The organism is Streptomyces sp. R-74717 (genome assembly GCF_047305335.1).
Classification (GTDB): Bacteria; Actinomycetota; Actinomycetes; order Streptomycetales; family Streptomycetaceae; genus Streptomyces; species Streptomyces atratus.
This window is the reverse complement of the sequence record NZ_CP102361.1, coordinates 5,137,820-5,250,689: the sequence shown is the minus strand read 5'-3', so window position 1 is coordinate 5,250,689 and position 112,870 is coordinate 5,137,820. Positions and strand designations below refer to the sequence as shown.

General features: G+C 70.4%; 105 protein-coding genes and 6 pseudogenes (2 of these 111 cut by a window edge). 60 read left to right on the top strand and 51 right to left on the bottom strand.

Annotation, left to right across the window (positions count from 1 at the left end):
- From NRF20_RS23995 to NRF20_RS23985, 3 genes are all read left to right on the top strand, one after another.
- Positions 1-187: the 3' portion of a hypothetical protein gene (locus NRF20_RS23995; RefSeq protein WP_413753252.1), read on the top strand. Its footprint begins 92 nt before the window's first position; 187 of the gene's 279 nt are visible here — the last part of the coding sequence; its start codon lies beyond the left edge, outside the window; it ends in the stop codon at positions 185-187.
- An 18-nt stretch (positions 188-205) separates the two neighbouring features.
- Positions 206-952 carry a DUF4118 domain-containing protein gene (locus NRF20_RS23990; protein WP_398628261.1) on the top strand — a complete coding sequence of 249 codons (747 nt, stop codon included), beginning with the start codon at positions 206-208 and terminating at the stop codon, positions 950-952.
- 159 nt (positions 953-1,111) lie between these two features.
- Entirely contained in the window at positions 1,112-1,909 is a 798-nt protein-coding gene (locus NRF20_RS23985) for a VOC family protein (protein WP_398628262.1), read from the top strand.
- A gap of 31 nt (positions 1,910-1,940) precedes the next feature.
- Here NRF20_RS23985 and NRF20_RS23980 read toward each other — a convergent pair whose 3' ends face one another.
- Both NRF20_RS23980 and NRF20_RS23975 read right to left on the bottom strand, forming a co-directional pair.
- Positions 1,941-2,627 (bottom strand): response regulator, encoded by a 687-nt coding sequence (locus NRF20_RS23980; RefSeq protein ID WP_413753251.1) that lies wholly within the window; start codon positions 2,625-2,627, stop codon positions 1,941-1,943.
- Positions 2,624-3,805: a sensor histidine kinase gene (locus tag NRF20_RS23975; protein ID WP_398628264.1), complete on the bottom strand. Its 1,182-nt coding sequence runs from the start codon at positions 3,803-3,805 to the stop codon at positions 2,624-2,626. The genes NRF20_RS23980 and NRF20_RS23975 overlap by 4 nt, the downstream gene beginning before the upstream one ends.
- Positions 3,806-3,975: 170 nt before the next feature.
- On the opposite strand from NRF20_RS23975, the gene NRF20_RS23970 reads away from it, so the two are divergent.
- The 3 genes from NRF20_RS23970 to NRF20_RS23960 are packed head-to-tail and all read left to right on the top strand — an operon-like array spanning position 3,976 to position 7,321.
- Positions 3,976-4,983, top strand: a complete 1,008-nt coding sequence (locus NRF20_RS23970; protein WP_413753250.1) for an ABC transporter ATP-binding protein — start codon at positions 3,976-3,978, stop codon at positions 4,981-4,983.
- Positions 4,980-6,548 carry an ABC transporter permease gene (locus NRF20_RS23965; RefSeq protein WP_413753249.1) on the top strand — a complete coding sequence of 523 codons (1,569 nt, stop codon included), beginning with the start codon at positions 4,980-4,982 and terminating at the stop codon, positions 6,546-6,548. The genes NRF20_RS23970 and NRF20_RS23965 overlap by 4 nt, the downstream gene beginning before the upstream one ends.
- A complete protein-coding gene (locus NRF20_RS23960; RefSeq protein ID WP_413753248.1) occupies positions 6,545-7,321 on the top strand; it encodes an ABC transporter permease in 777 nt (258 codons plus the stop codon). The genes NRF20_RS23965 and NRF20_RS23960 overlap by 4 nt, the downstream gene beginning before the upstream one ends.
- 21 nt (positions 7,322-7,342) lie before the next feature.
- Here the strand turns inward: NRF20_RS23960 and NRF20_RS23955 are convergent, their stop codons facing one another.
- Positions 7,343-8,182: an HAD-IIA family hydrolase gene (locus tag NRF20_RS23955; protein WP_413753247.1), complete on the bottom strand. Its 840-nt coding sequence runs from the start codon at positions 8,180-8,182 to the stop codon at positions 7,343-7,345.
- 119 nt (positions 8,183-8,301) lie between these two features.
- Between NRF20_RS23955 and NRF20_RS23950 the strand changes: the two are divergent.
- Positions 8,302-8,928, top strand: a pseudogene (locus tag NRF20_RS23950) (phosphoribosyltransferase); the annotation flags it as partial.
- Positions 8,929-9,068: 140 nt separating this feature from the next.
- On the opposite strand, the gene NRF20_RS23945 reads toward NRF20_RS23950, so the two are convergent.
- Both NRF20_RS23945 and NRF20_RS23940 read right to left on the bottom strand, forming a co-directional pair.
- Entirely contained in the window at positions 9,069-10,601 is a 1,533-nt protein-coding gene (locus NRF20_RS23945) for an alpha/beta hydrolase (RefSeq protein WP_413753246.1), read from the bottom strand.
- Between the two features lie 90 nt (positions 10,602-10,691).
- Positions 10,692-11,435: a polyprenol monophosphomannose synthase gene (locus tag NRF20_RS23940; RefSeq protein ID WP_398628270.1), complete on the bottom strand. Its 744-nt coding sequence runs from the start codon at positions 11,433-11,435 to the stop codon at positions 10,692-10,694.
- Between the two features lie 308 nt (positions 11,436-11,743).
- On the opposite strand from NRF20_RS23940, the gene NRF20_RS23935 reads away from it, so the two are divergent.
- The 6 genes from NRF20_RS23935 (at position 11,744) to NRF20_RS23910 (ending at position 16,744) form a co-directional block, all read left to right on the top strand.
- The gene (locus NRF20_RS23935) at positions 11,744-12,199 is read left to right on the top strand and encodes a carboxymuconolactone decarboxylase family protein (RefSeq protein WP_398628271.1); all 456 of its coding nucleotides are present in this window, start codon (positions 11,744-11,746) and stop codon (positions 12,197-12,199) included.
- A 175-nt stretch (positions 12,200-12,374) separates the two neighbouring features.
- Positions 12,375-12,785: a fluoride efflux transporter CrcB gene (gene crcB, locus NRF20_RS23930; RefSeq protein WP_398628272.1), complete on the top strand. Its 411-nt coding sequence runs from the start codon at positions 12,375-12,377 to the stop codon at positions 12,783-12,785.
- Positions 12,782-13,138 carry a DUF190 domain-containing protein gene (locus tag NRF20_RS23925; RefSeq protein WP_398628273.1) on the top strand — a complete coding sequence of 119 codons (357 nt, stop codon included), beginning with the start codon at positions 12,782-12,784 and terminating at the stop codon, positions 13,136-13,138. Before crcB (NRF20_RS23930) ends, NRF20_RS23925 begins: the two co-directional genes overlap by 4 nt.
- Positions 13,135-13,509, top strand: a complete 375-nt coding sequence (crcB, locus tag NRF20_RS23920; RefSeq protein WP_398628274.1) for a fluoride efflux transporter CrcB — start codon at positions 13,135-13,137, stop codon at positions 13,507-13,509. Before NRF20_RS23925 ends, crcB (NRF20_RS23920) begins: the two co-directional genes overlap by 4 nt.
- Before the next feature lie 383 nt (positions 13,510-13,892).
- Positions 13,893-14,657 carry an SDR family oxidoreductase gene (locus NRF20_RS23915; RefSeq protein ID WP_398628275.1) on the top strand — a complete coding sequence of 255 codons (765 nt, stop codon included), beginning with the start codon at positions 13,893-13,895 and terminating at the stop codon, positions 14,655-14,657.
- Positions 14,658-14,845: 188 nt separating this feature from the next.
- Positions 14,846-16,744, top strand: a complete 1,899-nt coding sequence (locus tag NRF20_RS23910) for a LamG-like jellyroll fold domain-containing protein (protein ID WP_413753245.1) — start codon at positions 14,846-14,848, stop codon at positions 16,742-16,744.
- 18 nt (positions 16,745-16,762) lie between these two features.
- Here NRF20_RS23910 and NRF20_RS23905 read toward each other — a convergent pair whose 3' ends face one another.
- The 3 genes from NRF20_RS23905 to NRF20_RS23895 all read right to left on the bottom strand — a co-directional run bounded on the left by NRF20_RS23905 (position 16,763) and on the right by NRF20_RS23895 (position 19,458).
- A complete protein-coding gene (locus NRF20_RS23905; protein ID WP_398628277.1) occupies positions 16,763-18,325 on the bottom strand; it encodes a DEAD/DEAH box helicase in 1,563 nt (520 codons plus the stop codon).
- A gap of 220 nt (positions 18,326-18,545) precedes the next feature.
- Positions 18,546-18,749 (bottom strand): cold-shock protein, encoded by a 204-nt coding sequence (locus NRF20_RS23900; RefSeq protein ID WP_398628278.1) that lies wholly within the window; start codon positions 18,747-18,749, stop codon positions 18,546-18,548.
- A 361-nt stretch (positions 18,750-19,110) separates the two neighbouring features.
- Entirely contained in the window at positions 19,111-19,458 is a 348-nt protein-coding gene (locus NRF20_RS23895) for a MerR family transcriptional regulator (RefSeq protein ID WP_266360029.1), read from the bottom strand.
- Positions 19,459-20,191: 733 nt separating this feature from the next.
- Between NRF20_RS23895 and NRF20_RS23890 the strand changes: the two are divergent.
- From NRF20_RS23890 to NRF20_RS23875, 4 genes and pseudogenes are all read left to right on the top strand, one after another.
- A pseudogene (locus tag NRF20_RS23890) lies at positions 20,192-21,171 on the top strand (IS200/IS605 family accessory protein TnpB-related protein); the annotation flags it as partial.
- A 121-nt stretch (positions 21,172-21,292) separates the two neighbouring features.
- Complete coding sequence (locus NRF20_RS23885; RefSeq protein WP_398628279.1) at positions 21,293-21,754, top strand: hypothetical protein; 462 nt, start codon at positions 21,293-21,295, stop codon at positions 21,752-21,754.
- A gap of 6 nt (positions 21,755-21,760) precedes the next feature.
- Positions 21,761-22,102, top strand: a pseudogene (locus NRF20_RS23880) (toxin); the annotation flags it as partial.
- Positions 22,103-22,113: 11 nt separating this feature from the next.
- A complete protein-coding gene (locus tag NRF20_RS23875; RefSeq protein ID WP_398628280.1) occupies positions 22,114-22,719 on the top strand; it encodes a hypothetical protein in 606 nt (201 codons plus the stop codon).
- A gap of 51 nt (positions 22,720-22,770) precedes the next feature.
- Here the strand turns inward: NRF20_RS23875 and NRF20_RS23870 are convergent, their stop codons facing one another.
- Complete coding sequence (locus NRF20_RS23870; protein WP_398628281.1) at positions 22,771-23,322, bottom strand: hypothetical protein; 552 nt, start codon at positions 23,320-23,322, stop codon at positions 22,771-22,773.
- Positions 23,289-24,608: a molybdopterin-dependent oxidoreductase gene (locus tag NRF20_RS23865; protein WP_398628282.1), complete on the bottom strand. Its 1,320-nt coding sequence runs from the start codon at positions 24,606-24,608 to the stop codon at positions 23,289-23,291. Before NRF20_RS23865 ends, NRF20_RS23870 begins: the two co-directional genes overlap by 34 nt.
- 162 nt (positions 24,609-24,770) lie before the next feature.
- Here NRF20_RS23865 and NRF20_RS23860 point away from each other — a divergent pair, with 162 nt between their 5' ends.
- Both NRF20_RS23860 and NRF20_RS23855 read left to right on the top strand, forming a co-directional pair.
- Positions 24,771-26,165, top strand: a complete 1,395-nt coding sequence (locus NRF20_RS23860) for a hypothetical protein (protein WP_413753244.1) — start codon at positions 24,771-24,773, stop codon at positions 26,163-26,165.
- Between the two features lie 47 nt (positions 26,166-26,212).
- Complete coding sequence (locus NRF20_RS23855) at positions 26,213-27,061, top strand: GNAT family N-acetyltransferase (protein ID WP_413753243.1); 849 nt, start codon at positions 26,213-26,215, stop codon at positions 27,059-27,061.
- Between the two features lie 29 nt (positions 27,062-27,090).
- Here NRF20_RS23855 and NRF20_RS23850 read toward each other — a convergent pair whose 3' ends face one another.
- Both NRF20_RS23850 and NRF20_RS23845 read right to left on the bottom strand, forming a co-directional pair.
- Positions 27,091-28,797 carry a SpoIIE family protein phosphatase gene (locus NRF20_RS23850; protein WP_398628285.1) on the bottom strand — a complete coding sequence of 569 codons (1,707 nt, stop codon included), beginning with the start codon at positions 28,795-28,797 and terminating at the stop codon, positions 27,091-27,093.
- A gap of 129 nt (positions 28,798-28,926) precedes the next feature.
- Positions 28,927-30,378, bottom strand: coding sequence for an MFS transporter (locus NRF20_RS23845; RefSeq protein ID WP_398628286.1), 1,452 nt, complete (start codon positions 30,376-30,378; stop codon positions 28,927-28,929).
- A 69-nt stretch (positions 30,379-30,447) separates the two neighbouring features.
- Between NRF20_RS23845 and NRF20_RS23840 the strand changes: the two genes are divergently transcribed.
- Complete coding sequence (locus NRF20_RS23840; RefSeq protein WP_398628287.1) at positions 30,448-31,110, top strand: TetR/AcrR family transcriptional regulator; 663 nt, start codon at positions 30,448-30,450, stop codon at positions 31,108-31,110.
- Here NRF20_RS23840 and NRF20_RS23835 read toward each other — a convergent pair.
- On the bottom strand, positions 31,103-31,375 hold the full coding sequence (locus NRF20_RS23835; RefSeq protein WP_413753242.1) for a DUF1876 domain-containing protein: 273 nt from the start codon (positions 31,373-31,375) through the stop codon (positions 31,103-31,105). The genes NRF20_RS23840 and NRF20_RS23835 overlap by 8 nt on opposite strands.
- A gap of 87 nt (positions 31,376-31,462) precedes the next feature.
- Between NRF20_RS23835 and NRF20_RS23830 the strand changes: the two genes are divergently transcribed.
- Positions 31,463-31,924: a GNAT family N-acetyltransferase gene (locus NRF20_RS23830; protein WP_413753241.1), complete on the top strand. Its 462-nt coding sequence runs from the start codon at positions 31,463-31,465 to the stop codon at positions 31,922-31,924.
- Here NRF20_RS23830 and NRF20_RS23825 read toward each other — a convergent pair.
- Complete coding sequence (locus tag NRF20_RS23825; protein WP_398628290.1) at positions 31,876-32,643, bottom strand: alpha/beta fold hydrolase; 768 nt, start codon at positions 32,641-32,643, stop codon at positions 31,876-31,878. The two genes, NRF20_RS23830 and NRF20_RS23825, sit on opposite strands and share 49 nt — an antisense overlap.
- A 97-nt stretch (positions 32,644-32,740) precedes the next feature.
- On the opposite strand from NRF20_RS23825, the gene NRF20_RS23820 reads away from it, so the two are divergent.
- From NRF20_RS23820 to NRF20_RS23810, 3 genes are all read left to right on the top strand, one after another.
- On the top strand, positions 32,741-33,226 hold the full coding sequence (locus NRF20_RS23820; protein WP_398628291.1) for a peroxiredoxin: 486 nt from the start codon (positions 32,741-32,743) through the stop codon (positions 33,224-33,226).
- A gap of 121 nt (positions 33,227-33,347) precedes the next feature.
- The gene (locus tag NRF20_RS23815; protein WP_413753240.1) at positions 33,348-33,857 is read left to right on the top strand and encodes a hypothetical protein; all 510 of its coding nucleotides are present in this window, start codon (positions 33,348-33,350) and stop codon (positions 33,855-33,857) included.
- Positions 33,858-33,928: 71 nt separating this feature from the next.
- Complete coding sequence (locus NRF20_RS23810; RefSeq protein ID WP_413753239.1) at positions 33,929-35,386, top strand: flotillin family protein; 1,458 nt, start codon at positions 33,929-33,931, stop codon at positions 35,384-35,386.
- A gap of 79 nt (positions 35,387-35,465) precedes the next feature.
- On the opposite strand, the gene NRF20_RS23805 is transcribed toward NRF20_RS23810, so the two are convergent.
- A complete protein-coding gene (locus tag NRF20_RS23805) occupies positions 35,466-35,861 on the bottom strand; it encodes a nitroreductase/quinone reductase family protein (protein WP_413753238.1) in 396 nt (131 codons plus the stop codon).
- Positions 35,862-36,055: 194 nt separating this feature from the next.
- On the opposite strand from NRF20_RS23805, the gene NRF20_RS23800 reads away from it, so the two are divergent.
- Positions 36,056-36,526 (top strand): cation:proton antiporter regulatory subunit, encoded by a 471-nt coding sequence (locus NRF20_RS23800; RefSeq protein ID WP_266360006.1) that lies wholly within the window; start codon positions 36,056-36,058, stop codon positions 36,524-36,526.
- 2 nt (positions 36,527-36,528) lie between these two features.
- Positions 36,529-37,776, top strand: coding sequence for a cation:proton antiporter (locus NRF20_RS23795; RefSeq protein ID WP_398628294.1), 1,248 nt, complete (start codon positions 36,529-36,531; stop codon positions 37,774-37,776).
- Between the two features lie 24 nt (positions 37,777-37,800).
- On the opposite strand, the gene NRF20_RS23790 is transcribed toward NRF20_RS23795, so the two are convergent.
- From NRF20_RS23790 to NRF20_RS23780, 3 genes are all read right to left on the bottom strand, one after another.
- Entirely contained in the window at positions 37,801-38,355 is a 555-nt protein-coding gene (locus tag NRF20_RS23790; protein ID WP_398628295.1) for a MarR family winged helix-turn-helix transcriptional regulator, read from the bottom strand.
- A 272-nt stretch (positions 38,356-38,627) separates the two neighbouring features.
- Positions 38,628-39,584 (bottom strand): M56 family metallopeptidase, encoded by a 957-nt coding sequence (locus tag NRF20_RS23785; RefSeq protein ID WP_398628296.1) that lies wholly within the window; start codon positions 39,582-39,584, stop codon positions 38,628-38,630.
- Positions 39,585-39,591: 7 nt separating this feature from the next.
- Positions 39,592-40,074, bottom strand: a complete 483-nt coding sequence (locus NRF20_RS23780; protein WP_398628297.1) for a BlaI/MecI/CopY family transcriptional regulator — start codon at positions 40,072-40,074, stop codon at positions 39,592-39,594.
- Positions 40,075-40,236: 162 nt separating this feature from the next.
- On the opposite strand from NRF20_RS23780, the gene NRF20_RS23775 reads away from it, so the two are divergent.
- Positions 40,237-40,692, top strand: coding sequence for a tellurite resistance TerB family protein (locus NRF20_RS23775; protein WP_266360000.1), 456 nt, complete (start codon positions 40,237-40,239; stop codon positions 40,690-40,692).
- 298 nt (positions 40,693-40,990) lie between these two features.
- A complete protein-coding gene (locus NRF20_RS23770; protein WP_398628298.1) occupies positions 40,991-41,380 on the top strand; it encodes an SAV_915 family protein in 390 nt (129 codons plus the stop codon).
- 75 nt (positions 41,381-41,455) lie between these two features.
- On the opposite strand, the gene NRF20_RS23765 is transcribed toward NRF20_RS23770, so the two are convergent.
- Positions 41,456-42,526 carry a PucR family transcriptional regulator gene (locus tag NRF20_RS23765; protein ID WP_398628299.1) on the bottom strand — a complete coding sequence of 357 codons (1,071 nt, stop codon included), beginning with the start codon at positions 42,524-42,526 and terminating at the stop codon, positions 41,456-41,458.
- A 260-nt stretch (positions 42,527-42,786) separates the two neighbouring features.
- Between NRF20_RS23765 and NRF20_RS23760 the strand changes: the two genes are divergently transcribed.
- From NRF20_RS23760 to NRF20_RS23745, 4 genes are all read left to right on the top strand, one after another.
- Positions 42,787-43,470 carry a hypothetical protein gene (locus tag NRF20_RS23760; RefSeq protein ID WP_413753237.1) on the top strand — a complete coding sequence of 228 codons (684 nt, stop codon included), beginning with the start codon at positions 42,787-42,789 and terminating at the stop codon, positions 43,468-43,470.
- A gap of 105 nt (positions 43,471-43,575) precedes the next feature.
- The gene (locus tag NRF20_RS23755) at positions 43,576-45,690 is read left to right on the top strand and encodes a flotillin family protein (RefSeq protein ID WP_413753236.1); all 2,115 of its coding nucleotides are present in this window, start codon (positions 43,576-43,578) and stop codon (positions 45,688-45,690) included.
- Positions 45,691-45,811: 121 nt separating this feature from the next.
- Positions 45,812-50,785, top strand: coding sequence for a DNA repair ATPase (locus tag NRF20_RS23750; protein ID WP_413753235.1), 4,974 nt, complete (start codon positions 45,812-45,814; stop codon positions 50,783-50,785).
- Between the two features lie 30 nt (positions 50,786-50,815).
- Positions 50,816-52,813 carry an NAD-binding protein gene (locus tag NRF20_RS23745; RefSeq protein WP_398628303.1) on the top strand — a complete coding sequence of 666 codons (1,998 nt, stop codon included), beginning with the start codon at positions 50,816-50,818 and terminating at the stop codon, positions 52,811-52,813.
- 12 nt (positions 52,814-52,825) lie between these two features.
- On the opposite strand, the gene NRF20_RS23740 is transcribed toward NRF20_RS23745, so the two are convergent.
- Entirely contained in the window at positions 52,826-53,254 is a 429-nt protein-coding gene (locus NRF20_RS23740; protein ID WP_398628304.1) for a DUF4267 domain-containing protein, read from the bottom strand.
- 152 nt (positions 53,255-53,406) lie between these two features.
- Between NRF20_RS23740 and NRF20_RS23735 the strand changes: the two are divergent.
- Positions 53,407-53,605: pseudogene (locus NRF20_RS23735) on the top strand (DNA polymerase III); the annotation flags it as partial.
- Between the two features lie 13 nt (positions 53,606-53,618).
- Here NRF20_RS23735 and trpS read toward each other — a convergent pair.
- Entirely contained in the window at positions 53,619-54,671 is a 1,053-nt protein-coding gene (gene trpS, locus NRF20_RS23730; RefSeq protein WP_398628305.1) for a tryptophan--tRNA ligase, read from the bottom strand.
- Between the two features lie 250 nt (positions 54,672-54,921).
- Between trpS and NRF20_RS23725 the strand changes: the two are divergent.
- Positions 54,922-55,152 (top strand): annotated as a pseudogene (locus NRF20_RS23725) (DNA alkylation repair protein); the annotation flags it as partial.
- A 155-nt stretch (positions 55,153-55,307) separates the two neighbouring features.
- On the opposite strand, the gene NRF20_RS23720 reads toward NRF20_RS23725, so the two are convergent.
- On the bottom strand, positions 55,308-56,111 hold the full coding sequence (locus NRF20_RS23720) for a thioesterase family protein (protein ID WP_266359988.1): 804 nt from the start codon (positions 56,109-56,111) through the stop codon (positions 55,308-55,310).
- Positions 56,112-56,326: 215 nt separating this feature from the next.
- Between NRF20_RS23720 and NRF20_RS23715 the strand changes: the two genes are divergently transcribed.
- Positions 56,327-56,920 (top strand): SMI1/KNR4 family protein, encoded by a 594-nt coding sequence (locus NRF20_RS23715; RefSeq protein WP_266359986.1) that lies wholly within the window; start codon positions 56,327-56,329, stop codon positions 56,918-56,920.
- Between the two features lie 19 nt (positions 56,921-56,939).
- Here NRF20_RS23715 and NRF20_RS23710 read toward each other — a convergent pair whose 3' ends face one another.
- From NRF20_RS23710 to NRF20_RS23695, 4 genes are all read right to left on the bottom strand, one after another.
- Entirely contained in the window at positions 56,940-58,079 is a 1,140-nt protein-coding gene (locus NRF20_RS23710; protein WP_266359985.1) for a Fic family protein, read from the bottom strand.
- A gap of 55 nt (positions 58,080-58,134) precedes the next feature.
- The gene (locus NRF20_RS23705) at positions 58,135-58,545 is read right to left on the bottom strand and encodes a VOC family protein (RefSeq protein WP_266359983.1); all 411 of its coding nucleotides are present in this window, start codon (positions 58,543-58,545) and stop codon (positions 58,135-58,137) included.
- A gap of 152 nt (positions 58,546-58,697) precedes the next feature.
- On the bottom strand, positions 58,698-60,251 hold the full coding sequence (locus NRF20_RS23700; RefSeq protein ID WP_266359982.1) for a hypothetical protein: 1,554 nt from the start codon (positions 60,249-60,251) through the stop codon (positions 58,698-58,700).
- 24 nt (positions 60,252-60,275) lie between these two features.
- Positions 60,276-60,413, bottom strand: a complete 138-nt coding sequence (locus NRF20_RS23695; protein WP_266359980.1) for a DUF6126 family protein — start codon at positions 60,411-60,413, stop codon at positions 60,276-60,278.
- Positions 60,414-60,570: 157 nt separating this feature from the next.
- Between NRF20_RS23695 and NRF20_RS23690 the strand changes: the two genes are divergently transcribed.
- From NRF20_RS23690 to NRF20_RS23680, 3 genes are all read left to right on the top strand, one after another.
- Positions 60,571-61,659, top strand: coding sequence for an LLM class flavin-dependent oxidoreductase (locus NRF20_RS23690; RefSeq protein WP_398628599.1), 1,089 nt, complete (start codon positions 60,571-60,573; stop codon positions 61,657-61,659).
- Positions 61,660-61,664: 5 nt separating this feature from the next.
- Complete coding sequence (locus NRF20_RS23685) at positions 61,665-62,318, top strand: FMN reductase (protein ID WP_266359978.1); 654 nt, start codon at positions 61,665-61,667, stop codon at positions 62,316-62,318.
- A gap of 119 nt (positions 62,319-62,437) precedes the next feature.
- On the top strand, positions 62,438-62,860 hold the full coding sequence (locus NRF20_RS23680; protein ID WP_327274239.1) for a universal stress protein: 423 nt from the start codon (positions 62,438-62,440) through the stop codon (positions 62,858-62,860).
- Between the two features lie 206 nt (positions 62,861-63,066).
- On the opposite strand, the gene NRF20_RS23675 is transcribed toward NRF20_RS23680, so the two are convergent.
- Complete coding sequence (locus NRF20_RS23675) at positions 63,067-63,477, bottom strand: hypothetical protein (RefSeq protein ID WP_266359975.1); 411 nt, start codon at positions 63,475-63,477, stop codon at positions 63,067-63,069.
- A gap of 119 nt (positions 63,478-63,596) precedes the next feature.
- Here NRF20_RS23675 and NRF20_RS23670 point away from each other — a divergent pair, with 119 nt between their 5' ends.
- From NRF20_RS23670 to NRF20_RS23655, 4 genes are all read left to right on the top strand, one after another.
- Entirely contained in the window at positions 63,597-64,493 is an 897-nt protein-coding gene (locus NRF20_RS23670) for a hypothetical protein (protein WP_398628306.1), read from the top strand.
- Between the two features lie 89 nt (positions 64,494-64,582).
- A complete protein-coding gene (locus NRF20_RS23665) occupies positions 64,583-65,530 on the top strand; it encodes an NADP-dependent oxidoreductase (RefSeq protein ID WP_398628307.1) in 948 nt (315 codons plus the stop codon).
- 36 nt (positions 65,531-65,566) lie between these two features.
- The gene (locus NRF20_RS23660; protein WP_398628308.1) at positions 65,567-65,818 is read left to right on the top strand and encodes a DUF2630 family protein; all 252 of its coding nucleotides are present in this window, start codon (positions 65,567-65,569) and stop codon (positions 65,816-65,818) included.
- A 22-nt stretch (positions 65,819-65,840) separates the two neighbouring features.
- A complete protein-coding gene (locus tag NRF20_RS23655; RefSeq protein WP_398628309.1) occupies positions 65,841-67,799 on the top strand; it encodes an FUSC family protein in 1,959 nt (652 codons plus the stop codon).
- 114 nt (positions 67,800-67,913) lie between these two features.
- Here NRF20_RS23655 and NRF20_RS23650 read toward each other — a convergent pair whose 3' ends face one another.
- Complete coding sequence (locus NRF20_RS23650) at positions 67,914-68,315, bottom strand: RNA-binding S4 domain-containing protein (protein WP_398628310.1); 402 nt, start codon at positions 68,313-68,315, stop codon at positions 67,914-67,916.
- Positions 68,316-68,375: 60 nt separating this feature from the next.
- Entirely contained in the window at positions 68,376-70,055 is a 1,680-nt protein-coding gene (locus tag NRF20_RS23645) for a hypothetical protein (protein ID WP_398628311.1), read from the bottom strand.
- 314 nt (positions 70,056-70,369) lie between these two features.
- Between NRF20_RS23645 and NRF20_RS23640 the strand changes: the two genes are divergently transcribed.
- Positions 70,370-72,295 (top strand): VWA domain-containing protein, encoded by a 1,926-nt coding sequence (locus NRF20_RS23640; RefSeq protein ID WP_413753234.1) that lies wholly within the window; start codon positions 70,370-70,372, stop codon positions 72,293-72,295.
- On the opposite strand, the gene NRF20_RS23635 is transcribed toward NRF20_RS23640, so the two are convergent.
- Together NRF20_RS23635 and NRF20_RS23630 are read right to left on the bottom strand one after the other, a co-directional pair.
- Positions 72,229-73,449 carry a sensor histidine kinase gene (locus tag NRF20_RS23635; protein WP_413753233.1) on the bottom strand — a complete coding sequence of 407 codons (1,221 nt, stop codon included), beginning with the start codon at positions 73,447-73,449 and terminating at the stop codon, positions 72,229-72,231. The two genes, NRF20_RS23640 and NRF20_RS23635, sit on opposite strands and share 67 nt — an antisense overlap.
- The gene (locus NRF20_RS23630) at positions 73,446-74,099 is read right to left on the bottom strand and encodes a response regulator transcription factor (RefSeq protein WP_413754597.1); all 654 of its coding nucleotides are present in this window, start codon (positions 74,097-74,099) and stop codon (positions 73,446-73,448) included. The genes NRF20_RS23635 and NRF20_RS23630 overlap by 4 nt, the downstream gene beginning before the upstream one ends.
- Positions 74,100-74,247: 148 nt before the next feature.
- On the opposite strand from NRF20_RS23630, the gene metG reads away from it, so the two are divergent.
- Complete coding sequence (gene metG, locus NRF20_RS23625) at positions 74,248-75,852, top strand: methionine--tRNA ligase (protein ID WP_398628314.1); 1,605 nt, start codon at positions 74,248-74,250, stop codon at positions 75,850-75,852.
- An 86-nt stretch (positions 75,853-75,938) separates the two neighbouring features.
- On the opposite strand, the gene NRF20_RS23620 is transcribed toward metG, so the two are convergent.
- Entirely contained in the window at positions 75,939-76,520 is a 582-nt protein-coding gene (locus NRF20_RS23620; RefSeq protein WP_398628315.1) for a Uma2 family endonuclease, read from the bottom strand.
- A gap of 67 nt (positions 76,521-76,587) precedes the next feature.
- Positions 76,588-77,412 (bottom strand): L,D-transpeptidase family protein, encoded by an 825-nt coding sequence (locus tag NRF20_RS23615; protein WP_413753232.1) that lies wholly within the window; start codon positions 77,410-77,412, stop codon positions 76,588-76,590.
- Positions 77,413-77,973: 561 nt separating this feature from the next.
- Here NRF20_RS23615 and NRF20_RS23610 point away from each other — a divergent pair.
- A complete protein-coding gene (locus NRF20_RS23610; protein ID WP_413754596.1) occupies positions 77,974-78,570 on the top strand; it encodes a dihydrofolate reductase family protein in 597 nt (198 codons plus the stop codon).
- A 114-nt stretch (positions 78,571-78,684) separates the two neighbouring features.
- On the opposite strand, the gene aspS is transcribed toward NRF20_RS23610, so the two are convergent.
- Positions 78,685-80,469, bottom strand: coding sequence for an aspartate--tRNA ligase (gene aspS, locus NRF20_RS23605; RefSeq protein ID WP_398628317.1), 1,785 nt, complete (start codon positions 80,467-80,469; stop codon positions 78,685-78,687).
- Positions 80,470-80,665: 196 nt separating this feature from the next.
- On the opposite strand from aspS, the gene NRF20_RS23600 reads away from it, so the two are divergent.
- Complete coding sequence (locus NRF20_RS23600) at positions 80,666-82,756, top strand: SpoIIE family protein phosphatase (protein ID WP_413753231.1); 2,091 nt, start codon at positions 80,666-80,668, stop codon at positions 82,754-82,756.
- Positions 82,757-82,800: 44 nt separating this feature from the next.
- Here the strand turns inward: NRF20_RS23600 and NRF20_RS23595 are convergent, their stop codons facing one another.
- The 3 genes from NRF20_RS23595 to NRF20_RS23585 form a co-directional block, all read right to left on the bottom strand.
- Positions 82,801-83,856 (bottom strand): AI-2E family transporter, encoded by a 1,056-nt coding sequence (locus tag NRF20_RS23595; RefSeq protein ID WP_413753230.1) that lies wholly within the window; start codon positions 83,854-83,856, stop codon positions 82,801-82,803.
- Positions 83,857-83,906: 50 nt separating this feature from the next.
- Positions 83,907-84,863 (bottom strand): pirin family protein, encoded by a 957-nt coding sequence (locus tag NRF20_RS23590; protein WP_114245439.1) that lies wholly within the window; start codon positions 84,861-84,863, stop codon positions 83,907-83,909.
- Between the two features lie 143 nt (positions 84,864-85,006).
- Entirely contained in the window at positions 85,007-85,447 is a 441-nt protein-coding gene (locus NRF20_RS23585) for an SseB family protein (RefSeq protein ID WP_072487501.1), read from the bottom strand.
- A gap of 172 nt (positions 85,448-85,619) precedes the next feature.
- On the opposite strand from NRF20_RS23585, the gene NRF20_RS23580 reads away from it, so the two are divergent.
- The 6 genes from NRF20_RS23580 to NRF20_RS23555 all read left to right on the top strand — a co-directional run bounded on the left by NRF20_RS23580 (position 85,620) and on the right by NRF20_RS23555 (position 93,979).
- Entirely contained in the window at positions 85,620-87,446 is a 1,827-nt protein-coding gene (locus NRF20_RS23580) for an acyl-CoA dehydrogenase (RefSeq protein WP_398628320.1), read from the top strand.
- Positions 87,447-87,556: 110 nt separating this feature from the next.
- Complete coding sequence (locus NRF20_RS23575; protein WP_398628321.1) at positions 87,557-88,180, top strand: Uma2 family endonuclease; 624 nt, start codon at positions 87,557-87,559, stop codon at positions 88,178-88,180.
- Positions 88,181-88,283: 103 nt separating this feature from the next.
- Complete coding sequence (locus tag NRF20_RS23570; RefSeq protein ID WP_114245442.1) at positions 88,284-89,582, top strand: M18 family aminopeptidase; 1,299 nt, start codon at positions 88,284-88,286, stop codon at positions 89,580-89,582.
- 105 nt (positions 89,583-89,687) lie between these two features.
- A complete protein-coding gene (locus NRF20_RS23565; protein ID WP_398628322.1) occupies positions 89,688-89,951 on the top strand; it encodes a DUF6458 family protein in 264 nt (87 codons plus the stop codon).
- Positions 89,952-90,040: 89 nt separating this feature from the next.
- Positions 90,041-93,064: a BTAD domain-containing putative transcriptional regulator gene (locus NRF20_RS23560; RefSeq protein ID WP_413753229.1), complete on the top strand. Its 3,024-nt coding sequence runs from the start codon at positions 90,041-90,043 to the stop codon at positions 93,062-93,064.
- 168 nt (positions 93,065-93,232) lie between these two features.
- Positions 93,233-93,979: a DUF4232 domain-containing protein gene (locus NRF20_RS23555; RefSeq protein ID WP_413753228.1), complete on the top strand. Its 747-nt coding sequence runs from the start codon at positions 93,233-93,235 to the stop codon at positions 93,977-93,979.
- Positions 93,980-94,069: 90 nt separating this feature from the next.
- Here NRF20_RS23555 and NRF20_RS23550 read toward each other — a convergent pair whose 3' ends face one another.
- The 8 genes and pseudogenes from NRF20_RS23550 to NRF20_RS23515 all read right to left on the bottom strand — a co-directional run bounded on the left by NRF20_RS23550 (position 94,070) and on the right by NRF20_RS23515 (position 100,268).
- Positions 94,070-95,932 (bottom strand): NHL domain-containing thioredoxin family protein, encoded by a 1,863-nt coding sequence (locus NRF20_RS23550; RefSeq protein ID WP_413753227.1) that lies wholly within the window; start codon positions 95,930-95,932, stop codon positions 94,070-94,072.
- A gap of 57 nt (positions 95,933-95,989) precedes the next feature.
- The gene (locus NRF20_RS23545; RefSeq protein ID WP_413753226.1) at positions 95,990-96,220 is read right to left on the bottom strand and encodes a hypothetical protein; all 231 of its coding nucleotides are present in this window, start codon (positions 96,218-96,220) and stop codon (positions 95,990-95,992) included.
- Positions 96,217-96,417: a hypothetical protein gene (locus NRF20_RS23540; RefSeq protein ID WP_398628327.1), complete on the bottom strand. Its 201-nt coding sequence runs from the start codon at positions 96,415-96,417 to the stop codon at positions 96,217-96,219. The genes NRF20_RS23545 and NRF20_RS23540 overlap by 4 nt, the downstream gene beginning before the upstream one ends.
- 88 nt (positions 96,418-96,505) lie before the next feature.
- A pseudogene (locus NRF20_RS23535) lies at positions 96,506-97,349 on the bottom strand (helix-turn-helix domain-containing protein).
- Positions 97,350-97,365: 16 nt separating this feature from the next.
- A complete protein-coding gene (locus tag NRF20_RS23530; RefSeq protein WP_398628602.1) occupies positions 97,366-97,809 on the bottom strand; it encodes a DUF6879 family protein in 444 nt (147 codons plus the stop codon).
- A gap of 43 nt (positions 97,810-97,852) precedes the next feature.
- Entirely contained in the window at positions 97,853-98,080 is a 228-nt protein-coding gene (locus NRF20_RS23525) for a hypothetical protein (protein ID WP_398628328.1), read from the bottom strand.
- Positions 98,081-98,552: 472 nt separating this feature from the next.
- Positions 98,553-100,067, bottom strand: coding sequence for a recombinase family protein (locus NRF20_RS23520; RefSeq protein ID WP_413753225.1), 1,515 nt, complete (start codon positions 100,065-100,067; stop codon positions 98,553-98,555).
- A gap of 78 nt (positions 100,068-100,145) precedes the next feature.
- Positions 100,146-100,268 (bottom strand): hypothetical protein, encoded by a 123-nt coding sequence (locus NRF20_RS23515; RefSeq protein WP_398628622.1) that lies wholly within the window; start codon positions 100,266-100,268, stop codon positions 100,146-100,148.
- 64 nt (positions 100,269-100,332) lie between these two features.
- On the opposite strand from NRF20_RS23515, the gene NRF20_RS23510 reads away from it, so the two are divergent.
- On the top strand, positions 100,333-100,824 hold the full coding sequence (locus tag NRF20_RS23510; protein WP_398628330.1) for an LURP-one-related/scramblase family protein: 492 nt from the start codon (positions 100,333-100,335) through the stop codon (positions 100,822-100,824).
- Positions 100,825-100,849: 25 nt separating this feature from the next.
- Here NRF20_RS23510 and NRF20_RS23505 read toward each other — a convergent pair whose 3' ends face one another.
- Positions 100,850-101,650 carry a carbon-nitrogen family hydrolase gene (locus NRF20_RS23505; RefSeq protein ID WP_398628331.1) on the bottom strand — a complete coding sequence of 267 codons (801 nt, stop codon included), beginning with the start codon at positions 101,648-101,650 and terminating at the stop codon, positions 100,850-100,852.
- Positions 101,651-101,820: 170 nt separating this feature from the next.
- On the opposite strand from NRF20_RS23505, the gene NRF20_RS23500 reads away from it, so the two are divergent.
- Positions 101,821-102,645 (top strand): maleylpyruvate isomerase family mycothiol-dependent enzyme, encoded by an 825-nt coding sequence (locus tag NRF20_RS23500; protein ID WP_398628332.1) that lies wholly within the window; start codon positions 101,821-101,823, stop codon positions 102,643-102,645.
- A gap of 72 nt (positions 102,646-102,717) precedes the next feature.
- Here the strand turns inward: NRF20_RS23500 and NRF20_RS23495 are convergent, their stop codons facing one another.
- Both NRF20_RS23495 and NRF20_RS23490 read right to left on the bottom strand, forming a co-directional pair.
- Positions 102,718-104,028, bottom strand: coding sequence for a nitrate/nitrite transporter (locus NRF20_RS23495; RefSeq protein ID WP_398628333.1), 1,311 nt, complete (start codon positions 104,026-104,028; stop codon positions 102,718-102,720).
- Positions 104,025-104,732: a GntR family transcriptional regulator gene (locus NRF20_RS23490; RefSeq protein WP_398628334.1), complete on the bottom strand. Its 708-nt coding sequence runs from the start codon at positions 104,730-104,732 to the stop codon at positions 104,025-104,027. The genes NRF20_RS23495 and NRF20_RS23490 overlap by 4 nt, the downstream gene beginning before the upstream one ends.
- Positions 104,733-104,939: 207 nt before the next feature.
- Between NRF20_RS23490 and NRF20_RS23485 the strand changes: the two genes are divergently transcribed.
- From NRF20_RS23485 to NRF20_RS23465, 5 genes are all read left to right on the top strand, one after another.
- Positions 104,940-105,839, top strand: coding sequence for a D-alanyl-D-alanine carboxypeptidase family protein (locus tag NRF20_RS23485; protein ID WP_398628335.1), 900 nt, complete (start codon positions 104,940-104,942; stop codon positions 105,837-105,839).
- A 183-nt stretch (positions 105,840-106,022) separates the two neighbouring features.
- Entirely contained in the window at positions 106,023-106,364 is a 342-nt protein-coding gene (locus NRF20_RS23480; protein ID WP_398628336.1) for a PadR family transcriptional regulator, read from the top strand.
- Positions 106,361-107,320 carry a hypothetical protein gene (locus NRF20_RS23475; RefSeq protein WP_398628337.1) on the top strand — a complete coding sequence of 320 codons (960 nt, stop codon included), beginning with the start codon at positions 106,361-106,363 and terminating at the stop codon, positions 107,318-107,320. Before NRF20_RS23480 ends, NRF20_RS23475 begins: the two co-directional genes overlap by 4 nt.
- Before the next feature lie 96 nt (positions 107,321-107,416).
- Positions 107,417-108,325 (top strand): phosphatase PAP2 family protein, encoded by a 909-nt coding sequence (locus NRF20_RS23470; protein WP_413753224.1) that lies wholly within the window; start codon positions 107,417-107,419, stop codon positions 108,323-108,325.
- The gene (locus tag NRF20_RS23465; RefSeq protein ID WP_413753223.1) at positions 108,250-108,708 is read left to right on the top strand and encodes an ATP-binding protein; all 459 of its coding nucleotides are present in this window, start codon (positions 108,250-108,252) and stop codon (positions 108,706-108,708) included. The genes NRF20_RS23470 and NRF20_RS23465 overlap by 76 nt, the downstream gene beginning before the upstream one ends.
- Here NRF20_RS23465 and NRF20_RS23460 read toward each other — a convergent pair.
- Genes NRF20_RS23460 through pdhA form a run of 3 tightly spaced genes read right to left on the bottom strand, consistent with a single transcriptional unit; the run spans position 108,695 to position 112,282 of the window.
- Entirely contained in the window at positions 108,695-110,107 is a 1,413-nt protein-coding gene (locus tag NRF20_RS23460) for a dihydrolipoamide acetyltransferase family protein (RefSeq protein ID WP_398628340.1), read from the bottom strand. The two genes, NRF20_RS23465 and NRF20_RS23460, sit on opposite strands and share 14 nt — an antisense overlap.
- A gap of 10 nt (positions 110,108-110,117) precedes the next feature.
- A complete protein-coding gene (locus NRF20_RS23455) occupies positions 110,118-111,098 on the bottom strand; it encodes an alpha-ketoacid dehydrogenase subunit beta (RefSeq protein WP_398628341.1) in 981 nt (326 codons plus the stop codon).
- Between the two features lie 2 nt (positions 111,099-111,100).
- Positions 111,101-112,282: a pyruvate dehydrogenase (acetyl-transferring) E1 component subunit alpha gene (gene pdhA / locus NRF20_RS23450; RefSeq protein ID WP_398628342.1), complete on the bottom strand. Its 1,182-nt coding sequence runs from the start codon at positions 112,280-112,282 to the stop codon at positions 111,101-111,103.
- Between the two features lie 340 nt (positions 112,283-112,622).
- Between pdhA and NRF20_RS23445 the strand changes: the two genes are divergently transcribed.
- On the top strand, positions 112,623-112,870 hold the 5' portion of the coding sequence (locus NRF20_RS23445; protein WP_401996894.1) for a response regulator. It continues 412 nt past the right edge of the window; only the first 248 of its 660 coding nucleotides appear in the window; its start codon is at positions 112,623-112,625; the stop codon falls past the right edge of the window.

Genomic DNA, 112,870 nt, shown 5'->3' with positions numbered 1-112,870 from the left:
CGCTCTTCCTTCCGGAGACGCCGGCTCGTCGCCCTGCGCGTTTGCCGCGGCCAGGGCGACGGCCGCCCCCGAGGACGGTCCACGCCAGGAACGCGTCAAGGCATCCGGCCCGGACGGCCGGGCGGGGCGGGCCGGACGCACACTGGAGTGGCCGACCGGAGTGGCCGGCGTACCGGAGAAGCTGTGAACCACAGCGAGGTGGATCATGGAATTTCCGCTTCGTGACCGCATCGCACTGGCTGCCGCCCTGATCGGCCCCTTCCTGGCCGCACTGGTGCTGGCGCCCTTCCGTACGAGCATGTCGGGCACCAACCTCGCCCTGCTCCTGGTCGTCGTCGTGGTGGCGGTCTCGGCCATCGGGAACCGCTGGGCCGGGGCCGTCGCGGCGCTGTCGTCCGCCGCGTGGTTCGACTTCTTCCTCACCCAGCCGTACCAGCGGTTCAGCATCGCGGGCACCGGCGACGTCGAAACGGCTGTCCTGCTCCTGGTCGTAGGGGTCGCGGTTTCGCAGCTGGCTGCTCGTGCCCGCCGCCTGCGGGTGATCACCATTACCGATGCCGACCACCTCGCCCGGATCCACGACACCGCACTGCTCGTCCAGTCGGCCACCTCTCCCGACGCGGTGGTCGACCATGTCCGGCACCAGCTCGTGGACCTACTGCACCTGCAGCGGTGCCGTTTCGAGTACGGAAGCCTGCTGGGACAGCCGCCGAGGCTGGAGCAGGACGGCAGTGCCGTCGTGGGGCACCGGCGCTGGGACATCGACCGCGACGGCTGGCCGGAGGGCGAGATCGAGCTCCGCGCCTCGGCGAGCGGCCACTACTCCGGCCGGTTCATGCTCCGGCCCGCTCCCGGAACCGTCCCGTCGTTGCAGGCACGTCTCGTGGCCGTGGCCCTTGCCGATCACGTCGGTGCGGCGCTCGACACCGCGGGTCCGGCCGTGGACCGCTGATGGCGTGACGGCCCGGCCATGGCCCTGACCGGCATGTGCACAAGTACAGACGGTGTAGGCCACCGGGGTCGGCGGCCCCGTTTCCAGCGCGCGCGCAGGCAGTCGGCTGGCTAGCGTGAAAAGCCGGACAACCCCACCGAGCACGAAGGAGTCGACGTCATGGCTGTACACCCGGAGGGCACGCCGTGCTGGGCCGACGCGATGTTCCCCGACCTCGACGGAGCGAAGAGCTTCTACGGTGATGTGCTCGGCTGGACGTTCGGCGAGTCCTCGTCCGAGTTCGGCGACTACACGCAGGCGTACGCCGACGGCAAGGCGGTCGCCGCCGTCGTGCCCCCGATGCCCGGCCAGGAGGGACAGTCGGCCTGGTGTCTGTACCTCGCCTCACCGGACGCCGCCGCCACCGCCACGAAGATCCGCGAGAACGGCGGCGAGACGCTGATGGACCCCATGGAGGTGGGCGAGTTCGGCACGATGCTGCTGGCCCGCGACCCCAGCGGTGTCGTCTTCGGCGTGTGGCAGGCGGGCAGCCATGAGGGCTTCGAGGCCCAGGGCGTGCCCGGTGCGTTCTGCTGGGCCGAGGTCTTCACCCGGGAGCCCGAGAAATCGGACGCCTTCTTCTCCGCCGTCTTCCCGTACAGCATGGTGAAGATGGAGGACGAGGCCGTCGACTTCAGGATGTTCAACCTCGGTGACAAGACGGTCATGGGGCGGATGAAGATGGGCGACGAATTCCCGCCCGAGGTGCCGCCCCACATGAATGTGTACTTCACCGTCGCGGACTGCGACGCGGCCGTGGCAAAGGCGACCGAGCGCGGCGCGATCCTGCGGTTCGGCCCGATGACCATGCCCTTCGGCCGCTTCGCCGCGCTGACTGACCCGCAGGGCGCGGCATTCTCCGTGATCGACGTCAACACGACCGAGGGCGAGGTGCCCAGGACGTCCCCGGTGTCCTGACCGGTCCGGGACCACTCGTCCGTGCCCCGGCTCACCCCCCGGCGCCCGGCACCACCAGACCGGATTCGTACGCCGCGACCACCGCCTGGGTGCGGTCGCGCAGACCGAGCTTGTTCAGGATGCGGCTGACATGGGTCTTGACCGTCTCCTCACTGACGCTCAGGCGGGCGGCGATCTCCGGATTGGACAGGCCCTCGGCGATCAGGCGCAGTACCTCCGTCTCACGCGGAGTGAGCGCGGTGAGCGGGGCGGTGGGCACGGCGGGGGGCCTGCGGCGCAGGCGGGCGAATTCGCCGATGAGGCGGCGGGTGACGGTGGGCGCGAGGAGGGCCTCGCCCGCGGCGACCACGCGTACCGCGTCGAACAGCCGCTCCGCGGTGACGTCCTTCAGCAGGAAGCCGCCCGCCCCGGCGGCCAGCGCGTCGTAGACGTGCTCGTCGAGGTCGAACGTGGTGAGGATGAGGATGCGCGGGCCGCCGCCGTCCGGGGCGGCGGCCCGGATCTGCGCGGTGGCCTCGATGCCGTCCGTGCCCGGCATCCGGACGTCCATCAGCACGACGTCGGGGCGCTGTTCGGCGCAGACACGTACGGCCTCCGCGCCGTCGGAGGCGGTACCGACCACCGTGAAGTCCGGCTGGGTGTCCAGGAGTCCGGCGAAACCGGCCCGTACCACCTCGTGGTCGTCCACGACGACGATCCGGGTGGTCGTCGCGGTCATCGCAGAGCCTCCTTCGTGCCGGTGGGGAGCCGTACTTCGACGAGGAAGCCGCCGCCCGGCGCCGGGCCCGCACGCAGTTCGCCGCCGACCGCCGCGACGCGCTCGCGCATGCCGAGCAGGCCGTGACCGCAGGCGCGGGTGCCGAACCGGTCCGGTCCCGGGCCGTTGTCCCTGATGCGCAGGTCGAGGGTCTGCGGGGCGTAGCGCAGCTCGACGTCCACGGCCGCGCCGGGAGCGTGCCTGCGGGCGTTGGTGAGGGCTTCCTGGACGATCCGGTACGAGGTGAGCTCGATGCCCGGGTCGAGCGGGGCCACGGGGCCGCTGACGATCAGCCGGGTGCTCGCGCCGCCGGCCGCGCGGGCCTCGTCCAGCAGCTCGTTGAGCTGGGTGAGGCCTGGCTGGGGCTTGCGGGTGACCGGTGGTGCGCCCGCGTCCTCGCGCAGTACGCCGAGCAGCCGGCGCATCTCCGTCAGCGCGGCGCGTGCCGTGTCGCCGATGTCCAGCAGCCGTTTCGCCCCGGCCTCCGGCATGTCCGGGGTGGTGAGGCGGGCGGTCTCCGCCTGGACGGAGATCATCGAGATGTGGTGGGCGACGACGTCGTGGAGCTCGCGGGCGATGCGGGCCCGTTCGCCGCGCGCCGCGTGTTCGAGGAGCGTGTTCGCGATGGCCCGTTCGGTGGCGTCGCGGGCCACCGCCTCGGCCCGGGTGCGACGGCCGTTGCCGTCCGCGACCGCCGCCGCCGCGAGTACGGCGGCCGGCACGGCGTACACGCGCAGTCCCGTGCCGTCGGGGTCGGTGAGCGCCACCGCGACGTACGGCAGCACGAGCAGCACGGCCAGGCGGCGGGAACCGCGGCTGCCGAGGTGGTGCAGTACGAGCAGCTGGGCGACGAGCCCGGCGAGGGTCAGGTCCCGGTATCCGGCGAGTGCCAGGAGACCAGCCGCGGTGACAGCGGTGGCCGCGGCGGCCGGATGGACGCGCAGGAGCGCCAGCGGCACCGTGGTGGACAGGCCGAGCAGTATGGCGAGCGGCAGTGTGAGCGGAAGGTCCGACGGCCCGGCCGCGGCGCGGACGGCGCTCTCCACGGCCGCGAGCAGCCCGAGCGCCGCCGCGGCCACCGCCGGGCCGTCGGGCGAGGCGGCGATCCTCCGCGCCCTCCGCATGATTCCTTCGCTCATGCACGCCATTGTCACGGCGCCGGCGCCCATTGGCGTCCCCCTGCCCAGCCGTCCTCGCCATCCCCCACGCGGGGGATGGCGACAAGCAGCCGTCCCCCGCGCAAGGGGCGTCGAAGAGCGCTCCGTCGCGTGACGACCGCGGACCTGCCGTCTCCCTAGCCTTCTGCACCATGGAAGCAACCGTGGCAGCAACCATCCAAGTCCGGGGACTGCACAAACAATTCGGACAGACCGTCGCCGTCGACGACCTGTCCTTCACCGTGCACCCCGGCCAGGTCACCGGCTTCGTCGGACCCAACGGGGCGGGCAAGTCCACCACCATGCGCATGCTCCTCGGTCTGGACACGCCCGACGCGGGCAGCGCCCTGATCGGCGGGCGGCCCTACGCGTCGCTGCGCCGGCCGCTGACCGAGGTCGGGGCCCTGCTGGACGCGGCGGCCGTGCACCCGAGCCGGCGCGGCCGCGACCATCTGCTGTGGCTGGCGCACACGCACGGGCTGCCGGGCCGGCGGGTGGATCAGGTGCTGGAGCAGGTCGGCCTCGCGACGGCCGCGCGGCGGCGGGCGGGCACCTACTCGCTGGGCATGCGGCAGCGGCTGGGGATCGCGGCGGCGCTGCTCGGCGACCCGCCGGTGCTGCTGCTCGACGAACCGGTCAACGGGCTCGACCCGGAAGGCATCCGGTGGATCCGCGGCTTTCTGCGGGCGCTGGCCCGCGAGGGCCGTGCGGTGCTGGTCTCCAGTCATCTGATGAGCGAGCTCCAGGACTCCGCCGACCATCTGGTGGTCATCGGCCGCGGCCGGCTCATCGCCGACACCTCCGTGGCCGAACTCCTGGCCGCCGCCTCCGGCGACCGGGTCGCGCTGCGCACCTCCGCACGTACGGACGCCATGTCGCTGCTGGCCCGGGAGGGCGGGACCGTCGCCGCCAACGGGCCGGACTCGCTGACCGTCACCGGTCTGCCCGCGGAACGGATCACCGCGCTGCTCGGCGCGGCCGGGGTGCCGTTCTCCGAAGTCGGCTCGGACCGGGCGACGCTGGAGGAGGCGTACATGGAACTGACCCGGGACGCGGCGGAGTTCCGGGCCACGGAGGAGTTCCCGGCCACGGGTGATTCCCGGGCCGCGGAGGAGTTCCCGGCCGACACCGCCCGCGACGGCGAGGAGCTGACCTCATGACCGCACCCCCCGTCACCCCCTACCGGTCCCCACTGCCGCCCGCCCGCGACGGATTCCCGCAGTTGCTGCACTCCGAGTGGACCAAGGCCCGCAGCGTGCGCCGGTGGAGCGTCACTCTGCTCGCCGCCGTCGTGATCACTGTCTTCGTCTCACTGCTCTCCGCCCTCAGCGGCAGCTTCGACGTCAACGGCAGTCCGCCGCCACCGCCGAAGGGCCCGGACGGCACCCCCGTCACCGACAGCTTCCCCTTCGTCCACCGGCAGCTGACCGGCGACGGCAGCATCACGGCCCGGGTGTCACCGCTCACCGGCCGCGAAGGGCACATCGCGTCCTGGGCCAAGGCCGGGGTCATCATCAAGGCGAGCACCGACGCGGGAGCGCCGTACGCGGCCGTCATGCTCACACCGGCCCACGGGGTCCGGCTCCAGTCGGACTTCACCCACGACACGGCAGGCAGCAGCGCCTCCGGCACCGAACCGCGCTGGCTGCGGCTCACCCGCTCCGGCAGCGTACTCACCGCGTCCGAGTCGGCCGACGGCAAGAAGTGGACCGAGGTCGGCAGGGCCGACCCGGCCGGACTGCCGAAGACCGTCCAGGCGGGCCTCTTCGTCGCCACACCCGAACTCGTCACCGTGCAGCGGCACTTCGGCTCCACCTCCGTCGGCGGCGGCCCGTCCGAGGTCACCGCCTCCTTCGACCGGATCACGGTCGAAGGCGACCGGGCCGCGGCCGACGACGGCGACCAGGGCGCGGCCGTCGGCACCGACCAGGGCCCCGGCACCTGGCGTCAGGACCGGGTCGGTGCCGATCCCACCAGGGCCGCCGGGAGCCCGGACCGCTCGGCGCAGACGTCCGGCACCTGGACCCTGACCGGCTCCGGCGAGATCGGCCCCCTGACCCCGGACGTCGATCTCACCCAACGGTCCCTCAGCGGGGCCCAGATCGGGCTGATCCCGCTGGCTGCGCTGGGGGTGCTGTTCATCACCACCGAATACCGGCGGGGCCTGATCCGCACGACGCTCACGGCGGGCCCGCGCCGAGGCCGGATGCTCGCCGCCAAGGCTCTCGTACTCGCGGGAATCGCCTTCCTGACCGGGCTGCTCGCCGCCGTGCTCTCCTTCCTGCTCGCCGAACCGGCGCTGCGGAACAACAGACCCAACCCCGGGTCGTACCCCGAAGCGGCGCTCACCGACGGCCCGGTGCTGCGTGCCGTCCTCGGCACCGCCCTGCTGCTGGCCGCCGTCGCCGTGCTGGCGCTGGCCGTGGGCGCACTGCTGCGGAACACGGCCGCCGCGGTGACGCTGATCGTGGTGGTGTTCGTACTGCCGATGGTCCTGCTCGCCGGGCTGCCCGTCGACACGGCGCACTGGGTGATGAAGGTGACTCCGCTCGCCGGGTTCGCCGTGCAGCAGACGACACCGCGATACGACTTCGTGAGCACCGTCTGCCTGCCCGAGGACAGCTGCTACCCGCAGGGCCCGTGGACCGGACTCGCGGTGCTGTGCGCGTACGCGGCTGTCGCCCTGGGACTCGCCATGTGGCGGCTGCGCAGGCGGGACGTATGAGGGGCGCCCTGCACGCGGAGTGGACGAAGCTCCGTACTCTGCCCAGCACTTGGTGGCTGCTGGTCGCCGTCGCCGTACTCACGGTGGCGCTCGGCGCGGCGGCCACCGGCTCCGTCTCGACCGGCCAGTGCCCGTCCCCGGCCGAGTGCCACGAGGACACGGTCAAGCTCTGCCTGACCGGTGTCTGGCTCGGCCAGGCGGCGGTCGCCGTTCTCGCGGTACTGGCGATGAGCAGTGAGTACGGCACGGGCACCATCCGCGTCACGCTCGCGGCGGTACCCGGCCGCGCCCGGGTCCTCGCCGCGAAGGCGACGGTCGTCACCGGGGCCGCCGTGGCGGCGGGCACACTCGCGGTCCTCGGCTCACTGCTGGCCGGCCGCCTCCTCCTCCCCGGCAACGGCTTCGGCACGGCCGCGCTCTCCCCCACCGAGCTCCCGACCCTGCGCGCCGCCGCGGGCTCGGTGCTCTACCTGGCCCTGATCGCCCTGCTCTCCCTGGGAACGGCGACAGTCGTACGGGACACGGCCGGCGCGATCACGGCCGTGCTCGGCCTGCTGTACGCCTTTCCCGTGGTGGCGCTGATGGTCGCCGACGAGACCTGGCGGGAGCTCCTGCAGGAGCTCGCCCCCTCGTCGGCGGGCCTGGCGGTCCAGGCCACCCAGAACCTGGACACCCTGCCGATCGCCCCCTGGCCGGGCCTCGGCGTCCTCGCGGCCTGGGCGGGAGCGGCGCTGCTGGCGGGAGCGGCGACGTTCCGGCTGCGGGACGCGTGAGGGGCGGGTGCCCCGGCTTCCTCACGCCCCCAGCCGCTCCAGCAGGGCGGGGAGATCGGCGAAGGAGTCGATCACATGGTCCGGGGTGCCGTCGGCCGCCCGGTGTGTCTCGGGGAGGTACTTGCCGGTCCTGACGAGTACGCCGGTGAGCCCGGCGTACTGGGCCGCCAGGACGTCGGACTCGATGTCGTCGCCGACCATCAGGGCGTGGGGCGCGGTGGCGCCGAGGTGTGCCAGGGCCGTGGCGAAGAACGACCCGGCGGGTTTGCCGGTGATCTCCGCCTCGACGCGGGCGGCTCGCTCCAGTCCCAGGAGGAAGGCCCCGGTGTCGAGGTCGAGCCCGGCGGCCGTGCGCCAGTACATGTTCCGGTGCATGGCGACGAGCCGGGCACCGCGCTGCACATGGCGGAAGGCGCGGTTGAGCGCCGCGTAGGTGAAGGCGTCCCCGGCCCCGCCGAGGACGACGACATCCGGCGCCCCGTCATCAGCCGAACCGGACTGAGCCGAACCGGACTGAGCCGAACCGGACTCCTCCTCGTCGACGAGTGTCACGCCCGTCAGATCGGCCCGGACGTCGCCGGTGTTGATCAGCAGGCAGCGGGCTCCGGGATGGTGTTCCCGCAGGTGAGCGGCGGTGACGGCGGGGGCGGTGAGAATGTCGTCGGCGGAGACGGGGAAGCCCTCGCCCACCAGTTTCCCGGCGATCGAGGCGCGGGTTCGGGAGGTGGTGTTGGTGACCAGCGCCAGCGGGATGCCCGCCTCGCGCAACCGTTCCATGGCCGCCACGGTGCCGGGCAGCGGCTTCCAGGACACCGTGAGCACACCGTCGATGTCGATCAGGACCGCTCCGATTCGTTCCATGCAACCGACCCTGCCCGAGTTGCGCGGCCGCCGCACATGGAGTTGTTTCGAAGTAGGGAACCAGGTGGGGTGCGTACTCACGTGGTCCCTGACTTTCCCCTGGTTGGGGGTGAACAACCGTGTTGTTCGCCGATCGCGAGGACGCGGGACAGCAGCTGGCCGAGGCGCTCCGGCATCTGGAGCGGGAGAACCCCGTCGTGCTGGGCCTGCCCCGCGGCGGAGTCCCGGTGGCCTTCCAGGTGGCGCAGATGCTCGGCGCCCAGCTCGATGTGATCGTGGTCCGCAAACTCGGCGTGCCGCACCACGAGGAAGTGGCGTTCGGCGCCATCGGCGAGGGCGGGGTGCGGGTCATCAACGAGGACGTCGTCAGCCACCTCTGGGCCGGGAAGCAGGATCTCGCGGCGGTCGAGCGGGTCGAGGCGGCGGAGCTCGTACGCCGGGCGCAGACGTACCGCGCGGGCAGGCCACGGACGCCGCTCGAAGGCCGGACCGTCATCGTCGTGGACGACGGCGTCGCGACCGGCGCCACGGCCGAGGCCGCCTGCCAGGTGGTACGGGCGCAGAACCCGGCGCGTCTGCTGGCGGCCGTACCGGTGGCGCCTCCGGACGCGGTCGCCCGGCTGCGGCAGTGCGCGGACGAGGTGGTGTGTCTGTCCACGCCGCGCCTGTTCTTCGCCGTCGGCGAGTGGTACCGGGACTTCTCGCAGACCTCCGACGAGGAGGTCGTCTCCCTGCTGGCACAGGCCCGGTACACCGGACAGGTGCCGCCCGGCAGCGACTGAGCGGCCGGCGGCCGGGCCGCCCCCGTCCGTGAAGCAAGCGCGGCGAAGGACGTCCGCGACTGCGCGGAGCCGCCCCGCATCGGGCGCCGCCCCGCGCAGTCCATTCAGTCCGCGCAGTACGTGTCCTGCTTCGGCCGCGTCCCCGTCGTCAGGAACGTGGTGACCGCGCGGTCGCCGCAGGCATTGCCGTTGCCCAGGTAGAGGCCGTGCCCGCCGTGGTCGACCGCGACCAGGCGGGCCCGGTCGCCGAGGGCCTCGCGCATCTTCAGGGCGCCGGAGTACGGGGTCGCCGGGTCGCGGAGGCCCTGGATCATCAGGATGTTGGACGGTCCTTCGTCCGTGATCCTGGTCGGCCGCTCCACGGGAACGTCCTTCCAGAAGGCGCACGGTGTGATGTTCACCGTCATTCCGGCGGTGAGCGGGTGCTTCACGCGGTCGGCGGCGACGGCGCGCCGGTACGACGGGATGCTGCCCGGCCAGCGCACGTCGTTGCAGATCACGCCGATCGTGACCGCCGCGTCCTGGTCCGGCATCGGCCCGGCCAGTTCGGCGGGCAGGACGGGCTTCACCGACGCGTCCCGGGCCTCCTGGACGAGCCCGGCCAACTGGGCGAAGGCACTGTCCCTGTACAGGGCGAGCTGGATCGCCTGTCGCAGCCGGTTGCCGGTCAGCGGGACGCCCGCCGTGGTGGACTCCTTCGGCTCACGGTCCAGTCGCGCCGCCAGCTCCAGGACCAACGGCCGTACGTCCTCGGCCCGTTCGGCCAGCCGCAGCCCCTCCGCATCCCGGGCCGGGTCCGCGGCCCATCGTGCGAAATCGGGGAACCGGTCGTCCGCGCCCACCGCCATGTTCGCCAGCCAGCCCTGCTCGACGCGGGACGGGTCGGGATCGCCGCTGCTGTCCAGCACCAGGCGGTCCGTGTGCTGCGGGTACTTCTGGGCGTACACGGCGCCCACATAGGTGCCGTACGAGCTCCCCCAGGCCGAAAGCTTCTCCTCGCCCAGCGCCTGCCGGAAGCGGTCGATGTCCCGCACCTCGTTGGCCGTGGTCAAGCTCCGCAGTAGCGCTCCCCCGTTGCGGGCACACGCTTCTGCGATCCGCCGCGACCTCTCCACGTTCTCGGTGATCGAACCGTCGGCGGCGGGCCAGGACCGCAGATTCACCAGCTCCCGGTCCTCCGGGGCGAGCCCGCAGCTCGCCTTCGGGCTTCCGCCGGTGCCGCGCGGGTCGAGGCCGACGATGTCGTACTGCCCCGCCGTCTCCCGCTGCAGCTGCTGCCCCTTCTGTGTCACCCGCTGCACCCCTGACGAGCCGGGGCCACCGGGGATCACCAGCAGCGTCCCGCGACGGGCCGAGGGGCGGTCGCTGCGCACCCGGGTCACCGCGAGGCCGATCTGCGGGCCGTCCGGTCTCCGGTAGTCGAGCGGTACGGGCAGCTCGGCGCACTCCTGCGAGGCGGGGCCGCCGTCCTCGGCACACGGCTGCCATTCGAGCGCGGAGACGGAGGCGGTGGCGGGAGCGGCGGCCTTGGCGGCACCGTCGGCGTGGGCCGGCGGGGTCACGACCCCGGTCACAGCGGTGGCGGCAGCGGTGACGGACAAGGCGATGAACGCGGCGGATCTGCGGTAAGTCGTCATGCTGCAAGCCTTGTTGAGCCGAGGGCCCCGGCCCATCCGGGAGGCATGACGGCACGAGGTGGGGTTAGCCCCCGAACTCCCCGCGCGGAATCAGTGACTGTCCCTTCCGAACAGCAGCTTCCACGGTGCGAGGGCGGACTCGATCTGCACGCTCAGGCCGAGCTTCGATTCGCCCTCGACCCGTTCCTCGAATCGGATCGGCACCTCGACGATCCTCAAATGGCGCTTGACCGTGCGGTAGTTCATCTCCACCTGGAACGAATAGCCGTTGCTGCGGACCGAGGACACATCGATCGCCTTCAGCGTCGATGCCCGCCAGGCCTTGAAACCGGCGGTGGCGTCCTTCACCCGCAACCGCAGGATCGCGTTCACATAGGCATTCGCCCATGCGGAGAGCGCCTTGCGGTGCCAGGGCCACTCCGTGGCGAGCGAACCGCCCGCCACGTAGCGGGAGCCGATCACCACGGCGGCATCCCCGGCGAGCAGTGTCTCGATCATGACCGGGAGTCGCGACGCCGGGTGGGAGAGGTCGGCGTCCATCTGGACCACCACGTCCGCACCCTCGGCAAGTGCGCGGGCCATGCCTGCCACGTAGGCGCGCCCCAGCCCGTCCTTCTCCTCGCGGTGCAGCACGCCGACCGTTCCGACGGTTTCGGCCGAGAGCTTGTCCGCGACCTCGCCCGTGCCGTCCGGTGAATTGTCGTCCACCACGAGAATATGCAGGTCGGGCAGGCCCAGATCCATAAGGAGATTCACGAGGACGGGCAGGTTCGTCCGCTCGTTGTAGGTGGGCACGACCACCACAATCTTCGGCGAGGTCTTCTCCACGGCCATTTCCTCGTGTCCCCTTGAGATGCTTTTGCGTCCCCTGCGTCATCCCCGGATGTTCTCCGGTTCGTTCCCCGGTTCGTCCCCCGCGCAGGATCGCGCGAGCCTAGCATCCGGGCATCCTGACCCGACAGAAAGCGGAATGCTTCATTCTGCTCTGTATTCGCCGAACAAAGCACCTCGAATTCACCACGGAAACCGCAGGTGGCGCCGGATTCCCGGGCCGCTCGTCACACTTTCCCTCCGACATCCGTCAGTGCAGTGAAGGCGCGGCGGGAACGCGGCCGTGACGGATATCGAAGGAGAGTCATCACATGCAGGCACGTATGCAGAACCCGGCCGAGATCATTCCCGAGGCGTTGCCGCCCCTGCTGGGCCTCGTCAAGGCCATCAACAAGGGCGGTCCGGCGGAGACGACGCTCGAACTCGTCGGTCTGCGGGTGAGCCAGATCAACGGCTGCACCTTCTGCGTCGAAGGACACGTACGCAACGCCAGGAAGGCAGGTGAGAGCGACGAGCGGCTCTTCGCGGTGTCGGCCTGGCGGGAGGCGCCCTACTTCACGGACGCGGAGCGGGCCGCGCTCGCGCTCGCGGAGGCCTCCACCCGGCTCAGCGACCGCTCCGACCCGGTGCCGGACGACATCTGGAACGCGGCCGCCGACCACTTCACCGAGAAGGAGCTCTCGGCCCTGGTCCTCTCCATCGGTCTGACGAACCTCTTCAACCGCATCAACGTCACCACCAAGCAGCCCCCGGGCAAGACCTGGTAGGCCCGCGTCCGGGCCCTCGGGTCCCGCACCGGGGAGCCGCGGGCCCGGGGCCGTCGGCTCGACGGCTTCCGGGCGGTCTCCCTTTTGCTACCGAGTGGCGGGTGACGGGCCCGACACGCTCCTTCGGGGCGGCGGCGATAGCCTGGTGCGTGTAGCAGGCAGGAGACATGTAGGCATGGGAGCCCGGAATCCCCAAGGTTCCGTCGTCGCGGTGGTCTCGCTCGGCGGTGCACTCGGAGCGTGTGCCCGCTACGGGGCCACGCTGATCTGGCCCACCGCCCCGGGCGGCTTCCCCTGGACGACACTGACCGTGAATGTCGTCGGCTGCACGGTGATCGGCGTGTTCATGGTGGTGATCAGCGAGGTGTGGGCGGCGCACCGGCTGGTGCGGCCGTTCTTCGGTACGGGGGTGCTGGGCGGGTTCACCACGTTCTCCACATACGCGGTGGACATCGAGCGCCTCGTCGACGCCGGCCGGGCCCGTACCGGCCTGGCGTATCTGGGACTGACACTGTGCGCGGCCCTCGCGGCGGTGTGGAGTGCGGTGTGGGCAACCCGCCGCGTGCTGGCGCGGAGGCAGTCATGACGACGCCGAACACGGAACGGGCACTGCGCCTGACGGTCCTCGTCGGCGAGTCCGACGGGTGGCACCACAGGCCGGTGTACACGGAGATCGTGCACCGGGCGCACAAGGCGGGGCTCTCGGGCGCGAGTGTGTTCCGCGGGATCGAGGGGTTCGGCGCCTCGTCGATGATCCACACCCAGCGGCTGCTCTCACTGAGCGAGGACCTGCCGGTGGCGGTCGTGATCGTGGACGCGGAGGAGCGGATCCGTGCGTTCCTGCCGCTCGTCGAAGAGCTGGTCGCGGACGGCGGCCTGGTCGTCCTGGACAGCTGCGAGGTCGTCCACTACGGCGACGACCGGGAGCGGAACCGGTGAACTGGCTGCTGGTGATCGTCGGTGCGGCGGTCGGGGCACCCCTGCGGTATCTGACCGACCGGGCGGTGCAGTCCCGGCACGACACCGTCTTCCCTTGGGGCACCTTCGCGGTGAACGTGACCGGATCGCTGATCCTGGGCCTGCTGACCGGCGCGGTCGCGGCAGGCGCCGCCTCCTCCCACCTGCAACTGCTGCTCGGTACGGGACTGTGCGGGGCGCTCACCACGTACTCGACCTTCAGTTACGAGACGCTGCGGCTGGCCGAGGGCGGGGCGAAGTTCTTCGCGGCGGCCAATGTGGTGGCGAGCGTGGTGGCGGGGCTGGGCGCGGCGTTCGCCGGTGTCTCGGCCGCCGAGGCGCTGTGGTCGTAGGCGCGCGGCAGCCGTGCCGGCGCAGATCGTCGCAGAGACGGTCGGCGTCCCCTGCCACCGCAATGCGAGGCGATGGCAGGGGAACGCCGTTGAGGAGGAGCCGTCACCGGCGCCGGGCGATTCAACCCGTTCCACGCCGACAGCGGTCCGTCAGCCGCCGACCCTAGACACCCGGCCCGTCCCGGACCGCACACCACGCGGGCGGCCGGCCCGGCGCCACTCCAACAGCAGGCGCCCGGGACGCTCGCGGGGGCCCCGGCATCACCCGACCGGGGGCCTTGATCCACCCGGGACCTTGATCCAAAGGGCGTCCGGGAGAGGTGTTCTCCGTACAATCCGAGAACGACGTGACCGGCATGACCAGAGAGCGCGAGGTTTCTCCAGTGGCAGTCAGCAGCACCACTTTGTCGTCGCGCCCTGTCACCGTCGTCACCGGCGGCAGTCGCGGGATCGGTGCCGCGACCTGTGTCCGTCTGGCGTCCGAAGGCCATGACCTCGCCCTGGGCTTCGTGAGCAATGCCGAGGCCGCCGAGCGGACCGCGTCGGCTGTGCGGGCCGCAGGGGCGCGCTGTGTCACGGTGCGGGTGGACACCGCCGTGGAGGCCGATGTGGAACGGCTCTTCGACACGGCTGCCGCGCAGCTGGGTCCCGTCACCGGACTGGTCAACAACGCGGGAGTGACAGGTCCTCTCGGCCGTCTGGTCGACACCTCCGCCGAGACGCTGCGCCGGGTCCTGGACGTGAATCTCCTCGGCTACCTGCTGTGCTGCCGCCGGGCCGCGAAGGACATGGCGGCCACTGGGTCCGGCGCGATCGTCAATGTCTCCTCGGCCGCTGCCACCCTCGGCAGCCCCGGGGACTTCGTCCACTACGCCGCCACGAAGGCGGCGACGGACGCCCTGACGATCGGGCTGTCCAAGGAACTGGGGCCCGACGGAATCCGGGTCAACGCGGTCGCCCCCGGCATGATCGACACCGAGATGCACGCCACCGCGGGCGACCCCGGCCGCGCGGCCGCGGCCGCGGCCGGCATCCCGCTCGGCCGCCCGGGAGCGGCCCCGGAGATCGCGTCCGCGATCGCGTGGCTGCTGTCGCGCGAGGCGTCGTATGTGACCGGGGCGGTGCTGCGGGTCGCGGGCGGACGGTAGCGGGTCGGGGCCATCACCCGGCCCTCGCCGTCGCGTCCGCACACCCCCACCACCACGCCCCGCGCGCCCGGCGCTGTGCAATTCATGGAGTCTTCGCCCGGCTGTCGCCCTTACGAGCCGGTTCCTCCCCCACCCCGCGGCTAGCTTGCAGACGATCACCCCGACGTTCGTCCCCCGCGGAGACATCCATGTGCAGTCCCCTCCACCAGCCCGACGGACCACTTCTGCCCGGCGCGAGCCGTCGTACGTTCCTGCGGGCAACCGCGCTCACCGGTGCCGCCACCGCAGCCACGGGGCTCGCGTCCGCCACGCCCGCCGCGGCTCTTCCCCAGCAGAACACCGGTGCCGTCACGGCCGGTTGGCGACCTGACCCCGAGAGCCCCAGGTTCACACTCGTCGTCATGCCGGACACCCAGTACCTCTTCGACGGGGCGAGCATCGACAAGGCGCCGGTCGAGGCGTCGTTGCGTTACGTACTCGATCACGGGCGCGACGAGAACATCGTCTTCCTGTCCCATCTGGGCGACCTCACCGAGAGCGGCCAGGCAGGCGAATTCGCGGCGATCGGCGAGGCGTTCGAGCTGCTCGACCGGCGACGGGTCGGCTACAGCGTCGTCGCCGGCAACCACGACATCAAGTCGTCCACCGACGACCAGCGCGGCCGCACGCCGTACCTGGACACCTTCGGGCCGCAGCGGATGCGACGCCTGCCGACGTTCGGCGGGGCGACCCCGGACGGCTACAACACGTACCACCTGTTCCGCGCCGCCGGGCGCGAGTGGCTGGTACTGGCGCTCGACTGGCGGCCGTCGGCGGCCGGGCTCGCCTGGGCGAAGGACGTCATCGCCCAGCACCCGGACACGCCGGTCATCCTCACCACCCACGAGCTGGTGTACGCGGACGCGGACGGCGACGAGGCCGAACTCTCCGGCCACGGAAAGCATCTGTGGGACGAGCTGATAGCCGGGCACGACCAGATCTTCCTCACCCTCAACGGCCACTACTGGCCTGCCGGGCGCACCACCGTCAAGAACACCGCGGGCAACGACGTCCATCTGCACATCACCAACTACCAGAACCGCTACTACGGCGGCAGCGCCATGATCCGCCTCTACCGCTTCGACCTGGCCAGGAACACCATCGACGTGGAGACGATCTCCCCGTGGATCCTCGGCCGCGCGAGCGAGAGGCTCAACGACCTGGAGCGCGGCGAGATCGAACTGACCGGTCCGCAGGACCGCTTCGCCGTACCCATCGACTTCGAGAAGCGTTTCGCGGGCTTCGCGCCCGTGCCCGTGCGCGGCCCCCGCCCGGCGAAGCAGCTGCTGATACCGGGCACCGTCGCCTACTGGCGTTTCGACTCCCCTTCGCACCAGGACGGTTCCGCCGCCGACGCCGGCCTGCGCGTCCCCGACCTGTCCGGGCACCGCAACGACCTGGTGCGCGAAGCCGTCCCCGGCAGTGCGCCCGACGCGCTGCGCTGGTCCACCGCCCACCACCCCGACCAGCCCGGCCACGGCAGCCTCTACTTCGACGGCTCGAAGCCGCCGCTGCGGGGCGCATATCTGCGTACGGAGAACAACGCACCGCTCAACACCAAGACATTCAGGTCCGGTTACACCATCGAGGCCTTCCTCCGACTCCCCGCCGACTGGGACGCCGGACGCAACGCCTGGGGCGCCGTGCTCGGCCGCCGCGGCACGCTCGGGGCGGCCGGCAAGACCTCCGGCGACCCGGAGGAGCCCGTCGCCACCCTCTCCGTATCGGACGGCCCCGGGCTCCAGTGGGCGGCGGCGCCGCTGAACCAGCCGGGGGCCGTCACCAACTGGAGCCATGAGCTGCTGCGTGAGCGGTGGTGGCACGTGGCCGTCGTCAACGACGAGAAGCACACGACGATGTACGTCGAAGGCTGCATGGTCGCCCGCAACCCCGCCACCCGCACCACCGGTCTCACCACCCTGGGCCTGCCCTGGCTGCTCGGTGCCTACGAGTACGGAGGCAGGCTCGACCAGTTGATGCACGGCTGGCTCGGCGACATCAGGATCGTCGAACGCGCCCTTCCCGTAAGGGACTTCATGATCGCCTGAGGGGCGCGGCCCCCGGGGTCACGCCGCCCGGTTGGTACGGCGCTGCTTGGCGGCGGCGCGTGCCTGAGGCGTGGGCAGGTCCGAGCGGCGCGACTGCCCGGACCGGACGGGACGGCCGCGCCGGCCCCGGGACGACGCGCCACCGCTCCTGGGCCGCTCGGTCAGCGGTGCGGTGATGGTGACGGGCACCCCCGAGGGCGTCTGCGCGCCGGTGATCCGGCTCAGCTCGGCCTCGCCGGAGCGAACCTGGGCGATCTTCGGGATGATCCCGGCGTCGGCCATCAGACGGGTCATCTCACGGCGCTGGCCGGGCAGCACCAGCGTGACGACGCTGCCGGACTCACCGGCGCGGGCAGTGCGTCCGCCGCGGTGCAGGTAGTCCTTGTGGTCGCTCGGCGGATCGACGTTGACGACCAGGTCGAGGTTGTCGATGTGGATGCCGCGCGCCGCGACGTTCGTGGCGACCAGCACCGTGACGTGCCCGGTCTTGAACCGGGCCAGGGTGCGGGTGCGCTGCGGCTGGGACTTGCCGCCGTGCAGCGCGGCGGCCCGCACCCCGCTGTTGAGCAGATGGTCGGTGAGCTTGTCCACTGCGTGCTTGGTGTCCAGGAACATGATCACCCGGCCGTCACGGGCCGCGATCTCGGTCGTGGTGGCGTACTTGTCGGCACCCTGCACGTAGAGCACGTGGTGCTCCATCGTCGTCACGGCGCCGGCCGCCGGGTCGACCGAGTGGACCACCGGGTCGTGCAGATAGCGGCGGACCAGCAGGTCCACATTGCGGTCCAGGGTCGCCGAGAACAGCATCCGCTGGCCCTCCGGCAGCACCTGGTCGAGCAGTTCGGTGACCTGCGGCATGAAGCCCATGTCGGCCATCTGATCGGCCTCGTCGAGGACGGTGATGGCGACCCGGTCGAGCCGGCAGTCGCCGCGCTCGATGAGGTCCTTGAGCCGGCCGGGCGTGGCGACGACGACCTCGGCCCCGCCGCGCAGTGCACTGGCCTGTCGGCCGATCGACATGCCGCCGACGACGGTGGCCATGCGCAGCTTGAGCGAGCGGGCGTACGGGGTGAGCGCGTCGGTGACCTGCTGGGCCAGCTCCCGGGTGGGGACCAGCACAAGGGCCAGCGGGCGTCGGGCGTCGGCCCGGTTACCCGCGGTACGGGCCAGCAGGGCCAGGCCGAAGGCGAGCGTCTTACCGGAGCCGGTCCGGCCGCGGCCCAGCACATCGCGCCCCGCGAGGGAGTTCGGCAGGGTGGCCCCCTGGATCGGGAACGGCGTGGTGACGCCCTCGGCGGCGAGCGCCGCCAGCAGGGGCGCGGGCATGTCCAGGTCCGCGAAGGCCTCCGCGGCGGGCAGCGCCGGGGTGATGGTCTTCGGCAGCGCGAACTCGCCCTGCTTGGCCGCGGGCCTGCGGCCAAAGCCGCCGGAGCGCCGGTCGGGCGCGCCGTAACGGCCGCCGCCCTGTCCGCCCTGGCGGCCCGGGGACTGCGAACGGAACCCGCCGCCGGAAGCGGTGGAGCCACCGGAGCGGGTGCGGGAGTATCGGTCGTTCGAGCGAGCTGTGCGATCGCGGTTCATACAGAACCCTTCCTCGATATGGCGCGTATCGAGGAATTCACTGAGCGACGAGCGGCGCAGGAATCGCAAGAACGGGCCGTTGACATACGTGTACCGGGCCCGGCGGCGAAGAATGAGCCGTACCGGGCGCGGGAAAAACAACGAGCTGGGGCCCGCACCCGAAGGTGCGGACCCCAGCTGCGCACATGCGTCACAGCGCGTCAGCGCCGGAGCAGCGGGATCAGGCGGGGGTGATGTTCTCCGCCTGCGGGCCCTTCTGGCCCTGCGTGACGTCGAACTTCACCTTCTGGCCTTCCTGCAGCTCACGGAAACCGCTGGAGGCGATGTTCGAGTAGTGGGCGAAGACGTCAGCGCCGCCGCCGTCCTGCTCGATGAAGCCGAAGCCCTTTTCTGCGTTGAACCACTTGACGGTGCCAGTAGCCATGTTTTTGTCTCCTTCTGGGGCAGTGCCCGGGGATTCGCACTGTGCGGATCCCGCGTCGCCGCGATGATTACCCCATCCGGAACAAAGCGCCGGAAAATACAAAAGTGCACTCATCGACACATTACGCCGAAGAGAGCACTTGGAGTCTTTGGGAACCACAACTGCAACTGCATCCACAGTAGCACGGTGGAAGCGTCCGGGCGCGGCAAGTAATTACACTCCACCGGATACGCCATAAACCCTTGCCGCGCATTGCATGAAATTCTGCGTCGACGGCAATAGATATTGACCCGTCCCCAGCGCCGCGTTCGCCTGTCCCCGGCACCGCGGAAGCCGGGGCGCACGCCCGGGTCCGTCCTCCTCAGGCGCCCGCCGCCCCGCCGGATTCCGTCGCGGGCCGGCGCAGCTCCGCGTTGAGCCGCAGGGCCTCTTCGAGCTGGTCCTCCAGGATCACGATGCGGCAGGCCGCCTCGATCGGCGTGCCGCCGTCGACGAGTTCACGGGCCCTGGCCGCGATTCGCAGCTGGTAGCGGGAGTAGCGACGGTGGCCGCCCTCGGACCGCAGCGGGGTGATCAGACGGGCCTCGCCGATCGCCCGGAGGAAAGCGGGCGTCGCGCCGATCATCTCCGCGGCGCGGCCCATGGTGTAGGCGGGGTAGTCGTCGTCATCGAGCCGGTCGGTGGCGTGCGGAGGGGTTCCTGTGGGCATTTGCACCTGCCGCGTATCGCTGACTTCGTTGACCGAAAGAGAAAATCTCATTGTGCGAGCCATCGCTTCTATCATAGCCGCGACAGATTTCCCTGGTCCGGGCGGGGAAATTAGCTGCCCCGAAGCCGTGCAACCGGCCTGCTCCCCGCCGGCGCACCCCACGGACGCGCCCCTCCGGCGCGCCCGCACCGTCCGATTGATCCGGTCCGACACAGGTTCGGCGTGAGGCAGGTGCAGCGCCGCGGCCCCGCACCCCCAACACCCACTGACCAGTCGGTCAGTTGATGACGACCTGACCAGCAGTCATAATGTACGTGTAGCCCTTCGCGCATCCCCCGTCGTGAAGGGCTACACCCATATGCGGACCATGCCCCTTTTGCCCGCGACGACTTCACGGGCAGGGGACTCCCCTCGTGATCCCCTGACCATGTTTTTTCGAGCTAACAGTGACGCAGAGTATTTGCGCAAGCCCGCTCCCATGCAGCGTTCCGAACCGCCTCCCGCACCGAGGACGCCACGTCAGGGTTGCGAGCTGCTGCCGGCTTGCTGCACTGAAGTGAGTTGTGGTGAGCGGGAGTGAGTCCTGTCGGCGGGTTCACGGGGTGGGAACAGAGGTTCCGGAGCCGAATGGGTGACCTTGGCGACTGCTGCTCGTTGGGCTGGGTGGCAGATTCACGGTCTTGGGCGAGGGGGTGATGTGGTGGGTGGTTTGCGGGAGTTGGCCGGGTCCTTCATGGTGCCCGGGCCTTGCGGGGTGGCGATCCGGGACCGTCTGAAGCACCTCACGCCCCAGGACGAGAAAGTCCTGCGTGCGGTCGGTGAGCATCAGGGTCGTCTGGCTTCGCGTGATCTCAGGGCCCGTTGTGCGGATGGTCTGGAGCACAGCGCGGACACCTGGGCGTCGCGCAAGCGGGACCTGACGCCGCTGTCGTCGTCGCGGATCGCGGGTGCGATCACCAAAGCCACGCACGATCAGTGGGCGCTGGCCCGCCGTTGCCAGGCCGCGCACATCCAGACGCTGGAAGCCGGGATCAGGACGCTGCGGCACCGCCTGTCCCTCCCGATCGGGAACCCGGGACGAAGCGGGCCGCGGGCGGCTACCGCTCCGGGAGTGAGTGGTTCAGCAAGTCCCGGCGCCTCGCTGCACTGGAGGCACGGCATGCGGCCGTTGTCGCCGACCGGCAGGCCGGACGTGTCCGGGTCGTGCGGGGCGGCAGACGTCTCCTCAACACCCGCCACCACCTCACCCAGGCCCAGCTGACCGAAGAGCAGTGGCGAGAACGCTGGGATGCGGAACGCTGGTTCATCACCGCCGACGGTGAGTCGGGGAAGCGGTTCGGGAACGAGACGATCCGCGTCACCCCGGACGGCGAAGTGTCCATCAAGCTACCCGCCCCGCTCGCCCACCTGGCCAACGCCCCTCATGGCCGGTACACCCTCACCGTCCGTATCGGCTTCGCGCACCGGGGCGTGGAGTGGGCCGACCGCATCACCGCGAACCGGGCCGTCGCCTACCGCATCCACCTCGACGTGGACCGTGGCCGCTGGTACCTCACCGCGTCCTGGCAACGCCCCGTCGCGAAGACCATCCCGCTGGAGGCCGCCAGGGCCCGGGGCATGATCGGCGTCGACACCAACGCCGACCACTTCGCCGCCTACCACCTCGACCCACACGGCAACCCCATCGGCGAGCCCCGGCGGTTCTTCTACGACCGGTGGGTCCAGGACTCACTCATGCACACTGGCTAGGAACGGTTCGTTACAGTACGAGCCCGTTGACCGAAATCGAAGACCGTGCGGCACCGGTCGGACGGGGCGGATACGTGGGGGCCGGATGGACAGCGGCATGGAACTCGCACCGAAGCTGCGGACGTTGCAGCAGAAGGTCGAGTACATGGTCGAGAAGACGTTCCCCAGTCAGAAGATCTCGGGGCGGGTCTTCGCCAAGCTGGCCAAGGAGCGCGGCGGATCCCTCTCGCACAGCTACTTCTCCAACATCCTTGCCGGAAAGGTCACCCAGCCGTCCGAGGACATCCTCAAGGCGCTCGGTCTGGGTTTCGGCGTGGACTGGCGGTTCTTCAAGGAGGAGTCCGAGGTCGTCGATGATGTCGTCGCCGGTCTGCAGTTTCTCGCGAAGCGCCGTACAGGGGAGATGAGCGGACTGGCCGGGCGCGGCCTCGACGAGGACGGTCTCCCACCGGAGCTGCTGCAGTTCGCGCTCTCCCTGCTGGAGGACGCCAGAGGCCGGCGGAGCACGACCGACGGCGCCACCGCCCCCAGCGAGCCGGAGCAGTAGGTCTCCATGTCCCTGCGCGAACTCCGCAAGGAGTGCGGGGATGGGCTGGCCGACCTGCCCATCCCCGCCCCCTTCTCCGTCGACGCACTGGTGGCGAACATGGAGGCGGCCCGTGGCCGCACCATCGTGCTGCACGAGATGCCCTACCGGCTGGCCCGCGTCAACGCCGCCTGCGGTCTGCGGCTGAAGACCGGCGGGACCAGCTTTGTGCTCTACCGGCGCCGCCCGACCGCGTACCGGACCCAGCACGTCATCCTGCACGAGCTGTGCCACGAGTGGTTCGACCACGGCACCTCCCTCGACCCGGAGCAGCTCAGGCGGCTGCTGCCGGTCTTCGACACCTCGCTGGAGGAGACCGCATGACCCCCACGGACACCACCGACGCCCCCGCGTCGCCGAACACCGGCGTCGCGCGTACCGTCACCGAAGTCTTCCAGCCCCGCAACGTCCTGCTGGTCGGCATGCTCGGCATCGGCCTGGCCGCCGCCGGTCACTGGACCGGTCTGCTCTGGGGGTTCCTCGGCGCCCTGTGTGCCGGGATCGTTCCTGCCGGGTACATCGAATGGGAGCGCGGGCGCGGCACCTGGGGCGACCGTCATGTCGTCGACCGCACCAAGCGGGCCCCGATCTTCTTCGTCATCCTCGGTTCCATAGGCGCCGGTTCGGTGGTGATGGTCCTCGGCCACGCCCCCACCGGCATCCTCGTGGCGATGCTCGCCCTCTGGGCGATGACCGTGATCCTCCTGACCGTCAACACGGTCTGGAAGATCTCGGTGGACGCCGCGGTCGCCTCGGCCGTCGTCGCACTGCTCGCCCCGGTCCACTCGCCGTGGTGGCTGCTCGCGTACGCGATGACGGTCGCCGTGTGCTGGTCGCGTGTCGCGCTCGGGTACCACTCGGTGGCGCAGACCGTCGCCGGGGCGTCGCTGGGGGCCACGACGGCGGGCGCGTTCCTGTTCGTCTGACCCGTGCCGGTCCGCCGGGCAGGCCCCGTCCGGCGCTTGAGGACAAAACCCTCACCCACGTGGGCGGCCGCCCCGAACTGCCGTCGGCTGCACACCCCTGCCCTCCCCGCGCCGCGACCGCACGGTCCTGACCACGAGCAGGAGCGCCGAGCCCGCGCACAGCACCGCCGTGATCAGCAGCCAGTTGCCCAGGAACACGTCGGGGGACAGCCCGCTGTAGGGCTCGTACCGCACCGCGTGCCGGGTGATCAGCGGAAACCACATCAGCAGGAGCAGGCCGGAGAGAAAGGCCGGTACGCGGATGTGGTTGACCAGCCCCGAGCGGGGTCCGAGCGACCGCCGTACGACCAGGTCGGCCGACGCGTACAACGGCAACAGCACCAGATCATGCAGGAGGGCGGAGCCGATGAACCACACCGCGACTGCGAACGTGTCACCCGCCAGGAGCCGTACGCCCGCATAGCCCGCGAGGGCGAATGTCGCGGCCAGCAGAAGGAGATGCAGCGGCCCTTCCCCGTACCAACGCCTGAGAACCGCCCGAGGATTCACCCGGTTCCCCGCCTTCCCGCTCACAGCGCCCCGAACGTCAGCCGGGCCACCCATTTGGTGTTTTGCACACCGGGGGCCGCCGGGACGATGATCCGCGCCGGATATCCGTGATCGAGCGACAGTTCCTCGCCGTTGACCTGCAGTGCCAGCAGCGAGCGCGGGTCGCGCACCTGGTTGTCGCGGAGCGCCACCTCGCGGAACGCCCCGCGGCGCTGGACGGACTCCACCAGCACCCCCGGCGGCCCGTCCCGATACCCCGCGAGTGCCGCCAGATCCCTCAGCCGCACTCCGCGCCACCACTGGTCCGACGTCGCCCAGCCCTCCACGCACGCGATCGGCAGCGCCGCGCTGTACTGGTCCATGGCCAGCAGTTGTTCCCGGCTGAGCCGGATCTCCCCGGCGGGCCCGCTGACGGTGAGCCGCCAGCTCTTCCCCGTATCGGCCGCCGTCACTCCGACGGCCGCGGCCGTCTTGTTGATCTGGAAGCCGTTCGGCCCCGGGCCGGGTTCGGCTGCGCCGTGCGGGGTGAGGAGGGCCATCTGCCGCAGCGGCCCGTCGAAACTCCGGCCCGCCGACGTGATCAGCAGCAACAGCGACCCGCCGCCCACCATGGCGAGCGCGCCGCGCCGGGAGACGGTCGGCGCGGCGGGGGCGGGCGAGGCCAGTTCATCCGCCTCGCCCGGCGCAGAGCCCTCCAGCCGGCCGCCCCGCAGCACCCGGACGGCCCGCGGCAGTTTCAGCCCGGTGTGGGCGAGGAACGCGGCGAAGAACACCCACGCCCCGTAGAAGTGCAGCGGATAGAACGACCCCGGAAACACGTACTCCAGCTGGATGTTGAGCAGTCCGGTGATGAACTCGAACAGTGCTCCGCCGACGAGCAGCAGCAGCGACACCCGCTCCAGCGCATGCCCCACCGACCGGGCCGGCGGCAGCGCGAAGAGCTTCGGGATCACCGACCAGAGCTTCGCCAGCAGCACGGGGACGAGGGCGATGCCCACCGTGACATGCAGCCCCTGCGTCAGCCGGTACAGCCAGTGCGGACCGGTCGGCCAGGCGAAGAGGTAGAACCCCAGCAGCCCCTTGCCCGGCGTCTTGTCGTTGACCGGCGCAAGGTCCGGGTTGTACGCGGCGTACGACAGCAGGCCTGTCACGAACAGCAGGGTGAGCCCGGCGAGCAGGACCAGCCCGAGCACCGCCGTGAACCTGACGCCGCGCACCGGGCTGCGCCAGAACCCGGGCGAGGAGGGAAGCCGCTCCAGGAAGGCCGGACCGCGGCCGGAGAACGAGCCGGGGCGGCGGAAGGGGAAGGAGATGGCCTTGTCCAGATGTTTGTCGCCCATGCGCCGAAGCTATGCCCGGAACACCTGGCCGCGGCGCGTACAACTCCTGACGAAACCATGACGTCACACTCCGGAGCGAGCAAGCGGCGCAAGATCTGACGGTTCGATGACGCGCCCCGGTGGCAGCGCCCACAGCGGCCCTGCTGTGCATAGCGTGCCTGCGTGAAGACCGAGTACCGCACAGCGCGCCCCGTCGGGGACGACACCGGACACCGCACCGGCCGCCGCCGCGACCTGATCGCCGCCGCCGCGGGCATTCTGCTCGTCACTGCCGCCGTGCTCGTCGGCAGGTCGATCCAGGACTCCGATGGAAGCCTCTACGTCCATTGGCCTCCCCTGCTGGCGTCCTGGTACCCGCACACCGGCCCCGGCACCCCGGCCGCCGTCGTCGTGGCAGCGGCCGTCGTCGCGTACGGGCCGCCGCTGGCCGACCGCATCCGCCGGCGGGCGCTGCTGCCGACCGCCTGGGCGGCGTCGCTCGCCTGGGTCCTCTCGCTGGCGCTGATCGACGGCTGGGGCCGGGGCATCGCCGAACGGCTCACCACCAAGCATGAATATCTGCAGGTCATCGACCGTTTTCAGGACATCGGTGCGGCGCTGCGCGGCTTCGACGACCACATCCTGATCGGCTCCCCGGGCAACTGGCCGGCCCATGTCGCCGGGCACCCGCCGGGCGCCACGCTCACCTTCGTCCTGCTCGACCGCATCGGGCTCGGCGGCGGCGCCTGGGCCGGGGTCTGGTGCATCGTGGTGGGCAGCTCCGCCGTCCCGGCCGCCCTGGTCACGCTCCGTGCCCTGGCCGACGAGCGCCTCGCCCGCCGTGCCGCCCCGTTTCTGGTCCTCGCACCGGTCGCGGTGTGGACCGGCACCTCGGCGGACGCCTACTTCGCCGCCGTCGCCGCCTGGTCCGTGGCCCTCCTCGCCCTGGCCGCGACCCGTTCGGTCCGCCTCCCCCGCGCCGCCGCATTCGCCTCCGGTCTCCTGTACGGGCTGACCTGCTACCTCAGTTACGGTCTGACGCTGATCGCGATCCTGCTCCTCACCGTCCTCGTACTCACCCGCACCGCCCGCCCCTTCCCGCTCGTGCTCCTCGGAGCGCTGGTCGTCCCCGCCGCCTTCACTCTGGCGGGCTACAACTGGTGGGAGGGCTACCGCCTGTTGGTCGAGCGCTACTACCAGGGCGCGGGTGGCCTGCGCCCGTACTCCTACTGGGTCTGGGCGAATCTCGCCTGCACCACGATCGCCGCGGGCCTCGCCACGGTCGCCGGACTCCGCCGCACCGCGGCCGGCGCCCCCGGTGCCGTGCGCGCCCTGCGCACCGGCACCACCTGTGCGTCCCAGCGGCTGATTCTGCTCACCCTGATGGCGCTCCTGGCACTCCTGGCCGCCGACCTGTCCGGGATGAGCAAGGCGGAGACCGAACGCATCTGGCAGCCCTTCATCCTCTGGCTGCTGCCCGCCGCCGCCCTTCTGCCCACCGGCACCCGGCGCGGCTGGCTGACCGCGCAGGCCGTCGTCGCCCTGCTCGTCAACCACCTCCTGTGGACCGGGTGGTGACGGAAGAACCACCGTTGAACCGATGGCCCGCGGGGTAGAGGTGCCCCGTGCCGAACTTCGAGATCACCACCGCAAGCGCCGACGACCTCACGATGCTGACCGAATGGGCCCACGCGGAGGGCTGGAATCCCGGCCTGACCGACCGCCACGCCTTCTTCGCCGCCGACCCGCGCGGCTTCCTGATCGGCCGGCTCGACAGCGAACCGGTCTCCTGCGTCTCCGTGGTCCGCTACGGCTCCGGCTTCGGGTTCCTCGGCTTCTACCTCACCCGTCCCGAGCTGCGCGGCCAGGGCTACGGCATCCAGCTGTGGCGGGCCGGCATGGCACGGCTGGACGGGCGCAACGTCGGACTGGACGGCGTGGTGGCCCAGCAGCCCAACTACCGTAAATCCGGCTTCCGTTCCGTATGGACGAATATGCGTTACGAGGGCCTGCCACCCGCTGCCCGGACCGTCCCGCCCGGCACCGCCCTCGTCGATGCCCGCACCCTCCCCTTCGGTCAACTGGCCTCGTACGACCGCCGCTTCTTCCCCGCCGACCGCGACAGCTTCCTCGCACCGTGGATCGCCGGGCCCGCGCGCACCTCGCTCGCCGCCGTCCGCGACGGGGAGCTGCGGGGCCTCGCCGTGATGCGCCCCTGCCGCACGTCGTCCCGCATCGGCCCCGTGTACGCGGAGTCGCCCGAGGTGGCGGGCGCCCTGGTCGGCGCACTCGCGGCCACCGACCCCGGCACCCCGGTGGCGATCGACGTACCCGACATCAACCCGGGCGCCGTACGCCTCGCGGAACAGCTGGGCCTCGCCCCGTCGTTCGAGACCGCCCGGATGTACACGGGCCCGACACCGGACGTCGACCACACCGGACTGTTCGGCATCACCAGCCTGGAGCTGGGCTGACCTGCAGTCCCTTCCGGCGGCTGCCCGGATCAGGAGGTGGCGCGGGGGCGGGTGCGCGAGGCCAGTACCGCTATGTCGTCCTCCGCACCCGGTCCGAACCGTTCGAGGACCTCGTCCAGCAGGTCCTCCAGGCTCCCGCCCGCGGGCAGGGTCAGTTCCCTGAGGCGGCCGATCGAGACGTCTATGTCCTCGCCGCGCCGCTCCACCAGACCGTCGGTGTACATGAACAGCACCGTGCCCGGCCCGAACTCCACCGACGTCGTCCGGTACCCGCCGAAGCCGGTGCCCAGCGGCGGGCCCACCGGTACCTCGTCGCACACCCTGGTTCCCGCCTTCCCCGGGTCGATGAGCACCGGCGGCAGATGGCCGGCGCTCGCCACCTCGCACGCCCCGCCGAACTGGTCGACGACGGCCAGCAGGCAGGTCGCCGCCCGGTCCAGTCCGGACCGTTCGACCATCCGGTCCAGCTGTTCCAGGATGCGGTGCGGCGGCAGATCGTCGTCGGCGAGCATCCGCAGCAGCGAGCGGTAGTGGCTCATGGCGACCGCCGCCTCCACCCCGTGGCCCATCACATCGCCCATCGCCTTCAGATGCCGCCCGTCCCGCAGTGGGATGACGTCGAACCAGTCGCCGCCGACCATCACGCTCCGGTCGGCCGGCAGATAGCGGGTGGCGATCTCGATGTGCGGGTGCGGCGGGCGCGGCTCGGACAGCAGGGAGCGCTGCAGCTCCAGGGCGATGGTGTGCTCATTGGCATACCGGCGGGCGTGGTCGAGATCGACGGCGGCCCGGCCTGCGAGCTCCCGGGCGACCACCACGTCCTCGTCCGTGAAGACCGGTGAGTCCCCCGCCCGGATCAGACCGAGGACGCCGAGCGGACGGCCGCGTACGGCGAGGGGCACGATGACCGCCGAATGCATCCCCAGGGCACGGTAGGCGGCGACCCGTTCGGGGGCGGGGGCGGAGCGGGCGAGCTCTTCGTCGGTCGTGTGGTTCTCCACGACCGGCTGGTTGGCCGCCAGACAGCGCTGGACGGCCGCGCCCTCCTGGTAGTCGACGTACTCACCGGTCAGTCCGAATCCCGGCAGCTCGGCGCGCAGCCCGGCCACCGCCGTCAGCGCCGCCCTGCGCAGCCGCAGCACACCGGCGGGCGCGGGGCGTACCGGGGCGGCGACGTCGGGCGGGAACACCTCGACCGTGGCGAGGTCCGCCAGCCCCGGCACGACGAGGCCGACGAGTTCCGCACAGGTGGTGTCCATGTCGAGCGTGGTGCCGATCCGGGCGGCCGCAGTGTCGAGCATGGTCAGATGCCGCCGGGCCTGTTCCAGCTCGCGCCGTCCGTTGTCCGAGGCCATGACCTCCAGCACGATCCCGGCCACGCCCACGATCCGCCCGTCGACCTCGAGCCGGTGGTACGCCCCGTGCCAGTACCGCCGGACCGAGCCCGCCGCGGCGGCGGTGACTCCACTGGACGTGATCTCGCGGGGCTTCCCGTCGGCGAGCACGGCCCGCATCATGTCCTCGCCCGCGTCGACTCCCGGGAGGACCTCGGAGACGGTGCGGCCGAGATGTTCGGCGGCCGGAATGCCGTTGAGCCGTTCGAGGGCCGGGTTGACGTACAGATAGCGCAGCCCCGTGTCGAGCACGCCCACACCGGCCATGGTGCCGTCGACCAGGGCCGCCAGGGTCGTGGGGTCGAACGGCACCGCGCTGTCGGTGTACGCATCGGCCTGCACGTCAACCTCCTGGGACGGACACGGACGTCCCGCTGCCCGGCATTCAATCGTCGACCGCCCGCCCCCGTCGCGCATCCGCAGCCGGGCCCCGTCTTGTCCACATTCGCCGGACGGGCCCGGGCTTCCCCCTCAGTGCACGTGCGGCCTTCCGGCCCCCTCCGGCTTCCCGCGGGGCACCAGCAGCCCGGCGACGACCGCGCACGCCCCTGCCGCCGCCGCACACACCGTGAACGCGTCCGCGAACCCGCTCACCGAGCCCGCCGCCCCCTCGATGCCCGCCGCGGCCACCGTGGACACGACCGCCACCCCGATCGAACCGCCCACCTCGTGGAACGTGTTGACGACCCCCGAGGCCAGCCCCGCCTCCTCGTGCGCGACCATCCCCAGCGCGGTGGCCGTGGCCGTGACGAAGACGGCCCCGAGCCCGAACGCGGCCACCGCGAGACCGGGCAGCAGCCCCCCGTACACACTGCTGTCCGCACCCACCCGGGTCAGCGGCAGACAGCCCCCGGCCGCGATCACCATTGCGCCCACCGCCGTCGCCCGGCTGCCGACCGTCCCGACCAGCCGGGACCCGATGTGCGCACCGATCCCGACCGCCACGGCCACCGGCAGGAACACCAGCCCGGTGCGCATCGGCCCGAACCCGCGCCCGTGCTGCAGGAAGACCGACCCGAGGAAGAAGAACGAAATCAGCAACGCGGTGGCGAACAGCATCAGGAACGCCCCCGCGAGAACCGGCCGCCGGGTGAACATCCGCAGGTCCATCAGCGGCTCCCGGGCCACCCGCTCGACCGCCGCGAACGCCGCGTACAAGGCCGCCGCGCCCACGACCGGAACCAGTGTCCCGGCCGCACCCCACCCGGAGTCCCCCGCCGTGACCAGCCCGTAGATCAGCGATCCGGTGCCGGCCGTCGCGAGAAGCGCCCCGGCGACGTCCAGCCGCCCGGCCGACGGCCGCTCCGGCCTCGGGGGGACGAACGCCGGCACCGCCGCCAGCAGCGCGACGCCGACCGGCACATTGACGTAGAACACCCACTGCCAGCCGGGCCCGCTCGTCAGCGCACCCCCGGCCAGCACACCGATCGCCGATCCGGTGCCGCCGATCGCGGCCCACACGCCCAGTGCCTTGTTGCGTTCCTTGCCGTGGAACGACGTGGTGACGAGCGACAGCGCCGCGGGCGACAGCAGCGCCGCCCCCACGCCCTGGGCGACACGTCCCCCGATCAGTGTCGCCCCGCTGCCGGCCAGCCCACACACCAGCGAGGCGGCGGTGAAGACGACCAGCCCGGCGAGCAGGGTGCGCCGGGCCCCCAGCACGTCCGCGAGCCGCCCGCCGAGCAGCATCAGTCCGGCGAAGCACAGCGTGTACGCGGTGACGACCCAGGTCAGCGCGGTACGGCCGAGATCCAGGTCGACGGCCATGTCGGGCAGCGCGACGTTCACGACGGTCACGTCGAGCACGAGCATGAACTGCGCGGCACAGATGAGCGCGAGCATCATCCACCGTCGCGGATCAGCGGGTGGACGGTTGTGAGCACGGTCGGCCGGATGGGCCTGATGCAGGGCGTCATGAGTCATGAACTGAACTGTACGGCTCAGTTCAGTTGAACTCAACTGTTCAGTTCAGGTCGCTGTTAGCATCTGCTCATGAACGCGAAACCGCCGCCCGCCGGCCCCCGCGCCGAGGCCAAGCGGCAGGCCATCGTCAAGGCCGCGCGCGAGGCCTTCCTGCGTGAGGGTTTCGGCGTCGGTATGGACGCCATCGCCGCCGAGGCAGGCGTGTCGAAAGTGACCGTCTACAACCACTTCGGCAGCAAGGAGGCGCTGTTCACCGCCGTCATCACGGGCGCACTCGACGAGCCCCTCGGCGGCCCGTCCACCAAGGCGCTCGCCGATCTCCCCGACGCCGCCGATCTCCGCACGGCCTTCCTCGACACGGCCCGCGCCTGGGTGTCCGCCGTACGCGGCAACGCCGACGTCATCGCCCTGCGCAACCTCGTGGCCGCCGAGCTCCACCGTTTCCCGGAACTCGCCGGGGCATGGCAGCATGACGGCCCCGCGGGTCACCACCCGGCCGTGGCCGACGCCCTGCGCAGCCTCGCGGAACGGGGCCGGCTGGACATCCCCGACCTCGAAACGGCGATCATTCAGCTGTACGCGCTACTGGTCTTCCCTCACATGGTCTTCAGCTCGTACGGAACAGCCATCGACGACGCCACCACGGACCGTCTGATCACGAGCGGCATCGACATGTTCCTGGGCCACTACGCCCCCGGGGGGCGGCGGCCCGCAGGCGGGGACCTCAGGTGAGCGGGTGCGATGTCCGGCCGGACGCCTCGTCGATCTCGTCGTGCGCCTTCGTCAGCATCTTCATCGCCAGCTCATTGAGCGCTCTGGCTCCCGCGATCTCCTCGCCGACCCTCGGCTGATCCTTGTCGGAGGGGTGACGGCTCGCATATCCATGGGCCCGCACCTCGTTCCCGTCCGGAAGCCGCACCAGGGCGGCCGCGCGAGTGCGGTGGGTGTCCTCCTCGAATTCCAGGTCCACATGCCACCCGACAGTTGTGTGCGCCATGACGATCACCTCCCTACCAGGGTGCGCCCGTTCCCCCGCCCCTGCACCACGACACCCTCCCCCACCGCCCGCTATAGGCTCCGCGTCATGAGCGTCGACGTAGAGATCGTCCACGAAGCGACCGGGGAGATCGTGGCCGCCTTCGCCCGGCTGGTGCCCCAACTGTCCTCGACCGCCCGGCCACTGGATCACGAGGCGGTCGACCGGCTGGTGCGGTGCGAGACGAATACAGTGCTCGTCGCTCGCGCCGCGGGCAGCATCGTCGGAACGCTGACGCTGCTTCTGCTTCCCGTGCCGACCGGGCTGCGGGCCCGTATCGAAGACGTCGTGGTCGACACCGAGGCGCGTGGGCAGGGGATCGCGGCCCTGCTGACGCGGGAGGCGCTGACGCTGGCCCGGGAGGCGGGCGCGCGGACCGTCGACCTCACCTCCCGGCCGGACCGCGCCGCCGCGAACCGGCTGTACGAGCGTCTGGGCTTCCGGGCGAGGGAGTCGACGGTCTACCGATTCCCGATGGACGGCCCGGAGCTGCGCCCGGTCCAGGCGTAGTCCGGCCGGTCGAGCTCCAGCCGGTCGAGGTCGAGGGTTCCGCGCGTCGCCGGAGCGTCCGACGGAAGCCGGAGTGCGGTCGCGACCGCCTCGGGGAGCGGGGCGAGGCCCAGCAGTCCGGTGGCGATCCGTGTCGTCAGCGCGTGCCAGGTCCGGGCACGCCGGAGCATCGCGTGGTCGCTGCGCCGGATCGCGACCAGACAGGCGTGGGCACCGGCGCGGCGGGCGCGGCCGGTGAAGGACTGGGATGCCCGGGGGCTCGTGATGCGGTCGCGGGTGCTGTGCAGCAGGACGACATCGCGGCCGTCGAGTTGGGTGACCGGATCGTCGGCCGGACACCACGGGGCGAGGCCGACCACCCCGCGTACCAGCGGATGACCGGCGGCGCGGAGGGCGGCGCGGGCGCCCATCGAGTGGCCGACCAGGACCACCGGGATCTCGCCGGCCTCGCGGCGCAGGGCGTCGAGGCCGGCCACGACGTCGTGGAAGGGGTCCTCGCGGGGGCCGTTCCAGCCGCGGCGGGTGTAGCGGGCGGTGCGTACGAGAACGTCCGTGGCACCGTCGCCGGTCGCCGCGGCGATGGCCCGCGCGAACGGGCGCATCCGCACGGCGGGCAGGTTCAGCGGGCCGGGCGGTGGCGGGCCCAGGCCCGTTTCCACGCCGCCGTGCAGCAGGAACACGGCCGCGGACGGGCGGATGGCGGACGGCGGTTCTGTCATACGTGCCTCCTGGTGCGGGAGCCGGACCCGTAACGAGCATGCTGTACGGAACACGGACGGGAAGACTTCCGCAGCACCGGACCACGGAGGAAACGACATGGCATCGTCACCACAACTGGGCAGTACCGTCCCGGACTTCACGCTGCCGGGCGGTGCGCTCACCGGCGAGACGTATCAGCGCCGCGACTACACCCTCTCCGCGGCACGCGGCCGTGCCGTGGTCCTCGCGTTCTACCCGGGCGACAACACGACCGTGTGCACCAAGCAGCTCTGCTCGTACTCCTCGGGTATGGAGACCTTCGGCGAGCTCGACGCGGAGGTCTGGGGAATCAGTCCACAGGGTGTGGACAGCCATGAGTCGTTCGCCCGCGCCCACGGGCTGCGGATGCCGCTGCTCGCGGACACCGGACGGGAGATCGCCCGGGCGTACGGCGTCGCGGCGCCCGGGATCGGGGTGCGCCGTGCGGTCTTCCTCATCGGGCCGGACGGCGTACTGCGCTGGAAGCATGTCGCCCTGCTCGGAGCCACGTTCCAGTCATTGGACACACTGACCGAACACCTGTCCGGCATCAAAAACGCGTAAAAGATTGCCGGAACCCGGCAGTATCCGTTGCCGGGCGCATATGGGATCATCCAGCCAGTTCGACGGAAATGTTCGGGGAATGCATGTTCGGGGGATTTCGCAGACCGGGGAGGGCGATCACATGACCTTGCTTCTTGGTCTCGGCATTGCGGGAATCGTGCTGCTCGCCCTGTCCCTGATCTTCGACGGCATCCTCGAAGGTCTCTTCGGAGGCGTGCTGGACGGCCTTTTCGACGGCCTCCTGTCCCTCCCCGTCATCGCCGGATTCCTCTCGATGCTCGGCTTCGGCAGCGCGATCGTGCTCGGCACCACCGGCGCCGGCACGGTCGCCGCAACCGCCGCCGGAGTGCTGGCCGGGATCGTCGCGGCCTGGCTGACCTGGAAGTTCAGCCGGGCCCTGATGCGGGACCAGACCAGCGTCACACCGCGCGGCGACGATCTCGTCGGCACGTCCGGGTCGGTCGTCACGGCCATCCCGGCCGACGGTTACGGCGAGGTGCTGCTGCAACTCGCGGGTCAGACCGTGAAGTTGGCGGCGAAGAGCCCGGTGCCGGTCGAACGCGGCACCGAGATCTGGGTGGAGGCCGCACTGTCGACCACCTCGGTCGCGGTCCGCCCCGTCGAGCGCTGACCACCGCCCGAGCCGATACACCGCCCGAAATCAAGCTGCCGTCCCCGCAGGGAGGCAGGGGGGACACCCTTATGAGCCCAGTCGTGACCGCAGTCATCGGAGTCGTCGTACTCCTGGTACTGCTCGCCCTCGTCGTCATCACCCGCTACAAGGTCGCCGGGCCCAGCGAAGCGTTCATCATCACGGGACGACGCGGCAAGAAGTCGACCGACCCGGTGACCGGCCGTACCAGCATCGACAACAGCGGCCAGAAGGTCGTCGTCGGCGGCGGAGTCTTCGTCGTCCCGTTCGTCCAGCAGAAGTTCACCCTGGACCTGTCCAGCCGGCACATCCCGGTGGCCGTGCGCGGAGCCGTCACCCTGCGCGGTGTGAAGTCCCACCTCGAAGGCGTCGCGATCGTCAAGGTCGGCGGCAGCGAGGAAGCGATCCGGGCCGCGGCCCAGCGGTTCCTGCAGCAGCAGGACGGCATCGTCGGCTTCACCCAGGAAGTGCTCTCCGGCGCACTGCGCGCCATCGTGGGCCGGATGTCGGTCGAGGACATCATCCGCGACCGTGCCGCGTTCGCCGGCCAGGTCGCGGAGGAGGCCGAGGCCAGCCTCTCCGGGCAGGGCCTGATCCTGGACGCCTTCCAGATCCAGGACATCACCACCGAGGGCTCCTACCTCGAAGACCTCGGCCGCCCCGAGGCCGCCCGCGCCAAGCAGGAGGCGGACATCGCAGAGGCGATCGCCAAGCGCGCCTCCGAGCAGGCCCGGCTCAAGGCCGCCGAGGAGATCGCGATCGCCGAGCGGACCTTCTACCTCAAGCAGGCCGAGATCAAGGCCGAGACGGAAGCCGCCGCGGCCAAGGCCAACGCGGCGGGCCCGCTCGCCGAGGCGGCCCGCCAGCAGGAAGTCCTCGCGGAGCAGGAGAAGGTCGCCCAGCGCCAGGCCGCACTGACCGACCGCGAACTCGACACCAAGGTCCGCAAGCCCGCCGACGCCGCCCGCTACCGGGCCGAGCAGGAGGCCGAGGCTCGCCGGATCGCCCAGGTCAAGGAGGCCGAGGCGGACGCCGAGCGGTCCCGGCTGACCGGTCAGGGCGAGAAGCTGCACCGCTCGGCCCTCGCCGACGCCGTGCGCATCGAGGGCGAGGCGGAAGCCGCGGCCATCGCGGCGAAGGGCGCGGCCGAGGCCGAGGCCATGCAGAAGAAGGCGGACGCCTTCGCCCGGTACGGCGACGCGGCGGTGCTCCAGATGCTGGTCGAGGTGCTGCCGCACGTCGTCGCCAAGGCGTCCGAGCCGCTGAGCGCCATCGACAAGATGACCGTGATCTCGACGGACGGCGCGAGCCAACTGTCGCGTACGGTCGCGGACAACGTCGCCCAGGGCATGGAACTCCTCAGCTCCACCACGGGAGTCGACCTGGCGGCCCTGCTGAAGAACCTCAAGGGCGGTACGGCTGCCGCGACTTCGGCCGATCTGCCGGACCGGGCACCGGAAGCGGCCCCCGCCGCATCCGCCAACGGGAAGATCGAGATCACCGACTGATCCGGCCCGCACCACGCCCGTGCCCGGCCGGCACCGCACCGGCCGGGCACGCGTACGTCCGGGCCGGTGGAGCCCGGCGTCAGTCCGCCAGATCCACCCGCACCGTCAGCAGGTTCGTGCCCAGGGCCCGCACCACGGCGCTGTTGTAGCGCGGCAGCCTCTTGAGCCGGGCACGGGCGTCGTCCTCGGGGAGGGGGTGGGCGGTGCCGGTGTGCCACTGGCCCTTGGTGCGGACCCGGACCCGGGGGTCGGCCTGGATATTACGTACGTACTGCGACTTCTCGCCGTACTCCGAGACCAGCCAGAACTCCTGGCCGACGCGGCTGCCGCCGACCGGGGTGCGGCGCGGGAGGCCGGAGGTGCGGCCCGTCGTCTCCAGGAGGGTCTGCGACCGCGACTGTCTGGCGAGCGGGTTGACGACATGCCGCTGGAACGACGTGACCGCCCGGAACTTGAGCTCTCGGCTGCGCGACATTCTCGGCCCTTCCGCCGGTTGCTGCGGTCGCCCGGAAGGCGGCCTCGGCCACACACCGGCCCGGGTGAGTTTAGTCATGGGCCCCGCCCCGCACCTGTACGCCGTAGACGGCGGGAGCCTCCGGATAAGGTAATGCGCAGCTAAAGAACTCACCAAGTGTGTCAATGCACCGCCGTACCTCTCGGGAGGAAGCCATGGGAACCCACCGCACCACGCTGCCCGGAGTCGGTGTGCAGTACGACTACACGACCGAGTCGGGACAGCACATTTCCGTCGTCGTCCACCACGACGGGCGGCGGTTCATCGGCTTCTACGACCAGGACGACCCTGATGCGTGCCGGCTCTCGGTACCCCTGACACCGCAGGAGGCCACCGGTCTCGCGCACCTCATCGACGCCGCGCCGATCGACGCGGTACGGACCGAGGGCATCGATCTCGTCACCGAGCACATACCGCTCGGGACGCGCTCTCCGTACGGCGGGCGGCTGCTCGGGGACACCCGGGCGCGGACGCGGACGGGGGCCTCGATCGTGGCCGTGCTGCGGACGCACAGTGCGCATCCGTCGCCCGGGCCGGATTTCCGGCTGGCCATCGGGGACACGCTCGTCGTCGTGGGTACGCGTGAGGGCGTCGACGTGCTCTCCGAGATCATTGCGGAGGGCTGACCGTGCACGACACGACCGCGCTGCTGGTGGAGCTCGGCTCCGTCATTCTGGGCCTCGGAATCATCGGGCGGCTCGCCGGGCGCATAGGGCTCTCGCCGATCCCGCTCTATCTGCTGGCGGGGCTCGCCTTCGGGGAGGGCGGGCTGCTGCCGCTCGGAGCCAGTGAGGAATTCACCGCCGTCGGCGCCGAGATCGGCGTCATTCTGCTGCTGCTCCTGCTCGGTCTCGAGTACAGCGCCTCGGAGCTGGTGACGAGTCTCAAGACCCAATATCCGTCCGGCGCCGTGGACTTCGTGCTCAACGCGACCCCGGGCGCGGTGGCGGCGCTGCTGCTCGGGTGGGGGCCCGTGGGAGCCGTCGCACTGGCCGGTGTCACCTGGATCTCGTCGTCCGGGGTCATCGCGAAGGTGCTCACCGATCTGGGACGGCTGGGGAACCGGGAGACGCCCGTCATCCTCGGCGTTCTGGTCATCGAGGACCTGTCGATGGCCGTCTATCTGCCGCTGCTCACCGCGATGCTCGCGGGCGTGGGCTTCGCCGGAGGCAGCATCGCGCTGCTCATCGCGCTCGGCACCGTCGGGTTCGTGCTCTATCTGGCGCTGCGGCACGGGCGGCTGATCAGCCGGGCCGTGTCCTCCGACAATCCGGAGATGCTGCTCCTGGTCGTGCTCGGGCTGACCGTCCTGGTGGCCGGTGTGGCACAGGAGTTGCAGGTCTCCGCGGCCGTCGGGGCGTTCCTGGTCGGTATCGCGCTCTCGGGCGAGGTCGCCGAGGGGGCGCGCAAGCTGCTGACACCGCTGCGGGATCTGTTCGCCGCCGTCTTCTTCGTGTTCTTCGGACTCTCCACCGATCCGGCCGAGATTCCGCCGGTACTGCTTCCGGCGGCACTGCTGGCCGTCGTCACCGTCCTCACCAAGATCGGCACCGGGTGGTACGCGGCCCGGCGGGCCGGAATCGGTTCGCGCGGGCGGTGGCGGGCCGGCGGAACGCTCGTCGCACGCGGCGAGTTCTCCATCGTCATCGCCGGCCTGGCCGTGGCGACCGAGCCCCGTATCGGGCCCATCGCCACCGCGTACGTCCTCATCCTCGTCATCGTCGGACCGCTCACCGCCCGCTGGACCCAGCCGGCCGTGACCCGGATCCAGGCGTGGCGGGACCGGAACGGCAAGGACGGGACAGGGGCCGGCGAAGTTCCCGCGGCCCGTCCGGCGCCCGCCGCGCAGGAGGAGTTCGTCTCCTCCGCCGACTGAGAGCCTGTCGGGTGGGCGGGGAGGTCAGACGTCGTGGTGGGCGGGGAGGTCGGACGTCCAGCCCAGCGGGTACCCGTCCGAGCCGTCCCCCGGCACGGGCGGTTCGCCGCCCGCGACGGTGAACGCGGTCAGCGCGTCGATCAGGGCGGTGCGCTGCTCCGGGGCGAGACGTTCGACGATCGCGGCGATCTCCCGGCGGCGGCCCGCCGTGACGTCCTCGACCAGCCGGCGGCCCTCGGGGGTCACCCGCAGCACCGTCTCGCGGCGGTTGGCGGGGTTCACCTCCCGCTCCGCGAGACCGGCGGCGATCAACCGGTCCAGCATGCGCATCGCGGTCGACGGGTTCACCCCGAGCCGTTCGGCAAGCGTCACCAGCTTGGCGTTGCTGTTCGTGGACAGCACGACAAGGAGCCGGAACTGAGGCAGCGTCACCCTGTCCTCCACCGCCGCCAGTGAACGTGCGGAGACGGCGACGAGCAGCCTGGAAGCCGTCAGTACGGCGCGCGTCACCTCATCGACGTCATCGTCCCCGCCCCGGTCCGGGGGTCGGTCCTCACGTGGTTGTCCGTGCGCGGCCATGCCTCTTTGTACCGTGCCGGCCGGCCGTACTCGAATCGGTACGCGCCCCGCGTGCCGGGCGCTGGCACAAACATTTGGACTGTGCAACGTTTGCATAGTGACATATCAGCCTGCCGGTCCCTCCGAGCCGCGCCGCCCGCCCCTGTCGGCCGGCCGGCGGCGCAGGATCGAACGGCTGCCGGCCCAGCTCTTCCGGATGGGGCTCGGGCCGCTGTTCAGGGGGCGGGCGCTGCTCCGTCGGCGCGCCGACGGTTCGGTCCCCTTCGTACGGCTCATAGCGGGGTCGCCGCGTGCAGGATCCGCACCAGCGTCACCGCCGCGTTGAGCGACGAAAGAGCCGAGACCGCGGTGCCCGCCGTCGCGACGAGTGCCGCCAGGGCGGCATGGGCGGACGACGGGGGCCACAGCCGGGCCTGCGGAACCGGGGCGAGCAGCGCCGCCACCCGGCGCGGTACGGGGCCCGCCGCCGGAGCGGAGCTCGCGAAGGCGGCGAAGCCGACCGAGGCGTCCGGGGCCCGGTGCGAGAAGAGCGCCGCCTTGCCGACCGCGACCGCCACCACACGCCGGTCACCGACCGCACGTGCGGCCTCCTCGTCCGCCCACCGTTCGGTGCTGAACGCCACCGCCGTGCGCAATGGCAGCAGGAACGGATTGGCGCGCGCCGCGAGTTGGGCGGCCAGCAGATAGCGGTGGTGCCGGGCGGCCAGGTGGGCCCGCTCATGGGCGATCAGGGCCCGGCGCTCACGGGCGTCCAGACACCGGGTCATCGCGGTCGAGACGACGACCCGGCCCGGCTTGCCCGGCAGTGCATAGGCGTACGGCTCCGGGTCCGGGAGCACGGCGACATCGTCCGAGGTGACGGAAGGGGCGGCGGACAGGGCGCGGCCGGCACGGATACGCAGCCGCACATGGCGGTACACCGTCCACCCGCACGCCCCGATCACCGCCGCCAGCACGCCGATCGCGACGATGCCCGCGTTCACCTCGTACGGCACCGCGTCCCGCACCTGGGGGTCCGACCAACTGTCCGGCAGTGGATTGCCCGGGAGCTGGGCCGTACCGACCACCACCAGCAGGCCCAGGCACAGCGTGCTGCACAGGGCGAGCAGCGTGCCGACGACGGTGAGCAGCCGGGTCGCGCTGCGGGGGTGCAGATGCTGTTCGGCGAGGCGCGCGATCGGCAGTGCGATCAACGGCAGCACGAGCGGCAGACAGACGAAGACACCCATCGGACCGCTATCGGCCTTCCGTGCCAAGGGGGTCGTCCGGGCCGTCCGGGGCAGCCGCGCGGGCCAGGAGCGCGCGCAGCCGTTCCTCGTCACCGGGGGACAGGGCCGAGATGAAGTGGGCGAGCACGGCGTCCCGGTCCCGTTCGCCGTCCAGTACGCGGCGCATCCGCAGGGCTGCGAGACCGGCCTCGTCGGAGGCGGACGTCCAGGTGTAGGAGCGGCCCTCGCGGGACCTGGTCACGGCGTTCTTCACGTAGAGGCGGGAGAGGATCGTGATGACAGTGGTGTACGCGAGGTCGCCGTCGAGGTGTTCCTGCACCCAGCCGGCCGTCGCGGGGCCGTTCGCCGAGTGCAGTACGGCGAGGACCTGGGCCTCCAGTTCGCCCTGCCCGCGCCTGCGGAGCCGTCGGCCGTCGGGGCTCACTGCGTCGGGCACTTCCTCGTGGGGCGGCTCGTTGTCCGGGTGGTGGCCGGGCCTGGCCGAGTCCATCTGGGTCCGCCCTTCTGCGATACCGCGTCAGCCGCGGCGTCGCAGCATCCTACTTACCGATGTTCCCTGGACACAGCGGGCGCCCGTCCTGCTAACTTCTACACGTCTGTAGAGTTGGAATTCATTCCGGCAACACAACGCAACGCAACGTATGGAGACGTCATGGCACTGTGGGATCGGATCAAGGAATCCGCTTCGTCGATGCAGTCGCAGCTGGAAGCGAAGAAGAACGACCTGAAGAGCGGCGCGTTCCGTGACGCGAGCATGGCCATGTGCGCCCTGGTCGCGGCGGCCGACGGTTCCATCGACCCGTCCGAACGCCAGCGTGTCGCCTCGCTGATCGCCTCCAACGAAGTCCTGCAGAACTTCCCGGCGGACGATCTGCAGCGCCGCTTCAACGACTACGTGAACAAGCTCACCGCCGACTTCGCCTTCGGCAAGGTCAGCGTGCTCCAGGAGATCGGCAAGGCGAAGAAGAAGCCTGCCGAGGCTCGTGCCGTCATCCAGATCGGCATCGTCATCGGCGGCGCCGACGGCGACTTCGACAAGACGGAGCAGGCCATCGTCCGGGAGGCGTGCTTCGCGCTCGACCTCCCGCCGCACGAGTTCGACCTCTGAGCCTTCCCCTGCCCGACGGACCGGATCCGCCCGGTCCCACCCCCATGGCGCCGGGTCAACCGCGGGCCGGCTGACCACCGGCCCGTGCCCGGCAGGCCGGAGGTGTGCTACTCCCCCGATGCACACCTCCGGCCACCCCCTTCCGGGACCCCGCTCCCCGCAGCACGCATCAGCATCGCGTCACGGGTGCGGGGTCTCGCGTCAAATGCGCATCAGGGCCGTACCGTCTCCCCTCACGTACGGGCATAACGTGATGGGTGCAGCACCCATGCACCCGGGCCCGTCGAGGAGGCACACCATGTCCGACCGCAGCGGAACGGACGACCCCGAACCTCTTGAACCCGGCCCGGCCGGAACGCTCTTCGTCCCCGTCCGGCCGGGGCCGCCGGGTTGCCCCACCGGATGGACGGCGCGGTTCTTCTGTACGCCGCTGGGCGACCGCACAGCCGTCGGTTTCACCTCCGCGCACCGGCTCGCCGCCACCCTGGGCGACGGTCAGCCCTGGATCAGGCTCTCCGAACCGGCCCTGCGCGCGCTCGGCATGCCGCTCGGTGTCACCGCCCTCACCGTCGATCCCCAACTGACCGCGCAGGCCCCCGGACGGGCCGACACCCCTGCGGCCGGGGCCCGTCGGCGCAGCCCGTATCCGAGGTCCGGGACCACCGCCGCCACCCGGTGCGGGCGTTGAAGAAGAGCCTGGAGGGCCACGGACCCCGCGGATGAGGTCACGGTTCCCGCAGGTGCGACATCGGTGCGGACCGGGTCACACCTCCTTGGCCGGCCAGTCCAGCAGCCGGGCGCCGATGACCGCCGTCTGCAGGGTGTAGCGGTGCACCGGGTCGGACGGATCGGAACCGGTCAGCTGATGGATCCGCTCCAGCCGGTACGTGAGCGCCCGCACGCTCAACGACAGCCGACGGGCCGTCTCGGCGGACACACAGCCCGCGTCGAAGTAGACGGTGAGCGTCTTCAGGAGGGGGTCGGCGCCGCCGCGCGCCTGCTGAAGGGGGCCCAGCTGACTGCGCACCAGATCGGCCATCGCCTGCCGGTCCCGGGTCAGCACCGGGTAGACCAGCAGGTCGGCGGCGTACAGCACCGGATCGTCCAGATCCATCCGTTCCGCGAGATCGAGTGCGTCGAGCGCCTCGTCGTACGACTGGACGACGCCTCCGGGGCCCGGGTGCGCGCGGCCGACGGCGACCCGGCCGCCGTCCGTCGCCGCGTGCGACTGCTTGGCGAAATACCGCAGGACATCGGGCTGGCTGCCGGGGGCGATACAGACCAGCCGCCCGTCCTTCGTCGTGATCAGGATCTTCCGGCCGCTGAAGCGCGTGAGCAGCGCCGCCTCGACCGCGCGCGGCACGGAATCGGTCTCCGTGTATGCCTCCGGGCCCGTCGCCACCGCGACCGCGTGGGCGCGCGAGAGGCGCAGCCCGAACCGGGTGGCCCGCTCGGCGAGCCGGCCCAGATCGCTGCGCCCGTACAGCAGATCGTCGATGAACTCGCGGCGCGCCGCCTCCTCGCGCCGAACGGTGAGCCGCTGGGCCCGCTCGAAGCCCGCGGCGAAGGCGTCGACGGCCTGCTCGACCGCGGCCAGCACGGAGTCGGTGGATGTGTCATCGGCGAAGGCGGCCTGCGGCCAGGCGGTACGGGTCGCCGCGAGATGGAGGCCGACCAGGGCGCGCAGCTGGAATCCGGCCTCGGCCGCCTCCCGGCCCAGGAGCCGCCGGGTGTCCAGTTCGTCCCGGGTCAACCGACGGCCGGTGGCGGCGACATCGGCCAGAATGCGGGCGTAGTCCCCCAGATACTCGTCGGAAATCTCCGGCTCCGGCACGCGCACTCCTCAAGTCCTGACGCGACGTTGACACTCAGTCAACGCATACCGGCCGGTGCTGGTGCCCGGCATCAAGGACGTACAAAGATTGCCGGACTCCGGCAGTGCGTCACACGGCCCCGAGTGACACGATCGATCAGCACCAACCGGGGGAACACGGGGGATACGGGGGAAGACCCGGCTGCTGCGGCACCGCTCCGCGCGGTACCGCAGCACCGGGGTCACCACCGGACCGCCCACAAGGAACAGGGGGCGGACCGATGCAGGATTTCCTGAGTGCGGCAACCGCCTTTCCCACCGTGCTGTTCGGCGCCGCGCTGGGCGTCGTCGTCTTCTTCTGGTTCCTCGTGCTGGCCGGTGCGGCCGACCACCATTCCTTCGACGGAGACCTCGACACCGGCATGGCCGGGATCGGCGGGGTGCCGGTCACCGTATCGGTGTCCGTGATGGTCGTCGTCGGCTGGTTCACGAGCCTGGCCGGTACGGTCCTGCTGCACCGCAGCGGTGTCACCGGCATCACCCGCGCGGGGCTCGCCTGTGCGGTGTTCGCCGGGGCGCTGCTGATCGCCTGGGCCGTGATGCGGGTGCTGGTGCGCCTGGTGCGCCGGCGTTTCCCGGACGAGCCTCCTCCGTCGCGGCAGGACTTCCTCGGCCGGGTCTGCACGATCCGTACCGGTTCCGTCAGCTCCGACTTCGGCCAGGCCGAGGTCGCGGCGGCCGACGGCTCCACCGCGATCGTCCAGGTCAGGCTGCTCGGCCCGGCTGACGACGCGGTTCTCACCTCGGGCAGTGCGGCGCTTCTGTACGCGTACGACGACGAGGGCGAGTTCTTCTGGGTCTCGCCGTACGACAAAGCGCTGGACCCGGGACCACCGAAGCCGCGCACGAACCCGCGCCCGGGTACCCGCCCGGATGCGCGCCGGACTCCGCGCCGCTCCGGCTGACCCTCCCGCCCGTCGCAGCCGCATCGCCGAATCCGTCCGGCCGCCCTGGAATCGGGCGGGAACCTCTGACCTCTCCACCTTCCTCACCAGCCGCCAAGGACTGTCATGGATGCCATCACCCTGGGCTTCGGTGTGCTCGTAGCCGTTGTCCTGCTCATCGCCGTCGCCCTGCTTCTCGTCATCAGCCGGCTCTTCCGCAAGGTGGAACAGGGCAAGGCGCTGATCATCTCCAAGACCAAGAAGGTCGATGTCACCTTCACCGGGGCCGTCGTCCTGCCGGTGCTGCACAAGGCCGAGTACATGGACATCTCGGTGAAGACCATCGAGATCCGGCGCACCGGGCGCGAGGGCCTGATCTGCCAGGACAACATCCGCGCCGACATCCACATCAACTTCTTCGTACGCGTCAACAAGACCGTCGAGGACGTCATCAAGGTCGCCCAGTCCATCGGTACGGAGCGGGCCAGCGACAAAGTCGCGATCCAGGACTTCTTCGCCGCGAAGTTCGCCGAGGCGCTCAAGACCGTGGGCAAGCAACTGGACTTCGTCGATCTGTACACCAAGCGCGAGGAGTTCCGGGACCGGATCATCCGGGTCATCGGTACGGACCTCAACGGCTACCACCTCGACGACGCGGCCATCGACTTCCTTGAGCAGACGCCCATGACGCAGCTCGACGGCGCCAACATCCTCGACGCACAGGGCATCCGCAAGATCACCGAGCTGACGGCGATCGAGCACGTACGCACCAACGAGTACCAGCGCACCGAGCAGAAGGAGATCACCCGGCAGAACGTCGACGCCCGCGAGACCATCCTGGAGCTGGAGCGCCGGCAGGCCGAGGCCGAGATCAAGCAGCGCCGCGAGGTCGAGACGCTGAGGGCCCGTGAGGAGGCCGCGACCGCCCGGGTCCAGGAGGAGGAACGGCTCGGCGCCCAGACCGCGTTCATCCGCACCGAGGAGCAGCTCGGCATCCAGCGCGAGAACCAGGCCCGGGAGATCGCCGTCGCGCAGAAGAACCGTGAGCGTGTCATCGCCGTGGAGAACGAGCGCATCGAGAAGGACCGGCTGATCGAGGTCATCGGGCGCGAGCGGCAGACCGAACTCAACCGGATCGCCGCGACGAAGGAGGTCGAGGCCGAGCGCCGCGAGGTCGCCGATGTGATCCGGGAGCGGATCGCCGTGGACCGTACGGTCGCCGAGCAGGAGGAGTCCATCAAGACGCTGCGGGCCGTCGAGGAGTCGGAGCGCACCCGCAGGTCGGTCATCATCGCCGCCGAGGCGGAGGCCCAGGAGAAGCTGGTCAAGGACATCAAGGCCGCGGAGGCCGCGGAAGCGGCGGCCACCCACCTGGCCGCCGAGCAGCTGACGCTCGCCGAGGCCCGGCTGAAGACCGCGGACCTGGACGCCCAGGCGAAGCTGCGGCTGGCCGAGGGCATCCAGGCGGAGTCCGCGGCGCCCGGACTCGCCGAGATTCAGGTACGTGAAGCGGAGGCCGACGTCATCGAGAAGGCCGGTCTCGCCGAGGCCGAGGCAACGTCCGCCCGTCTCAAGGCCGAGGCGGAGGGGTCCCGGCTCAAGGCGCTCGCGGCAGCGGAGGGTACGCAGGCCCAGGCGACGGCCGACGCGGCGATGATCGGCGAGAAGCTGAAGGCCGAGGCGGCGGGGCTCACCGAGAAGGCGGCGGCGATGGCGGCGCTGGACGACGCGTCGCGCGGGCACGAGGAGTACCGGCTGCGGCTCGCCGCGGAGAAGGAGATCCGGCTGGCCGGGCTCGATGTGCAGCGGCAGGTCGCCGAGGCGCAGGCGACGGTACTGGCGACGGGTCTGGAGAACGCCGACATCGACATCGTCGGCGGGGAGTCGGTCTTCTTCGACCGGCTCGTCTCGTCCATCTCGATGGGCAAGAGCTTCGACGGGTTCGTCGAGAACTCGGACACGGCGAAGGCGCTTGCGGGGCCGTGGCTGAACGGCACGTCGTCGTTCACGGACGATCTGACGCGGGTGCTGGGGTCGGTGTCGACGGGGGACGTGCAGAACCTGACGGTGTCGGCGCTGCTGATGCGGATGATGCGGGCGCCGGGGGCGGGGGTTGCGCCGGGACAGGTGCAGCAGCTGCTGGCCGCGGCACGGGAGTTGGGGCTGGCGGATGTACCGGTGTCGGCGGTGGCGGGGGCGTCCGACGTACCCGCATCGCGGAACGGGTCGCCGGTCGCATAGAGCGGACCCCGATCGCCGGACGGGCAGGACGGATCGAGCCCGTCCGGCGGTCGAGGACACGGCCCGGCAGCGGGACGCAGCCGCACCACACACCTCGAAGCTCGTAGGGAGAGCCGTACGTATGGAAACCGACACCACGACCGCACCGCCCACCGGCGGCCCCGTGGACGCGGGGACGTACGACGTGCTGCGCCGCAGGCTGACTGCCCGGGCCGCCGAACTCGCGAGCCGCGCCGAGGCGCTGAACGTGCGGCGCACAGCGGAGTTCGGGTCGACCGAGCTCCGGCTCACCGGCACCGAGCAGATCCGTACCGAGCAGCCATCCGTACCCCGCGACCTGGTGGCCGTGGGCGGCCGGCTGCTGTTCGGGTTCGAACGGGGCCCGGGAGCGGCGGAAGCCGCCGGGGTCGGCGACGTACTCGCGTTGCACGGAACCGAGTTGGAGGCGACAACCCACGGCGAAGGCGGTCTGCTCGAAGACGAGGCCTTCGTACGCGAATTCACCGCCCTGCACCGTTACTACCGCGACGCCCGCCTGCTGCGGCTGCGCCGCGTGGACGGCAGGCTGCTCGCCGTCTTCCGTACCGGCGAGAGTGCCGACGGCATCCGCGTGCTGCGCTGGGCGCTCGGCCCGGACGGTTCGCCCGGCGCGTTCCTCGACGCGCGCGGCGACCGCGACCACGTCTTCCCGCCGTCGCACGACTTCACCTGGACCGTCGCGGGCCGCGAGGCCCACGTCCTTGGCCGGCACCCGCACATCGCCGTGGGCAAGGACGGCGACGGCGACGGCACGGGCGCCGTCCTCTTCGTCGACACACTCGGCGGCACCCTCACCGTCAAGACGGTCAACGACACCGACACACCCGACGGGATCTACGAGGAGCCGGTCACCGAACCCCTCCAGTCACTCGCCGACGCGGATGTCGAGCATGCCGTGATCGGCCCGCTGGTCCTGCTCCGCGTCCGCCCGTACAACGAGGAGTCCTGGCGGTATCTGGTCTTCAACACACTCCTCGGCACGGTCCTGCGTCTGGACCTCATCGGGCCCGCCTGCCACCGGCTCCCGGAGGACCAGGGGATCATCTTCCCCGGCGGCTACTACCTCACCACCGGCACCGCCAAGACCTTCGACATCGCCGAACCGCTCACCGAGCCGGTCTTCGAGGGCGCGGTCCGCTCGCCGAACGGCGAGGACGTCCTGTACGTCTTCCGCTCCCCCGACGACGGCCGAAGCCTGCTCCTGCCCTACAACCTGATCCGGCAGGAGGTCGCCACTCCCCTCCAGGGCCGCGGCCACGCCCTGCTCGACGACGGCACGCTCGTCCTCCTGCGGGGTACCGCCACGGGCGACGAACCGGCCCGGGTCCACCCGTTGCAGCGCTGGCAGACACCGTACGTCTCCGACACCTACGCCGCCTCCCGGCCCGCCGGGACCGGTCCGCTCGCCCGGATCGGCAACGCCGATCTGGTGCGCGGCATCTCCGACTGCCTCGCGCTCGCGCACAGCGCCGCCGAGACGACACCGACCGCCGCCGTGTACGCACAGCTGGTCGCGGACTGCACTCGCGCCACCGACCGCTACCACTGGCTGACCGACTCCGAACTCGGTGAACTGGCCGCCCCGTTGGCGGAGCTGCGGGCCACCGCCCAGCAGGTCCTCACCGAGTTCGAAACAGTGCAGGAGCTGACCCGGCAGGCCGCCGAGGCGCTCACCGAGACGGCCGACCGGCTCACCGCACTCGTCCGCCGCATCCGCGGCGAGGCCCCGCGCTCGTGCGCCGCCTGGGTCACCCAGCTCACCGAACTCCGCCGCGTCCAGGGCCATTTGGCGACCCTCGCCGAGATGCGGTATGCGGACACCGAGCGGATCGCCGCGCTGAGCGCCGACACGGCCGCCGACATCGACTCGGCCGACCGGCGCGCCGTCGCGTTCCTCGGCCGGGACGACGCGTTCGCCGGCTACCACGAGGACATCGCGCACCTGGCCGCCGAGGCGTCCGCGCTCACCACCGTCGCGGACGCCTCGGCGCTCGGCGACCGGCTGACGGAGATGACGGACGGCCTGAGCACCGTCACGGATGTCGTCGCCGGGCTCGACATCGGTGACGCGACGGTCCGTACGTCGATCCTGGAGCGGATCGCGGAGGTCCTCGGCGGGGTGAACCGGGCCCGCGCCACCCTCGACGCCCGCCGTCGCGAGCTCCTGGACCACGAGGGCCGCGCGGAGTTCGCCGCCGAGTTCGCACTGCTCGGGCAGGCCGTCACGGGGGCGCTGGCCGCCGCGGACACCCCGGACGCCTGTGACGAGCAACTGGCCAGGCTGCTGCTCCAGCTGGAGAACCTGGAGTCGCGGTTCGCGGAGTTCGACGACTTCCTCGCCGAGCTGGCCGGGCGGCGGACGGAAGTGTACGAGGCGTTCTCGGCCCGTAAGCAGACGTTGCAGGACGCCCGCGCCCGGCGGGCGGAGCGGCTGGCGGGTTCGGCGGCCCGGGTCCTCGACACGGTGTCCCGGCGGCTGGCCGCCCTGCCCGACCTGGACGCCGTCCACACCTACTTCGCCTCCGACCCGATGGTCGCCAAGGTCCGCCGCACCGCGGACGAGCTGCGGGAACTCGGCGACCCGGTGCGCGCCGAGGAGCTGGACGGGCAGCTGCTGGCCGCCCGTCAGGAGGCCGGACGGGCCCTGCGCGACCGCAGTGAGCTGTACGCGGACGGTGGCGCGACGATCCGTCTCGGCCGGCACCGGTTCGCCGTGAACACCCAGCCCTTCGACCTGACGCTCGTCCCGCACGGGGACCGGCTCGCGTTCGCCCTCACCGGCACGGACTACCGGGCGCCGGTCACCGACCCGGCCTTCGAGGCGACCCGCCCCTACTGGGACCAGACGCTGCCCTCGGAGTCCCCGCGCGTCTACCGAGCCGAGCACCTGGCCGCCCGGCTCCTGGACGAGCAGGGCGCCGACACCCTCGGCGCCCTGAACCCTTCCGCACTGGCGGCATTGGTACGGGAGTCGGCGGCGTCCGCGTACGACGAGGGCTACCAGCGCGGTGTCCACGACGAGGACGCCACCGCCATCCTCACCACCCTGCTGAAGCTGCACGCCGGGGCCGGACTGCTGCGCTGCCCGCCCGCCGTACGAGCGGCGGCGCAGTTGTTCTGGGCCTACGGGACGGACGAGGCCCGGCGCACCTCCTGGACCCGGCGGGCCCTCTCGCTGGCCCGAGCCCGTGAGACGTTCGGCCTCGCCCCGGCCATCGCCGGCCTTCAGGAGGAGTGGGCCGACGCCATCCGGGGCGACGATCCCCGAGCCGTCGCCGCGTACCTCTTCGAGGAGCTGACGAGCGGCCCGGCCGGATTCGTCACGAGCGCCACCACCCGCACGTTCCTGGACAAGTTCCGTCGCACGACGGGATCCTCGGCGTACGACGAGGACCTCGCCGCACTCCACGACGACTTCTCCGCCCGGCGCCAGCTGGTCGAGGGCTGGCTCGCCTCGTACGCCGCCGCGAGCGGTACGGAGATCGACGCGGGCGATCTCGCGGAGGCCGTCGCCGTGGAACTCTGCCCGCAGCCGGTGCTCGCCCGGTACGAGTGCGAGGCGCCGCTCACCGCGACCGTGGACGGCCTGCTCGGCACCCACCCGCGCATCGACCGTGGCCGGCTGACCGTCCGCCTCGATGAACTCCTCGCCCGCACCGACGGGTTCCGCACCACCACCGTCCCCGGGTTCCGCGCCTATCAGCGCCTGCGCACCGAACTCGTGGCCGCCGAGCGTGCCCGGCTGCGGCTGGACGACCACCGGCCGCGCGTCATGTCGGCGTTCGTCCGCAACCGGCTCCTGGACGAGGTGTATCTGCCGTTGATCGGCGACAGCCTCGCCAAGCAGCTCGGCACCGCCGACGCCGACCGGCGCACCGACTCGCAGGGCCTGCTGCTGCTCGTGTCACCGCCCGGCTACGGCAAGACGACGCTCATGGAGTACGTCGCCGACCGGCTCGGCCTGGTCCTTGTCAGGATCAGCGGGCCGAACCTCGGCCACGACGTGACCTCCCTCGATCCGGCGCAGGCGCGCACCGCAACCGCCCGCCAAGAGATCGAGAAGATCAACTTTGCTCTGGAGACGGGCAACAACACGCTCCTCTACCTCGACGACATTCAGCACACCTCGCCCGAACTGCTCCAGAAATTCATTCCGCTCTGCGACGCCACCCGCCGTGTCGAGGGCGTACGGGACGGCAAGCCGCGCAGCTACGACCTGCGGGGCAAACGGTTCGCGGTGTGCATGGCGGGCAATCCGTACACCGAGTCGGGGGCGCGGTTCCATGTCCCCGACATGCTCGCCAACCGGGCCGACGTGTGGAATCTCGGCGAGGTGCTCAGCGGCCGCGAGGACGTCTTCGCGCTGAGCTTCGTCGAGAACGCGCTGACCGCCAACCCGGTGCTGGCCCCGCTCGCCGGGCGGTCCCGCGAAGATCTCACCCTGCTCGTGCGGCTCGCTTCCAGCACGAACCGGGCCATCCGTACGGACCGGCTCGACCACCCGTACACGCCTGCCGAGGTGGACCGGATCGTCTCGGTCCTGCGTCATCTGCTGACCGCCCGGGACACGGTCCTGGCCGTGAACGCCGCGTACATCGCCTCGGCCGCACAGACGGACGCGACGCGCACCGAGCCGCCGTTCCGGCTGCAGGGCTCGTACCGCAACATGAACAAGATCGCGGAGCGGATCGTGCCGGTGATGAACGACGCGGAGCTCCTCGCCGTCATCGACGACCACTACGCGGGCGAGGCCCAGACGCTGACCACGGGCGCGGAGTCCAACCTGCTGAAACTCGCCGCGCTGCGCGGCCGCCTCACCGCCGAGCAGTCCGCGCGCTGGTCCGCGATCACCGCCTCCTACGTCCGTACCCAGGCGCTCGGCGCCCCGGACGGCGACCCCGTCGCCAGGGCGGTCGCCGCACTGGGGCTGCTCGCGGACCGGATCGCGGCCGTCGAGTCGGCGATCGTCCGGGTCGCGGACCCGCGCCATCTGCTCGCCGGCCCGCAGGCCCGGCACGCGGCGCCGCCATCCGCCGTTCCGCAGGAAGATCACTGACCGGGCGGGTACGCCGGAGAGGAGCAAGGCATGCTGGGTCCCGTGTCTACACTTCCCCAGCAGCCCCAACGCTCCCCGCTCGGCGGACACATGGTCGTCTGCGGTGACGACGCACTCGCCCAGCGGCTCGCCGTGGAGCTGCGCTATGTGTACGGGGAGCGGGTCACCCTCGTTCTGCCGCCGGGGCGCGACGCACGCCGGCCGGAGCTGCCGCTGACCGGGCGGGGCCGGGCGGCGGCGCTGTTCGGCCGGATGTCGCAGGCGATGAACCGCAACGGCGGGAACGGCGGGAACGGGTCCGCAGGTGCTCCCGGGAACGGCGACACCAACGCCGGGGTCGAGGCGGTACGCATCCTGGAGGCGTCGGAGCCGTCCGACGAGGCCTTCGAGGAGGCGGGCGTCGAATCGGCCGCCGCACTGGCCCTGGTCTACGACGACGACGAGCGCAATATCCGCGCCGCGCTGACCGCCCGCCGCCTCAACCCCCGTGTCCGGCTGGTCATCCGGCTCTACAACCGCAAGCTGGGCCAGTATCTGGAGACCCTGCTCGACCAGGCCGCCGCCGTTACCGCACCCGGCCTGGACCCGAGGGCGCTGGACGCATCGACCACCGTCCTCTCCGACGCCGACACCGCCGCGCCCGCCCTCGCGGCGACCGCCGTCACCGGCTCCAGCAAGGTCATCCAGGCAGAGGGCCTGCTGCTGCGCGCCGCCGAACGCACCCCGCCAGAGGACGGCCGGATCGCCGACCCCGGCCTGTGCACCCTCGCGCTGCTCTCCTCCACCACCCATGACCCGGCGGGCACCGAGGGCTCCGACAGCAGCGGCGAGGAGGGACCTCGACTCCTGCCCGACGAACGGCAGGTGGCCGCCGCGACGGGGCGTGGCACGGTCGTCCTGGAGGCGGTCAGCCAGGCGGGACCGGCCGGTCCGCCGCCCCGGATGGGCGGCAGGGGCGCACCGCTCAGCCAGTTCTTCTCCCGGCGGCTGCGCTGGTCGGCGCTGGGTGTCGGCCTCGCCGTGCTGGGCCTCGCCGTCGCCTCCACGCTCACCACCGGCGACGATCCGTTGCACGCCGCGTATCTGACGCTGCTGGACCTGTTCGCGATGGGAGACCCGGCGATCGGCGACCCCATGGCCCGTCAGGTGCTCCAACTCCTTTCGGGTGTCGCCGGGTTGATGCTGCTGCCGCTGCTCGTGGCGGGCGTGCTGGAGGCCTTCGGGTCGCTCCGTACGGCCTCGTCCCTGCGCCGGCCGCCACGGGGCCTGTCCGGCCATGTGGTGCTGCTCGGCCTCGGCAAGATCGGTACGCGGGTCCTCGTCCGGCTGCGTGAGCTCGGCATTCCCGTGGTGTGCGTGGAGGACGACCCGGACGCGCGCGGAATCCCCGTGGCCCGGCGGCTGCACGTGCCGGTGGTCCTCGGTGACGTCACGCAGGAGGGGGTGCTGGAGGCGGCGAAGATCCAGCGCTCCCGCGCACTGCTCGCCCTGACCAGCGCAGACACCACCAACCTGGAGGCCGCGCTGTACGCCCGCTCGGTCAAGCCGGACCTGCGTGTCGCCCTGCGCCTGTTCGACGACGAGTTCGCCACCGCCGTCTACCGCACCCTGCGCACCGCCCACCCGCAGGCCCTGACCCGCTCGCGATCCGTCTCCCACCTGGCCGCTCCGTCCTTCGCGGTCGCCATGATGGGCCGGCAGATCCTGGGCGCGATCCCGGTCGAGCGGAAGGTGATGCTGTTCGCGGCGGTCGAGGTCGCGGGGCACCCGCAGCTGGAGGGCCGCACGGTGGAGCAGACGTTCCGGGCGGGCGCCTGGCGGGTCCTCGCCCTGGACGCCACCCCGCCGGAGCACCGCCGTCCGCACCTGGCCACCCCCACCCCTGCGTCCCCGGACCGCCCGTCGGGCCTGGTCTGGGACCTGCACCCCGGGTACGTACTGCGCCCCGAGGACCGCGTGGTGATCGCCGCGACCCGCCGGGGCCTGGCCGAACTGCTGCGCAGGCGCGACTCGTTGACGTACCGCTGAGCCTTCCCGCCGTCAGGCGCCCGCGGGGCGCTCGGCGGGGCGTTCGGCGGGGCGTTCGGCGGGGCGTTCGGTCAGCAGCATCACGGCGGTCAGCAGGACGACCGACGCCGCCGAGATGTGCACGCTGAGCGCCGTGGTGAGCGAGCCGCCGTGGGTGAGGACCGCGAACGCGTCACCGAGCGGGAGTATCGCGTCGATGAGCACCACCCAGCCCAGCGTCCGGCGTTGCCCCCGCGCGAGCAACAGGAAGACCGTGGCCGCGACGGCGAGATCGCGTACGCCCTTGACGACGAAGTAGCCTGCGGCGTTGCCCTGCGGCCAGGGTTCGATCCCGAAGCCGTCGGGCGCGCCCCCGGGGTTCAGCAAGAAGTTGAGCCCGAAGAACAGCACGGCGGCGCCAGTGATCAGAGCCAGCGCGGTAGTGAAGTGACGCTTCGTCATTTCTTCCCCCAACAAGGTGACAGAGCAGGCGAGTTCAGCACTTTCTAGCATCGCTAGAATTTCGCTCGATGCTAAACCAAGCGTCGCTCTAATGTCTAGCAGCGCTAGATTCCGATCAGTGCCACACACCAGCGCCGCGAGCGCGAACGAGCGGAAACTGCACCACCAACGCCGAGATCCCCTTCACCGCCGCCCACGGTCTGCGCAAACGCCCCGGCATGGCCACCGCCCTGCGGATCGCGGGACTCCCCCTGGAGGGCCGCCACCACAACGGCGCGGACGACGCCCGGAACATCGCGGCGCTGAATCCTGGACGTCGCGGCACGGGGCGCCTGGCCGTCGGCAGTCTGACGACAGGACCTGACTAGAGCACGCCTCCCATGGCCGCCCGCACCTCCGCCAGCGTCGCGTCGGCCACGGCGTTCGCCCGCTCGTTCCCCGCCCGCAGCACCGACCGTACGTACCCCATGTCCTGTGCATACTCCGCCCGCCGGGCCCGGATCGGTGCCATCCGGCTGTTGACGGCCTCGGTCACCGTCCGCTTGAGGGCGGCGGCGCCCCCGCCGCCGATCTCCTCGGCCACGGCGTGCGGATCGCGGTCCGTGCAGAGCGCCGCCAGCAACACGAGCGAGGACACCCCGGGCCGGGTCTCCGGTTCGTACGTGATGTGCCGCTCGGCATCCGTCTTCGCCCCGCGGATCAGGCGCGCCGTCTCGTCGGCGGTGGCGCCGAGCGCGATGGAGTTGCCCCGGCTCTTGCTCATCTTGGTGCCGTCGGTACCGAGCAGGAGCGGCGCGGCGGAGAGCAGCGCGTCCGGCTCCGGGAAGACCACCCCGTACCGCTCGTTGAAGCGGCGGGCGACACTTCGCGTCACTTCCAGGTGCGGCAGCTGGTCCTGCCCGACGGGGACGAGGTTGCCCTTGCAGAACAGGATGTCGGCGGCCTGGTGCACCGGATACGTGAACATCAGCCCGCTGACGGCCGACTGCCGGGAGTGCGCGATCTCGTCCTTGACGGTGGGGTTGCGGTTCAGCTCGGCGACGGAGACGAGGCTGAGGAAGGGCAGCATCAGCTGGTTGAGCGCGGGCACGGCGCTGTGGTTGAAGATCGTCGAACGCGCCGGGTCGATCCCGATCGCCAGGTAGTCCAGCAGCAGCCCCTCCGTGATCTCGGTGAGCCGCTCGGCCACGTCCCGGTCGGTCAGCACCTGGTAGTCGGCGATGATCACGAAGACGTCGACCCCGAGCTCCTGGAGCCGCACGCGGTTGTGGAGCGTGCCGAAGTAGTGCCCGAGGTGGAGCGCCCCGGTGGGCCGGTCGCCGGTCATCACCCGGAACCGCTCCGGGGCCTGCCGGATCCGCGTCTCCAGCTCGGCGGTGCGCTGCTCGGGCGGTGTGGTGACGGTGACGGTGCTCATGGGGTTTCTCTCCTCGCGATGCTGGTTGCGTGGAGGACGGCCCGCCGTGATCACCGGCATCCGTACCCGTACGAGGGCAGAGAAAAGGGCCGTCCGTTTCGAACGGCCCTGATTCCGTGCAGATGGAGGTGGCCGCCCCTAGGAGGAGCGCCACCAGTTCCGGCACGGTACGGAGGTCATGGGCCGAGCTTAACGGAGCCGAACTCCGCCCGCACGACCTTTCCCGGCCCGTCCTGGATGGGGGCGCCGTGCCGGCTGGGCGCTGACCACTGAACGTGTGGCGAAGAAGCCCGAGGGCCTCGACCTGGCAGGACTGCTCGACGTCATCGAGGCGGAGATGAAAGACGCCCCGGATCGCCTGCAGTGGGCGATGAACCACTGCCTGGCTCGGATCGGGATCGAGCACGCCGAGCACCGGACCCGTGCAATCGACATCGGTGAGCGCCTGGAGGTGCTCAAGGACTACCCGACTCCCCCGGGGCCACCCACTGAATGGCGCCAGGTCATGGCGGAGAAACGGCGCAAGACTCCGGTCGTCTGCGCCGCCTGTCATGACACGGTCCACTCAGGGGGTCCGACAGAAAAAGGGCCTGCCAGAACAAGCACCTCGCCGCGCGATAGCCGGAGAGACGTGGTTCAGTCACCGGACAGCGGGCGGACGGTGAGGATCTGTTCGGCGTGGCCGACGGGCCCTAGGAGATCATGCAGGACGCTGCTGGTGAGCCCCTGTCCCGACGGGCCGAAGGCAACGGTGGTGTCCAGTCCGGTCCACGGTCCTTCCGGCTGTCTGTACAGATGGATCGTCAGGTCGAGGTTCGGGAACATCCACGCGGTGGGGTCCCGCTGGACGGCGATGCCGTTCGCGGTGTCCACGAGCGCGATGTACGAGGCGAGGGCACTGCTCGGCTCGCCCGCGACCAGGTCGACGGGCGTGGACAGCCAGGCCGCCGTGCGCCCCTTGCGGAGCGGAGGCATTCGACGGACGTCGATGGACGAGACGTAGCCTCCGTTCCACCTCTCGTTCATTGCCCAGGGAGCGAGTTCTTCGGGGGCGGGGAGTCGCTCGTGGGGACTGTCGGCTACGGCAGAGGTGTCCAGGGACGCCAGCAGCCAGGCACGGGCGCGGACGACCGGACGGCCGCCGATGGCCACGGTCGCTTCGAGGAGTTCGATGGTCCGGCCGGGACGAACGGTCTCAACGGTGATCTCGCACTCGTCGAGGGCGATGCGGCCGAGGATGTCGTAGCTGATCCTGGCGAGCAGGAGATTCCCCGGTCGCGTCGTGAGGTGCCGTTCGAGGGCGTGTACGACGAGCCCCGCCAGCGGGCTGAAGTGCTGTTCATCGGTGCTCCACGCACCTCCCGCGTGAGCCGTGGGTTTGTAGGAGTGTTCGCCCGTCCGCTCGTAGTAGCTCTCGCGCGCGGCGACGCCTGTGGTCACGGGATCCGTCTCCTTGAACAGGGCAGGTGATGCACGCAATAGCTGCATCTATCACGCATCGTAGGGAGCGCCACGGTCGCCGGGCACCGTGATCTCACGCACAAGCGGTCAAGCAGGACGACGAATTGTCCGCACTACTGTCGGCCATTCACCTCCCGCGGCGAGCTTGATCGCGTGGGTTTCGGCTTCTCGAAGATGCGCGCGAAGGAGTGGCCGTGGGCGGAAACCCTCAGACAGCGGCGCTCGCACAGGTCGTGCCGACGCAGCACGGTGTGGACGAGCGGATCGACTGGAGTGCGGTCGAGGAGATCTGGGGGACCCGGTTTCCGGCCGACTACGTCGCGTTCATGGAGGTGTACGGGGCAGGGCAGGTCAGCAGGGAAGTCGGCATTCTGCTGCCGGTTCCGCGGACCGACGCCTACGCGGACGGGTCCGGCCTGCGGAACGAGACCGAGAACGCCCGTGGCACCTGGGAGATGCTCGGCGGCAGAGCCGCCCTCGACGTGGATCCCGGCTCCATCCTGGCCTGGGGCGTCACCACCGGCTCAGACATCTACTGCTGGCTGGCCACGGGCGATGATCCCGACCGATGGCCCGTACTGGTGTGCGGGCGGCACACGAGTCCTGCCTTCCAGGTCCACTCTTTCGGGATGGCGGAGTTCCTCCGCAGACTGCTCACCGATGACGAATTCCAGGAGGAGACGATCAGTGTCGTCCTCCCGGAAGAGCCCTCCTTCATCAACTGGCGTGAGCGAAAACGACGTTGGGATGCCGGCCTGGACCCGTCCACGGGGGAGACCTGGCGATAGAAGCTGCGGCACCGCGGCATTACGCGGCATACGGGTTGCTGATGGTGTGATGCCGACGCGCGGTGGCCAGCACCCGCTCCGGAAACCGCGGCCCGGCGACGTAGTGGCGGCCTTTCGTTCGGCCCACGGCCGTCAGCAGCTGCGCCTTGGTGAGCGCCTGCAGATCCCGCGTGGCCTGCTGCGTGTTGATCGCTTCGGCCTTCTCGTAGCGGCTGCGCCGCACCCGGCCGACCATTGCCACCTCGTGCAGCGCGGTGACCTGCCGCTCAGTGACTCCATGTGTGCCTGTCTCCTCCATCAGCTGCATCCAGCAGTCGTTGGAACGGTCGACACGGCGTTGCACCCGCTGAGTCTGCTGATGGCAGGCGAGCAGGTTGAATTTGATCCAGGGCAAGGTGTCGCGCTCCGGCGACCAGACCGGTCCGCCGACCTCTCGCAGCACCTTGTAATAGTCCCAGGTGTTGCCCGGCATGCCCAGCCATTCCTCGATCGAGGAGAACTCGGGGGCGAGGACGCCACCACGTGCGATGAGAAGGGTCTGCAGCGAGCGGGACATGCGGCCATTGCCGTCGGACCAGGGGTGGATCTTCACCAGGTTCAGATGGGCCATGGCAGCACGGAGCAGGACATGACTGTCCAGGTCGCCTTCGTTGAGCCAGTCCACGAGCTCGCCCATGAGCCCGGGAACCCGCTCCTGGTCAGGGCCTTCGTAATCGGTGGCGAGCTCGTCGCCCGGCGCGGTGATGCGGATGGAGGTCCTGCGCCACTGCCCGGCGAGCTTGCGGGGGTGGTGATGGCCCTGGAGCATCCAGTGCAGGCTGTTGAGGAGTTCCTTGCTGTAGCGGAAATCGGTCACATCGTGCAGTGACTGGATGTACGTCATGGCCTGTTGGTAGGCCAGCGTCTCCGCCTTGTTCTCGTCACTGGCCTCGACCTCGCGCTCGCCGTCCATCAGGTCGGCGACGTCCACAGCATCGACCCTGTAGCCCTCGATCGTGTTCGACGCCGCGATGGCGCTGGCCGTCAGGGCCTTGCGCAGATCAAGGGTCCACTTCATCGGAGCCTGCTGCACCGCATGCCGCAGTTGTTCGCGCAGGCCGTTGATCTGCTCCAGGACCTGAAGGTCGACCGAATCCAGGTGTGGCATCTCATACAGCATGACGCAATGATACCCAGCTTCTATCATTCCTGCTCTGCACGCCCTCGCGGACCCGTCAGGAATTGGACCACCCGCGCCGGCAGAGCACGAGCCGGTAGCCGTCCGGGTCCTCGACGGTGACGCCCCACTCGTTCCAGTACGGATTCGGCGACACGACTTGCTTGCCGCCGTGCTCCCGCAGTCGCTCCACCGTCTCCTCCGACACCGGACCGTCGAGGTAGAGGACGAGCAGGTCCTCGTCGGTGGGGCGGGGTTCGACGGGGTGGTCGCCGCCGTGGACGAGTTCGAGGTGCCAGGACGCGTCCGGGTGGCCCACCATGAGCAGATCGTGTGTGCCGGGCTCCCGGCTCCCGTCGGCGCGGAACAGGACCGTCAGCCCGAGTCCCGCCACCCAGAAGCGTTCGGCGGCGGCGAGGTCCCGGGACGGTCGGGCGATGCGGACATGGGTCGGACCGGTGATCAGCATGGCGGCGCCCTCCCTGGCAACGGCGCGCTCGGCTGCGCGCCCGGGACCGCAGCGTAGGCGTCCGGCCCGGTCGTCCGCATCGGCTGATGGTCCTGGTCCCCAGGGCCCGGGGACCAGGGACCAGGGACTGCGGCCGCGGGTCTGCCCCCTCCCTACAGCTGCCCCATCACCTCGTCGAACGCCGCGCTCCACCCCGCCTCCGGGCCCCAGTTGTCCTCCGCCCTCGACAGGAGCAGGACCCTGGCGGGCACGCCGGCCGTCGCGTAGGCGGCGAGCTTGTGGTGGCCGTCCAGGACGGCGGCCACCAGGAAGCGCTCGGAGTACTCGGCCTCTACGTAGATGTCCTCGACCCAGGCGAGGGCCAGGGCGGCGGGGCGGTGGCCTGCCGCGATGGCGGAGGTGTACCGGGCCACCGTGTCCGCATCGAGCGCGTCCAGCGGCTGGGACGGGAGCAGTGCGCCGTACGTCGGGGTCTCGCCGGGGATGCGGTCGCGCAGCTGGAAGTGGTCGGTGCCCGGCCAGTCGTCGAGGGCGTCTCCGGTGTACGGCTCGGCGTCCTCGCGCAACGCGCGGCGCCGGGTCCACCACGACGTCCCCGGGTCGGCCACCCGTTCCAGGGCGAGGTCGGCCAGGTGGGCACGGTAGTGGCCGGTCGGGAGCTCCTCGATGAGGGGAGCGGCGGCATCGAGGGCGCCGGATCCCAGGTCGTCGAGGTCGGTCAGTGCGGCGCGCAGGCGGTCCGCGCCCTCCCGGGCCGCCCGGGGCGGCCAGCCGAGGAGGGACATCGTCGTTTCGCAGGTGCCGCAGTCCGAGCCGACGCGGTAGACCCGCTCCCCGTCGATACGGAGGGACTTGTCCCAGCGGGGCCAGGACGAGCCGGGCGCGGGCGGGTCGTAATCGATCCGGATCCTGCCCCGGCCGTCGTCGAGCGTGAAGCGTGCGTGGCGCGGGGAGTCGAGCGTGACGGGGCCGATCAACGGCGGGCAGTGGCGGTCGAGCCTGCGCTCCGACCACGCCCGGTTCACGAGCTCGCCGTACTCGCCGTCCGGGGGAGCCAGGGGCAGCAGCGGGCTCTGGCCCGTCAGGGCGACCAGGGCGTGGTGCACATCGCCCGCCGGGGTCCGCTTCTCCGCCAGCTCCCGCAGGAGGTGGGGTATCGCCGCGGGGTCGTCCAGCAGTTCCAGGGCCACGACGAAGGCGCCGCGCTCCAGTCCTGTCAGGCCGGGGAGGCGTTGCGCGATCGGCACCGTCCACTCCCGGGCTCCGAGCCGCCCCAGTGCCAGGGCCGCGCGCCCGCGCAGGGTCCCGTGGTCCAGCAGGTCTCCGAGGAACGGCGCGAAGGCGGGCGCGTCGGACAGGCCCATGGCGTCCACGAGGGGTCCCCTCGCGCCGAGCTCCTCGGCGAGGCGATACAGCTCGGCTGCCGGGAGCTTCAGTCGCCGCTGCACCGCCGTGAACAGCAGATCCGCCGCGCTGTCGCCCTCGCTCCCGGCCAGCAGGCGCAGCAGCGTCGGGTCCCCCTGTTCGCCGACGCACCGGAGCAGCCACGAGAGGTGACGCCGCTCATCCTTCGACGCCTGGCCGTAGCGGGCCTCGACGGCGGCGGGCAGATCGGCCGGCGCCTCCTCGGTCAGCGCGAAGAGAGCGCTCCAGATGTCGTCCGCCGCGAGCGCCGCGTCCAGGCGCACCCGTGTGGTGCCGTCCATGTCCCCCACCCCGCCCCGCTCACTTCACTTCTTGGCGTGCTCGCCGACGTAGAACAGGATCCAGATGAAGCCCGCGAAGAGGTGCGTGGCGAAGACGTACACGAAGACGCGCAGCGCTACGCCGCGCTCCTTCCAGCGCTCGCTCTCGCTGCCCTCGCCCACGACCCTGCCTCCGTCCGGCAAAGGCGCGCCCCGCCTCCGCAACCCCTTCAGGGTACGCACAGCCCCAGTCCCTCCCCGGCGGAATAGGTCAGGGGGGTGCTCCGTTGTAGGGTGTGTTCAGATGGTTCAAAGTTCAACAAATCTGGAGGCGGGCGCCATGGAGTTCGGGATCTTCACCGTCGGAGACGTCACCACCGACCCGACGACCGGCAGGACACCGAGCGAGCACGAGCGGATCAAGGCCACCATCGCCATCGCCCAGAAGGCGGAGGAGGTCGGGCTGGACGTCTTCGCGACTGGTGAGCACCACAACCCGCCGTTCGTCCCGTCCTCGCCGACGACCACGCTCGGCTACATCGCCGCCCGCACCGACCACATCATCCTGTCCACGTCCACGACGCTGATCACCACCAACGACCCGGTGAAGATCGCCGAGGACTACGCGACGCTCCAGCACCTCGCGGACGGCCGCGTCGACCTGATGATGGGCCGCGGCAACACCGGCCCGGTCTACCCCTGGTTCGGCAAGGACATCCGCCAGGGCGTCCCGCTCGCCATCGAGAACTACGCCCTGCTGCACAAGCTGTGGCGCGAGGACGTCGTCGACTGGGAAGGCAAGTTCCGTACACCTCTGCAGTCCTTCACCGCGACCCCGCGCCCGCTGGACGGCGTCCCGCCGTTCGTCTGGCACGGCTCCATCCGCTCCCCGGAGATCGCCGAGCAGGCCGCGTACTACGGGGACGGCTTCTTCCACAACAACATCTTCTGGCCCATCGAGCACACCAAGAAGATGGTGAACCTCTACCGGCAGCGGTACGCGCACTACGGGCACGGCACCGCCGAGCAGGCCATCGTCGGCCTCGGCGGCCAGGTGTTCATGCGGAAGAACTCGCAGGACGCGGTACGGGAGTTCCGCCCGTACTTCGACAACGCACCGGTCTACGGGCACGGCCCTTCCCTGGAGGACTTCTCCCAGCAGACCCCGCTGACCGTCGGCTCCCCGCAGGAGGTCATCGAGCGGACCCTGTCCTTCCGGGATGCCGTCGGCGACTACCAGCGCCAGCTGTTCCTGATGGACCACGCGGGGCTGCCGCTGAAGACGGTCCTGGAGCAGCTCGACATCCTCGGCGAGGAGGTCGTCCCGGTGCTGCGCAAGGAGTTCGCCAACCTGCGGCCGGCCGGAGTCCCGGACTCCGCCCCCGTACACCCGGCCGTCGCCGCCCGCACGGCCACGAAGGAGGCCTGACCACCGTGTTCGCCACCGAGCCCCTGAGGATCGTCGCCGTATCGGCCGGGCTCAGCCAGCCGTCCTCGACCCGGCTGCTGGCCGAGCGGCTGGCCGGCGCCGCCCGTGAGCGCCTGATGGCCGAGCAGGACCGCACGGTCGAGGTCCGGGTGATCGATCTGCGCGACCTGGCCGTCGACATCGCCAACCACCTGGTCACCGGGTTCCCGCCCAGCACCCTGGACGAGGCGATCAAGGAGGTGACGGAGGCGGACGGCCTGATCGTCGTCTCGCCCGTCTTCACCGCGTCGTACAGCGGACTGTTCAAGTCGTTCTTCGACCTGATCGACAACACGGCACTGACCGGCAAGCCCGTCGTCATCGCGGCGACGGGCGGCACCGCCCGCCACTCCCTCGTCCTGGAACACGCCATGCGTCCGCTCTTCACCTACCTGCGGGCCACCGTCGTACCGACGTCCGTGTACGCGGCATCGGAAGACTGGGGCTCGTCCGGCGACGAGTACACCGACGGCCTGCCGTCCCGCATCCGGCGCGCGGGCGGCGAGCTCGCGACCATGATCACGGGCGGCCGGGCGGCATCCGGGGCGTCGAGGGCGCTCGGGCTCGACGACGAGGTCGTGCCGTTCGAGCAGCAGCTCGCCGACCTCCGGCTGGACTGAGGGGACCCGCCACTCGAAGCCCTGTCCGGTTTGATTAGAGTTGGACCGAAAGATGCGTCGTGCGAGATCTTCTCGCACGACGCCTCTGCGCACTGAGCCGAACCGAGCTGGAGGCAGAGATGGGCAGGATCGTAGTGGGCGTTGACGGCTCCGAGTCGTCGATCAAGGCACTGCACTGGGCCGTACGCCAGGCGGAACTGACCGGTGACACGGTGGAGGCCGTCAACAGCTGGGAGTACCCCGCGACCAGCTGGGCGTCCATGATGCCGGGCATGCCGGAGGACTTCGACCCGCAGGCGGTGGCGACCGTGTCCCTCACCGAGGCACTGGAGGAGGCCCTGGGCGCCGAGGGCGCGGCCGCGGTGAGCAAGGTCGTGGTGATCGGCAACCCGGCCCAGTCCCTGCTGGAACGCGCCAAGGGCGCGAACCTGCTGGTCGTCGGGGCGCGTGGCTACAGCGGCTTCAAGGCGACCCTGCTCGGCTCGGTCAGCCTCCATGTCACCCAGCACGCACCGTGCCCGGTGACGGTCGTGCGCGACTGACCGCGACCGCGTGACAGATGAGGACGGGCCCGCGCCCCGCGCGGGCCCGTCCTCATGCCGGCGCGCTCCACCCGTGCCACCTCGCGCTCCACCCCGTACCTCCTCGCGCCCCGTACCTGCTCATGCCGAAGGGGAAGCCCCGGCACCGAAGGATGATGCCGGGGCTTCCCCCACGGAGAAGGTCAAGGATGCGACGGGAGACGCGCTCACGTCTTCTCTCGCGTGTAGAAGATGTAGAAGGTGGTGATGAACATCCCGAGGCCGACCGCGAGTCCCAGCGCCGAGGACCGCAGCACGCTCGAATCGGTCAGCCCGACCAGCAGGCCGATCGCCGCGGATGTCAGTGCGCCGTACGCCACCGCTCGCACCAGGGGGATCATGGTGTGCTGGATCCGGCCCAGCGCGAAGCAGAGAACGGCGAGCACCACCGCACAGATCAGGCCGTACCAGAACTGCCGGCCGCCGCTCGCGCCGTTGTTGCGGAGGATGAACGAGGCGTAGAGGCCGTACGCCGCACCCAGCGTGACGGGTATGGCCCAGGCGAGCGTGCTCTGCCGACGTTCACTCGGTCCGGCCCCGGCACGTCCACGGGTCGGCGTTGCTGCATGAGTGGCCATGGCGGAGAACTCCTTCCGTCGCCCCTTTTCCCTCCAGAGCACACCCGGCCGCGCCGCCCGGCAACTCGGATGGCTCAGGGCCCGGGGCGCGCCGCTCCCGTACGGGATTCCCTGGAGAGATGCGGACGTATCTCTCGGCGGCTCTGGCAGTGGTGGTGCTGGTGCTGCTCGCCGTGCTCGTCCCGCTGAGCGCACTCGCCGCCTGGGTGGATCTGGAGATCGACAACACGGACCGTTACGTCGCCGCGGTGGCCCCGCTCGCCTCCGACCCCGAGGTGCGGAACACTGTCGGCGACCTCATCACCGACGCGACGATGATGCAGATCGACGCCGGGCCGCTCCAGAGCACCGTGCGGGACTTCCTGCACGAGGCGGTGATGTCCTTCACCACCACCGACGCCTTCCAGACCGTGTGGAACGCCGCCAACCGCACCGCCCACAAGGCCGTCACCGCCGCGCTGAACGGCAACACCGGCGAGGCCGTGACGATCGATCTGGCGCCCGTGACCGAGCAGGTCAAGCAGAACCTGGAAGCGAACGGGGTGCCGTTCGCCGACCGGATCCCGGTCCAGCACACCGACATCACGATCGTCTCCGCCGACCGCGCCGACCAGCTGCGCCAGACCTTCGGGTGGCTGCGGGCCGGCAGCGTGTGGCCCGCCGTGGGCACGGTCGTGTTCGCCGTCCTGACCGTGGTCGTGGCCTGGGTACGCGGCGGACCGGGGCGCGGGCGCTCCGTGCTCGCCGCGCTCTCGGCCGTGGCGGTGGCCGGGTTCGGTTTCGCCCTGGGGGCACTCGTGCTGCGCGCGTTGATCGAGGTCGCCCGCGACCGGGTGCTGTCCGAGGTTGCGGACGGCGAGAGGGGCAGTGTCGCGGCGGTGTACGACGCGCTGACGGGTTCGCTGCGCACGACGGTGTGGATCGTGTTCACCACGGGGCTGGCGGTGGCGCTGTGCGCGGTGCTCGGGCGGCTGTGGGCGGCGCGCAAAGTGCACGCCGGCGGGCAGCGTCCGTAGCGGACCTGGTTCGGCGTGCGGCGGCGGGCAGGCCGGGGAAGAGTGGTTCTCGTGACTGCCGGATCGGGGACGACTGAAAGGTCTTCCACATGCGAGCCATAGCCGTCAGCGCGTTCCGGGCCGACCCCGCACTGGTCGAGATACCCAAGCCCGAGCCGAAAGCCGGTGAGGTACGGGTCAGGATCGAATACGCCGCACTCAACCCGTGCGACTGGCAGGCCGCAGAGGGCACCCTGGACGACGGACTCGCCCCGCGTGTGTTCCCGCTGGTCGTCGGCGTGGACTTCGCGGGCCGGGTGGACATGATCGGCAGCGGCGGGAACCGTTTCCGGGTCGGCGACCAGGTCTTCGGCCGGGCGGCCGGGCCTGCGTCCGGAGCCGGTACCTACTGCGACTACGTGTCCGTACCGCAGGACTCCGCCATCGCCCTCGTCCCGGACGGCCTCCCCCTGCGGACCGCGGCGGCGCTGCCGTCCGCAGGGATGACGGCCGCCGAGATCCTGGAGATCGCCGTGCTCCGCGGCCACGAGAGCCTGCTGGTCATCGGGGCGGCAGGCGGCGTCGGCAGCTGTCTGACCCAGCTCGCGTCGGCCCGCGACGTACGTGTGCTCGCGGCCGTACGCGGCGACGAACGCAAGCGGATGGCGGCCCTGGGCGCCACCGTCACGATCGACACCACGGACCGCCCCCTCGAAACGGCGGTACGGGAGACCTGCCCGGACGGCGTCGACGCACTCGTCGACCTGGTCTCCACCACACCGGACGCCTTCGCCGCCCGTGCCGCGCTGGTACGCGGCGGCGGGATCGCCCTCACCACGCGGGGCGTCGCCGCCAAAGCCGCCCTCCCCGCGGACGTGACGGGCATCGACTTCCGGCTCGAACCCACCCCGGTCCTGCTCGACGTCCTGGCCGAGGGAGTCGCCGAGGGCGTACTGCGCGTGCCCATCGACATCGAACTCCCACTGGAGAAGGCCCCGCAGGCCCTCGACCGGAACCGGACGGGCGGCGCACGCGGCAAGACGGTCATCGTGCTCTGATCCCACGCCCCGCGCGCAAGACCCGAAGGAGGCGTCATGGAGGACCAGGAACGCGCCATCATCGACAACATCGGCGGGCTCATCTCCGAGGAACGGGACCTGCGCAACCGCTCCACCGAGGACATGGGCCTCACCGAGGACGAGAAGTCCCGCCTGCGTACGGTAGAGGTCCGGCTCGACCAGTGCTGGGACCTGTTGCGCCGGCGCCGCGCCCTCAGTGAGTTCGGCGAGGACCCGTCCGCGGCGAAGGTCCGGCCGGCCGACCAGGTCGAGGGCTACACGGGCTGAACGCACGACACAGGGGGACGCGTTGACCGACACGGAGGCGGAATCCGGACGCAGGCGTGCCGCACCACCGCCCTGGCTGCTGAGCGGACTTCGCCCCCAGTCATCCACCCCCATCCCCTGGGCCGCGGTCGTCCGCGCCTCCGTCGCCCTGGCCGCACCGCTCGCCGTCGGCTTCGCGCTGGACCGTCCCGCGTACGGCGCACTCGTCTCCATGGGCGCGCTCTCCGGCGTCATCGGCGACACCGCCGACGCATACCGGATGCGCATCCTCAACATCGCCGTACCGCAGCTCTTCGGCGCACTCGGCATCATGCTCGGCACGCTGGTGTTCGGGACCGGCTGGGCGGCCGTCGCCGCGCTGACCCTCGTCGCTCTGGTCTCCGGAATGATGTCGACGATCGGCGCCGTCGCCTCCGTGTCCGGGCTGCTGCTCCTGATCAACGCGGTGGTCGGCGCCGGGCTCCCGATGCCGAACCCCTGGTGGGTGGCGCCGCTGCTGCTGACGGTCGGCGGCCTGTTCGTCCTCACCATGTCGCTGCTGGCGTGGCCGCTGCGGCGGAAACTGCCGGAACGGGTCGCGGTCGCGGGCACCTACCTCGCGGTCGCCGACATGCTCGCCGCCGCGGGCACCGACGCGTACGAGGAGCAGCGGCAGGCCGTCACCCAGTCCCTCAACACCTCGTACGACCTGATCCTGGCCCGCCGGGCCCGCTACCACGGCCGCAGCAACGCCGGGGTGCGGCTGCTCGCCCAGCTCAATGTCGTCATCCCGCTCGTCGAGGCGGCGCCCGCGGTGCATGTCCGGCGGCGCCCGCTCCCGGACGAGATCCCGGCGGCGGTACGTGAACTGGCCGCCGCCGTCGAGGAGAGCCGCACCGGCGGCGCCGAACCCGGCCTGCCCGCCCCGGACTCACCCGCCACCCGGGCGGTGGACAGCGCGCTGCGGCACGCGGCAGCCGTCGTGCACAAGGCCGACCCCGATCCGTACAACGTGGACGACCGGCTCGGACGCCCCGCCGCGCTCGGAGTACGGATCCGGCGGACGACGCGCGATGTGCTGCTGTCCGGGCCCTCGTGGCGGTACGGGCTGCGCCTCGCCCTCTGCATCGGCCTGGCCCAGGCACTGACCTCGCTGATCCCGGTGGAGCGCTCCTACTGGGTCGCGCTGACCGTCACGTTCGTCCTGAAGCCGGACTTCGGCTCGGTGTTCTCGCGGGCCGTCCTGCGCTCGGTGGGCACGGCCGCCGGTCTCGTGATCGCGGCACCGGTGCTCGCCGAGGTGCCCATCGGCTGGTGGGACGTGCCGGTGATGGTGGTGCTCGCCGCACTGATTCCGGCGCTCACGGCGAAGGGGTACGCGTTCCAGACCGCGGCGGTCACCCCGGTCATCCTGCTCCTGTCCGACCTGCTGAACCACCAGGGCATCCAACTGGTCTGGCCGCGCTTCCTGGACAGCCTGATCGGCTGCGCCATCGTGCTGGTGGCGGGCTATCTGCTGTGGCCGGAGAGCTGGAACGTCCGGGTCGGCCACCGGCTCGCGGACGCGGTGACGGACATCGCCGGCTATGTGGCGTACGCGTTCGAGCCGGGCGGCTCCGGCGACCGGGCGGAACGGGTGCGGGCCCGGCGCCGTATCTACCGCGATCTGTCCGTCATACGTTCCGAATTCCAGCGCGCCCTGACGGAACCGCCCCCGGTCGGCACCCGCGCCGCCGCGTGGTGGCCGCTGGTCGTCGCGGTCGAACGCATCGTGGACGCGACGACGGCGGCCCGGGTCCGCGTCAACCACGGAGCACCGGAACCGCCCACCGCGGAGGTGGCCGAGATCCAGCGGCAACTGCGGGAACTGGCGGACGGGATACGTACGAGCGAGACCCTGGTCGGCGTACGCGCCGAACTGCCGGGCGACGAGGAGGGGGTGCTGGCTCCGCTGCGCCAGGAGGTGGCGGCGGCGAGGGCGATCGCCTCGCCGCATCCGTAGCCGCGCTCTCCGCAGGCCCGCCCGTCCGGGGCGCACGAACCAGTCGGGCCCGTCCAGGCGCGCCATCAAGCCCGTCCGGCGTTTGAGGGCAGAACGGCCGCCGGACGGCCCCGGTCACCCCGTGGGCCCGGCCCCCCGCAACCGCTCCATCTCCCGCCGGTCCCGCTTCGTCGGCCGCCCTGCGCCACGGTCCCGTACCGGAACCTGGACCGCCACCTCGCGCGGCGGCGGAGGCGGGCTGTTGTCGATGAAGCAATCCGCCGCCACCGGAGGGCCGACCCTCTTCTTCACGATCTTCGACACGACGACGATCCGGTCCCGGCCCGCGTGCCGGAGCCGTACCTCGTCGCCGACGTGCAACGCCTGGGCGGGCTTGGCGCGCTCGCCGGCGACCTTCACATGTCCCGCGCGGCAGGCGGCAGCGGCCTGCGAACGGGTCTTCGTCAGCCGGACCGACCAGATCCAGACGTCGACCCGAACGCTTCCCTCCGCCTGCGGCGCCTCACCGGAAACCATGCAACCGACTCTAGTGCGGCACGCGCGTCGGGTCAGGTCATGCGGATCAGGTCATGCGGATCAGCCGAAGTCGCTGATCACCTCCGCCATGTTGTAGCTGTACACCTCACGTTTGCACGCCCCGCACTTGCTCGGCGCATGCTCGCTCAACGACCAGAGCTGCGGCGGGAACCCGTCACCGCGCCCGTGCGCGAGGTAGAGGTCCTCGGGCCCGAACGCCGACTCCAGGGTCTTCGCGTTGCCGACGAGCCGGCTGGTTCCGTCGACCGTCTCCGGCGTGGCCTGGAGCAGCCGGCCGTTGTCGTAGCCGTTGCTGCGGTGGAAGTACCACTTGCCCTCGTACCGCGTGACGCCCTGGATCTTGTGCCACAGATCCTCACCGTTGAAGGTGGCTCCGGTGGGCAGACCGTAGGCGAGGTCGGCGTTGGCCACCGTGCCGGTCGCGCCCTCGACCGCGGCCGTCAGCTCGGTCATCGGATACGTACCGACACGGCCGGGGCTGCTGCCGCCGTTGTTGGTGTTGCAGTACTCACCGAGAACCATGTGGTCGGTGTCGGTGCGGTCCAGCGAGATGTACGAGGCCTTCGGGCGCCCGGTGGCGTAGCACTGGTTCCCGCTGGTGGTTCCGCCGTTCTTCGCGGTGGTGAACTTCAGCGTGGCGACCTGCGGCATGACATAGCGGTAGCCGTAGGAGTACCAGACGTTGCTCTGCCTGCCGACCCGCTTCTTGTCCAGGACGTCGCTGACCAGACCGTCCGGCGTCGGGTCGTTGACGTCGGCGTTGTTGTCCGGGTTGAGGTCCATGATCTTGCGCAGGTCGAAGACCCGCATGCCGTTGGCGGTGTCGGCGACGTACAGGTAGTTGCCGTACCAGACCATGCCACCGGCGTGAATGCCGTTCTGCGCCGCGCAGGAGGACGTCACGCTGGTGGTGCACTTGCCCTCGCGCGCGTGCAGAGCATCGAAGGAGATGTGGTCCTTGGAGTTCATGTACGGCCAGACCAGCAGCACATGGCGGTACATCTGGGTGGCCTGGTTGAAGAAGCTGACCCGGATGCCCTTCTCGTTGCAGGCATCCGATGCGGAGTCCTGGACGCAGTTGTCGCGGCCCGCGGTGAGGTCACTGCGCCCCGGGTTCTCCGCGTCGTAACCGGCCACGGCGATCGGCTCGGCGTTCGACGTGCCCCAGTCCTCGTCCTCCTGCGCGTCCGAGACCCCGGTGATGGCCTGGGGTACCCACTCCGAGGAGGTGGCGTCGTCGCTCTTCCAGCAGACGCGGTGGTTGACCGCCAGATCGGAACCGTAGATACCGGCGGTTCCACAGGCCCCCTCCCAGCCGGCGGGCCGATTGGCCTGTTCCATCAACTCGGTGAGGCCCTGCTTGGGCAGCGCGGCGTCCAGTTCGGTGACGAGTGCGGAGATATCGGTGCCCGTCGCCAGCTTGAAGTCGGCGGCCCGGCCGGGGACGGGGGCGGCAGGAGCGGCGGCGCTCGGGGCGGCCGAGGCGGTTCCGGCTCCGGTTCCGGCGAAGTCGTCCTGCTCACCCTCGGGTTCGTCGTCGAAACCGTCGTCCGGCATGCCCTCGTGGCCCGGTGCGGGATCGTCCGCGGCCGATGCCGCGGACGACGGGGTAGCCGCCTGGGCGACGGTGGCACCAGCTGCCGGTGCGAGGCCGGAAAGTATCGCCCCCGCCGCCACGGCACAGGCCGCAAGACGTGTTCTGCGGGATCGTTTTCCCATGTGAGGACCCTTCTTGATAACGCATGCGGATAAAACAGACAACGGCGTGTCTGACTATTTGTCAGGCACACCGGCCGCTCACGCTAACAAGGCAACTCGGGACCAGATAGGCACATTTGAACGACGTACATCAGGCCCGCACGGCATGCGCACAGGACTCGGTCAGGGATCGGTTGCGGCTCAGTTGTCCCACGGGCGGGCCGCACCGCCGAACGGCCGGATCCGGCCGCTAACCTTACGTATCCGCCCTGGCCAGGGATGAATCCCGCAGGTCGGACATTTATCGCACCCAACTCACGCGAAAGGCCTCGCCCATGGGCATTCGGAGCTTGCTGCGCAAGGTGTTCGGCCGCGACCGCGCGGAGCAGGACGCGCCGACGGCCACGGTCCCGCCCCAGACCGAACGCACCGCACCCGCGGAGTCGGAGCCGGTCACGGTAACGGTGGACGAGTCGGCTGCGGAGACCGCCTCGGTGCGCGAAACCGCCTCGGCCACCAAGGCCTCGGTACCGGCCCCCGCCTCTCACCGGTCCGCCACCGGCGACAGCGGTCTGGCATCGGACCTGGTGGCGGCGGCCTTCGACAAGGCGTCCATCGCCACGGTCCCGGCACAGGGCTCGGCCCCGAAGCCTAAGCCGAAGCCGGCGGAGCCGGAGCCGGAGGCCGAGGTTGCGGAGCCGGTGGCTGCGAAGCCCGACGAGGTCGAGGTCGAACCGGTGGCTACGAAACCGGAGGCTGCACCCACTGCCGAGGTCGAGTCGGAGCCCGCACCCGTCGTCGAGGTCGATCCCGAGGCCGCGCCTGCTGTCGAGGTCGAGCCGGAGGCCGCGCCCGCTGTCGCTGCCGCCGAGGCCGAGGCTCCCGCCGAGCCGCAGCCCGTTGAGGTCGTGGCCCCCGCCGAGCCGGAGGTTGCACCCGCCACCGAGGTCGAGCCGGAGCCCGCACCCGTCACCGCCGAGGCCGAGCCGGAACCCGTCGAGACCGAGGCACCCGCCGAGACCGAGCCGGAACCCGTCACCGCCGAGACCGAGCCGGAGCCGGTGGCCGAGGCACCCGCCGAGACCGAGCCGGAACCCGTCACCGCCGAGACCGAGCCGGAGCCGGTGGCCGAGGCACCCGCCGAGACCGAGCCGGAGCCCGCACCCGTCACCGCCAAGGCCGAGCCGGAACCCGTCGAGACCGAGGCACCCGCCGAGACCGAGCCGGAACCCGTCACCGCCGAGACCGAGCCGGAGCCGGTGGCCGAGCCCGCCACCGAGGTCGAGCCGGAACCCGCACCCGTCGTCGCCAAGGCCGAGCCGGAACCCGTCGAGACCGAGGCACCCGCCGAGACCGAGCCGGAACCCGTCACCGCCGAGACCGAGCCGGAGCCGGTGGCCGAGCCCGCCACCGAGGTCGAGCCGGAACCCGCACCCGTCACCGCCAAGGCCGAGCCGGAACCCGTCACCGCCGAGACCGAGCCGGAACCCGTCGAGACCGAGGCACCCGCCGAGACCGAGCCGAAGGCCGAAACCGCGGCCGGCACGGCCCCCGATGCAACCCCGACCCCCGAGCCCGCCCTCCCTCTCGCCCAGGTCAAGTCCCAGGCGCCCGGGCTCGTCGACTCGTACAAGGCCGCCCAGGCCGGGCTGGAGGCGCACGGGCTGACCGGGCTGCGCGCCACCGTCTACCTGGTCCTCGACCGCTCCGGCTCCATGCGGCCGTTCTACAAGGACGGCAGCGCCCAGCACCTGGGCGACCGCACCCTGGCCCTCGCCGCCCACCTGGACGAGAACGCCACCGTCCCCGTCGTCTTCTTCTCGACCGACATCGACGGCACCGGCACGGTCGGCCTCACCTCGCACGAGGGCCGGATCGACGAGCTGAACGCGGGCCTGGGCCGCCTCGGCCGTACGAACTACCACCGCGCCGTCGAAGAGGTCGTCGCGCACTACGAGAAGTCGGAGGCCACCGGCCCCGCCCTGGTGATCTTCCAGACGGACGGCCCGCCGGACGCCAAGCAGCCCGCCAAGCAGGCACTGGCCGAGGCGGCGCGGCTGCCGCTGTTCTTCCAGTTCGTCGCGTTCGGCGACGAGGACGCGAAGGGCTTCGACTTCCTGCGGAAGCTGGACGTCCCGAACGCCGGGTTCTTCCACGCGGGCCCCGCCCCCCGCGAGGTCGCGGACACCACGTTCTACCGCGAGGTCCTGGCCGCCCTCCCCGCCTGGATCACGGCCCGCGAAGCTGCGGCCGAGAACTGATCCACCGGCAGGCGTACGGTCACGGCGAGTCCACCCTCGGGGCCCGGCACCGCCGTGACCGTACCGCCGTGCGCCACAGCGATAGAACGAACGATCGAGAGACCGAGCCCCGACCCGCGCCCCATCCGGTCCTTGCCCTCGCCCCGCCGGAACGGCTCGAACAGCCCGGGGATGTCCGCCGCGTCCACCACCGGCCCGGTGTTGCGCACCTCCAGCAGCACCCCGTCGCCCGCCGTCACCAGGGACACCTCCACCGCCCCGTCGGGCACGTTGTACGTGACGGCGTTGGCCAGCAGATTCGCCACCAGCTGGGCGAGCAGCAGCCGGTTCCCCCGTACCGCACAGGGCCCGGCATCGGCCTTCACTCCCGGGTGCCGGGCGGCCTCCTCCGCCACCACCTGGGCAAGGTCCACCGCTTCCCGCTCGCTCGCAGCGAGCCCGCGCTCGCTGCGCGCCAGGACCAGCAGCCCCTCGATGAGCCGCTCGCTGCGCCGGTTGTTGTCCAGGAGAGTCTGCCGGGTCCGTACGAGATCCTCCTCGGACGGATCGTCGAGGCCGATCTGGATCGCGGCCCGCTGGGTGGCGAGCGGTGTACGCAGCTCGTGCGAGGCGTTGGCGATGAACCGCCGCTGACTGTCGAACGCCTTCTCCAGCCGGGCCAGCAGCGCGTCGAACGTGTCGCCGAGTTCCTTCAGTTCGTCGTCGGGGCCGCTGGACGCGATCCGTTCGTGCAGGGTGTGCTCGGAGAGCCGGCGCGCCTTCGCGGTCATGGCGTGGACGGGCCGCAGGACCCGCCCCGCGGTCCACCACCCCACGCCGACCGCGCAGGCCGTCATGACGAGCAGCGAGGCCGCGGACCACACGAGCAGTTGATGACCGGCCGCGTCGCTGACGTCGTCGGTGAGGTCGTAGACGGTGGGCGGCCCGAGGGTGCGCCGGGTGACGAGAGGGCCGTTCACCGCGTATCCGGGCTGGACGACCACGGCCGTGCGGGCGATGTCGCGTGCCTGGGAGTCCGTACCCGCTCGGGCGGCAAGGTTGACGGTGGTGAGCATCGCCGTCCCGAGCACCAGGAACACCCCGCCGTACACGAGCGCGATCCTCGTCCGGATCGTGGAGTGCTGGACACGCGGAACGCGCAACGGACGCTTCACAGGGCGTACCCCACACCCTGCACCGTACGGATCAGGGCCGGTTCCCCGAGCTTCCCGCGCAGCTTGCTCATGCAGACGCGGACCGCGCCGGTGAACGGATCGGCGTTGGCGTCCCAGGCCCGCTCCAGCAGCTCCTCCGCGCTGACGGTCCCGCCGTCGGCCTCCAGCAGCAGTTGCAGCACCGAGAACTCCTTCGGCGAGAGGTCCAGCTCCCGCCCCTCCCGGGAAGCGGCGCGCCGTACGGTGTCGAGCCGGATGCCGTGCCGCTCCAGCTGCGGCGGTACGGGGCGGGCGCTGCGCCGCCGCAGCGCCCGTACCCGCGACACCAGCTCGGGGAACTCGAACGGCTTGCCCATATAGTCGTCGGCGCCGAGGTCGAGACCGGCGACCCGGTCCTCCATGGAACCGGCGGCGGTGAGCATCAGGATCCTGGTCCGCGAGCCGGAGGCGACCAGCCTCCGCGCCACGTCGTCGCCGTGCACCCGCGGCAGGTCGCGATCGAGGACGACGACGTCGTAGTCGTGCAGCCCCAGGTAGGCGAGGGCGGCATCGCCGCTGTACACCGTGTCGACGGCGAACCCCGCCCGCCGCAGCCCGGTGGCGACCAGCTCCGCCAGGATCTCCTCGTCCTCGGCGACCAGTACCCGCATCGTGATGTCCCCTGCCTCGTGCATGCGTGTCCACTCCCTCCCAGGATGCGTCTTTGTTACGGGAAGGAATGTTTCGCAAAGGTCTCCACGCACTGGGCCCGGTTTATCGGTGTGAGTTGATCTTCCGCAGGCCGTTAGGATTTCGACCATGGCGGCCACTGGATCCGAGAAGCAGGGGGCGACGGCGTACTACGTCTCGACCCCCATCTACTACGTCAACGACGCTCCTCACCTGGGCCACGCCTACACGACCGTCGCAGGCGACGTGCTCACGCGCTGGCACCGCCAGCGCGGCGAGAAGGTGTGGTACCTCACCGGCACGGACGAGCACGGTCAGAAGATCATGCGCACTGCCGAGGCGAACAACGTCACTCCGCAGGAGTGGTGCGACAAGCTCGTCGAGGAGGCATGGAAGCCCCTCTGGGAGCACCTGAACATCAGACACGACGACTTCATCCGTACGACGGAGAAGCGGCACACCGACCGGGTGCAGGAGTTCGTGCAGGACCTGTACGACAAGGGCGAGATCTACAAGGGCGGGTACGAGGGCCCGTACTGCGTGGGCTGCGAGGAGTACAAGCTCCCCGGCGACCTCATCGAGGACGAGAACGGCGTCAAGCTGTGCCCGATCCACAAGAAGCCGGTGGAGATCCTCAAGGAGGAGAACTACTTCTTCAAGCTGAGCGCGTACGGCCCGAAGCTGATGGAGTTCTACGCGAACAACCCGGGCTTCATCCAGCCCGAGTCCGCCCGCAACGAGGTCGTGAACTTCGTCAAGCAGGGCCTGCAGGACCTCTCCATCTCCCGCTCGACCTTCGACTGGGGCGTCCCGGTGCCGTGGGACGAGAAGCACGTCATCTACGTGTGGGTCGATGCCCTGCTCAACTACGCCACGGCGGTCGGCTACGGCGCCAACCAGGAGAAGTTCGACGGAACCTTCCCCGCCGACGTCCACCTGGTCGGCAAGGACATCCTCCGGTTCCACGCGGTGATCTGGCCCGCGATGCTGATGGCGCAGGGTCTGCCGCTGCCGGGCCGGGTCGCGGCCAACGGCTGGCTGATGGTCGGCGGCGAGAAGATGTCGAAGTCGAACCTGACGGGCATCAAGCCGCAGGACCTGACCTCGCACTTCGGCGTGGACGCGTACCGCTGGTACTTCCTGCGCGCCATCGCGTTCGGCAGCGACGGCTCGTTCTCCTGGGAGGACTTCTCCGCCCGCTACACCTCCGAGCTCGCCAACGACTACGGCAACCTCGCCTCGCGTGTCGCCGCCATGGTCGGCAAGTACTTCGGCGGGGCGCTCCCGGAGGCCACCGCCGCGGGTGACGCCGAGAAGGCGGTCCAGGAGGGGCTGGCGAAGGCCGTCGCCACGGCCGACCAGAAGATCGGCGAGGAGCTGGACTTCCAGGCCGGCATCCTGGCGATCTTCGACTTCGTGAAGCAGGTCAACGGCTACATCACGGAGCAGGAGCCCTGGAAGGTCGCCAAGGACACCTCCCCCGAGGGTCAGGCCCGCCTCGCGACGATCCTCTACACGGCCGCCGAGTCGCTGCGCGGTATCGCGGTCCTGCTGAACGCCGTCATGCCGGAGACCTCGCAGAAGCTGTGGGACTCCCTCGGCGCCGAGGCATCCCTGGGCGCGCTGTCCGACCAGCGCGTACAGGACGCGGGCACCTGGGGCCGGCTCCCGGTGGGCGCAACGGTGACGAAGGGCGCGGTGCTGTTCCCCCGCCTGGAGGAGAAGCCGGCGTAGGCAACGGGCGCACGCACGTACACACGGCGAAGAGCCGGGACCGCACGATGGGTCCCGGCTCTTCGCCGTGCTCTACCGCCTTCGGGTCAGCGGACCCAGTTCTTCAGTGGCTCGGTGTCCAGTGCGATGCCCACCGGGTCGGGCAGTTCTACGGTCTTCCCGTACGGCACCGTCACCACCTGCTCGTACCGCACGCCGTCGGGCTGCGAGTGCACCTTGACCTCGCAGGTGCCACGGTCGATGAGCAGATAGACGGGAATGCCGGTCTCGGCGTACGCCCGCGGCTTCTCGACGCGGTCCCGGCGGTCGGTGTCCTCGTCGTACGAGGTGACCTCGACGACCATCAGGACGCCGTCGGGGCTGGCCCACTCGCCCTGGCCGACAAAGTTTTCGAGCGGGGCGAGTGCACCATCCGGACGCGCGTTGCCCTTGCGGTACGTCTCGATGTGCAGTCCCTGTTCGGCGAAGAGCCAATGACCCTGGCCCGACTGCATGCAGATCTGCGTCAGCCACGCGATGATCCGCCCGTGATCCCCGTCCGGCACAGCCTTGACCCCCAGTTTCCCGTTCACGAACTCCAGACGCAGTGCCTCTTCGGCGCGTATGGCGTGACGGGCAAGGTCCTCGAAGACCTCCTGGGTCAGCACACTCTCCTCGACCACACTCATCACTGCCTCCTGAAGGAAACGGGCTCCCTTCAGCGTACGGGCCCGACGCCGGGCCCGTACCCGGGATTCACCGCTCCAGCCCCTGTGCGTCCCCCATCACGACGACCGGCTTCTTCGCCGGGTCGAGAAGCTGCAGCAGTTCCCTCATCCGGTCCTCGGGAAGCGAGATACAGCCCTGCGTCGGGCCGTCGTGGTCCACATGGATCCAGATGCCGCCGCCCCGCTCCTGGCCGAGCGGACGCTTCTGGTCCAGGGGTGAGGCGCCGGGGATCCGGTTGTAGTCGATGGCGATGACATAGTCGAAAGAACCCTCCAGCGACTCCCCGTCGAACCCCTGGCCGCTCAACGCGAACGCCGGGCTCTGGTTGTACGGGAGCATGGTCCCCGGGGGGTCGAGCAGGCCGCCCGCGGACGTCAGTCCGTAGACCCCGGTCGGGGTGCGGAGGTCGTCCTCCCAGTGCTCGTCCGTCCAGCCGTTCAGGGCGTTGCGGGCCGGCCAGCGTTCCGTGGCCGCGCGCCAGCCCTGGGCGGGGTCGTCGCGGGTGTACAGGACCGCGGTGGACAGGCTGGAGTCGTAGGCGTCGCCGGTGACGACGAGTGCCTGCCGCGAATCCGCCGGGATCGCGAACCTGGTATTCGGCCCCAGCGCGGGGATCTCGCGGGGGCTGATGCGCGGCGCGTACGGACCGGGGGCGGCCCGCCCCCGGTCCCCGTCGGCCTGGGGACCCGCGACACCTGCGGAAACCGTGGCGCCTACCCGGACGTCGCGGGTTCCCCTGGCATTATGGGAGGTGTTGTCGCAGGCGGTGAGCAGCAGAATCGCGGCGGCACACGTTCCGACGCAGACGGCGTACGGGGGGCGCCGGGCAGCCGACGGACGGAACACGGACACGGGTACTCCTCAGCGGTCGTGGTCGAAGGCAGCACGGGCGAGTTCCCCGTCACGCCTCGTCCCGCTGAACCCAGTTAACGCCGCGACACGTGAGCGCGAATCCGCACGAGGGCCATACGGCTGTACCGCCCGCCGGACACACCCGCGGAAAAGGCCCGGAACCGTTTCGTGGGTGTACGTTCCGGGCCCTTCGCCCTACCAAGGGCCCGGCCGCATTACGCCTGCGCTGGGCGGGCCGCGTACTACGCATCGGCGTCTGGGACGCGGACCCCACCGCACCCGCGCCACCGCTGCACTCATCCACAGAAGCCGAGACCGGGCGCGGTCTCGACCTGGTCCGCAACAGCACGGACGGCCGGGGCTGGTATTCACTCGATTCGTCAGGCGATTCCGGAAAGTTCGTGTGGTGCGAACTCCTGGCCGCCCAGCGGGACATGGCCCCACCGTTGCGAGCAATCCAATGACCGTGGGCCAGATCCGCAATCTGCCACAATCGCCACACAGGCATCGCCTATACAACGCATCCTGATCACCCAACCAACACGGATGAACGGACACGGCGTGCGCAGACTCGTCCACTACATCGCCACCACTCTCGATGGCTTCATCGCGGGCCCGGATGGCGCGGACCCCACTGGTCCGAACGGCTTCTGGCCTATACCGGAGGACTACATTCAGCACCTCGTGGCCGAGTACCCGGAGACGCTGCCCGTCCAGGCCCGGCAGGCGCTGTCCGTTACGGCGGGGGGCACGCACTTCGACACCGTGCTCGAGGGGCGGCGCAGCTACGAGATCGGTCTTGCGGCCGGGATCACCGACGCCTACCCCCACCTGCGGCACCTGGTATTTTCCCGGACCCTGACCGAGAGCCCGGACCCGGCCGTCGAACTGGTCGCCGACGACCCGGTGGCGACCGTGCGGGGGCTCAAGCAGCTGGACGGCAAGGACATCTGGCTGCTCGGTGGCGCCGAGCTGGCGGGCTCCTTGTACTCCGAGATCGACACGCTGATCCTCAAGGTCGGCCCGCTGACCATCGGCGACGGAATCCCTCTGTTCTCCCGCAAGGCCGCCTTCGACCCGCGCACCTGGACGCTCACCGACCACACCGCCCTCAAGAGCGGCGCAGTGTTCCTCACCTACACGCGCGTCACCAGCTGAGCACTCCGGGCGGGCGGCGCTGTGCGAGGCCGGGCTCGGGCGCGCTCAGCGAACAGCCCCCGGCCGTCCGGCCGGGGGCTGTTTCACGTGGAACCAGGGGAAGGAACCGGGTGATTACTTCTCCGTCTTGTCCTTTGCCGTCGCCGCAGGCTTGCGAAGCTGGATGTTCAGCTCGCGCAGGCGGGACTCGTCCAGCTCCGTCGGGGCGCCCATCATCAGGTCCTGGGCGTTGCCGTTGAGCGGGAAGGCGATCGTCTCGCGGATGTTGGGCTCGTCGGCCAGGAGCATCACGATGCGGTCGACGCCCGGGGCGATGCCGCCGTGCGGCGGAGCGCCGAGGCGGAAGGCACGGAGCATGCCCGCGAACTCGTGCTCGACGGTCTCGCGGTCGTAGCCGGCGATCTCGAAGGCCTTGAGCATCAGCTCGGGCTCGTGGTTACGGATGGCGCCGGAGGACAGCTCGATGCCGTTGCAGACGATGTCGTACTGCCAGGCGAGGATGTCCAGCGGGTCCTTCTCCTCCAGGTCCTTGAGGCCGCCCTGCGGCATCGAGAAGGGGTTGTGCGAGAAGTCGATCTTCCCGGTGTCCTCGTCCTTCTCGTACATCGGGAAGTCGACGACCCAGCAGAACCGGAAGACGCCCTCCTCGAAGTGGCCGGCACGCTTGGCGGCCTCGACGCGGACGACGGACATGATCTTGGAAACCTCGTCGAACTCGCCCGCGCCGAAGAAGACCGCGTGGCCGGGGACGAGGGACAGACGCTCGGTGAGGGTCTTGATGTCGGTCTCGGTCAGGAACTTGGCGATCGGACCGGCAAGGGTGCCGTCCTCGCCGACGCGGACCCAGGCCAGGCCCTTGGCACCGTGCTGGACGGCGTAGTCGCCGAGGCCGTCGAAGAACTTCCGGGACTGACCCGCGGTGTCCGGGACCGGGAGGGCACGGACGTGCTTGCCGGCGAACGCCTTGAACTCCGAGTCGGCGAAGATGTCGGAGATGTCGACGAGTTCCAGCTGGGCCCGCAGGTCCGGCTTGTCGTTGCCGTACTTCAGCATCGCCTCGCGGAACGGGATGCGCGGGAACGGCGAGGTGACGTGGCGGCCGTTGCCGAACTCCTCGAAGAGCTCGGTCATCAGCGTCTCGATCGGCCGGAAGACGTCCTCCTGCTCGACGAACGACATCTCGACATCGAGCTGGTAGAACTCACCGGGCGAACGGTCGGCACGGGCGTCCTCGTCGCGGAAGCACGGCGCGATCTGGAAGTAGCGGTCGAAGCCGGAGATCATCAGCAGCTGCTTGAACTGCTGCGGGGCCTGCGGCAGGGCGTAGAACTTGCCCGGGTTCAGGCGGGACGGGACGACGAAGTCACGAGCGCCCTCGGGGGACGTCGCGGTGAGGATCGGGGTCGCCATCTCGTTGAAGCCGAGGGCCACCATCTTGGCGCGGATGGAGCCGATGACGGCCGAGCGCAGCATGATGTTGCGGTGCATGCGCTCGCGGCGCAGGTCGAGGAAGCGGTACTCCAGGCGCCGCTCCTCGTTGACCCCGTCCTCGGCGTTGATCGTGAAGGGCAGCGGGGCGGCCTCGCCCAGCACCTCGACCTCGGTGACCTCGATCTCGATCTCGCCGGTCGGGAGCTCCGGGTTGACGTTGTCGGCGCCGCGCGCGGAGACCTTGCCGTCGATCCGTACGACGGTCTCCTTGGTGAGCTTCGCCAGGGCCTCGTTGCCGGGGGTGCCGGGACGGGCGACGAGCTGCACCAGACCGTAGTGGTCGCGCAGATCGATGAAGAGGATGCCACCCAGGTCTCGGCGATTGTGCAGCCAGCCGCTCAGCCGGACGTCGGTGCCGACGTCAGAGGCGCGGAGCTCGCCGCAGGTGTGGGACCTGTACCGATGCATTCTCGTTCATCCAGTCTTCGCGGTTCGGGGTGGATTCAGCCTCCCCAGGCTACCGCCCGCACCAGCACGGAATCATTGACATTGACATTTCAAGATCATCCAGGGCGCGACGGGCTGGTGGTGGACCGTGTCCGGGCGTGCCCTGGGCGGCATTCCTCGGTGGCGTTTGCGGAGCAGATCTTCTTAAATTGGGGCAATGCGCACCGAGGACGTCCTGGCCGCGACCGCGACCGGCCTGTGGCGCTGGGACAACGGAACCGGGACCGTGACGCTCGATGCGGAGGCGGCCCGGCTGCTCGAGCTGCCCGTCGCTGCCGGTGTCTTCCGCGAGTCCGCAGTGCGTTCCCGTTTCCATCCGGTCGACTGGAACGAGATCTACGGGGTGGTGAATCTCGCGGTCGCCGAGGGCACCCTCGCCGAGGCCCGGCTGCGGATCGTGGACGAAGGCGGCCGGGTACTGCGTACCGTACGCAGCCGTTCCAAGCCGCTCCCGCCCGAGGAGCCGGGCAGCACGGCCTATGTGCTGGTCGGCACCCTTCAGGAGGTCGCCGAGCCGCAGCCCGGCACCACCGGGGCGCACACCCCCATCACCGGTGACTGGCGCCGCTCCCGCGAGGCGTTCCTGCTGGACGCGGGACGGGCGCTGGCCGAGGCCCGGTCGACCGAGGAGGTGCTGCGGGTCGCCGCCTCGCTCTCCATGCCCGGATTCTCGCCCGACGGTCTGGCGGTCTTCGGCATCGCGGGCGAACGGCTGACGATCATCGGGCACCACGGGCACCAGATGGGCGACGAGGGCCCGTTCGACGACATGCCGCTGGAGACCGACTATCCGGCCGCCGAGGTCATACGGACGGGGCGGGCCATCTATCTGTCCTCGCCCGAGGACTACAGCCGCCGCTACCCGGCCACCTGGCCGCTCGCCGGCCGCTTCGGGCGCCGCTCGTGGGCCTTTGTGCCGCTGATCGTGGCGGGGCGCACCATGGGCGCCTGGATGGCGGGGTTCCGCCACCCGGTGTCGTTCTCGCCGGACGAGCGGTCCGTGCTGACGACCGTGGCCCGGATGCTCGCCCAGGCGCTGACCCGGGCCGGGGTCGCCGAGACCGAGCGGGAGCTGTCGCTGGGACTGCAGCGCTCGATGATGCCCTCCCTCGGCCCCGACATCCCGGGGATGGAGGTCGCCGCCCGCTACATCCCGACCGGCGGCGGGCTCCAGGTCGGCGGCGACTGGTACGACAAGATTCCGCTCCCCAACGGCCGTATCGCCCTCGTCATCGGTGACGTCCAGGGCCACGATGTGCGAGCCGCGGGCCTGATGGGGCAGTTGCGGATCGCCCTGCGCGCGTACGCCGCCGAGGGGCACCGCCCGGATGCGGTGCTCTCCCGTGCGTCGCGGTTCCTCTCCGGGCTCACCGATGCGTACGAGGACGGGGAGGAGACCGGGCCGCGCTTCGCGACCTGTCTGTACGCGGAGGCCGACCCGGAGACCGGCGTCCTCGACATCGCGCGGGCCGGCCACCCCGATCCGGTGGTGATGACCGCCGACGGGACGGCGCTGATCCGCCAGACCGAGGGCGGGCTGCCGCTCGGCGTCGAGGCGGACGCCGACTATCCGACGACCCGGCTCACCCTGGAGGCCGGAGAAACGATCATGCTCTGTACTGACGGGCTGATCGAGACCGGCGGCCATGACATGTGGACCGGCTGGGTCCGGCTGCGGCCGGTCCTGGAACGGGACACGTCCGATCTGGAGAAGCTCGCCGATGCCCTTGTCCAGGCCGTGCACGGGCCGACGTCGCACTACACGACCGGGCCGCTTGCGGACCGCCGGGAGGACGACATCGCGTTGCTGCTGCTGCGGCGCGACGGTGGGACGCCGAGGGAGACGGCGCCGAGGCGCACCGCGCTGACCATCGCGCAGGCCGAGCCGGCGCGGGTCGCGGCGGCCCGGCAGCAGCTGCGGGAGCTGCTGCACGACTGGGCGGATCCGGAGCAGGTCGACGCGGCGGTGCTGATGGTCTCCGAGATGGCCACCAATGTCCTCGTCCACACGGACGGGGACGCGCTGATGGTCGCCCAGGCGACGGGGGAGCACGGCGAGCGTCGGCTGCGGGTGGAGGTGGCCGACGGCAGCGATGAGCTGCCGCACAAGCGGCGGCCCGGGGAGATGGCTTCCAGCGGACGGGGGCTGCTGCTGATGGAGATGCTCGCCGATGCGTGGGGTGTGGATCCGCAGGGGGCGGGGAAGTCGATCTGGTTCGAGCTGTACGAGTCGGGGGCAGGGGACTGAACCGGGTCGTCGTGCTCGCGCCTTGCGCGTGGACGGTTCCGTCCTCAAACGCCGGACGGGCCGGAACGCTCTCCGCGCAGTTCGCCGATGATGCCGAAGGCCGCCGCGCAGGCCGGTACCGCGAGCAGCATGCCCAGCAGGCCCGCCACGCTGGCGCCCGCGGTGATCGCGATCATGATGGTGGCGGGGTGCATCTGGACCGTACGGCTCTGGATCATCGGCTGCAGGACATGGCCCTCCAGCACCTGTACGGCGAGCACGACCCCCAGCGCCCACAGTGCGATCACGAATCCCCGGTCGGCGAACGCGACCAGGACCGCGACCGCACCGGAGAGGAACGCCCCGAGGTAGGGGATGTAGGCGCCGACGAAGACCAGCGCACCGAGCCCCACCGCGCCCGGCACCCGCAGGATCAGCAGCCCGACCGTGATGCAGACGGCATCGATCAGCGCGATGAACGTGGTGCCGCGCATGAAGCCCTGGACGGCTTCGAAGGCCCGCCGCCCCATGGCCTCGACCAGGCCCCCGGTACCGCGCGGAGCGACCGCGTGGGCGAGACTCACGGCCTTGTCGGAGTCGCGCAGGAAGAAGAAGGTGAGCAGGAGGGCGAGGACACTGGTCGCGAGCAGCGAGCCGATCAGGCTGATCCCGGAGAGGAGCCCGCCCGCCGCGCTCGCGCCGAACCTCTGGACGAGTTTCTGGGCGTTCGCGACGAGGTCGTTCACATTGGTCTGCTTGCTGATCCCGAAGTGGTCGACGACCCACTGCCCGGCGTCCTTCAGCGAGCGGACGATCTGGTCACCGGTGTCGACGAGCGCGGTGACGACGATGTAACCGGCCCCGCCGACCACCGCGACGAGCAGGGCGCAGGTGAGCCCCGCGGCCAGCGAGCGGTTCATCCCGCGGGCGGTCAGCCGGCGGTGGACCGGGCCGAGCAGCGCCGTACCGAGGAGCGCGAGCAGAACGGGGGTGACCGCGGTCTTGAAGATGATGCACAGCCAGACCGCGACCGCGGCAACCCCGGTGACGAGAAGAACGACACCGCACCAGGCGGCTGTACGCCGCGCGCCGTCGGGCAGGAGGGGGTTTGGGGTCTGCACCCTCCCACCCGATCACGGTGCGGGTGTGATGTCCACTCCGTCCGCCGGTCTCACATTCCGTGGACGGCGGGCACCGTACCGAGGCGGCCGGCCTGGAAGTCCTCGAAGGCCTGCTTCAGTTCGGCCTGACTGTTCATCACGAACGGCCCGTAGTGCGCCATCGGCTCGCGGATCGGACGGCCGCCGAGCAGGACGACCTCCAGGTCCGGGGCGTTGCCGTCCTGCTTCTCGTCCGCGCGGACGGTCAGCGAGGAACCGGCGCCGAAGACCGCGGTCTGCCCCATGTGGACGGGGCGGCGCTCCGCACCGACGGTGCCGCGCCCGGCGAGCACGTACGCGAGTCCGTTGAAGTCCTCGCGCCACGGCAGGGTCACCTCGGCGCCGGGGCGGACGGTGGCGTGGATCATCGTGATCGGGGTGTGGGTGATGCCGGGGCCCTCGTGCCCGTCGAGCTCACCGGCGATGACGCGGAGCAGCGCGCCGCCGTCCGGGGAGGCGAGGAGCTGGACCTGGCCGCCGCGGATGTCCTGGTAGCGGGGGTCCATCATCTTGTCGGCCTTGGGCAGGTTCACCCAGAGCTGGAGGCCGTGGAAGAGACCGCCCGACATCACGAGGGACTCCGGCGGGGCCTCGATGTGGAGGAGGCCGGACCCGGCGGTCATCCACTGGGTGTCGCCGTTGCGGATGGTTCCGCCGCCGCCGTTGGAGTCCTGGTGGACGAAGGTTCCGTCGATCAGGTACGTGACGGTCTCGAAGCCGCGGTGCGGGTGCCAGGGGGTGCCCTTCGGCTCTCCGGCCGCGTACTCCACCTCGCCCATCTGGTCCATCATGATGAACGGGTCGAGGTACTTGTAGTTGATCCCGGCGAACGCGCGGCGAACCGGGAAGCCCTCGCCCTCGAATCCGCTCGGCGCCGTGGTGACGGCGAGCACGGGACGGGCCGTGGCGTCGCCCGAGGCGGCGACCTTGGGCAGGGTCAGTGGGTTTTCGACGGTCACTGCGGGCATGGGAGCCACCTCCGGGATTGTCCTGAGTTCAATTTAGTTGAATGGTGAACATCCCGCAAGGCGTCGTTCATTCCCGCACCGCCCACGACAACGAGAAGGGGCCCGTACCGATCGGCACGGGCCCCTTCCGGAAGACTCGGACGTCAGCCGTACATACGGCGCATCGCGAAGTCGACCATCTGCTCCACGGCCTTGGCGTCGAAGACCATCCGGTGCTCACCCTCCATGTCGAGGACGAAGCCGTAGCCGGTCGGCAGCAGGTCGATCACCTCGGCCCCGGTGATCACGAAGTACTTGGACTCCTTGCCCGCGTACAGCCGCAGCTCCTTGAGCGTGGTGAACATCGGGATCACCGGCTGCTGAGTGTTGTGCAGCGCGAGGAATCCGGGGTTGTCGCCGCGCGGACAGTAGACCTTCGACGTCGCGAAGATCTGCTGGAAGTCCTCGGCGGACAGCGAGCCGGTGGTGAAGGCCCGCACCGCGTCCCCCAGGGACGGCGGCGAGGGCTCGGGATACAGCGGCTGCTCGCCGTAGCCGCCACCCATCTGCTGCTGTGCGCCCGGGTTCTGGTCGTAGCCGTACATACCGCAAAGAGTAATCGGACACATCAGGCCCTTGAGGGGTTGCGTCTTATTACTGGCGGGTAGCATCATCGGAGAGGTCAGCTGATATACGCACCGCCAGCTCGTCGCCCGCCCGGCCCACGCCCCTTCCCGGGGTGCTGCATGCCACTGCTATTGATTACGGAGCCTTCCCATGGGGCACTACAAGTCGAATCTCCGCGACATCGAGTTCAACCTCTTCGAGGTGCTCGGGCGCGACAAGACGTACGGCGCCGGCCCGTTCGCCGAGATGGACGTCGAGACGGCGAAGAGCATCCTCGACGAGGTCGCCCGCCTCGCGGAGAACGAGCTGGCCGAATCCTTCGCCGACGCCGACCGCAACCCGCCGGTCTTCGACCCGGAGACCAACACCGCGCCGGTCCCGGAGAGCTTCAAGAAGTCGTACCAGGCGTTCATGGACTCCGAGTACTGGCGTCTGGGCCTGCCCGAGGAGATCGGCGGCACCACCTCCCCGCGCTCCCTGATCTGGTCCTACGCGGAGCTGCTGCTCGGCTCGAACCCGGCCGTCTGGATGTACTCCTCGGGCCCGGCGTTCGCCGGCATCCTCTTCGACGAGGGCAACGAGGCGCAGAAGAAGATCGCCGAGATCGCCGTCGAGAAGCAGTGGGGCTCGACGATGGTGCTGACCGAGCCGGACGCCGGTTCGGACGTCGGCGCGGGCCGCACGAAGGCCGTCGAGCAGGAGGACGGCTCCTGGCACATCGAGGGTGTGAAGCGCTTCATCACCTCGGGCGAGCACGACATGTCCGAGAACATCATCCACTACGTGCTGGCCCGCCCCGAGGGCGCAGGTCCGGGCACGAAGGGCCTCTCGCTCTTCATGGTCCCGAAGTTCCACTTCGACTGGACCACCGGCGAGCTGGGCGAGCGCAACGGCGTGTACGCGACGAACGTCGAGCACAAGATGGGCCTCAAGGCGTCCAACACCTGCGAGATGACGTTCGGCGACCAGCACCCCGCCAAGGGCTGGCTGATCGGTGACAAGCACGACGGCATCCGCCAGATGTTCCGCATCATCGAGTTCGCCCGCATGATGGTCGGCACGAAGGCCATCGCGACCCTGTCGACCGGCTACCTGAACGCGCTGGAGTACGCCAAGGAGCGCGTCCAGGGCACGGACCTGTCGCAGTTCATGGACAAGGCCGCCCCCAAGGTCACCATCACGCACCACCCCGACGTGCGCCGCTCGCTCATGACGCAGAAGGCGTACGCGGAGGGCATGCGTTCCCTCGTGCTGTACACCGCCTCCGTCCAGGACGCGATCCAGGAGAAGGAGGCCGCGGGCGAGGACGCCAAGGCGCTGCACGGCCTCAACGACCTGCTGCTCCCGATCGTGAAGGGCTACGGCTCCGAGAAGTCGTACGAGCAGCTGGCGCAGTCGCTCCAGACGTTCGGCGGCTCCGGGTACCTCCAGGAGTACCCGATCGAGCAGTACATCCGTGACGCCAAGATCGACACCCTGTACGAGGGCACGACGGCGATCCAGGGCCAGGACTTCTTCTTCCGGAAGATCGTCCGCGACCAGGGTGCCTCGCTGAATGCTCTCTCCGAGGAGATCAAGAAGTTCCTCGCGGGCGCCCAGGGCAACGAGGAACTGTCCGGTGCGCTGGACTCGCTCGCCAAGGCGGCCGTGGACCTGGAGGCGATCGTCGGCACGATGATCACCGACCTCACGGCGACCGGCGAGGACGTCAAGAACATCTACAAGGTGGGCCTCAACACCACCCGCCTGCTGATGGCCTCCGGCGATGTCGTCGTCGGCTACCTGCTGCTCAAGGGCGCGGCCGTGGCGGCCGAGAAGCTGCCGGCCGCCTCCGCGAAGGATGTCGCCTTCTACCAGGGCAAGATCGCCGCCGCGAAGTTCTTCGCCGCGAACGTCCTGCCGGGCGTCTCCGCCGAGCGCGCGCTCGCCGAGTCCGTCGACAACTCGCTGATGGAGCTGGACGAGGCCGCGTTCTAGGCCTTCTCCACCCGAGATCGTCAACGCGCACCGTCACCCGGACACGCTTTCGGGTGGCGGTGCTGTCGTATCAGCTGGGTACGCTGAGTGCAGGGCCGAGAATCCCGTCCATGGGAGGAACCATGACCGCCGAGGCACTGCCCGAAGCGTCGCAGCTGTGGCGCGACGATTCCAAGTGGCCGGTCCCGCCGCCGGACGGCTACACCGCGGACGACCTGTTCACGCTTCACGACCTCCCGCCGCACACAGAGCTGATCGACGGGAGCCTCGTTTTCGTGAGTCCGCAGCGGAAGTTCCACACGCTGGCGATGTATCTGTTGGAACAGGGGCTGCGCAGCCACGTTCCGGAAGATCTGCGCGTTCGCCGCGAAATGGCCGTCGTGCTCGGCAAACGCAACGCCCCGGAACCCGACCTCGTCGTGGTGACGGCCGAAGCGGACGGGGACCAGCGCCAGACCCGCTACCGGGCCGCCGATGTCCTGCTCGCCGTGGAGGTCGTCTCGCCCGATTCCGAGGCCAGGGACCGCGACACCAAGCCGCACAAGTACGCGGGGGCGGGCATCCCGAACTTCTGGCTCGTCGAGATGGCCGAGAACGACCGGCCCGTGGTCTGGACGTATCAGCTGGACCCGGTCAACAAGAAATACGTCCCCACCGGCGTCCACCACGACCGGCTGAAGCTCTCCGCCCCGTACGACATCGACATCGACCTGACCGCCATCGACCGGCTGTAGGCCCGGCCTCCCCGCACGCGCCCCGGCCTCCGCGGACGCCCCGCGGCACCGCCCGCGGGGCGACGGTGAAACCCCCCGGTCCGGCCTCGTTACAGTGAAGAACATGAGTTCCTCCCTCCGCTTCGACCGCGGTCACACCGACGATCTGATGGCCTTCCTGATGGCCTCCCCCTCCCCGTACCACGCCGTGGCCACCGCGGCCGAGCGGCTGGAGAAGGCCGGGTTCCGACAGGTCGAGGAGACCGCGGCCTGGGACGGCACCAGCGGGGGGAAGTACGTCCTGCGCGGCGGTGCAATCGTGGCCTGGTACGTGCCGGAGGGCGCCGCGGCGCACACTCCGTACCGGATCGTCGGGGCGCACACCGACTCGCCGAATCTGCGGGTCAAGCCGCTGCCCGACACCGGGGCGTACGGCTGGCGGCAGATCGCCGTGGAGATCTACGGCGGGACGCTCCTCAACACCTGGCTCGACCGGGACCTCGGTCTCGCCGGCCGGATCTCGCTGCGCGACGGCACGCACCGGCTGGTGAACATCGACCGGCCGCTCCTGCGCGTGCCGCAGCTGGCCGTGCATCTGGACCGTTCCGCCAACCCCGACGGCCTGAAGCTCGACCGGCAGAAGCACATGCAGCCGATCTGGGGGCTCGGGGACGTCGAGGAAGGCGACCTGATCCGCTTCGTCGCCGAGGAGGCGGGCGTCGACGCGGAGGACGTGACCGGCTGGGACCTGATGCCGCACCCCGTCGAGCCGCCCGCCTACCTGGGCCGGGACCGTGAGCTGCTGGCCGGACCCAGGATGGACAACCTGCTCTCCGTGCACTCCGCGACCGCCGCGCTCGCCGCCGTCGCCGGGCAGCCGGACGCCGAACTTCCGTACATCCCGGTCATGGCCGCCTTCGACCACGAGGAGAACGGCTCACAGTCCGACACCGGCGCCGACGGACCGCTGCTCGGCACGGTCCTGGAACGCTCGGTGTTCGCCCGCGGCGGTACGTACGAGGACCGGGCCCGCGCCTTCGCCGGGACCGTCTGTCTCTCCTCGGACACCGGTCACGCGATCCACCCCAACTACGCGGAGCGCCACGACCCGACCCACCACCCGGTGGTCAACGGCGGACCGATCCTCAAGGTCAACGTCAATATGCGCTACGCGACCGACGGCAGCGGCCGGGCCGTGTTCGCGGCGGCGTGCCAGAAGGCGGACGTGCCGTGGCAGACGTTCGTCTCCAACAACTCGATGCCGTGCGGCACCACGATCGGCCCGATCACCGCCGCCCGGCACGGCATTCAGACCGTGGACATCGGCGTCGCGATCCTGTCGATGCACAGCGCCCGTGAACTGTGCGGCGCGGACGACCCGTATCTGCTGGCCAACGCGATGACGGCGTTCCTGGCGGGCTGAGTCTCCCCCGCCCCGACCGCAGCCCCGGGGCGTGGTCGTTGCCGGGCCGGGTACGCGATCCGTACACCGGCCCGGAACCGCCGGGCCGTCGAGGATGCGGGATTCATGGGACTCGGAGGATGCATCATCCTCATCGGCGCCGGGGCGATACCGGCCTTCGCCACCGACTGGAAGATGGACACCGTCGACGTCGACCTGGTCGGCTGGATCATGATGATCGTCGGCGTCATCGGGGTCTTCGTCTACGCGAGCATCGCGCGGCGTCGCCGGATGGTCGTGCCGCCCAGCACCACTGTCGTGTCCGAGGACGAGCGCCGCTACCCCTGCCCCACGGCGCCGGTCAGGTCGCGCCCTGCCGACCGGGCGTGACCCGTCGTCGACCCCTCCGAACCCCCGATATTCTGGGACTTGTCCCGAGCCCCACCTCGGGCGTATCCCGCCCGGAAGGGGAGACACTCGTGGAGTTCCGGTTGCTCGGCACCGTCTCCGTCGACACACTCACCGGGCCGCTGCCACTCGGTCCCGCCAAACGCCGCAGCCTGCTCGCCGCGCTCCTGCTGTCCGCCAACACACCGGTCCCCATCGCCCGGTTGACGGACTGCCTGTGGGACGACACACCGCCGCTGCACGCCCGTGGCGTCATCCAGGGGCATGTGTCCCGGCTGCGCGCCCTCCTGGTGGGCGCGGACTCGGAGGCGTACGGAGTGGAGCTGGTCACCCTCGGCGACGCGTATCTGCTGCGGGTACCGGAAACCCTGCTGGACTCCCAGCGGTTCGAGGAACTGCTGATGCTGGCGCGGGAGCAGCGCAGCCCCTCCGACTCCGTACTGATGCTCAAGGAAGCCCTGTCGCTGTGGCAGGGACCGGCGCTCAACGGCGCGTTCGCCGGTCCGCCGCTCCAGGCAGCCGCGCACTCGCTGGAGGAGTCACGGCTGGCGACGGTCGAGCAACTGGCGCTCGCCTACGCGATGTTGGGGGAGCACAACCGGGCCGCGTCGGTACTACGGGCGGAAGCGGTTGCGCATCCGATGCGGGAGTCGCTGGCGGCGGCCTTGATGACGGCGCTGTACCGGGCGGGTCGTCAGTCGGAGGCACTGGACTGGTTCCACCGCACGAGGCGACTGCTCGCCGATGAGCTGGGGGTCGACCCGGGGCACGAGCTCGCCGACGCGTACGCGCTGATCCTGCGCGGCGACCCCGGGCCGGACGCCGCACAGGACATCGCACCGGACGCCCGACGGAACACGGCCGACGGCCCGGCAGCGCCGATGCGCGGTCCGGGCCGGCCACGCAACGGCTCCGGCAGTGGCACGGGCAGCGAGAGAAGCCACGGCGGCGGGAGCGGCCACGGCAACGGCACGGGCATCGCCAACAGCAACGGGGCTGTGGCCGTGGCCCGCCCGGTGGCCGAGCGTCGGGCCGGGCCGGCTGCGGGAGCCGAGCCGGCCGACCGCCCGGGCGGCTCGATCAGAGGTACGGGGGACAGGGTGGGAGCCGGTACGGACTTGGCCCCCGGCCTGCCGTCTCCCCGTCCCCTCCCCCCGCCGTCCCTCGTCGGCGAGCCGCACCGCACCGATCTGCTGCCCCGTGCACCCCGCGGCTTCCACGGGCGGGGCGCCGAACTGGCCGCGCTCACCCGGGCCGCGGCCGGCGAGGCGCCCGTCTGTCTGGTCACCGGACCGGCCGGCGTGGGAAAGACCGCGCTGGCCCTCCAGTGGGCGCACCGCAACCCCGCCGCCTTCCCTGACGGACGGCTCTTCGCCGATCTGCGCGGATTCAGTGACACCGGTGAGCCCGCGCTCATCGAAGTGCTGCGTGAGTTCCTGCTGGCGCTCGGCGTCGCGCCGCGCCGCGTCCCCGAGTCCGTCCCCGCCGCGGCGGCGCTCTTCCGTTCCCTGACCGACCGGCGCCGGCTGCTCGTCGTCCTCGACAACGCCCGCGACTCCGCCACGGTCAGACCACTGCTGCCGGGCGGTACCGACTGCGTCACGCTGGTCACCAGCCGGCACCGGTTGGAAGGCCTCATCGCCTCGGACGCGGCCCGTCCCGTACCGCTCGACATACTCGAACCGCAGGACAGTACGGCCCTGCTGGCCGGTGTCCTCGGCGAGGACCGGGTCCTCGCCGAACCGGTGGCGGCCCGCCGGCTCGCCGCGCTCTGCGGAGGCCTGCCGCTCGCCCTGCGTGTCACCGCGGCCCGGCTGGCGGGGCGTCCGCAGTGGACACTGGCAGGACTGGCCGACGAACTGGCCGACGAGCGCAGCCGGCTGACGTACCTCGACGTGGACGACACCGGTGTCTCGGCCGCGCTGCGGCTGACCGTGCAGCAGCTGCCGCCGGACGCCGTCCACCAGTTCGCCCGGCTCGGCCACCACCCCGGCAGCCACTTCGACCCGTACACGGCCGCCGCGCTCGCCGGCACGGACCCGGTCGCCGCGGCAGCGGCGCTGGAACGGCTCGCCGCCGCCCACCTCGTCACCGAGACGGCGCCCGGGCGCTGGGTGCTGCACGATCTTGTACGCCTCTACGCCCGCGGTCTGGACCCCGCGTCCGGGTCCGAGGCCCTCGTCGGTGTCCTCGACCACTACATCGCCACCGCACTCGCCGCCGCCGACACGGCCGAACCCGGCGGTGAGCCCTGTTTCGTCCTGCCGGACGACTACCACCGCCCCGCCGCGACAAGGGACTTCACCGACCGGGCGGCGGCGATGCGCTGGCTGGCCACCGAACGCGACGACCTGGCCCTGGCCGCCGTCGCGGCCAGGGCCGCCGGGCTCGACGACCGGGCCTGGCGGATCATCCTGCTCCAGTGGCCGCAGGTGGTGTGGCGGGTACGGGACAGCTGGGCCCCGCTGCTGGAACTGGCGCTGGACTCCGCCCGCACCGAGAGCGATCCGTACGCCGAGTCGCGGGTGATCAATCTGCTGGGCTGGGTGCTGACCGAGGAGGGCAGGACCGACGAGGCCGTCACCCTGCTGGAGCGCTCGCCCGGCCTCGCCCGGCAGGCCGGTGACCGGCTCGGCGAGGCGACCGCGCTGATCAACCTGGCCGTCGTGCAGGCCGAACAGGGCGCGCTCGACATGGCGCTGGAGGGCTGCGGACGGGCCGTGGCCCTGGCCCGCGAAGAACGCGACGCGCACACCGAGATGCTCGCCCTCCAACACCTCGCCCGGATACAGCTCACCGCGAACCGGCCGCAGGACGCCCTCGACTCCGCCCGGACAGCGCTCGACCTCGGGCCCGAGCATGAGGAGGCCGCACGCCGGGTGCTGCTGCTGACCACCAGCGGCGAGGCCCGTCTGGCGCTCGGCGAGGAGAGCGAAGGCATCCGGCTGCTGGACCGGGCGGCCGAGGAGGCGGAGCGCGCCGGTTACGACGAGGGAGCAGTACGGGCCCTCGAAGCGTTGCTGCGGGTGACGGCGCAGTCGGAGTACCGCAAACGGTACGAACAGGCGGTCCGGCGGCTCGCCGACGACGGGTGAGCCGCGCCCCGCGCAGCGACGTGGAGTGAGGGGCGGGGCGTCAGCGGGACATTAGCGGGACGGCAGCAGAACATGAGCGGCGGACCCCAGACTCATACATGTCAGCAGGTCAGAGGCGCTCGCCAATGACCCGGCGTTCGCCTCACCGTCACAGTCGGGGGAATTTTCATGAGTACGCTCCGCAACCGCACCACCGTCCTTGCCGCCGCGACCACCGCCGTGCTCGCCCTGGCCCTCACCGCCTGTGGCGGCGACGATTCCGGCACGAAGTCCGCCGGCCCGGCGAAGAACGACTCCGCAGCGGCTGCCGCCTCGGCGGACGCCACCGACGCGACGACCACGGGCACCGCGAAGACCGGCGGTGCCGGGCAGAACACCGGAGCCACGAAGACGGGCACCTCGAAGACCGGCACGTCCAACGGCAGCGCCAAGACGGGCGGCGACACCAGCGACAGCTACGCCTACAAGCACCCGTGCAAGAGCGGGGACCTGTCGGTGCGCGTGTACCCCCGTGAGGGCTCGGCCACCCAGCAGGTGATCGAGGTCAACAACGTCGGCGCGAACTCCTGCGGCCTGAGCTACTTCCCGCGGGTCAGCCTGGGCGCCGCGAAGGCCTCGGACCACAGCTCCGACATCCAGCCGACCGTTCCCGGCGGCCTGGGCGGCGCACCCGCGTACCCGGTCAAGCCCAAGACGGCCGCCATCGCCGTGATCGACCTCAACCCGAGCGGTGCGAACGGCCTGACCTGGATCGACGAGATGAACGTGCTCGCCGACGGCGACCACATGCCCAACGCGGAGACGCAGAACTTCGATCTCGGCCCCGATGTGAAGGTGCGCGACCCGAAGCTCGGCCTGTACCGGAGCACGATCGCCGAAGCGGTGAGCTCCATGAAGCAGGCGGGCACCTCCTGACCCGCTGAGCCGGGCCGTACGACGCGCCCCGCGGGGCGCGGCCCCTACCCCGCCGCAGAAGGCCCTCCGTGTCCGGGGCTCCGCGCGCCGTCAGGCCTGCTCGTCCATCCCTGCCAGCACCAACGGCAGCCGGGGCGTTCCTTCCGCGGTCATGCGGACGGGGACGCCCCAGTCCTGCTGGTGGACATGGCAGGCCGGGTACTCGTTCTCCGGGTCGTCGTCGCAGGACGCCGCCATCGCGGACACATGCAGGACGCCCTCGGTGACGCCGTCGGCCAGGACCAGGTCGCGGAACAGATCGGTACCGGGACCGGAGCCCTCCGCCAGCAGCTCGGGCGGGGTCGCCGAGACCAGCAGCCGGGTCGAGGGACCGTACCGGATGTCCAGCTTCTGCCCGGCGGGGGCCTGGAAGACCACATCGAGCCGGAGCGTGCCCGGGGTGATCTCGGTGGCCGCGCGCTGCGTGTGGTGTGCCTGGCCGGCGACGCGTGCGGCCTCCTCCGGGAGGCGCAGCCGGGTCAGCCGGTGCCGGGCGGACTCGACGACGACGAGATCGCCTTCGACCAGCACGGCATCGCTGGGCTCGCGCAGATCCGTGGCCAGGGTGGTGACCTCACCGCTCGCGGGGTCGTAGCGCCGCAGCGCGTGGTTGTACGTGTCGCACACGGCGACGGACCCGTCGGGCAGCGCGGTCACGCCCAGCGGATGCTGGAACAGGGCCTGATCCGCGGCACCGTCGCGGTGTCCGAAGTCGAAGAGGCCGGTGCCGACGGCCGTACGGACGGCAAAGCCGGTGCCGTCGCGCTCGACGTACCGCAGGGCGGACGTCTCCGAGTCGGCGACCCACAGCCGCTCCCCGTCGGCCGACGTGGCGAGCCCCGACGGCTGGGCGAACCAGGCCTCGTCGGCCGGCCCGTCGACCAGGCCCTCGTTGGTCGTGCCCGCCGCGACCTGCACGGTCTCCGTCGCGGGGTCGTACGTCCACAGCTGGTGCACGCCCGCCATGGCGATCCACAGCCGGTCCGCGAACCAGGCGACGTCCCAGGAGGAGGAGAGGTCGACCTCGCGGGCCGGGCCGGTCGTCGGCGAACCCTGCCACCACTGGCGGCCGGTACCGGCGAGGGTCGTCGTCATCCCGGTGGTGGGGTCGAGGGCGCGGATGGCGTGGTTGACGGTGTCGGCGACCGCGATCCGGCCGTCGGGCAGCACGGCCAGCCCCTGCGGCTCGGAGAACCGGACCTCCTCGGGCCCGCCGTCGGCGAACCCCCTGTCCCCCGTACCGACGTGACGGCGAACCGTTTCACCGTCACGTTCGATCTCGACCAGGCGGTGGCGGGTGGTGTCGGAGACGAGGAACCCGCCGTCGGGCAGGAGCAGGGCCTTGCCCGGGAAACGCAGATGCGTGGCGACCGGCTCGGGCGCGACGTAGGGGCCGTCGCCGCGGCGCAGCGTGCCCTTCGCGCCGTGCTCGGCCTCCAGCTCCTCGACCAGCTTCGCGATGGCGTGCGCATGGCCCTCGCCCGCGTGCTGGGCGACGACATAGCCCTCGGGATCGATGACGACGAGCGTGGGCCAGGCCCGTACGGCGTACTGCTTCCACGTCGCCAGTTCCGGGTCGTCGAGGACCGGGTGGTGGACCTCGTACCGCTCGACGGCGTCGACGACGGCCTGGTGCTCGGCCTCGTGGACGAACTTCGGCGAGTGCACACCGATGATCACGACGGTGTCGCGGTGCTTCTCCTCCAGCTCGCGCAGCTCATCGAGGACATGCAGACAATTCACACAGCAGAACGTCCAGAAATCAACAACAACGCACTTACCTCGCAGGTCGGCGAGGGTGAGCTCTTTGCCTCCGGTGTTGAGCCAGCCACCCTTGCCGATCAGCTCGGGGGCACGGACACGGGCACGTCGGGGCGCGGGCGCGGGGGTGGGCGCCGGGGCGGCATCGTTCATGCTTCAAGCTTGCCATCCGCCCGTGAACGCAGGTTCACGCCCGTACGAAGCACTTGCTCAGGACATACGCTCCACCACAGCGACCTCCGAGAACTCCCGTAGGAAGGTCATGTGACCGGTCCGGCCGGTGTGCCGGATGCACATGTCGGTGCACACGTCCGCGTTCCTGGTCGATGCGGAGATCCACTGGCAGTCCGGGTTCAGACAGCGCGCGGTTGCCGTGGTCTCCGCCGAGGGGTGGCGGTGCATGACGTAGCTCACGTACCGCAGTACGGCCTTCACGCTCATCCCGGCTCCCCGGGGTGCGGGTGGTTCCGGAGTTCCACGTTGCAGCCGCTGACCGTCGAGCCGTCACCCGTCAGGCGGGCGTCCTGGCGCTGGGCGGCCAGGGCGGAGCAGACTCCACAGCCGGCGACCGGTGCGGGCTCCGGGTCGGACCGCAGCGGCAGCTCTACCAGGGGTTGCGCATACGTGATCGGCTTCACGGCCCTGCTCCTCATGTCGTCCGTCTGACGACCACGCTAGGAACGGCGCGGAGCGGGCCTCAACCAACTTGCGCGGACTTGCGCCCGATCACCCGAGAGAGTCGATGGCTGCTGTGATCAGCGCGCGCGCTGGGGCGCCGTAGACGGCCAGTTCTGCCAGGCCAGCGAAGGTGTGGGCGTACATGCTGATCTCGTGGGGCTGAGTGATCGTGAGGAACGCAGAGACCAACTCGACGTTGACCTGTGCCTCATCGAAGACCCAGAAGTCCTCTACCGGCCACAAGGCCGTACGGTCTGCGCTCAGCGGGATCACGCCAAGGCTGACGTTCGGCAGCGTTGCCACGGAGAGGAGATGGCCGAGTTGCCCGGCCATGGTGTCGGCGCCCCCAATTCGGTGGCGTAGGACGCTCTCCTCCAGGAGAACGCGAAGCGGTGCGGCCCCGAATACAAGATCCGCTGCTTGTCCACACGGACTTGGACGGCTGCTTCCAGGTCATCGGGCAGCGTCCGGCGGTCGCGAATCGCCCTGAGAAGCGCCTCGATGCAGGCGCGCGTCTGGAAGGGGCCGGGGATCAGCCAGGACGAGTAGGCGCGGAAGTTCCGGGTGCGTTCCCACAGCGGGAGGACCGACTTCTGAGCACGCCGCAGGCCGGACCGCTCCATCCGCCGCCACTCGACGTAGGCCCCGTCGATGTTGCGTGCGGTGGCGATCAGGTCGGCCAGTTGGTCCTGGGCATCGCAGTGCAGCGCCCAGACGCGGAGATCGTCATCAGAAGCGCAGTACGACCGGTCTCGACGCGGCTGCACTTGCTCTCATGCCAGCCGGCCCGAAAAGCAAGTTCCCGCGCGGTCAAACCCGAATCCTTCCGGATCTCACGCAGGCGCTTGCCCAGGGCCTCCCGGGCTTGCTGGACACTCGACGATGAACTCACGTTGGGCTGCTCCGGATCAGACCGGCCGGTAGTCCTCGTGCGGCGTGGCCCGCTCCCAGACTGCCGCGAACCCGGACGCGCACAGCTCCACTACGACGGGATCGGTGACCAGCTCTTCACCGGTCATCTCCCCATTGCCGTTGAAGTGGTTGAAGAGCACCGAAGAGCCGTCGAAGAGCCACAGGTCGTTGCCGGGTAGGGCGAGGGCGGAAGCCTCCCGGCGCGGGAGCCAGCGCACGGACTCACCCGCCTTGATGTTGTGGCCGCTGGTCAGCTCGTACTCGTAGCGCACATACGGGGAGATCGGCTCGGAGACGATGCGCGCCCGGCGGACGTCAACCCCCCGAGCCACCGACGCGGAGACCAGCTCGGCCCACCAGGGCCAGCGCTCCGCCGGGTCGAATCGGTTGCCCGAAGTCCACTCGGCGTAGTCCTGATCCAGCGCGTAGGCGTCCCTCATCTCCAGGTGGTACGCGCTGTGCTTCGCGGCGCGGAACAAGTCCTCAAACGTCGGCTCCGTCGCCACCGTTCACCTCCGGAAAGAACTGCATCATGCGCTTCGGGAACTCGATGACGGTCTCATGGGCCGGGATGTCCATCTGAGCCAGCCGCTCCGCGTCCGTCACGCGCCACCCTTGCAGGATGTAGTTCCCGGTCTCGTCGTCCAAGTAGACGGTAGGGGAACCGTTGTTTGGGCTCTCGGGGTCCTTGCCAAGCCGGTGCAACGCCATGGTGTCCTGCGGTCGCTCGGGTGGCGATCAACATGAACGAGCTTGCGCCGGATCACGCGAGCCTGCCAGCAACTTGCACGAACTTCTACGTACCAGGGAGATGCCAAAGCCCCCACATCCCCCACTCGTCAGGGTGACGAGCACGGGACTCAAGGGGTGTTCAGCGGGCTCCGGAAGGGCTTAGCGGGGTCGTTCTCGCCCCCTACCAAGGGGATTCCTCCAGGTCAGCGCGGAAGGATCACCCAAAATGGAGCCGCACCCAGCGCGCGCCTTTCGAGCTGGGGTCGGGGACGCTGCGAGGGCTTCGCCTGAACTTTGCACATCCCGAGTGACGAAGTGACGCAATGACAATTGCTTCTGATCCACTCATGGAAACAACAACACTTCTATAAGAAGTAACCCGGGCGAGAGCGTCATTCCGTCACTTCGTCACGCCTGTCATCTGCCGACAGCGGGGCGCTTGCCGTGGTGCTCATGTGGCAGTGCCGGTGCCCGCCAACTTCGCCCAATGGATCTGGATGCGTTGCTCAGGGATGATCCGCTGACCGCGCACTCCCTTGCTCACCTCAACCCGGTCTATGGCGAGCGACAACCGGCCGCGCCGGTCTTCGTTCGTCGCATCAGCCCACGCCTCACGCAAGGTGAGGCCGTCGAGCATCGGTGACACGTCCACGGACGGCATGGGGAGCTTGCGGAGATCGGTGCGAAGCCCCTCGATGCGCCCCCTCAGCCGCTCTAAAAGTCGGTTGTAGCGTTCCACAGCTGCGGCGCCACTGAACTCGCCACGCACATAGCGCGCGTCCTCCAGGTCGGCCAAGCGGGCTTTCTCATCCTGGATCTCGGCAGTAAGCGCATCACGTTTCGCGAAGGTCTCCGGGTCCACGCGGTGCACCCAGCGATCTACGATCGCGACAAGCAGCGGATCGTCCGGTTCGAGCGCCGGGAGCTCGGTGAGGAACTGTTCCGTCACGTACTGGTCAACCGCCTCAGCCAACGCTGACGCTCCGATGCACTGGTTGCCCGCGCGGCGAGCCATGCACTGATAGCTGCCGCCCACACGGTGCATCCGGCGGCCGCAGCCAGGTACCGCGCAGTAGACGAGTCCCGTGAGCAGCGCCGTCCCTTCAGGCTTCGGCCGCCGCTTTCCTGCGTGCACGAACGTTCTGGATTCCAGGGTGCGGATGATCTTTTCACGCTCTCCGACCGTGATGATCCCCTCGCCGATCTCGACGGTGTCCAGCGTCTCGGGATCGCGGTACGGGAAGACCCTGCCCGTGTACTTCCGCTCGCCGTCATCCGTCTCGACGCTCTCGGTCTCCGGCATCAGGCCGGCGAACGCAGGGGAACGCAGGAGCTGCATGATGCTGGCCGCGTTCCACTGCCCGCCCCTGGGCGAGAGGATCTCGTACTCGTTGAGGAGTCGGGCAATCTTGACCAACGATGTCCCGGCGAGCGCTTCATCCGCGATCAGGCGGGCGTAGACGGCGTGCTCCGGGTCGTGAACGAGCTTCTTGCTCTTCGGGTCGATGAGCAGCCCGTACGGAGGCTGTCCGCCGATCCACTGACCCTTGCTGCGCAGGTAGCGCTTCGCGTGCCCGACACGCGTGCCGAGATTCTTCGACTCGGACCGGGCGAGCTCAGCGAGCATCGCGACGACCATGCGCGCCGAGTCATTCGAGGTGTCGAGACCGTCCACGACTGAGACGAGACGGCCGCCGGCCTTCTCGATGTCGTCCAGCACCTTGCCCACCTGGCCAATCCCCTTGCGGGACAGACGGTCCAGTTTCCAGACGATCAGCGTGCCGACGACGCCCGCCGTTACAGCCGCCAACGCGGCGTCGAAGCCCTTGCGCTCAACGGTCTTGTAGCCGGAGCGCCCTCTGTCTATGTGGACCTTGCGGACGGTCAGTCCGTTGCGTTCGGCCCAGGCACGGCAGTCGGCTTCCTGCCGTTCGATTGCGGTCTTGCCGTCCCTGTCGAGGGACAACCGGAGGTACAGATCACAGATCGTATCTTGGTGCACACACTCAGTGCGCCGAAGAGTTCGGTGCCCTGTTGTCTATTTTCAAAAATCCAGAATTCCGATGCGCTTTCGCAGGTCAGCGAGGGTGTACTGCTGGTCGCCTGTGTTGAGCCAGCCGCCCTTGCCGATCAGCTCGGGGGCCCTGACGCGCGCACGTGTTGCCATATCGACAGTCAACATCACCGTGGCCCCCAGGCATTCCGGAGGGCCTTGAGGGAACCTGTGAGCCATGAGATTCCTGGTGCGTGAACGGCTTTTCGCTGTCGGTGACGACTATTGGATCGAGGACTCGGACGGCCGCAAGGTCTTCCTCGTGGACGGCAAGGCGATGCGGGCGCGTGACACCTTCGAGCTGAAGGACACGCAGGGCCGGGTCCTGGTCGAGATCCGGCAGAAGCTGCTCAGCCTGCGCGACACGATGCTCATCGAGCGCGACGGCGAACAGCTCGCCAGGATCAAGCGCAAGCGGCTGTCGCTGCTGCGCAACCACTACCGGGTCACGCTGGTGGACGGCACCGATCTCGATGTCAGCGGCAAGATCCTGGACCGCGAGTTCGCCATCGACTACGACGGGGAACTGCTGGCCCAGATCTCACGGCGGTGGCTGACCGTCCGGGACACGTACGGGATCGATGTCGTACGGGAGGACGCCGACGCGGCACTGCTCATCGCCGTATCGGTGTGCGTCATCGTGCTCGCGGACAAGGAGCACGAGGGCTGACCTCGGCGCGTTTCACGTGAAACGTCTACTTGCCCGTCTCCGGCCGGGCCAGCCCCAGGCGGCGGTCCTTGAGCGCCGGGAACTGCTCGCGCGTGGCGGCGACCTTCGACGGGTCGAACTCCACGGTGAGCACCTCCTCGTCCGCGCCCGCCTCGGCAAGCACCTCGCCCCAGGGGTCGACGACGATGCTGTGTCCGGCCTGCTGGATTCCGGCGTGGGTGCCCGCGGTGCCGACGGCCAGGACGTACGACTGGTTCTCGACGGCGCGGGCCTGGGCCAGCAGCGTCCAGTGGGCGCGACGGCGCTCCGGCCAGCCCGCCGCGACGATCAGCGTCTCGGCGCCCGCGTCGACCAGGCCGCGGAACATTTCCGGGAAGCGCAGGTCGTAGCAGGTGGCGAGGCCCAGGGTGGTCTGCGGCAGGGCGACCGTGACCAGCTCCTCGCCGGCGCCCATCATGACCGCCTCGCCCTTGTCGAAGCCGAAGCGGTGGATCTTGCGGTACGCGGCGGCCCGCTCGCCCTCGGGTGTGAAGACGAGCGCGGTGTTGTAGAGGGTGCGGTCGGCCGCGCGCTCGACGAAGGAGCCCGCGTGCAGCCAGACCCCGGCGTCGGCCGCGGCCTTCGCCATGATGTCGTGGGTGGGCCCCTGGAGCGGCTCGGCCTCGTCCGCGAAGGCGGTGTACGCGAACGCACCGACCGGCCAGAGTTCGGGAAGAACCACCAGATCCGCACCGCGCTGGGCCGCGATCAGCGAAGCCGCGCGTTGCCTACGGGAATTGACGGATTCGTCCGGGTCTACTGCGATCTGGATGAGGGAGGCGCGCACACTACCACCGTCCTGGCATTCGAGCCGTCAACACAGGCCTACGATCGTCACACGAAAGCACTGCCGGGGTGCCTGCTCGCAGCGTAACTTAGCGATCGAACCTCCCACGCAGCCCGCCGCCCGCGCCCAGCACTCCAGCCCATGCACCGCAGAACCGCACGAGGGGTCCCGTGACCGTCCATCCCAGCCTCCAGACCTACGCCGATGCCTGGACCCACTCCATCGAGTCGATAGCCGAGCTGGTGAAGCCGCTCGCCGAGGGAGAGTGGAACCGCCGTACGCCGTGCCCTGCCTGGTCGGTGCGTGACATCGTCTCGCACGTCATCGGCATGGAGTGCGAGCAGCTCGGCGACCCGCGTCCGATCCACACGCTGCCGCGCGATCTCTACCATGTACAGAACGACTTCGCTCGCTACATGGAGATGCAGGTCGATGTGCGGCGCCACCACACCGCGCCGGAGATGACCTCCGAGCTGGAGTACACGATCATTCGCCGCGCACGTCAGCTGCGCAACGAGACACGTGCCCCCGAGACCATGGTCCGGGCGCCGCTCGGCGCCGAGCAGACCCTCGAACTGGCACTGCGGATGCGGGCCTTCGACGTCTGGGTGCATGAGCAGGATCTGCGGGCGACGCTGGGGCAGCCCGGCAATCTGGACTCCCCCGGCGCTTCTGTCGTCCGGGACACCCTGCTCGCCGCGCTGCCGAAGGTGGTCGCCAAGGACGCGGGTGCGCCGGCCAGTTCGGCGGTCGTGCTCGATGTGCACGGGCCGGTGGAGTTCCTGCGCACGGTCAGGGTCGACGCGGAGGGCCGCGGCTCGGTGGACGGTTCGCCGTCGCTCGGGCCCGCGGTGACGCTGGCGATGGACTGGGAGACGTACTTCCGCCTCGCCTGCGGGCGGGTGCGGGCGGGTGCGGTCGCGGACCGGATCAAGGTCGAGGGTGACCAGGATCTGGCGGAGGCGATCCTGCAGAACTTCGCCGTGACGCCGTAGCGCCACGGCGCCGCCCCACCGTGGTCGGCGGCGCCCGTCGTGCGAGGACGGGCGCGCCGCCGATCAGGCGCGTTACACGGGTACGTGCACGGCTTCCACGCGGCTGATCACATGGTGGTCCCGCTCGCGGTGCGTGGCCCGGGAGTGCAGCCGCAGAATCTGTACGACGCCGAGCGCCTCCAGCACGAAGACCGAGGCGAACGCGATCCGGTAGTTGTCGCCGGTCGCGTCCAGCAGCACGCCGACGGTGAACAGCGTGGTCATCGAAGCGATGAAACCGCCCATGTTCACGATGCCCGAGGCGGTGCCCTGACGCTCCGGCGGGTTGGCGGGCCGTGCGAAGTCGAAGCCGATCATCGAGGCGGGACCGCACGCGCCGAGCACCACGCACAGGACGATCAGCAGCCACATCGGCGCACGGTCGCCCGGGTAGAAGATGGTCGACGCCCAGAGCAGAGCCGTCACGGTGACCGTCCCGAGGGCCAGCGGGGCGCGGGCCTCGTGGTGGCGGGCGATGATCTGCCCGTAGACCAGCCCGAACGCCATGTTGGAGAGCACCACCAGGGTGAGCAGCTCACCGGCGGTGGACCGGCTCAGTCCCTGTGCCTCGACCAGGAACGGCAGCCCCCACAGCAGCAGGAACACCATGGCCGGGAACTGCGTGGTGAAGTGCACCCACATACCGAGCCGGGTGCCGGGCTCCCGCCAGGAGGCGGCGATCTGCTTGCGTACGTAGGCGGCGCCCGCGTGCTCGGCGGGCGGCGGCTCGTGGCCCTCGGGGTGGTCCTTCAGGAACAGCAGCAGAAGTACGAGGACGAGAACCCCGGCGGCGGAGCTGCCCACGAAGGTGGTGGTCCAGCCGAATCCGTGCAGGGCCCGCGCGATGAAGAGCGTCGAGACGAGATTGCCCGCCATCCCGAAGAGCGCGGCGACCTGCCCGATCAGCGGACCGCGCCGGGCCGGGAACCAGCGGGCACCGAGCCGCAGCACGCTGATGAAGGTCATCGCGTCGCCGCAGCCGAGCAGCGCCCTGGACGCCAGCGCCATGCCGTACGAGGGGGAGAGCGCGAAGCCGAGCTGCCCCAGGGTGAACAGAACGGCCCCGAGGGTGAGGACCTTCTTGGTGCCGAGCCGGTCGACCATCAGGCCGACGGGTATCTGCATGCCCGCGTAGACGAGCAGCTGAAGGATGGAGAACGTGGAGAGCGCGGAGGCGTTGACGTGGAACCGGTCGGCGGCGTCCAGGCCGGCAACACCCAGGCTGGTGCGGAAGATGATGGCGACGAAGTAGACGGCGACGCCGATGCCCCAGACCCACGCGGCACGCCGGCCGCCGGGTGGATCTCCGGGCAGGGACAGGGTGGGAGCGGCGGCAGAGCTCACCGGTCCTCACCCCTGACCAGCACCTTGACCCGGCTGACATGACGCCGCACGACCTGTGCGGCACCGTCCGCGTCACCGGACCTGATCGCTTCCAGCAGCTCACCGTGCTCGGTGATGTTGGCGGCGATCCTGCCCGGGTGCGCCTCCATCACGGCGACGCCCATCCGCAACTGCCGGTCGCGCAGCTGGTCGTAGAGGCGCGAGAGAATGTCGTTGCCCGCGTTGCGCACGATCTCGGCGTGGAAGCAGCGGTCCTTCACGGAGACGGCGGCCAGGTCCCCGGCCTCGGCCAACTGCCGCTGCTCCTGAAGAAGTTCCTCGAGCCGTCCGATCAACTGCGCCGAGGCGGGAACGGCCTTGCGGGCCGCGAACTCCTCGACGAGCAGCCGGGTCTCCACCACATCCGCGATCTCCTGCGCGGAGACGGCGAGAACGAGAGCACCCTTCTTCGGATACAGCTTGATCAGCCCCTCGACCTCCAGCCGTAGCAGCGCTTCACGCACGGGCGTACGGGAGACACCGACGGCCGTCGCGAGATCGCCTTCGGTGAGGAGTGTGCCGCCTTCGTAGCGGCGGTCCAGGACCGCCTCCTTGATATGGGCGTAGACGCGCTCGGCGGCGGGGGGCTGCTTGGCGGAAGATTTCACGGTCGACTGCGCGGCGGACTTCACAGGGGGCTTCACGGCTGGGGGTGCGGCAGACATGTACACAGCATAGATACAACATGCGTACATGATGGAACCCGTCCGGGATCCGGACAGGTTCGGGATGGGCGCCACCCCATGGCCCGAACCGCCCTTACTTCCGAAATTGCCTCAGGAATCAGCACATCCTTCCCCTGCCCCCATGAGTCTCACCACCGAGCGGCACCCTCATGTGGCCGCATTCCAGGGGCATTTGGAGCGTTCAAGTTGAAAATCGGCATTAAGGGCATAAACCGCGTTTCCGCCACTGCCACCGTGGCCCTTACCGCGGGTGCCGTCATCGCGGGCAGCGTGTTCGCCTCCACGGCGCAGGCCGCGACGCCGCCCACTCCCACGATCACCGCCAAGGGCGGTTACGTGATGAACAACGGCACCGCGAAGACCCTGTACGCCAAGGCCGCGGACACCCGTCGCTCCACCGGATCCACCACCAAGATCATGACCGCCAAGGTCGTCCTGTCGCAGAAGAACCTCAACCTGGATTCCAAGGTCACGATCCAGAAGGCGTACAGCGACTACATCGTCTCCAAGGGCGCCTCGTCGGCCCGCCTGATCGTGGGCGACAAGGTCACGGTCCGCCAGCTGCTGTACGGCCTGATGCTGCCGTCCGGCTGCGACGCCGCGTACGCACTGGCCGACAAGTTCGGCTCCGGCACCACCCGCGCGGCCCGCGTGAAGTCGTTCATCGGCAAGATGAACGCCCAGGCCAAGTCCCTCGGTCTGAAGAACACCCACTTCGACTCGTTCGACGGCATAGGGAACGGCTCGAACTACTCGACGCCGCGCGACCTGACGAAGATCGCCAGCAGCGCGATGAAGAGCTCCACGTTCCGCACGGTCGTGAAGACCAAGTCGACCAAGCAGAAGGTCACCACGAAGTCCGGTGGCTACCGCTACATGTCGTGGTCCAACACCAACGCGATGCTCAGCAGCTACAGCGGCGCCATCGGCGTGAAGACCGGTTCCGGCCCGACGGCCAAGTACTGCCTGGTCTTCGCCGCGACCCGTAACGGCAAGACGGTCATCGGCACGGTGCTCGCCTCCACGAGCGCGACCACCCGTTCCGCGGACATGAAGAAGATCATGGACTACTCCTTCAAGAAGTAGTCCTGCCGGCCACGGCAGCGAGGGGCCCGACGCACATCACCGAGTGCGCCGGGCCCTTTCCTGTGCGCCGTGCAGCTGGGCCCATCAGGCAACGAGGGTGACGCTCACCGCAGGCATGGAGGCGCCGCCGGTGACCACCCAAGGCCGGCAAGTATATTTCGTAGCTCGATATATGCTCGGCGCATGACACGACGGAACCCGTCCTTGACGGAGCCGCAGTACTTCATCCTCGCTGCGCTCATGGATGGGCCGTTGCACGGCTACGGCATCATCAAGGCTGCCGAGCAGGCCACCGATGGGCGGCTGCGGATCGCTGTCGGCACTCTCTACGGCGCGCTGGAGCGGATGGAGCGGGCCGGGCTGATCGCCGCCGGCGACGAGGAGATCGTGGACGGGCGGGCGCGGCGCTACTACCGGCTCACGGAGGACGGCACCGAGGCGCTCGGCCGGGAGGCGCTGCGGATGCGGCAGGCGGCGGCTGTCGTCCTCGGGCGCCCGCGAGATGCCAGGGTGGCCCCGGCATGAACCGTCTGCTGCTTGCGGCCTACCCCGAGCCCTACCGCTCCCGGCACGGAAAGGAGTTGCTGGCCTGCCTGTCCGAGGCGTATCCCGGCCGTTCCTGGCCCCCGCCGCGGGAAGTCGTCGCCGTGGCGCGTGCCGGGGTGCAGGCCCGCGCCCGTGCCGTCGTCGACGACACGGCCCGGCCGTGGTGGCTGGACGGCATCCATCTGACCGCTCTCGCCCTCGCCGCGCTGGCGCTGGTGCCGTACCTGCAGGATGTGTGGCACTGGGCACTGCACAACGATCCCGGTCGGCATGCCATCGCCTTCCACTCCTCCGGCTGGTACCCGTGGGCGCAAGGACCCGGCACGCGGACACGGCTCCTGCCCTACGGGCTGCTTCCGCTGGTCTGCTTGATCGCCCTGCTGCGTGGCAAGCCGTGGATCGCCCTGCCGGCCTCAGCAGCGATGATCTACGCCGGTGCCACGTTCAACAGCAATACGCTCTTCGGCGACGAGGGCAAGGTGGGCCTGGGCTACTACGGGCTGGGCGCCCCGATAACGGCCCATGACCTGGTGCTGTCCGGGGCACTGTGCACCGCATGCGCCGTGTTGGCGGCCTGCCGTCCCGCCCGGCTGCGGCGCCACTCGTACCGCTGGCTGGTCCCCGTCGTGCTCGCCATGTTCGTGGCCGGGTCCCTGCACATCATCTCCATCAGTCCGGCCTTCCAACGCGGCCTGTTCGCCCTCGAAGTCGCTGCCCTGATCGCCGCGTGGGCGGCGACGGCCGCCACCGGTGACTACCGGTGGCTGATCCCCGTCGTGACGTTCGCGTTCATCCGCACACAGGCGATCGTCATCCAGCCGAACGGGTTCATGCAGTCCCTGCCGGACCTGGTCGTCCTCCTCCTCCTCATCGCTCCCCTCCCGGTCCTGGTGATCGCCGCCCAGCGCCGGCAGAGCCGGGCGCTCTTCGAGTAGGAGCAGATCCCCGGCGGGCCGACCGGACCTGCCGGCCCACCTCGCGCCCAAACCGGCGCGTGAGCGCACTGCTCCCGCACGAAGACAGAGAGAACGATGACTCAGCAAGATCCCTCGACCCTGCCCACGCACCCGGACCCCGGCCAGGACCCGGGCACCACGACCGAACCCAGCCCCGCGCGGGCGGTACGGCTACGAGTCCCGGCTCCGCTGTGCCTCGTGGGGTTGTTCCTGGTGGTCTACCTGATCGCTGTCTGCACCCCGTTCGGGCAACGGGCGGAGAACGCCCTGTTCAGCGAAAACGGCGCCAACCCGGCATGGATCTACGACTGGTCGGGGGCGGCTTACCAGTCGTCGGCCCTACCGCCCCTGGAGCACACCGCCATGCCCACCCTGCTCGTGGGCATCGCGGTTGTCGCGGCCGTCACTCTGGTGCGGAGGTGCTGGTGGCAAGGCTGCGCGGCGACCGGGATCGTCGTGGTCACGCTCGGGAGCAAGGAACTCGCCAGGATGATCCTGCCCCGCCCCGACCTGGTGGATGCGCACGCCTCGCTCATCGAGACGAGCTTCCCCAGCGGACACGTGGCCATCCCCGCCGGGCTGGCCCTCGGCGCCACCTTGGTCGCTTCCCCCCGCATCCGCCCCTACGTCACCGCGGCCGGCATGCTGTGGCTCGCCGTCACCGCCGGCGCCGTCCAGGCCACCTACCATCACCGGCCCAGCGACGTACTGGGCTCCACACTACTGGCCTGCGCCTGCTACAGCCTCGCAACCAGGTTGCTGCCAACGGCCGACGCACCGGGCGCCACGCGGCACCCTCGTGCGCTGCCGGCGGTCGCCCTGGCACTGTCAGCGGTCGGCGCGCTCCTCGCCGGCGCGCGGGACGACTCCGTCACACAATCGCTGGTCTTCGCGGCAGCGGCCTTCCTGTGCGCGGTCCTGTTCTGGTTCACCACAGCGCGGGGGCCCGCACACACCGCACACGGCACACGCCCGCATCGCTGATCCGCTCTGCGAGCTCCGCACCGGGTTCGCGGCCGACGCACGCGGCCTTGCTGGTCAGCGAGTTGGCGACCAACGCGCTGCTGCACGGCGCCGTCCAGTGCCGCCTCTTCCGCGTCCACCTCACGCTCACCGCGACCACGCTCCGTATCGAGGTGAGCGATGCACGCGGCGAGCGGCTGCCCGGCCTGCGCGAGGCCGGGGACGACGAGTGCTACGGGCGGGGCCTCGTGATCGTTGCGCGGCTCGCGGACCACTGGGGCGTCGAGCCCCGCACCGTCGGCAAGACCGTCTTCGCCGAACTCGCCCTACGGCAAAGGCCGGACATGCCGATGGGCCCGCGCGAACTTCGCGCGGGCCCATCTCGCACACCTACGCCCAGGTGATCAGCCGCTTCGGCTGCTCCAGGATCGCGGCGACGTCCGCCAGGACCTTGGAGCCGAGCTCGCCGTCGACCAAGCGGTGGTCGAACGACAGGGCCAGCGTGGTGACCTGACGGGGCTTCACCTTGCCCTTGTGGACCCACGGCTGGAGCTTGATCGCACCGACCGCGAGGATCGCGGACTCGCCCGGGTTCAGGATCGGCGTGCCCGTGTCGACACCGAAGACACCGACATTGGTGATGGTCACCGTGCCGCCCGCCATCGCGGCGGGGGAGGTCCGGCCCTCGCGGGCAGTGGAGACCAGCTCGCCCAGGGAAGCCGCCAGCTGCGGGAGCGTCTGCTCGTGCGCGTCCTTGATGTTCGGCACGATCAGACCGCGCGGGGTCGCGGCGGCGATGCCCAGGTTCACGTAGTGCTTCTGGACGATCTCCTGGTTGGCCTCGTCCCAGGCGGCGTTGACCTCCGGGTTCCGCTTGATCGCGACCAGGAGGGCCTTGGCGATGATCAGGAGCGGGTTGACCCGCACCCCCGCCATGTCCTTGTCCTCCTTGAGCTCCGCCACCAGCTTCATCGTGCGCGTCACGTCGACGGTGACGAACTCGGTGACATGCGGAGCCGTGAAGGCGCTGCCGACCATCGCCTGGGCGATGGCCTTCCGTACGCCCTTGACCGGGATACGGGTCTCCCGCGCGCCCACGACGGCCTCGGCCGGCGCCTCGGGAGCGGGTGCGGCCGCCACCGGAGCGGCGGCGACGGGCGCCGGAGCCTGTGCGGGTACGGGCGCGGCAGCCGCGTGCACGTCCTCGCGGGTGATGATCCCGCCCTCGCCGGTCGGGACGACCGTCGCCAGATCGATGCCCAGGTCCTTGGCCAGCTTGCGGACCGGCGGCTTGGCCAGCGGACGGCTCTCCGGGACCACGGCGCCGTGGCCGTTCATCTCGCCCTGGATCGCCGCCGCGGCAGCGGGCACCGCCGTCGTGGCGCCCTTGCGGGCACGCCGCTTGGTCGAGCTCTCGGCCACGCCGTACCCGACCAGGACCGGCTGACGGCCCTTGGGAGCCTCCGGCTCCGACAGTTCCGGTTCCGCGACCGGCGCGGCGACCGGCGCCGGGGCCGCGTCACCGCTGCCGGGCGCCACGTCCACCGCGATGATCACCTGGCCGACGTCGACGGTCGTGCCCTCGGGAAAGCGCAGCTCGTGTACCACCCCGTCGAACGGAATCGGGAGCTCCACGGCCGCCTTGGCCGTCTCGACCTCGCACACGACCTGGCCGTCGGTGACGGTGTCGCCGGGCTGTACGTACCACTTGAGGATCTCGGCCTCGGTCAGTCCCTCGCCCACGTCGGGCATCTTGAACTCTCGGAAGCGAGCAGCGTTGGAAGTGTCGTTCATCGTTGTCACGCCCCAGTCCTCAGTACGCCAGCGAGCGGTCGACGGCGTCGAGCACACGGTCGAGACCCGGCAGGTACTCGTCCTCCAGCCGCGCCGGCGGGTACGGGGCGTGATAGCCGCCGACCCTCAGCACCGGTGCTTCCAGGTGGTAGAAGCAGCGCTCGGTGATCCGGGCGGCGATCTCGGCCCCGGAGCCGTAGAACACCGGCGCCTCGTGGACCACGACCAGCCGGCCGGTCTTCTCGACCGAGGTCTGGATGGTGTCGAAGTCGATCGGGGACATCGAGCGCAGGTCCAGGACCTCGATCGACTTGCCCTCCTCCTGGGCGGCCGCGGCCGCTTCCAGGCAGACCTTCACCATCGGGCCGTACGCGACGAGCGTGAGGTCGGAGCCCGTACGCGCCACCGAGGCGCGGTGCAGCGGGCCGGGGATGGAGTCGGTCTCGACCTCACCCTTGTCCCAGTAGCGGCGCTTCGGCTCGAAGAAGATGATCGGGTCGTCGCTCTGGACGGCCTGCTGCATCATCCAGTAGGCGTCGCTCGCGTTCGAGGGCGAGACCACCTTCAGGCCCGCGACGTGCGCGAACAGCGCCTCGGGCGACTCGCTGTGGTGCTCGACCGCGCCGATGCCGCCGCCGTACGGGATCCGGATGACGACCGGCAGCTTGATCTTGCCGAGCGCGCGGGCGTGCATCTTGGCGAGCTGCGTGACGATCTGGTCGTACGCGGGGAAGACGAAGCCGTCGAACTGGATCTCCACGACGGGCCGGTAGCCGCGCAGGGCCAGGCCGATCGCCGTGCCGACGATGCCGGACTCGGCGAGCGGGGTGTCGATCACCCGGTCCTCGCCGAAGTCCTTCTGGAGCCCGTCGGTGATCCGGAAGACCCCGCCCAGCTTGCCGACGTCCTCACCCATGATGAGGACCTTGGGGTCGGTTTCGAGAGCCTTGCGCAGCGACTCGTTGAGAGCCTTCGCAATGGACATCTTTTCCATGGCCATGGCTACTTGCTCTCCTCGGCGGTGTCTGCGAACGATGCCTGGTAGGCGGCGAACTGGGCGCGCTCCTCGTCGACGAGCGGGTTCCCGTCCGCGTAGACGTTGTCGAAGATCGCGATCGGGTCGGGGTCGGGCATCGCCCGTACCGCCTCGCGGACCCGCTTGCCGAGGGCCTCGCTCTCCTCGTCCAGCGCGGTGAAGAACGCCTCGTCGGCGGCGCCCTCCTTCTCCAGGTACGCGCGCAGCCGCAGGATCGGGTCCTTGGCCTCCCAGGAGGCCCGCTCCTCGTCCGCCCGGTACTTCGTCGGGTCGTCGGAGGTGGTGTGCGCGCCCATCCGGTAGGTGAACGCCTCGACGAGGGTGGGCCCCTCGCCCCGGCGGGCCCGCTCCAGCGCCGATTTGGTGACGGCCAGACAGGCGAGTACGTCGTTGCCGTCGACCCGGACGCCGGGGAAGCCGAAGCCCTGCGCGCGCTGGTAGAGCGGGACGCGGGTCTGCTTCTCGGTAGGCTCGGAGATCGCCCACTGGTTGTTCTGGCAGAAGAAGACGACCGGGGCGTTGTAGACCGCGGAGAAGGTGAAGGACTCGGCGACGTCTCCCTGACTGGAGGCACCGTCGCCGAAGTACGCGATCACGGCCGAGTCCGCGCCGTCCTTGGCGACGCCCATGGCGTAGCCGGTGGCGTGCAGGGTCTGCGAGCCGATGACGATCGTGTACAGGTGGAAGTTGTTGGTGTTCGGGTCCCAGCCACCGTGGTTCACACCGCGGAACATCCCGAGCAGATTGGTCGGGTCGACGCCCCGGCACCAGGCGACACCGTGCTCGCGGTACGTCGGGAAGACGTAGTCGTCGTCGCGCAGGGCCCGGCCGGAGCCGATCTGGGCGGCCTCCTGGCCGAGCAGCGAGGCCCACAGGCCCAGCTCGCCCTGACGCTGCAGGGCGGTCGCCTCGGCGTCGAAGCGGCGGGTCAGGACCATGTCCCGGTACAGACCGCGCAGCTCTTCGGCGGTCAGGTCGATCTGGTAGTCCGGATGCTCCACCCGCTCGCCCTCGGGCGTCAGCAGCTGTACGAGCTCGGGCTCGGAACTCTGTGGCGTCTTGGCGGGCGTCTTAGCGGGCGTTTTCACGGCGCTGGTCCGCTTGCTGCTGCGTCGCGGTTTGCGCGCGGCAGTGCTCTCCACGGTCACGTGCGTGCTCCTCCGTCGGTCCGGCCCCCGGGGTCTGCCGGGAAGCCAGTGCGGCTCGCCTGTGTCCGTACCCGTGCACGGGGTGGGTGCCGCTCGGTCCGGGAACAGGCGTGACAGGTGCCCCGGCGAGCGCCCTGCCAAAAGCACGTTACCCAGTACGCCGCATAACTGCGAAACCCTATCTGACCTGCGATTTTGCTTGGATTTCCAAGTAAATCGAAAAAGTCGGGAACTCTCGCTGGTCACAGCACTGGGAACAGCCTTGCAGGCCGCCGGAACAACGGCACGTTATCCCGCCGTTCGGCGGCAGGGAAGAGGCGAGTATGTGAGACTGCGTTTTGTGCGCGAACAAGGAAAAATCACCGTTTTTCTGCTGGACGACCACGAAGTCGTCCGGCGCGGAGTCCATGAATTGCTCTCGGTCGAGGACGACATCGAGGTCGTCGGCGAGGCCGGCACGGCGGCGGACGCACTGGTCCGTATCCCCGCGACCCGGCCCGATGTGGCGGTGCTCGATGTGCGGCTGCCGGACGGGAGCGGGGTGGAGGTCTGCCGGGAGATCCGTTCTCAGGACGAGAACATCAAATG

Excerpts from the sequence above, each read along its gene's own strand:
- NRF20_RS23515 (WP_398628622.1), bottom strand. The coding sequence starts at position 100,268 with ATGGCAACACGTGCGCGCGTCAGGGCCCCCGAGCTGATCGGCAAGGGC.
- NRF20_RS23545 (WP_413753226.1), bottom strand. The coding sequence starts at position 96,220 with ATGAGCGTGAAGGCCGTACTGCGGTACGTGAGCTACGTCATGCACCGC.
- NRF20_RS23980 (WP_413753251.1), bottom strand. The coding sequence starts at position 2,627 with ATGACCGCGACGACCACCCGGATCGTCGTCGTGGACGACCACGAGGTG.
- NRF20_RS23885 (WP_398628279.1), top strand. The coding sequence starts at position 21,293 with ATGGACAGCGGCATGGAACTCGCACCGAAGCTGCGGACGTTGCAGCAG.
- NRF20_RS23990 (WP_398628261.1), top strand. The coding sequence starts at position 206 with ATGGAATTTCCGCTTCGTGACCGCATCGCACTGGCTGCCGCCCTGATC.
- NRF20_RS23875 (WP_398628280.1), top strand. The coding sequence starts at position 22,114 with ATGACCCCCACGGACACCACCGACGCCCCCGCGTCGCCGAACACCGGC.
- NRF20_RS23490 (WP_398628334.1), bottom strand. The coding sequence starts at position 104,732 with ATGTCTGCCGCACCCCCAGCCGTGAAGCCCCCTGTGAAGTCCGCCGCG.
- NRF20_RS23645 (WP_398628311.1), bottom strand. The coding sequence starts at position 70,055 with ATGGGAAAACGATCCCGCAGAACACGTCTTGCGGCCTGTGCCGTGGCG.
- NRF20_RS23805 (WP_413753238.1), bottom strand. The coding sequence starts at position 35,861 with ATGTCGCGCAGCCGAGAGCTCAAGTTCCGGGCGGTCACGTCGTTCCAG.
- NRF20_RS23770 (WP_398628298.1), top strand. The coding sequence starts at position 40,991 with ATGTCCGACCGCAGCGGAACGGACGACCCCGAACCTCTTGAACCCGGC.
- NRF20_RS23585 (WP_072487501.1), bottom strand. The coding sequence starts at position 85,447 with ATGTACGGCTACGACCAGAACCCGGGCGCACAGCAGCAGATGGGTGGC.
- NRF20_RS23480 (WP_398628336.1), top strand. The coding sequence starts at position 106,023 with ATGACACGACGGAACCCGTCCTTGACGGAGCCGCAGTACTTCATCCTC.
- NRF20_RS23750 (WP_413753235.1), top strand. The coding sequence starts at position 45,812 with ATGGAAACCGACACCACGACCGCACCGCCCACCGGCGGCCCCGTGGAC.
- NRF20_RS23800 (WP_266360006.1), top strand. The coding sequence starts at position 36,056 with ATGGGAACCCACCGCACCACGCTGCCCGGAGTCGGTGTGCAGTACGAC.
- NRF20_RS23455 (WP_398628341.1), bottom strand. The coding sequence starts at position 111,098 with ATGGCCATGGAAAAGATGTCCATTGCGAAGGCTCTCAACGAGTCGCTG.
- NRF20_RS23945 (WP_413753246.1), bottom strand. The coding sequence starts at position 10,601 with ATGACGACTTACCGCAGATCCGCCGCGTTCATCGCCTTGTCCGTCACC.
- NRF20_RS23650 (WP_398628310.1), bottom strand. The coding sequence starts at position 68,315 with ATGGTTTCCGGTGAGGCGCCGCAGGCGGAGGGAAGCGTTCGGGTCGAC.
- NRF20_RS23575 (WP_398628321.1), top strand. The coding sequence starts at position 87,557 with ATGGGAGGAACCATGACCGCCGAGGCACTGCCCGAAGCGTCGCAGCTG.
- NRF20_RS23660 (WP_398628308.1), top strand. The coding sequence starts at position 65,567 with ATGGAGGACCAGGAACGCGCCATCATCGACAACATCGGCGGGCTCATC.
- NRF20_RS23780 (WP_398628297.1), bottom strand. The coding sequence starts at position 40,074 with ATGGACTCGGCCAGGCCCGGCCACCACCCGGACAACGAGCCGCCCCAC.
- NRF20_RS23970 (WP_413753250.1), top strand. The coding sequence starts at position 3,976 with ATGGAAGCAACCGTGGCAGCAACCATCCAAGTCCGGGGACTGCACAAA.
- NRF20_RS23690 (WP_398628599.1), top strand. The coding sequence starts at position 60,571 with ATGGAGTTCGGGATCTTCACCGTCGGAGACGTCACCACCGACCCGACG.
- NRF20_RS23810 (WP_413753239.1), top strand. The coding sequence starts at position 33,929 with ATGAGCCCAGTCGTGACCGCAGTCATCGGAGTCGTCGTACTCCTGGTA.
- NRF20_RS23835 (WP_413753242.1), bottom strand. The coding sequence starts at position 31,375 with ATGGCGCACACAACTGTCGGGTGGCATGTGGACCTGGAATTCGAGGAG.
- NRF20_RS23935 (WP_398628271.1), top strand. The coding sequence starts at position 11,744 with ATGCAGGCACGTATGCAGAACCCGGCCGAGATCATTCCCGAGGCGTTG.
- NRF20_RS23640 (WP_413753234.1), top strand. The coding sequence starts at position 70,370 with ATGGGCATTCGGAGCTTGCTGCGCAAGGTGTTCGGCCGCGACCGCGCG.
- trpS (WP_398628305.1), bottom strand. The coding sequence starts at position 54,671 with ATGAGCACCGTCACCGTCACCACACCGCCCGAGCAGCGCACCGCCGAG.
- NRF20_RS23680 (WP_327274239.1), top strand. The coding sequence starts at position 62,438 with ATGGGCAGGATCGTAGTGGGCGTTGACGGCTCCGAGTCGTCGATCAAG.
- NRF20_RS23755 (WP_413753236.1), top strand. The coding sequence starts at position 43,576 with ATGGATGCCATCACCCTGGGCTTCGGTGTGCTCGTAGCCGTTGTCCTG.
- NRF20_RS23905 (WP_398628277.1), bottom strand. The coding sequence starts at position 18,325 with ATGAACCGCGATCGCACAGCTCGCTCGAACGACCGATACTCCCGCACC.
- NRF20_RS23815 (WP_413753240.1), top strand. The coding sequence starts at position 33,348 with ATGACCTTGCTTCTTGGTCTCGGCATTGCGGGAATCGTGCTGCTCGCC.
- NRF20_RS23555 (WP_413753228.1), top strand. The coding sequence starts at position 93,233 with ATGAGTACGCTCCGCAACCGCACCACCGTCCTTGCCGCCGCGACCACC.
- NRF20_RS23925 (WP_398628273.1), top strand. The coding sequence starts at position 12,782 with ATGACGACGCCGAACACGGAACGGGCACTGCGCCTGACGGTCCTCGTC.
- NRF20_RS23675 (WP_266359975.1), bottom strand. The coding sequence starts at position 63,477 with ATGGCCACTCATGCAGCAACGCCGACCCGTGGACGTGCCGGGGCCGGA.
- NRF20_RS23865 (WP_398628282.1), bottom strand. The coding sequence starts at position 24,608 with ATGGGCGACAAACATCTGGACAAGGCCATCTCCTTCCCCTTCCGCCGC.
- NRF20_RS23475 (WP_398628337.1), top strand. The coding sequence starts at position 106,361 with ATGAACCGTCTGCTGCTTGCGGCCTACCCCGAGCCCTACCGCTCCCGG.
- NRF20_RS23900 (WP_398628278.1), bottom strand. The coding sequence starts at position 18,749 with ATGGCTACTGGCACCGTCAAGTGGTTCAACGCAGAAAAGGGCTTCGGC.
- NRF20_RS23665 (WP_398628307.1), top strand. The coding sequence starts at position 64,583 with ATGCGAGCCATAGCCGTCAGCGCGTTCCGGGCCGACCCCGCACTGGTC.
- NRF20_RS23565 (WP_398628322.1), top strand. The coding sequence starts at position 89,688 with ATGGGACTCGGAGGATGCATCATCCTCATCGGCGCCGGGGCGATACCG.
- NRF20_RS23985 (WP_398628262.1), top strand. The coding sequence starts at position 1,112 with ATGGCTGTACACCCGGAGGGCACGCCGTGCTGGGCCGACGCGATGTTC.
- NRF20_RS23960 (WP_413753248.1), top strand. The coding sequence starts at position 6,545 with ATGAGGGGCGCCCTGCACGCGGAGTGGACGAAGCTCCGTACTCTGCCC.
- NRF20_RS23570 (WP_114245442.1), top strand. The coding sequence starts at position 88,284 with ATGAGTTCCTCCCTCCGCTTCGACCGCGGTCACACCGACGATCTGATG.
- NRF20_RS23470 (WP_413753224.1), top strand. The coding sequence starts at position 107,417 with ATGACTCAGCAAGATCCCTCGACCCTGCCCACGCACCCGGACCCCGGC.
- NRF20_RS23965 (WP_413753249.1), top strand. The coding sequence starts at position 4,980 with ATGACCGCACCCCCCGTCACCCCCTACCGGTCCCCACTGCCGCCCGCC.
- NRF20_RS23870 (WP_398628281.1), bottom strand. The coding sequence starts at position 23,322 with ATGGGTGGCCCGGCTGACGTTCGGGGCGCTGTGAGCGGGAAGGCGGGG.
- NRF20_RS23910 (WP_413753245.1), top strand. The coding sequence starts at position 14,846 with ATGTGCAGTCCCCTCCACCAGCCCGACGGACCACTTCTGCCCGGCGCG.
- aspS (WP_398628317.1), bottom strand. The coding sequence starts at position 80,469 with ATGCATCGGTACAGGTCCCACACCTGCGGCGAGCTCCGCGCCTCTGAC.
- NRF20_RS23705 (WP_266359983.1), bottom strand. The coding sequence starts at position 58,545 with ATGCTGATCACCGGTCCGACCCATGTCCGCATCGCCCGACCGTCCCGG.
- NRF20_RS23580 (WP_398628320.1), top strand. The coding sequence starts at position 85,620 with ATGGGGCACTACAAGTCGAATCTCCGCGACATCGAGTTCAACCTCTTC.
- NRF20_RS23510 (WP_398628330.1), top strand. The coding sequence starts at position 100,333 with ATGAGATTCCTGGTGCGTGAACGGCTTTTCGCTGTCGGTGACGACTAT.
- NRF20_RS23895 (WP_266360029.1), bottom strand. The coding sequence starts at position 19,458 with ATGCCCACAGGAACCCCTCCGCACGCCACCGACCGGCTCGATGACGAC.
- NRF20_RS23790 (WP_398628295.1), bottom strand. The coding sequence starts at position 38,355 with ATGGCCGCGCACGGACAACCACGTGAGGACCGACCCCCGGACCGGGGC.
- NRF20_RS23975 (WP_398628264.1), bottom strand. The coding sequence starts at position 3,805 with ATGAGCGAAGGAATCATGCGGAGGGCGCGGAGGATCGCCGCCTCGCCC.
- metG (WP_398628314.1), top strand. The coding sequence starts at position 74,248 with ATGGCGGCCACTGGATCCGAGAAGCAGGGGGCGACGGCGTACTACGTC.
- NRF20_RS23700 (WP_266359982.1), bottom strand. The coding sequence starts at position 60,251 with ATGGACGGCACCACACGGGTGCGCCTGGACGCGGCGCTCGCGGCGGAC.
- NRF20_RS23745 (WP_398628303.1), top strand. The coding sequence starts at position 50,816 with ATGCTGGGTCCCGTGTCTACACTTCCCCAGCAGCCCCAACGCTCCCCG.
- NRF20_RS23670 (WP_398628306.1), top strand. The coding sequence starts at position 63,597 with ATGCGGACGTATCTCTCGGCGGCTCTGGCAGTGGTGGTGCTGGTGCTG.
- NRF20_RS23785 (WP_398628296.1), bottom strand. The coding sequence starts at position 39,584 with ATGGGTGTCTTCGTCTGTCTGCCGCTCGTGCTGCCGTTGATCGCACTG.
- NRF20_RS23820 (WP_398628291.1), top strand. The coding sequence starts at position 32,741 with ATGGCATCGTCACCACAACTGGGCAGTACCGTCCCGGACTTCACGCTG.
- NRF20_RS23590 (WP_114245439.1), bottom strand. The coding sequence starts at position 84,863 with ATGCCCGCAGTGACCGTCGAAAACCCACTGACCCTGCCCAAGGTCGCC.
- NRF20_RS23840 (WP_398628287.1), top strand. The coding sequence starts at position 30,448 with ATGAACGCGAAACCGCCGCCCGCCGGCCCCCGCGCCGAGGCCAAGCGG.
- NRF20_RS23775 (WP_266360000.1), top strand. The coding sequence starts at position 40,237 with ATGGCACTGTGGGATCGGATCAAGGAATCCGCTTCGTCGATGCAGTCG.
- NRF20_RS23940 (WP_398628270.1), bottom strand. The coding sequence starts at position 11,435 with ATGGCCGTGGAGAAGACCTCGCCGAAGATTGTGGTGGTCGTGCCCACC.
- NRF20_RS23530 (WP_398628602.1), bottom strand. The coding sequence starts at position 97,809 with ATGAGGGACGCCTACGCGCTGGATCAGGACTACGCCGAGTGGACTTCG.
- NRF20_RS23825 (WP_398628290.1), bottom strand. The coding sequence starts at position 32,643 with ATGACAGAACCGCCGTCCGCCATCCGCCCGTCCGCGGCCGTGTTCCTG.
- NRF20_RS23955 (WP_413753247.1), bottom strand. The coding sequence starts at position 8,182 with ATGGAACGAATCGGAGCGGTCCTGATCGACATCGACGGTGTGCTCACG.
- NRF20_RS23740 (WP_398628304.1), bottom strand. The coding sequence starts at position 53,254 with ATGACGAAGCGTCACTTCACTACCGCGCTGGCTCTGATCACTGGCGCC.
- NRF20_RS23525 (WP_398628328.1), bottom strand. The coding sequence starts at position 98,080 with ATGGCGTTGCACCGGCTTGGCAAGGACCCCGAGAGCCCAAACAACGGT.
- NRF20_RS23830 (WP_413753241.1), top strand. The coding sequence starts at position 31,463 with ATGAGCGTCGACGTAGAGATCGTCCACGAAGCGACCGGGGAGATCGTG.
- NRF20_RS23845 (WP_398628286.1), bottom strand. The coding sequence starts at position 30,378 with ATGACTCATGACGCCCTGCATCAGGCCCATCCGGCCGACCGTGCTCAC.
- NRF20_RS23600 (WP_413753231.1), top strand. The coding sequence starts at position 80,666 with ATGCGCACCGAGGACGTCCTGGCCGCGACCGCGACCGGCCTGTGGCGC.
- NRF20_RS23550 (WP_413753227.1), bottom strand. The coding sequence starts at position 95,932 with ATGAACGATGCCGCCCCGGCGCCCACCCCCGCGCCCGCGCCCCGACGT.
- NRF20_RS23620 (WP_398628315.1), bottom strand. The coding sequence starts at position 76,520 with ATGAGTGTGGTCGAGGAGAGTGTGCTGACCCAGGAGGTCTTCGAGGAC.
- crcB (WP_398628272.1), top strand. The coding sequence starts at position 12,375 with ATGGGAGCCCGGAATCCCCAAGGTTCCGTCGTCGCGGTGGTCTCGCTC.
- NRF20_RS23760 (WP_413753237.1), top strand. The coding sequence starts at position 42,787 with ATGCAGGATTTCCTGAGTGCGGCAACCGCCTTTCCCACCGTGCTGTTC.
- NRF20_RS23710 (WP_266359985.1), bottom strand. The coding sequence starts at position 58,079 with ATGCTGTATGAGATGCCACACCTGGATTCGGTCGACCTTCAGGTCCTG.
- NRF20_RS23630 (WP_413754597.1), bottom strand. The coding sequence starts at position 74,099 with ATGCGGGTACTGGTCGCCGAGGACGAGGAGATCCTGGCGGAGCTGGTC.